This is a genomic window from Streptococcus sp. 20925_1_22, assembly GCF_041431685.1.
In the GTDB taxonomy this organism is placed as follows: Bacteria; Bacillota; Bacilli; order Lactobacillales; family Streptococcaceae; genus Streptococcus.
The window spans coordinates 57,672-173,014 of sequence record NZ_JAPVYE010000003.1 but is presented as its reverse complement, the minus strand read 5'-3'; the positions used below and the strand labels follow the sequence as shown (position 1 = coordinate 173,014).

Genomic DNA, 115,343 nt, shown 5'->3' with positions numbered 1-115,343 from the left:
CCAGAGGATAGACTATAGAATTGAACGTATTCGACATTATGCAAAATATCAATTATTTAATAAGAGACATATTTTAACGATTTGTTTTCATTCAGTAGATCCTGCAGTTTTGAAGAAAAGTAGGCTCACTTCTAGAAAGAGCAGAAGGTATAAGTTTGGTATACCTGAACCGTTAGAAATTACTCTTATGTTACTGAAAAAAGAGAAGCCAAAACATATTTATGAAACGATGATGGATTACCATAATCAATGGCGAGCAAGTCAGAAGGATAATTAAGGTGAAGATATAGTCCGAACAGTTTCATATACTGTTAATCTAAAACCTTTAGAGATGGAATGGAGGCATCTATGAAACTAAGATTGGAAAATACCGACTCAAAGAAAACACATGAACTGGGAAATTTAATCAGATCCTACAATCAATCTAAGAGGGAGCCCTCCAAAAGCGAACCTCTTAACATCTATGTAGAAGATGAACAAGGAAATCTGCTAGCCGGTATGTCGGCCGAAACTTTTGGGAATTGGCTGGAGATTGAGTATTTGTATGTGAGCGAGGATTTGCGAGGGCAAGGCATAGGTTCAAAAATACTGTGCAAGGCTGAACAGGAAGCTAGAGAAAGGAAATGCAAATATTCATTTGTAGACACGTATCAGTTTCAAGCCCCAGATTTTTATAAAAAGCACGGCTATACAGAAGTGTTCGCGTTGAAAGACTATCCGTATACTGGTGAAAGATATTATTATACAAAAGAGTTGTGAGTTAGGATGAGTAAATATAGAAAAGATTATTGGTGAAAAATAGTGCAAGAAAGAATAATAAAAAGAAGTTCGAAAAAAATACTTTTTTGGGCAATTCTTAATAGTTTATTTTCTATTTGTTTGTCTTATTTTTTTGTCTGTTTTATCGTTTTGGAAAATCGACTGACATATTTTTATTCTTACATTTTATTAGTATTACTTTTGATTTTATATCTAATTTTGTTCGCTTCTTGGTGTCTTCTTTTTGCTGACAAAGAGTTCATTAGACTAACGGTGAACGGTTTCTATTATAAGCCTTCTCTAGTGGCAGATAGAGAATTTTTTTCATGGAAAGATGTGTCAGAGATGAATTTTCGTATAATACGAAACAGGTTTACAACTTCTTACAGAATTGAAATAAATTTTAATGACGTCGAGGGACTTTGTAAAACTTCAACTATTGTACGTAAAAATAAGAAGCGCGTCTTTAAAAATCAAGTTGATTTAATTATCCCGTTGATTTCTCTTGAAGAAACGTTTCTGGAACGTATATATGATTCAATGAAGTATTATGAAAGAGAGTGGAGGATAGAATCTAACCATAAGCCATTGGTTAAGAAAAAGAAATTACTAGTACAAGAAAGTAAAGGATAAAAGTGGCTAAGAGAAGTAGCAAAGTTAGATTTTTGTTGATTTTCATTTTTCTTTATGCAAACCTTTTCCTTACTGAAAAAATCTGATATAATGATGATAAATAAAACACAGAGGAGAACATCATGTCGAAAAAAATAATCGGAATTGACCTTGGTGGAACATCTATTAAGTTTGCTATTTTGACTTCAGAGGGCGAAATTCAGGAAAAATGGTCCATTAAAACCAATATTTTGGACGAAGGGAGCCACATCGTAGATGATATGATTGAGTCAATCCTGCATCGTTTGGACTTACTTCAGCTTTCAGCAGAGGATTTTATCGGGATTGGTATGGGCTCGCCAGGAGTAGTTGACCGTGAGAAAGGGACTGTGATCGGTGCTTACAATCTCAATTGGAAGACGCTGCAGCCGGTCAAGGATAAGATTGAAAAAGCGACAGGGATTCCTTTCTATATTGACAACGACGCTAACGTTGCCGCTTTGGGTGAACGCTGGATGGGAGCTGGAGAAAACCAGCCTGATGTAGTCTTTATGACACTGGGTACAGGTGTTGGCGGAGGAATTGTTGCTGAAGGCAAGCTCTTGCACGGACTTGCTGGAGCAGCAGGAGAGTTGGGTCACATCACTGTTGACTTTGATCAGCCGATTCAATGTACCTGTGGCAAGAAGGGCTGCTTGGAGACGGTTGCATCTGCGACTGGTATTGTCAATCTGACTCGTCGCTATGCTGATGAGTATGCTGGTGATGCCGAGTTGAAAAAGCTGATTGACAATGGTGAAGATGTTAATGCAAAGATTGTCTTTGACTTAGCGAAAGAAGGCGATGAGCTAGCTTTGATTGTCTATCGCAATTTCGCTCGCTACCTAGGAATTGCCTGTGCCAATATCGGCTCTATCCTAAATCCATCTACAATTGTTATCGGTGGTGGTGTGTCGGCTGCGGGTGAATTCTTACTTGATGGCGTGCGCAAGGTTTATGAAGAGAATAGCTTCCCGCAGGTTCGTACTTCAACCAAGTTGGCCTTGGCTACTCTTGGAAATGATGCCGGTGTTATCGGGGCAGCTTCATTGGTTTTACAATAATTCAACAAGTATGCTTCATTTGTTCTCCTGCAGAAAGGTCTGTAGGAGAATTTTTATGGAAAATTTGCTATACTAGAAAAAGCTCACTGAACGAAGGAGAAATCATGACGCTAGCAGATACGATTTTCAAAGAGAATATTAAAAAAATTATGAAGCAGGGTGTTTTTTCTGAAAATGCTCGTCCACGATACAAGGATGGAAATGTGGCTAATTCCAAATATATAACTGGTTCTTTTGCGGAATATGATTTGAGCAAGGGCGAGTTCCCAATCACGACCCTGCGCCCTATTGCCATCAAGTCTGCCATTAAGGAAGTCCTTTGGATCTATCAAGACCAGTCTAATAGCTTGGAACTGCTCAACGACAAGTATAATGTTCACTACTGGAATGATTGGGAAGTTGGCGATACGGGAACTATCGGGCAGCGCTACGGAGCTGTTGTCAAGAAGCACAATATTATCAATAAAATTCTCCAACAGTTGGAAGCCAATCCTTGGAATCGTCGTAATATCATCTCTCTCTGGGATTATGAAGCTTTTGAAGAAACAGATGGCTTGCTTCCATGCGCTTTTCAAACCATGTTTGACGTTCGGCGTGTAGATGGAGACATTTATCTGGATGCGACTCTGACTCAGCGCTCAAATGATATGTTAGTTGCTCACCACATCAATGCTATGCAGTATGTGGCTCTGCAGATGATGATTGCCAAGCATTTCGGCTGGAAGGTCGGCAAGTTCTTTTACTTTATCAATAACTTGCACATCTATGACAATCAGTTCGAGCAGGCGGAGGAGCTATTGTGTCGAGAACCGAGCGACTGCCAACCTCGACTCCTTTTAAATGTGCCGGATGGGACCAATTTCTTCGATATCAAAGCAGAAGATTTTGAGTTATTAGACTATAATCCAGTTAAACCTCAGCTGAAGTTTGATTTGGCTATTTAACAGTTTTGATAAGTGTGTGCGAAAACTGCCAACCTCTGCAAAAGTTCTGCTTGAATCATACTTTAAACATGCCTTTTTACAGCAAATTTGATAGAATAGAGTTACTAATACAAAGGATAAAAGGATGACAAAGAAGATTATTGCCATTTGGGCTCAGACAGAGGATGGTCTGATTGGAAAAGACAAGGTCATGCCCTGGCATCTCCCGGCAGAATTGCAGCATTTTAAAGCCACAACCACTGGACATGCTATTTTGATGGGCCGGGTGACCTTTGATGGTCTGCAGCGTCGCGTTTTGCCAAATCGAATCAGCCTGATTTTGAGCAAGGACAAGAACTATCAAGTTGACAATGAGAATGTCTTGCTGTTCAGCAAGGTCGAAGATGTCTTGGATTGGTACCATAAGCAAGATAGAAACTTGTATATTATTGGCGGAGCGCAGATTATCAGGGCTTTTGAACCGTATTTGGAAGAATTGATTCAGACTGAGATTGCTGCTAAGTTGGAAGGAGATACCTATTTCCCTGATACATTTGACTGGGCTCCTTATCAGGAAGTTAGCAGTGAATTTCATGCCAAAGATGAAAAGAATCCTTATGATTTCACTATAAAAAGATACCAAAGGAAGGACTCGTAAGAATGGAACGTAGTATTTTTGGTTTTTTTACGGCCTTTTTATGTGTCATTTGTCTTATTTGTGCCGTTCAAACCTTTCGGAAAAAGCGGTTTGGACTGGCAGCTTTATTTTTGCTGAATGCTTTTACAAATCTTGTAAATTCCATTCATGCTTTTTATATGACACTTTTTTAACATGTACGAAAGAAAATAAATAGATTTAGAATTTTAGAATTGGAGTAAACAATGCCTACAAGTCGTAATGATGATATGATGGTTTTTTGTTCTTTCTGTGGGAAGAACCAAGATGAGGTTCAGAAGATTATCGCTGGTAACAACGCCTTTATCTGTAATGAATGTGTGGAACTGGCGCAGGAAATCATCCGTGAAGAGCTAGCTGAGGAAGTGCTAGCAGATCTGTCTGAGGTACCAAAACCTCAGGAGCTGCTGAATATCTTGAACCACTATGTTATTGGGCAAGACCGAGCTAAGCGTGCCTTAGCAGTAGCGGTCTATAATCACTACAAGCGTATTAACTACCACGACAGCCGAGAAGAAGAAGATGTGGAACTTCAAAAGTCAAATATTTTGATGATTGGCCCGACTGGGTCAGGTAAGACCTTCCTGGCGCAGACTCTGGCTCGCAGTCTCAATGTGCCTTTTGCCATTGCGGACGCAACTGCTCTGACTGAAGCTGGTTATGTCGGTGAAGATGTGGAAAATATCCTCCTCAAACTTTTGCAGGCGGCTGACTTTAATATTGAGCGTGCAGAACGCGGCATTATCTATGTCGATGAGATTGACAAGATTGCCAAGAAAGGTGAGAACGTCTCAATTACTCGTGATGTTTCAGGCGAAGGAGTTCAGCAAGCTCTTCTGAAGATTATCGAAGGAACAGTAGCTAGTGTGCCGCCGCAAGGTGGACGCAAGCATCCGCAGCAGGAAATGATTCAGGTTGATACCAAGAATATTCTCTTCATTGTTGGCGGTGCTTTTGACGGTATTGAAGAAATCGTAAAACAGCGCCTGGGTGAGAAAATCATTGGTTTCGGTCAGAATAACCGGGCGATTGACGAAGATGGGTCCTATATGCAGGAAATTATCTCAGAAGACGTTCAAAAATTTGGAATTATTCCTGAGTTGATTGGCCGTTTACCTGTCTTTGCTGCGCTTGAGCAGCTGACGGTTGATGATTTGGTTCGGATTTTGAAAGAGCCTAGAAACGCCCTTATTAAGCAGTATCAGGCACTCTTGTCCTATGATGATGTGAAGCTTGAATTTGACGAAGATGCTCTGCAGGAGATTGCTAATAAAGCGATTGAACGTAAAACTGGTGCGCGCGGTCTTCGCTCTATCATTGAAGAAACTATGATGGATGTCATGTTTGAAGTTCCGAGTCAGGAAAATGTCAAACTTGTCCGCATTACCAAAGAAGCAGTAGATGGAACAGATAAGCCTATTCTAGAAACTGCTTAACGAGGTGCTTATGGAAATCAATACACACAATGCTGAGATTTTGCTGAGTGCAGCTAATAAATCGCACTACCCTCAAGATGATATTCCAGAGATTGCCTTAGCTGGCCGATCAAACGTCGGAAAGTCCAGCTTCATCAATACACTTCTCAATCGTAAAAATTTAGCGAGAACTTCAGGAAAACCTGGAAAAACGCAGCTGCTAAACTTTTTCAACATTGATGACAAGCTGCGTTTTGTTGATGTGCCAGGTTATGGCTATGCACGTGTTTCCAAAAAAGAGCGTGAAAAATGGGGCCGGATGATTGAGGAGTATCTGACCAGTCGTGAAAATCTCAGAGCAGTTGTCAGCCTTGTCGATCTTCGGCACGATCCTAGTGCAGATGATGTACAGATGTATGAATTTCTGAAATATTATGACATTCCGGTTGTCCTAGTAGCGACCAAAGCTGATAAAATCCCTCGCGGAAAATGGAATAAGCACGAGTCAGCTATCAAGAAAAAGCTGGACTTTGACAAAAATGATGATTTCATTCTTTTTTCCTCAGTCACCAAGGATGGCTTAGATGCTGCTTGGGACGCGATTTTGTCAAAAATTTAACAATACGAATTAAATCCAACTCATTTTCGAGTTGGATTTTTTGAAATAAAACGAAAAATGTCATATACTTGTAAATTATCAATAGTGTTTTTTTAATCTTTAGTATGTTACAATGGTATCATTAACATCTTATTCAGGAGAAGTGCTGTGAAAAAGAGAATTTCAAAAAAAGGTAAGAGAATCCTTTCAGCTTTATTCATCATGACAACAACGATTGCTGTTGGTTTCGTCTTGGCCAAGCATATTAATCCTGCTAGTGCCAATAATAGCGACCAGCAGCCTATGAATCAAACAGACTACTTCATCTCACAAATCGGTGAGCCAGCGCGTCAGTTGGGACAGGACAACGATCTTTATGCTTCTGTTATGATTGCTCAGGCTATTTTGGAAAGTGGATCAGGACAGTCTGGTCTGTCAGGTGAACCTCATTATAATCTTTTTGGTATCAAAGGTAACTATGATGGTCAGTCTGCTAATATGGAGACTTGGGAAGATGATGGAGCGGGAAATGCTTACACCATTAACGACAGTTTCCGTTCATATCCTAGCTATGTAGAGTCTCTGCAAGACTATGTTGCAGTGCTCAAGCAAGGCCATTTTGCAGGTGCATGGAAGAGCAATGCGCCAACCTATCAGGATGCAACAGCTGCCCTGACTGGTGTCTATGCGACAGATACCAGCTATAATGCTAAATTGAATTATATTATTGAAAAATACGATTTGACTCGCTTTGATTCACCACTCTATGAGTCTGGTGCTGGCTATATCGTTTACAATCCTTATCGTCAGCAATATACTACTCAGGATATCTTGGACGTCGATACTGCCTGGGCGAATAGATCTTAATGTAGAAAACAAAAAGAGGGAGACCTCTTTTTGTGTTTAATCGTAGATTTTAGGAGAATTTCATGGGAAAATTTAAAGATTTGCTTGATGAGCAAGAAATTATTATTTTAGATGGAGCTTTAGGTACAGAGTTGGAAAGCCTGGGTTATGATGTATCTGGTAAGCTTTGGTCAGCTCAATACCTATTAGACCAGCCTCAGATTATTCAAAATGTGCATGAAAGCTATGTGAGAGCTGGCAGTGATATCATCACTACGTCCAGTTATCAGGCCAGTATTCCAGCATTTATAGAGGCAGGACTAACTCCTGAAAAGGGTTATGATCTTTTAAAAGAGACAGTCTTCTTAGCAAGGAAGGCAATCGAAAATATCTGGAAGGGATTATCTCCAGAGGAGCAGAAACAGAGACCTTATCCTCTGGTTGCAGGCTCGGTAGGGCCTTATGCTGCTTATTTAGCTGATGGTTCCGAGTATACGGGAGACTACCAGCTGAGTGAGGAAGAATTTCGAGATTTTCACCGTCCGCGTATCCAAGCTTTACTAGAAGCAGGCTGTGATTTATTGGCTATTGAAACCATTCCAAATGGAGCAGAAGCGGCAGCAATCCTCCGACTTTTAGCTGAGGAATTTCCACAGACTGAGGCTTATTTGTCCTTTGTAGCCCAGTCGGAGAATGCCATATCAGATGGCACCAAGATTGAGGAATTAGGAAACTTGGCTCAAGAAAGCCCACAAGTCCTGGCAGTTGGTTTTAACTGTACAGCTCCACATTTAATTGCTCCATTATTAGATGGGCTTGGACAAGTGTGCAACAAACCTTTTCTGACCTATCCAAACTCTGGCGAAACTTATAATGGCTTGACCAAGACTTGGCATGATGATCCAGAGCAGGAGCGGAGCTTGCTGGAAAATAGTAAACTTTGGCAAAATCAAGGTGTACGGCTTTTTGGTGGTTGCTGCCGAACGCGGCCAGAAGATATTGCTCAGTTAGCAAAAGGATTTAAGGGTTGAAAATAGATTTTCAATCCTTTTTTAGAAAATTTAAAAAGGTTCTCGAAAACGCTATCAAAAGAAAGAGCTTTGTGATATACTATACATAGTTTAAATTAATAGGAGAATTTTTTATGCCTGAATCGACATTTATCCCTAAAATTGAAGCAGCTTGCCGAAAGAAAGAAGCTTTGTTTGATACAAGCAAGGCTAAGTATGCCGTTCATTCCATCTTTGCTGGAGCTTTCCTAACCTTTAGTACTGGGGCTGGAGCTATTGCGGCAGATTTGACAAATAAGATTGTTCCAGGAACTGGGCGTTTTCTCTTTCCTTTCATCTTTGCTTGGGGATTGGCTTACATTGTCTTTCTAAATGCAGAGTTAGTGACTTCCAACATGATGTTTCTGACTGCTGGTACCTTTTTGAAGAAGATTGACTGGAAAAAAGCCTTGATGATTTTGCTTTATTGTACCTTTTTCAATCTGATTGGCGCTTTGATTGCTGGCTGGCTCTTTGCTAACTCGGCTGCTTATGCGGGACTTAGCAAAGATAGTTTCATTTCAGGTGTTGTGCAGATGAAGCTTGCTCGCTCTAATGAGCTGATTCTGCTCGAGGGAGTCTTGGCCAATATCTTTGTTAATATTGCTATTCTTTCCTTCGTTTTGGTCAAGGATAGTACAGCTAAGCTCTTCTTAGTTATATCAGCCATTTATATGTTTGTATTCCTGACAAACGAACACTTGGCAGCCAACTTTGCTTCCTTCGCTATCGTGAAATTCAGCTCAGCAGCAGCGGAAGTGCAAAATTTTGGTATTGGAAATATCCTACGCCACTGGGGCGTAACCTTTATCGGTAACCTCATCGGTGGTGGCCTACTCATAGGTTTGCCATACGCTTGGTTTAATAAGAACGAAAAAGATTACGTGGATTAAAATGCAGCCTTTAGGGCTGTATTTTTTTGAGAAAATATTTGAATTTTTACACTTCTGAGGTCTAATTCAAACCAAGCTATCTATATCTTTCAGTTCTCTAATACTATCTTTGACTAACTTTCTAGTCTCTTTTTTAATGTTCATTGGCTATCAATCTCTAATATCTAAGCAAAACAGTTGACAGATATATCGATATTTGTTAAATTAATTTGGTATATTATGTCATCAAAAGGAGATGTTATGAATAAGATCACTATTCAGTCACCAGATGGAAGTAAAGTTAAAACCTTGTCACCATCATACTCTATTACAACTTTACTATTTAGTTTTTTTGTACCACTTTTTCGAAAAGACTGGAAATACTTTGGTATCATTTTAGGTTCTTTCTGCGCTTTGCTTGTTATTGCTGTGCTTTTCATTCCAGAAGATTTGTTAAAGCCAACTGGAACAGCCTTTAATTTCTTTTGGACTTTTTTCTATAATCGTTTTTGGATAAAAGATCGTATTTTCAATGACGGATGGCTACCTGCCGATGAAGAAAGCAGAAATCTACTTAAAAAGACTTTTCCTAATATGCCATAAAACTACTGGAATAAATTTTTTCTATGATAAACAAAGTTACATACACAAGAGGGGGAATGCGATATAAAAGGAGATAAAGAATTGAGTTTAGGAGGAACTGTGGGAAGTGGGAAAAAGATTTGAGTTTTCGCCGCTTAGAGCTAGAATTTTGATGATGATTGGTCCAGTAATAAGTGCTATCTTCTTTGGTTTATATTCGTGTAGTTTTATTTATTATACATTAAAAGAAGGATTATCATTTTGGCTAGATATGATTCGTGATAATTTTATGTTTATTCTTTTCTTTATTTGGATCCATATGAGTTTAGTCGAGTCTATCTATAGAATGATAAAAAATAATCTTCTGTTAAACAGCAATATTCAGGAATTGAGAGATTGTTATCCTGAGCTTGAGGAGGACTGGCAAAATCTTAATGATGCGGACTACCTTGACGAAGGTTTGCAAGTTTTGGTTTATGGCGATCATCTCATTTGTTACAGGACATTTGATATTGCCTACCTACCAGAATGTTCTAAGATAGGTGCATTTATGAAGGCGTCTGTTTTTCGTCTTTCCCGTTTTCGTGAGGTAAGACGAGTTCATTTTTCTGCATGGTACCTTGATGGCAGTGAATCTGAACTCCGGACAGATGAGTTGCGAAAGTTTATTGGAATGAATCAGAATGCTCATAAAGACGCCTTATTTGATTATTTAAGAGAGAACTTTGATTATATTGAACTCGAAACTTTCGACTAAGGGAAAGAAGTAGATATTAGTCAAGTAAGAAATTTGCGAGATAGAAATATTAAATTCAAAAAGATTGCTTAAAAGACTTGCAATCTTTTTTTTCTTTTGCTATAATTATCAATGGTTTGAAAAAACTGCCTAAGACAGTAGGGGAGCTCGACTCATAAAGATCCTACCGAGGACAAAACGTATCATGTAAAAAGAAGCGTATTGTACTTTCGTGTCTAGGTTTGGGCGCGTTTTTCTTTTGGAAAATTCCCCAAGCAAAATAATTACGGAGGTGAAACACTAAATGAGTGAAGCTATTATTGCTAAAAAAGCGGAACTGGTTGACGCGGTTGCTGAGAAAATGAAAGCTGCTGCATCTATCGTCGTTGTTGACGCTCGTGGTTTGACTGTTGAGCAAGATACCGTTCTTCGTCGTGAGCTTCGTGGAAGCGAAGTTGAGTACAAAGTTATCAAAAACTCAATCTTGCGTCGTGCAGCTGAAAAAGCTGGACTTGAAGACCTGGCATCTGTTTTTGTTGGACCATCTGCAGTAGCATTTTCTAACGAAGATGTTGTTGCTCCAGCGAAAATCTTGAACGATTTTGCTAAGAACGCTGATGCACTTGAAATCAAAGGTGGTGCAATTGAAGGCGCTGTCGCATCAAAAGAAGAGATTCTTGCACTTGCAACTCTTCCAAACCGCGAAGGACTTCTTTCTATGCTCCTTTCTGTACTTCAAGCGCCAGTTCGCAACGTTGCACTTGCTGTCAAAGCAGTTGCAGAAAACAAAGAAGACGCAGCTTAATCTTAAGCTACGCAGCGTAGCCTAGCTACGAAAAAAATATTATAAATTTAAAAATTATTTGGAGGAAATAACAATGGCATTGAACATTGAAAACATTATTGCTGAAATTAAAGAAGCTTCAATCCTTGAATTGAACGACCTTGTAAAAGCTATCGAAGAAGAATTTGGTGTAACTGCAGCTGCTCCTGTAGCTGTAGCTGCTGCTGGTGCTGGTGAAGCTGCCGCTGCTAAAGATTCATTTGACGTTGAATTGACTGCAGCTGGTGACAAGAAAGTAGGCGTTATCAAAGTTGTACGCGAAATCACTGGTCTTGGCCTTAAAGAAGCTAAAGAACTCGTTGATGGTGCACCAAACGTTATCAAAGAAGGTGTTGCTGCAGCTGAAGCTGAAGAACTTAAAGCTAAATTGGAAGAAGCTGGAGCTTCAGTTACTCTTAAATAATAGAGTTTCCAATCATAGAAATCAACCAAGTCGAAAGACTTGGTTTTTTGTATCCCAAAATCATTTTTATGTTAAAACGCTAACAAAAAATAGGATTGTATGATATAATTTAGACAGATTATTGCGATTTAGGAGATATTATGAATAAAATAAAAGTTATATGAGATTGTAGATTAGCAGATTTTTGTTAGGGGGATTCAGATGAATGAATGCAACGGCTTACTGTTGCCCATTCTCTGGTTAAAGGATTTGTTATTCTTTTTAGAATGATTTGAAAGGGATTTTATGAAAAAGTTTTTTGGGGAGAAGCAAACTCGGTTTGCTTTTAGGAAATTAGCTGTCGGCCTTGTTTCGGCTGCTATTTCTAGTTTGTTTTTTGTTTCTATCGTTGGGGTTGACTCTGTTCAAGCGCAAGAAAAGTTGAATGTACACTATAAATACGTGACAGATACTGAAATAACTCCGCAAGAAAAGGAGTTGATTGTAAGTGGATTTCCTAAAATGTCAGAAGGCAACGAGGAGACTTACTATCTTGTCTACAGGTTAAACTCAAATACTGGAGCAAAAACCTTACCGAATACAGGCGATAATAACAATTCCAATACTATGATGGCAGCTGGTCTGTTAACGACGATAGGATTGGTTGTTTTTGTTGTGTCAAAAAGAAAGGTTAAAAGCAAGTTCCTATTGACTGTGTTGGTGGGTGCTGGTGTCGGAGGAGGTTTGATACTATCCGTTGATGCGCTGGAAAATGGGATCTTGCTACAGTATAATGCCGAATATCAAGTGTCGGCTGGGGAAAGTCTGCCGTCACCAGGTGAGATCTCGGGCTATACCTATGTTGGATACATAAAAGATGAATCGATTAAAAAATTATTAGGTAATAAGATTCTTGATAATCAGCAGAATGCTAATCTAGATAAAGAAACTTTAAACCAAAATAAGAAGCTAGATTATTCTGTTTCTTTTGATAAGAATGGATTAAGCAATCAAACTCTTGGCGTCAATACAATTGAGCCTCAAGATGAAGTCTTGTCTGGCCGAGTAGTTAAGTCAGAATTATTATACAAAGAAGAGACCGTTGAAACTGAGATATCCTTTGGAGAACAAATACAAGAGAATCCTGATTTAGCTGAAGGTACTGTAAGAGTAAAACAAGAAGGCAAATCAGGCCGTAAAATCGAAGTCGTTCGAATTTTTACTGTAGATAATGCGGAAGTTTCTAGAGAGGTTCTTTCGACTAAAATAGAGGAAGCGACTCCTAGAATAGTAGAAAAAGGGACTAAAAAGATTGAAGCGCCAAGTGAAAAACCAGTGGGTACTAACTTGGTCACTCCCGAGCAAGTTACACCATTACCGGAATACACAGGAACTCAATCCGGTGCGGTGGTCGCTCCCGAGCAAGTCGCTCCCTTACCAGAGTACACAGGAGTTCAAGCAGGTTCAGTAGTGTCACCTGAACAAGTGACTCCCTTACCAGAGTATACGGGAACTCAAGCAGGTGCTATCGTTGAGCCTGAACAAGTTTCTTCCTTGCCAGAATATACAGAAACCCAATCCGGTGCGGTAGTCGAACCTGCGCAAGTGACTCCATTGCCGGAGTATACAGAAGTTCAATCAGGAGCAATCGTTGAACCTGAACAAGTGTCTTCATTACCAGAATACACAGGACCTCAAGCTGGAGCCATAGTTGAGCCTGAACAGGTAGAGCCTCCGCAAGAGTATACTGGAAACATCGAATCAGCAGCGCCAGAAGCGGAAAATCCTGCTGAAAAAGCTGAGGAGCCTAAGGAGCAGAAGCAAGAACCAGAAAAGAATATTGAGCTAAGAAATGTATCTGATGTAGAGCTGTATAGTCTAACTGATGGAAAATACAAGCAGCACGTTTCTCTGGATACAGTTCCAAGCAATCAAGAGAATTATTTCGTGAAAGTGAAATCATCTAAATTTAAAGATGTTTTCTTGCCGATTTCTTCAATAGTCGATAGCACAAAAGATGGTCAGCCAGTTTATAAAATTACAGCAAGTGCTGAAAAATTAAAACAGGACATTGACAATAAATACGAGGACAACTATACTTTTTACCTTGCCAAAAAGGCAGAGAAAGAAGTTACAAACTTTACGTCCTTTAGTAACCTAGTTCAAGCTATAAATAATAATCTTGGCGGAACTTATTATTTAGGTGCTAGTCTGAATGCTAATGAGGTCGAACTAGAAAATGGCGCTAGCAGTTATATAAATGGTAGATTTACTGGTAAGCTGTTTGGCAGTAAAGACGGAAAAAATTATGCTATTTACAATTTGAAGAAGCCTTTATTTGACACTTTGAGCGCTGCTACTGTAGAAAATCTGTCTCTTAAAGATGTAAATATCTCAGGGAAAACGGATATTGGAGCCCTTGCAAATGAAGCCAATAATGCAACAAGGATTAACAATGTCCATGTAGACGGTGTTCTGGCTGGTGAACGAGGTATTGGTGGCTTAGTGTGGAAGGCTGATAATTCTAAGATTGCGAACAGCAGTTTCAAGGGAAGAATTGTCAACTCCTATGAAACGAGGTCACCGTACAATATCGGAGGATTAGTTGGTCAACTGACTGGCATCAATGCAGTAGTTGATAAGTCAAAAGCTACAATTACCATCTCGTCAAATGCGGATAGCACAAACCAAACTGTCGGCGGCCTTGCAGGTCTTGTCGAGAAAGATGCGCTTATCAGCAATAGTTACGCTGAGGGCAATATTAACAATGTCAAACGCTTTGGTAGCGTTGCTGGTATAGCTGGCTACTTGTGGGATAGAGACTCTAACGAAGAGAGACATGCTGGAAGATTGCATAATGTTCTTAGTGATGTCAATGTTATGAATGGGAATGCGATTAGTGGTTATCACTATCGAGGAATGCGAATAACTGACTCATATAGCAACAAGGAGAACAGAGTCTACAAAGTGACTCTTGAAAAGGATGAGGTTGTCACCAAGGAATCGCTCGAAGAGAGAGGAACATTGATTGATGCTGCTCAAATCCCAAGTAAGAAATCTGAAATCAACTCTCTTGCTGTACCGAAAGTCGAAAGCTTACTGACTAGCAGAAATATAGAAAGTGATTTTTCTAAGATAGAAGACTATCAAGCTAGTCGAGTTTTAGCGTATAAGAATATCGAAAAATTACTGCCGTTTTATAATAAGGCAACCATTGTCAAATACGGTAATCTGGTAAAAGAAGATAGCGCCTTGTATGAAAAAGAAGTCCTATCTGCAGTCATGATGAAGGATAATGAAGTGATTACAGATATCGCTTTGCATAAAGAGGCAGCTAATAAGCTCTTGCTGCACTATAAGGATCATTCATCTGAAAAGCTAGATCTCACCTACCAATCTGACTTTAGTAAGTTAGCAGAATACCGCGTGGGCGATACAGGGCTCATCTATACGCCAAATCAATTCTTGCATAGTCATAGTTCGATCATCAATGAAGTTTTGCCTGATTTGAGAGCAGTCGATTATCAGTCAGATGCTATCAGAAACACCCTAGGTATTTCTTCAGGAGTTTCATTAACGGAATTATACTTAGAAGAGCAGTTTGCCAAAACGAAGGAAAATCTAGCAAACACATTGGAAAAACTGTTGTCTGCTGATGCAGTCATTGCCAGTGAAAATCAAACGATTAATGGTTATGTCGTTGATAAAATCAAACGCAACAAGGAAGCCTTGCTTCTAGGTTTGACCTATTTAGAGCGCTGGTACAACTTTAACTATGGTGACGTGAATATCAAAGACTTAGTCATGTACCACATGGATTTCTTTGGTAAGGGCAACGTATCACCACTAGACACGATCATTGAATTAGGTAAATCTGGCTTTAACAATCTTCTGGCCAAGAACAACGTAGATGCTTATAGCATCAGCCTAGCAAATAATAATGCAACAAAAGATTTGTTCAGCACGCTTGCCAATTACCGAGAGGTATTTTTACCAAACAAAACAAATAATCAATGGTTTAAAGAGCAAACCAAGGCTTATATCGTTGAAGAAAAATCAGCTATTGATGAGGTGAGGGTCAAACAAGAGCAGGCTGGCAGTAAGTATTCTATCGGGGTCTATGATCGAATTACCAGCGACACTTGGAAATACCGAAATATGGTCCTGCCATTGCTTACAATGCCTGAAAGAACGGTATTTGTCATATCAACTATATCCAGTCTTGGCTTTGGCGCCTATGATAGATATAGAAATAATGAGCACAGAGCAGGGGCAGAACTTAATAAGTTTGTTGAGGATAATGCTCAGGAAACTGCAAAACGTCAACGCGACCATTATGATTATTGGTATAGAATATTAGACGAGCAGGGCCGTGAAAAGCTCTATCGAAATATCTTGGTCTATGATGCCTATAAGTTTGGAGATGATACCACTGTCGACAAGGCTACAGTGGAGGCACAATTTGATAGTTCTAATCCAGCTATGAAGTATTTCTTTGGACCGGTTGGAAACAAGGTTGTACACAATAAGCATGGTGCCTATGCTACTGGTGATAGTGTTTACTACATGGGCTATCGGATGCTGGACAAGGACGGAGCCATTACCTATACCCATGAAATGACGCATGATTCTGATAATGAAATCTATTTAGGCGGATATGGAAGAAGAAGTGGACTTGGTCCAGAATTCTTCGCTAAGGGCTTGTTGCAAGCACCGGACCATCCAGATGATGCGACAATCACGGTCAACTCAATTCTCAAATATGACAAGAATGATGTGACTGAAAAATCTCGTTTGCAAGTCCTTGAACCAACTAAACGTTTCCAAAATGCGGATGATTTGCAAAACTATGTTCATAACATGTTTGATGTCATTTATATGTTGGAATACCTAGAAGGAATGTCAATCGTGAACCGTCTGTCCGATGTGCAGAAAGTGAACGCTCTGAGAAAGATTGAGAATAAATATGTACGAGATGCTGATGGAAATGATGTTTACGCAACGAATGTGATAAAAAATATTACAATGGCGGATGCGCAAAAATTAAATTCATTCGACAGTCTCATTGAAAATGATATTCTTTCAGCGCGTGAGTACAAAAATGGTGACGTTGAAAGAAATGGCTACCATACGATTAAACTCTTCTCTCCGATTTATTCGGCATTAAGCAGCGAAAAAGGAACGCCTGGAGATCTTATAGGACGGCGTATGGCTTATGAACTTCTGGCAGCCAAGGGCTTCAAAGATGGTATGGTCCCTTATATCTCTAATCAGTATGAAGATGATGCCAAGCAAAATGGAAAAACAATCAGTATCTACGGTAAGACCAGAGGTCTGGTAACAGATGACTTGGTTTTACGCAAGGTCTTCAACGGTCAGTTTAATAATTGGACTGAGTTTAAGAAGGCTATGTATGAAGAACGTAAAAACAAGTTCGACAGCCTGAACAAGGTCACATTTGATGATACAAGACAACCGTGGACAAGTTATGCTACTAAGACTATTAGTACCGTGGGAGAGTTGCAGGCATTAATGGATGAAGCAGTGCTCAAAGATGCAAATGATAATTGGTATTCTTGGAGTGGCTATAAACCAGAATATAACAGTGCTGTCCACAAGCTTAAAAAAGCAGTCTTCAAAGCTTACCTCGATCAAACCAATGATTTCAGAACATCAATCTTTGAAAATCAGAAGTGATGGATTTGAGCCGGTCAACCAGTCTGTAAAATGGCAAGTCTGACAAGTTGATGCTGGGTAAGTGCTTGAATTACTCTTAGATTCAGACCTTCTTGCAGATAAGAAATGACGAACCTAGTGAAAACTAGGTTTGTTTTTCTATATAAGTCAAGCAATTAAAACTGTAGCTGGTCTGCTTTCAGGAAGTTTGCTTCTGACAGTCATTTATGAGGCTGATGATAAGCAGAAAAAAGTCTAAAATGACCTTTACCCTCCTTCATATTTTTGTTATAATATTCATATTAAGGCGTGCATTTGCGCGCTCTTTTCTGTGTTTTAAAGGCACTGAGTGCTTTAGAGTGAGTTATTTTTGAATAGATGGTGAAGGAGGAGTTATGTTATACATTTGGTCTTATTTGAAGAGATATCCTAAGTGACTGGTCTTGGACTTTGTTGCGGCAATCTTTTTTGTGATTGTCAATCTAGGGTTGCCAACGGTGCTGGCTCGGATGATTGATGAGGGAATCAATCCTAAGCAGACAGATCGGCTCTTTTTCTGGGCTTGGGTCATGTTTGGCGTTATTATCTTAGGAGTGCTGGGGCGAATCGTTCTGGCTTATGCGGCTGGGAAGCTAACGACGACCATGGTGCAGGACATGCGCAATGATCTCTATGCCAAGCTGCAAGAGTATTCTCATCATGAATATGAGCAGATTGGAGTGTCTTCTTTGGTCACTCGCTTGACTTCAGATGCTTTTGTTCTCATGCAGTTTGCAGAGCAAACCCTGAAAATGGGTGTTATTACTCCCATGATGATGCTGTCCAGTATTCTCATGATTTTTCTGACCAGTCCGTCTCTGGCATGGATTGTAGCTGTTTCAGTGCCTTTCTTGGCAGTCGTGGTCATCTATGTAGCGGTTAAAACCAAGCCCCTGTCTGAAAAGCAGCAGAAGACCCTTGATAAGATTAATCAGTATGTGAGGGAAAATCTGACCGGTCTGCGTGTTATACGAGCTTTTGCAAGAGAGGAATTTCAAGAGAAGCGTTTTGCTGATGAAAATGAGGTCTATGCGCAAAACTCCAATAAGCTCTTTAAGCTGACTGGTCTGACAGAGCCACTCTTTGTACAGATTATTATTGCGATGATTGTGGCCATTGTCTGGTTTGCCCTCGATCCTTTGCGGGATGGAAGTCTTGAAATCGGAAATCTTGTTGCCTTTATCGAATACAGCTTTCACGCCCTGCTGTCCTTCCTCTTCTTGGCCAATCTCTTTACTATGTATCCTCGGACGGCGGTATCGAGCCAGCGGCTCAAGGAAGTCATTGACATGCCCATTTCCATCAATCCTAATGAAGATGGTGTAACCGAGACAGATACACAGGGGTATCTGGAGTTCGACAATGTAACCTTCGCTTATCCAGGTGAGACGGAGAGTCCTGTGCTGCATAATATTTCCTTCAAGGCTAAGCCGGGTGAGACTATTGCCTTTATCGGTTCAACTGGTTCTGGTAAGTCTACGCTGGTACAGCTGATTCCGCGCTTTTACGATGTAACACTAGGTAAGATTTTAGTGGATGGTGTGGACGTCCGTGAGTACAATCTGAAAGCTTTGCGTCAGAAGATTGGCTTTATACCGCAAAAAGCTCTGCTATTTACCGGAACCATCGCGGAGAACCTACGCTACGGAAAGAAAGAAGCCAGCCAAGAAGAGCTGAGTCAGGCAGCTGAGGTTTCTCAAGCCAAGGACTTTATCGAGAGCCGGGAAGAGCGTTTTGAGACTCATCTGGCTGAGGGAGGTAGCAATCTATCCGGTGGACAGAAGCAGCGGCTCTCTATCGCCCGCGCGGTGGTCAAAAAGCCGGAAATTTATATCTTCGACGACTCTTTTTCTGCCCTGGATTATAAGACGGATGCGGTGCTGCGTCGTCGTCTCAAGGAAGTGACAGGTCAAGCAACGGTGCTGATTGTGGCCCAACGGGTGGGAACTATCATGGATGCTGACCAGATTATCGTCTTGGATCAGGGCGAAATCGTCGGACGCGGGAAGCATGAAGAGCTGATGGAAACTAATGATATCTATCGTGAAATTGCGGATTCGCAGCTGAAGAATCAAGCTTTGACAGAGGAATAGAAAGGAGACTGACATGAAAAACACATCAAGTTTCGCTCGTCTGTGGAGCTACCTAAAAGTTTATAAATTTGCAGTTGCCTTTGCGATTTTCCTCAAAATTCTCAGTGTCGTTATGAGTGTCGTCGAGCCCTTTGTATTAGGTTTAGCCATTACAGAATTGACAAATAATCTGCTGGATATGGCTAAAGGTGTAGCTGGCGCCCAGATTAATGTGTCCTATGTCGGCTGGGTCATGATTTTGTATTTTGTACGGGCGATTATTTATGAAATCGGTTCTTACTATTCTAATTACTTTATGACCAATGCAGTGCAGGCTACCATTCGTGACTTGCGCAATGAACTTAGCCATAAGATTAATCGTATCCCCGTTTCTTACTTTGATAAGCATCAGTTTGGTGATTTGCTGGGGCGTTTTACCAGCGATGTCGAAGCTGTTTCAAACGCCTTGCAGCAGTCCTTTCTGCAGGTTATCAATGCAGTCTTTACTCTGATCTTGGTTATCGTCATGGTATTGGTGCTCAATCTGCAGTTGGGTATCATTGTGGTAGTTTCGATTCCGATTACCTACCTTAGTGCCCGCTTTATCGTGAAGAAATCCCAGCCTTACTTTAAACAGCAGGCAGATGTACTGGGGGCTATGAATGGCTTTGTTCAGGAAAATTTGACAGGTTTTAATATTTTGAAGCTCTATGTCAGAGAAGAAAGTTCGCAGGAGGATTTTCGACAAATTACGCAAAAACTGCAGAAAGTAGGTTTTAAAGCTAGCTTTATCTCTGGTTTAATGATGCCTGTTTTGAATGTTATTTCAGATCTGACATACCTCTTGCTGGCTCTGCTGGGCGGCCTTCAGGTTATCGCTGGGCGCCTAACAGTCGGAAATATGCAGGCTTTTGTTCAATATGTCTGGCAGATTAACCAGCCCATTCAAAACCTGACTCAGCTGGCTGGTCAGCTGCAGAGTGCCAAGTCTTCTTTAGACCGGATTTTCCAAGTGCTGGACGAAGCGGACGAAGTCAATGATAGGACAGAAAAGCTGGATCAAGATCTGACAGGTCAGGTTAGCTTCAAGGATGTAGACTTCCAGTATGTGGCAGATAAGCCGCTCATTCGGAATTTCAATCTGGAAGTCAAACCTGGAGAAATGGTGGCTATTGTTGGTCCGACTGGTGCTGGTAAGACCACGCTGATTAATTTGCTCATGCGTTTCTACGATGTGTCTAAAGGAGCGATTACAGTTGATGGACACGATATTCGCCATTTATCCCGCCAGGACTATCGCAAACAGTTTGGTATGGTGCTGCAGGATGCTTGGCTTTATGAGGGGACTATCAAGGAAAATCTTCGTTTTGGCAATCTGCAAGCCACTGATGAAGAAATTGTAGAAGCGGCCAAGGCAGCTAATGTGGACCATTTTATCCGGACCTTGCCAGGCGGCTACAACATGGAAATGAACCAAGAATCAAGCAATATCTCGCTTGGTCAGAAGCAGTTGCTTACGATTGCGAGGGCTCTTTTGGCTAATCCTAAGATTTTGATTTTGGATGAAGCGACCTCGTCTGTCGATACACGGCTGGAGCTCTTGATTCAGAAAGCTATGAAGACTCTCATGCAGGGGCGGACCAGTTTTGTCATTGCCCACCGACTGTCGACCATTCAAGAAGCAGATAAGATTTTGGTGCTCAAGGATGGTCAGATTATCGAGCAAGGTAATCATGAGAGCCTCTTGGCTGATAAAGGATTTTATTATGACCTTTATCAGAGTCAATTTTCTAAAAAAGCGGAAGAAGTTTAAAAGGTTTGCTAAATTATTTGATAACTGCTAGAATATAAGCAAAGTGAGGTAGCAATGTCTTTAACGAGTCAAATTATTACAGCAGAATTTCCCGATTTGGATAAGGTTGAGGCTTTAAACCGCGAGGCTTTTCCTATAGAGGAAAGGGTACCTATCAGCGAATTTCTCCGTTATACAAACGATAAGCGGTCTCATTTCTTTGCCTTCTATAATGAGGAAGAATTTGTTGGTTTTGCTTTTGCAGTTTATAACGAAAAAATGTTCTATGTCAGCTTTTTTGCGATTATGCCGCACCTCCGCAGCCATGGCTATGGGGGAGAAATTATTCATAAACTGACAGAGTTTTATCAAAAAACCATGGTTCTAGAGGTAGAACGTGTCGATGAAGAATGTGACAATCTAGAGCAACGTCAAGCACGTATGGACTTCTATAAGCGTAACGGCTTTCGAACAACCAATGCCTTTCTGGAATATGAAGGGTTAAGCTTTGAAATCTTGTATTTGGGACATCATTTTGATGAGGAGGCTTATCGAGATATTTTCCATATGCTGCAAGAGAAGAACTTTTTTGAATTCGAAATTAAGTACCGAAGATTTAGCGATGTATAAAGAGTGCTAAATGATTTATAGCCATTTTTAAAAGGTTGAGACTTCCTATCTCAACCTTTTTACTATGAAAAATCTCTTTTATTTTGTTTTGGATCAGGAAGGACAATATTGTATTTTTCTCGCATTCAGCAATAGTTGAGTATATCTGTTTAAAGAAAGTAAACCATCAAAAAAGATAGAGATAGGTTGGTGAAACATACGATTTAAAACAAACTTTTTTATATCGCTTTAAAATAAGCCTTAAATCTGTGGATAAGTCAGGAATTTGCTAAAAATCTCCAAAAATATTTCGATTTATTTCGTTTTTTTAAACCAACTTACCGTGAAAAGTTAAAAGCCTTGCGGAGCGGGCTATTTCCGTATATAATGATAAAGCATGAAAAAATTTAAAGGAGTTTCCCGTGATTAAAAAAGGTGCCTTGACAGGCTTGCTCTTATTTGGAATATTTTTCGGTGCTGGGAATTTGATTTTCCCGCCTTCGCTTGGAACATTATCTGGCCAGCATTTTTGGCCAGCTATTGCAGGATTTGTCCTATCTGGGGTTGGGCTTGCTGTGCTGACTTTGATTATCGGAACTCTCAATCCTAAGGGCTATATCCACGAGATTTCTCAGAAGATTGCGCCTTGGTTCGCTATTGTCTATCTCGTAGCCTTGTATCTGTCAATCGGACCCTTTTTTGCTATCCCACGGACTGCGACGGTGGCCTATGAAGTTGGTATCTCTCCTATGCTGTCTAAAAATATGACAGGTATCGGATTGATTGTTTTCACGACACTTTACTTTGCGGCTGCTTATCTGATTTCTTTGAATCCATCTAAGATTTTGGATCGGATTGGACGTATTCTAACGCCTGTCTTTGCATTTTTGATTATTATCTTAGTTATTCTAGGAGCTTTGAAATACGGAACAACGACACATCAGCAGGCTTCGCAAGCTTATTCTGCGTCAGCTTTTGGGCAAGGGTTCTTGGAAGGTTATAATACTTTGGATGCCTTGGCTTCCGTGGCCTTCAGTGTAATCGCAGTAACAACTCTTAACCAGCTAGGTTTCAAGAATAAAAAGGAATATGTTTCAACTATCTGGGTTGTTGGTTTGATGGTAGCGTTTGGCTTTAGCGCCATGTATATCGGTTTGGCGTTTCTGGGCAATCATTTCCCAGTTCCAGCTGAGATTATTGCCAAAGGCAATCCAGGTGTTTATGTCCTATCGCAGGCGACACAGGCTATCTTTGGGCCTACAGCACAGATTTTCCTTGCAGCTATGGTTACTGTGACTTGCTTTACGACAACAGCAGGACTTATTGTATCGACTGGGGAATTCTTCCATAAAACTTTCCCTAAGGTATCTTATAAAGTTTACGCAACTGTCTTTACTTTGATTGGATTTGCGATTGCCAATCTTGGCCTCAATGCCATTATCCAATATTCAGTTCCGGTACTGCAAATTCTCTATCCAATTACCATTGTTATCGTACTGATTGTCATTGTCAATAAATTCTTGCCACTATCCAAAATAGGTATGCAATTGACGGTAGCAGCAGTGACTCTGATTTCCTTTGCGGGTATTCTTGGGCAGCAGTTCCATATCACTAGGATAAGTGATATTGTAAATGCCCTTCCATTTGCTCAGGCTTCTTTACCTTGGTTGGTGCCGGCTTTAGTTGGAATCCTACTTTCTCTCTTTTTGCCTAACAAGCAGAAGAGTGAGCGTTTTGAGATGGAGAGCTAATAGATAACATCCGCCACAATGTGGTGGATGTTTTGCCAAATCCAGAAATCTCAGGCAATATAACACCAAATTCAAGTTTTTTCAAATCTTTCTCCCTATTTTTAGGGGGATTTTTATTTTATACTAGAGTCAGAAATTGATAGAGAGGTTTTTGAAATGGCAACAAGTTTTTTGTTCTTTATTTCTGTTTTTCTGGCGGGAATTCTATCTTTTTTCTCGCCCTGTATTTTACCGCTTATGCCAGTCTATGTGGGGATTCTGCTGGATTCTGATCAGCCGAAAACGGTTCGGTTTATGGGAAGAGGCATTTCCTGGTATGGTCTAGCTAAGACGCTCTGCTTTATCGCTGGCTTATCAACTGTATTCTTGGTTTTAGGCTACGGAGCTGGCGCTCTAGGTCTAGTCCTCTATGCCCCTTGGTTTCGCTATGTTCTGGGAGGGATTGTTATTCTACTGGGAATCCACCAGATGGGGATCATCAATATCCAGCAGCTGCAAAAGCAAAAGAGCATCCAACTTAAAAAGAATAGTAAAAGAAGTGATTTTCTTAACGCTTTTCTCTTGGGTATTACCTTTAGCTTTGGTTGGACGCCCTGTGTGGGACCTGTTCTGAGTTCTGTTTTAGCAATTGCAGCTTCAGGAGGCAACGGCGCTCTTCAGGGAGGCTTGCTTATGTTGGTTTATACACTTGGATTAGCCCTTCCTTTTCTAGCCATGGCTTTGGCTTCTGGCTGGGTATTACAGCGCTTTGCGAAACTCAAACCTTATATGGGAACGTTTAAGAAAATCGGCGGTGCACTCATTATTCTCATGGGAATTTTGCTCATGCTTGGAAATCTAAACGTTTTAGCATCATTATTTGGATAAATATTATATAATTAAAGGAGAAACATCATGAAAAAAATCGCTACACTTACAATCGCTGCACTTAGTGTCTTTGTCCTAGCTGCCTGCTCTAATCAAAAATCAGATTCTGATATGAAGAAGATGGATGACAGTAGCATGATGAAGAAGGATGATATGAAAAAAGACGACATGAAGAAAGAGGATATGAAAGACTCTAACATGTCTGATGATAAAATGAAAAAGGATGATATGAAGGACTCTTCTATGATGTCCGACAGCAAGTCTGACATGAAAGATGATATGAAATCAAGTGATTCAAGCATGAAGGATGACATGAAAGATTCATCCGAAATGTCATCTGACAAATAAGAATTCCACCATAGGAAAGAAAGTCGTCAGTTTTGTCGGCTTTCTCCTTATTTTGAAAGGAAAGAAAACGATGAAGAAGATATCGATATTGACTGTCAGTCTGCTTTGTGTCGGCTTTTTGGGAGCCTGTTCAAATCAGAAGATGAACTCGGAAGTTTCTAAAAGTGATAAAAGTAATATGGAAACAAAAGCTGATTCTGAGCAATCTACCAAGATGGCCAAGGACTTTAGTCTGCAAGGAGTAGACGGCAAGACCTACAAGTTGTCTGATTTCAAGGGCAAGAAAGTATATCTTAAGTTTTGGGCTTCTTGGTGCTCTATCTGTCTATCTACTCTTGGTGATACTAATGATTTGGCTAAGGAGCAGTCAGGAAAAGATTATGTTGTTCTATCGGTGGTGTCTCCGACTTTTAATGGAGAAAAGTCTGCTGATGATTTCAAGGAATGGTACAAATCTTTGGATTATAAAGACTTCCCAGTTCTCATGGACACCAAGGGTGAATTGCTGAAAGAATACGGTATTCGCTCTTATCCATCTGCTCTATTCGTAGGAAGCGACGGTTCTCTTGCCAAGACACATATTGGCTACATGAGCAAGGAAGATATTGAGAAAACATTGAAAGAAATCAAGTAGAAAGGAGCAATGAACATGGAAGGCAAATGGAAAATTCTTCTGGTTATGCTTGGTTTGCTTGTCTGCTTTGGACTGGTCTATGTGATTGCGGGGAATGGTAAGCAATCATCTCCTGAACAGATCAAGAAAGCCTCTATGAGCAAGACAGAAGCAGTAGCCAAACAGAAGCAAGAAGATGTCAAGGAAGAGGATAAGCGGGAAATTTATCTGGCTGGCGGCTGTTTTTGGGGAGTAGAAGAGTACTTTTCTCGTGTGCCAGGTGTAATTGATGCAGTATCAGGCTATGCAAATGGTAAGGGAGACACGACCAAGTATGAATTGGTCTCTCAAACTGGTCACGCTGAGACTGTTCACATTACTTACAACGCCAAGAAAATTTCGCTAAAAGAAATTCTGCTTCACTATTTCCGCATTATTGATCCAACTTCTAAAAACAAGCAGGGAAATGATCAGGGTACCCAGTATCGGACAGGTGTCTACTATACGGATGAAGCTGATCTTGATACTATTAACCAGGTCTTTGATGAGGTTGCTAAGAAATATGATAAACCTTTAGCTGTTGAAAAAGAAGCTCTGAAAAACTTTATCAAAGCAGAGGATTATCATCAGGATTACCTGAAGAAGAATCCTAATGGATATTGCCATATCGACGTCAATCAAGCTGCTTACCCAGTTATCGAAGCTAGTCGCTATCCTAAACCTAGCGATGAAGAGATTAAGTCCAAGCTCTCGCCAGAAGAATATGCTGTCACACAAAAGAATGACACAGAGCGAGCTTTTTCTAATCGCTATTGGGATAAGTTCGATGCTGGTATCTACGTTGATGTGGTGACGGGAGAGCCTCTCTTTTCATCAAAGGATAAGTTTGACTCTGGCTGCGGTTGGCCAAGTTTCACCCGTCCTATCAGTCCAGATGTAACGACTTACAAAGAAGACAAGAGTTTCAACATGACACGGACGGAAGTTCGCAGTCGGGTTGGAAATTCCCATCTGGGCCATGTTTTCACAGACGGACCTAAGGACAAGGGCGGCTTGCGCTATTGCATCAATAGTCTGTCCATTAAGTTCATTCCAAAAGCTGAGATGGAGGAGAAAGGCTACGGTTATCTTTTGGATTATGTTTAAGAGCATTTTGATTGAAAATTTGCTATAATAAATCCAGTATAAATAAGGAGTTGAATCTTGTGTATTCAATTATGATTGTAGAGGATGAGTATCTGGTAAGACAGGGAATTGCGTCCTTGGTAGACTATGAACAGTTTGGTATGCAAGTTATTGCCCAGGCTGAAAATGGAAGAGAAGCTTGGCAGAAATTTCAGGAAAATCCTGCTGACATCCTGCTAACCGATATCAATATGCCACAGATGAACGGCCTCGAACTGGCCAAGCTAGTCAGAGATCAGGTTCCTACTTGCCATATCGTTTTTCTGACGGGCTATGATGATTTTGACTATGCTCGGACGGCTATTAAGCTAGGTGCAGATGACTATCTGCTAAAGCCTTTTTCCAAGGATGATGTTGAGGAAATGTTGGCCAAGGTGCAGACCAAGCTTGATAAAGAACGTAAAAAAGCCCAGATTCAAAACTTGGTCGATCAGGGGCAGCACTCTGAGTTGGAAGAGGCTATTCACGCGCGTCTAGCTGATTCAGAGTTAAGTCTGAAAAGTTTAGCTTTCCAATTGGGTTTTAGTCCGTCCTATCTTAGCGTTCTTATCAAAAAAGAACTAGGCTTGCCCTTTCAAGATTATCTGATTCAAGAGCGGATGAAAAAAGCAAAACTCTTACTCCTGACTACAGATTTGAAGATTTATGAAATAGCAGAGCAGGTAGGTTTTGAAGATATGAACTATTTTTCTCAGCGCTTCAAGCAGGTGGTCGGGCTGACACCTCGGCAGTTTAAAAAAGGAGAGGAGAAATGAAACGATATCCGCTTCTTATCCAGTTGATTGTCTATATTTTTCTGCTGGTTCTTTTACTCTTGGGGGTTGTTGGGAGTCTTTACTATCAAACTAGCTCGGGGACTATTCGACAGCTGACAGAGCGGACGACGCGTAATAGCATGGAGCAAAGTGGGCAGTTCATTGCTTCCTATTTGCAGAAATTAAAGCAAACCACCTCTACACTAAGCAAGGAAGAAACGATTCGTAAATTTGCTCAGAATCAAGAAAGCAGCGAAACGGCAGTTCAGTCTTTGATGAAAACCATCATTGAGACAGATCCGGATTTGGTGTCGGCAGTATTGGTTACCAAGGACGGGCGCGTGGTCTCGACAGATTCTCAAATCAGTATGCAGACTTCCTCTGATATGATGAATGAAAAATGGTATCAGGAAGCTGTCCATACCAGAGCCATGCCTATCTTGACCCCTGCTCGCAAAGAGTCTCTGTCATCTGAGAAGGAGAAGTGGGTTGTTTCTGTCACTCAGGAAGTGGTGGATGAAGCAGGGCAGAATCTCGGTGTTTTGCGTCTGGATATTGGCTATAAGAGTCTCAAAGCCTATCTGGATCGGCTTCAGCTAGGGAAGAAAGGCTTTAGTTTTATTGTCAATAGCCAGCATGAATTTGTCTATCATCCTAAGAAAAGTGTTTACTCCTCCAGTCAAGAAATGAAAGCTATGCAGCCCTATATCTCGGTCAAGGATGGTTACGCAGACCAGAAAGAGGCTTTTGTCTATCAGATTGATATCGCAGACAGCGACTGGACTTTAATTGGCGTTGCCTCTTTAGAGCAATTGCAGATGCTTCAGTCACAGATGCTTTATTCATTTGTGGGAATGGGCGTTTTAGCACTCCTGCTGTGCTTGACTGGTATTTGGTTTGTCCTGCGTTTGTGGATTAAGCCTCTTCAGAATCTGCAGGCTGTCATTCTGAAGATTGGGGCAGGTGACTCAAATCTGCGTGCAGAAGCTAAGGGTTCTCCAGAGTTGGTTGACTTGGCTCAGCAGTTCAATAAAATGCTGGATCAAATCGAACAGCTAATGGAAGCTGTTAAGACTGAAGAACAAAATGTCCGCCGCTATGAGCTCCGAGCTCTCTCAGCTCAAATCAACCCCCATTTCCTTTATAATACCTTGGATACGATTGTCTGGATGGCTGAGTTTAATGACAGCAAACGTGTTGTTGAGGTAACAAAATCACTCGCTCAATATTTCCGCTTGGCGCTCAATCAAGGACATGAACAGATTGCTCTTAAAGATGAGATTGATCACGTTCGTCAGTATCTCTTTATCCAGAAGCAGCGCTATGGCGATAAGCTCCAATATGAGATTGAAGAGGGTGAATCTATAGCTGATTATAAACTGCCCAAGCTGGTACTTCAGCCTTTGGTTGAAAATGCCATCTACCATGGTATCAAGGAAATTGACCGACAAGGCATGATTCGGGTGACGTCAGCAGCAGAAGAGGGGCAGCTGATACTGTCTATCTATGATAACGGCCGTGGTTTTGAACTCCGCGACTCTACGGACATGACTCTCCCTCGCTTAGGCGGGGTTGGTCTGAAAAATGTCGATCAACGCTTAAGATTGCAGTTCGGAGACGACTACCATATGGAAATCGATTCTGAACCAGATAAATTCACCAAGATTAGTCTTTATTTACCGCTAGTTACAGATGATTAGGTCTATTAAGTTTTAAAATATTCAAGCCGGTAGGATTTTCTCCGGCTTTTTACTGTTTGAAAAAATGCACTATTATTGCTGTTCATCAAGCGAAATTATCTCTTTTACTAGTCTCATGAGTTTGCAAGAAAATTACCGTAGCGGATTTGTGAAAAATCTATAAGATTCATTTATAATGATAAATGAATGAATATTCTAGGTAAGGAGTTAGAGGAGAGTAAATGGAGTCACCTTTATTTTTTGTTTCAGTTTTTTTAGCGGGTATTTTGTCCTTCTTTTCCCCTTGTATTTTTCCTTTATTGCCGGTTTATATTGGCATTTTATTGGATGACAAGGAGGTCAAGACCCTGAAAGTATTCGGCCGAGAGCTTGCTTGGCAGGGAATGGTTAGAACACTCTTTTTCATTGCGGGTATCTCAACAGTCTTCTTTTTGCTTGGCTTTGGAGCCGGATTTTTAGGAACTATTATTTACAGTTCGACCTTTCGTTATGTGATGGGCGGACTCATCATTCTGTTAGGTTTGCACCAGATGGAGCTTATTAATATTCGCCAGTTACAGATTCAAAAGAGCTTGACTTTCAAAAAGAACGGTCAGAAACATCATTTTTGGTCTGCTTTCTTACTAGGGATTACCTTTAGCTTTGGTTGGACTCCTTGCATTGGACCAATCCTCAGCTCAGTTTTAGCCTTAGCAGCTTCGGGTGGGAATGGTGCACTCCAGGGAGCAATTTTGACCTTGATTTACACCTTAGGAATGGCCCTGCCTTTCTTAATCTTAGCTTTGGCATCTAGCTTTGTTATGCAGTATTTCAATAAAATCAAGCCTTATATGGGCCTGATGAAGAAAATCGGCGGAGCCCTGATTATTCTCATGGGAATTCTGCTGATGCTAGGACAGCTCAACACCCTGTCGGGACTTTTTGGATAAAAGGAGAAAGAAATATGAAAAAAATCGTTACATTATTAGCAACTGTGTCAGCTGTGGCCTTTTTGGCAGCCTGCTCGGAACAGGAAGAGAAGCCTATGACTATGCCCACAACCAGCAGTTCATCTAGTGAGGCTGCTCAGACAAGTACAGTCACCCAAGCAGCTGTCGGTCAAGAGGCTCCCGACTTTACTTTGCAGTCTATGGATGGAAAAACTGTCAAACTTTCTGACTATAAAGGCAAGAAGGTTTATCTAAAATTCTGGGCTTCTTGGTGTGGACCTTGTAAGAAAAGTATGCCAGAATTGGTCGAGTTAGCTGGTAAAACGGACCGTGATTTCGAAATCTTGACAGTTGTAGCACCAGGTCTTCAAGGAGAGAAATCTGCCGAGGAATTCCCAAAATGGTTTCAAGAACAAGGTTATAAAGATGTACCAGTTCTATTTGACACTTCAGGAAAAATTTTCCAAGCCTATCAGATTCGTAGCATCCCAACTGAAATCCTCATTGACAGTCAAGGGAAAATCGGGAAAATCCAGTTTGGCGCTATCAGCAATACTGATGCAGAGGCAGCTTTTAAGGAAATGAAATAAAGCAAAAAAGAATGGACTTATCATCCATTCTTTTTTAGTTTGTAAGGTAATTAAGCGCTAGCACCTGATGTCGCATCGGCTCCTCCGTCTCCATGACCTCCATCGCCTCCAGCATCAGAAGCACCAGAAGTAGCGTCTGCGTCTCCATGACCTCCGGCAGGAGCAAATGGTCCGCTGCCTCCAACCAAACGTTGACCAGTTTCTTTTAAGTACCAGTCGAGCCATGGTTGGAAATTAAAGACGATTTCATTGATACCTGCGTATGATCCGTCAGGATAGTACATAGCTTGGTAGTTGTGGGTATTGATAACGCCTGCAGGTGAACCTGGGACGATTGTACGTACGTATTCTTGATTTCCGTTGCGAAGTGTTCCAATAACCCACTCTACATTCTTCATCCGAGCTGGTGGAAGAGAACCATGAACAGTTGACATGCGGCTACCTGATTGAGGTGGCACACGTTTAGCAAACATGGTGTCTGGATCTTGGTGGGCGTTATTGTAGTAGAGGAATTGATTGTTATCGTCAGCGTATGTCAATTCAAATGGCATAGCTTTCAAGAACATATCAATTTGATTAACGGTCAAGATACCATGGTCGAGTTTGACATAAGTATCACCAGAAACAGCGCCAGTGATTGCTGCGACTTTTTCCACCCATTCTGGATCATCTGGATCAACTTCTGTAATTGTCGTAGCGATTGGTTTTCCGCAGTCTAAGTCTTCAGGTTCAATTGGTTTTGGTTTTTTCAATTTTGAAACCACCTCTACATATTTGATAAAGTTATCTAAGCATGTTTCAAGGAAATTCACAGTTCCTTCGTTGGTGATATTGCCATCATTGTCAAAAGCTTCCTTGGCTTTGCCCAGCAAGAATTCGTTGCCTGGAAGAGTGTAAGCATTGACACCAGGGGCGTCTAGGATTTTACGCAGGTGAACTTGAGCACGAGAAGTTCCTTGGTCGTAGTAAGAAGCACCGACAATCATGACAGGCTTGTTTTCGAAAGGATGAACCTCGTAAGAGAGCCATTCTAAGACACTCTTCAAAGGAGCGCTGATAGTATGATTGTGCTCAGGAGTTGCGATGATGACACCGTCTGCACGTGTGATTTTGTTATACAAATACCGCAATTGGAAGCTTTCATCCCATTTTTCATCTTGGTTAAACATTGGGACTTCATCGATTTCTAAGACTTCCAATTCAAATTTAATTTTGAACTGACGGCGGATGAATTCCAATAATTTTCGGTTATATGATTGTTCGTAGTTTGATCCTACAATTCCAACAAATTTCATTCTTTCGGTCTCCTATCTTACAATTTTTCCCAGTTAAATTCTTCAGCATCTTTGCGAAGTAATTCTTGTGCGTTGCGCAATTTTTCAGTGATTTTGACAAAGATACGGAAGTCATCAAAGATGGCATCCAATTTTTTGACAACGTCAAGATCTACCAAGTCTCCGCTTTGGTCAAAGGCTTGAAGAGAATGCGAAAGCAAGAACTCATCTGGAAGGACAGTTGCCTTGATTTCTGGAGCGTTCAAAATTTGACGGAGCTGCAACTGGGCACGAGAGGAGCCAAGTGTACCATAAGAAGCACCAGTGATCATGACTGGCTTGTTCAGCAATGGATAGATTCCGTAAGAAAGCCAAGCTAGGGCGTTCATCAGCACAGCTGGGATAGAATGATCATACTCAGGTGTACCAATAAGTACGCCATCCGCTGCATCGATTTTTTCGGCAATTTCTGATACCAATTCAGGCACGTTTCTGTCAGCAGGTTTATTAAACATTGGGATATCTTTAATCTCGACCAGCTCGATTTCAGCCTTATCAGCAAAGTGCTTAGACATATATTGAAGAAGTTGCCGGTTTGTAGAACGGTTAGAATTTGTTCCAACAATTGCAATAAGTTTTAACATAGAATTTCCTTTCTGAAATTAAGATACAGTGCCCTCATGTGTACATTTATTTTTCTTCAGGCAAGTAAAACCTAGAAGAAAGAGAGGGTGTTTTTTTAATGAGCATGTTTATAAAAGATAGGGTAATAGAGGTGCCGCTTGGTGTGGCAGCAAAGTTATCACTTTTGAGAATTAAGAAGCAGGAATTATCTGCTCTAAAAGGCCTGAGCTACAGAAGAGCTGACTATCCTGGGTGATAATCAATGCTTCAATCTCTGGTTGCTGTTCAATCTGAGACAGAATTGATGTCGGACTTTCACCAAATAGGCGAGTCGTCCAGATTTCACCATTCACCGACTTGTCTGAAACAATGGTCAGACTAGCCAAATGATTCTCAATAGGATAGCCAGTTTTGCGATCTAGAATGTGATGGTAGTTCCGGCCTTCAACTGTAAGGGTTCGCTCGTAGATTCCTGATGTGACCACTGACTGATTGGTGACAGCTAAGATAGCTGAATGCTTGCCGCGAGGCTGCTTGGGATTTTGGATGCCAATTCGCCAGGCGCGCTGGCTGACTGCATTTTTCCCAATCGTCAGAACATTGCCACCGAGATTGATAAGAGCAGAAGTTACTCCCTGACTAAGCAAATAGTCCTTAATCTTATCAGCGATATAGCCTTTAGCCAAGGCGCCTAAATCCAGCTTCATGCCTTTCTTAGTCAAAAAGACACTACAATCTTCTGGATTCAACTCAAGCAAGTTTGGGTCGGTTAAGCCCAGAGCTTGCTGAATCTCCTCCGTACTTGGGAGACGGGCGTCTGAAAATCCTATACGCCAGGTCTGGACTAGAGGGCCGATCGTGATATTTAAGTGGCTGCCTTCTGCTAAGCTGTGATATTTTCCCAGCTCAATCAGCTCAAAAAGCTCTGGATGAACTGATACGCTTTCAATTCCTGCTAGATGGTTGATAGTCATAAGTTCAGAGTCTTCATCATTGGCACTGAAGCGATTTTTATAGACATGAAGCAGTTGAACCGCCTCATCTAAGAGTATTTCCGCTCGCTCATGACAGAGAGAGATACAAATCGTACTCCCCATCAAATGGAGTGAGCGAGAAGCAAAGTCCACATTATCACAACCTTTCTAAAATTAACCTCTCTAGCCTTATTATATCAAAAAGATACCGGTTTCACAATCTTAAAATTGTTATATTTTCAGAAAATTAACTTTCGCACAAAGCTGTATTTTCGAAGCGATGAGACAGCGGTGGTACAGCTTTTTAGGTAGCCTAAGAATTTTTGAAAATTTCGAGCAAATTTCTTGTAAACGCTCACAGGAGATGATATACTTGTCTAGTAAATTATAAATTAAGGTAGGACTATTCTTATGAGTAAAATCGTTGTAGTTGGTGCAAACCACGCAGGTACAGCGTGTATTAATACAATGTTGGATAATTATGGTGCAGAAAATGAAGTAGTTATTTTTGACCAAAACTCAAACATTTCATTCTTGGCGTGCGGAATGGCCCTTTGGATTGGACAGCAAATCAGCAAGCCAGATGGACTTTTTTATGCAGACAAAGAAACTTTTGAAGCAAAAGGCGCAAAAGTTTATATGAATTCACCAGTTGAGTCAATTGATTATGATGCGAAAAAAGTTACAGCTATTGTTGATGGCAAAGAGCATGTAGAGTCTTATGACAAATTGATTTTAGCTACAGGTTCTCAGCCAATTCTGCCTCCGATTAAAGGTGCTGAGCTGGATCCTAACAGCCGCGAATTTAAGTCAACCTTAGAAAATCTGCAGTTCGTAAAATTGTATCAAAATGCTGCAGATGTTATTGAAAAATTGCAAGACAAGAGCAAACATATCGAACGTGTGGCAGTAGTAGGTGCTGGTTATATTGGGGTTGAGTTGGCAGAAGCCTTCAAACGTCTTGGTAAAGAAGTGATTCTGATTGATGTTGTGGATACTTGCTTGGCAGGTTACTATGACCACGACTTGTCTGATATGATGCGTCAAAACCTTGAAGACAATGGTGTTCAATTAGCCTTCGGTCAAACTGTTCAGGCTATTGAGGGTGAAAGCAAAGTAGAACGCATTGTAACAGATAAGGCTAGCTATGATGTAGATATGGTTGTCTTGGCAGTTGGCTTCCGTCCAAACACTGGTCTTGGTGCTGGCAAGCTGGAAACATTCCGCAATGGTGCTTTCTTGGTAGATAAGAAGCAAGAAACTAGCATCAAAGATGTTTATGCAATCGGTGACTGTGCAACTGTTTACGATAACTCTATCAACGATACAAACTACATCGCCTTGGCTTCTAACGCCCTGCGCTCTGGTATCGTAGCAGCTCATAATGCTTGCGGTCATGAATTGGAGTCTAACGGTGTTCAAGGTTCTAACGGTATCGAAATCTTTGGTTTGAAGATGGTTTCAACTGGTCTGACAGAAGAAAAAGCTAAACGCTTTGGTTACAGCCCAGCAGTAGTTGAGTTTAAAGATACTCAAAAACCAACCTTCCTTGAAAAGGTTGAGCATCATGATGTTACAATTAAGATTGTCTATGATAAGGATACACGTGTAGTTCTTGGAGCTCAGATGGTTTCTAGAGAAGATATGTCTATGGGTATTCACATGTTCTCATTGGCCATTCAGGAAAAGGTTACAATTGATAGATTGGCCTTGCTGGATCTTTTCTTCTTGCCACACTTCAACAAACCGTACAACTACATTACTCAAGCAGCTTTGAAAGCAAAATAAGAAAATGAGTCTGGAATAAATTTCCAGACTTTTTTGTAGAGGCTGTAAAAAGAAAAGTAAAAGAAGAAATTTATATTTCATCTGTTTATCAGGCCTGCTTTGTGCTAGAATAGTGGTAAAGTAACTTTTTAGAGGAGATTGGGAATGGCAAAAGAGTCTATCTCGCAAGAGGACGATATCAAGAGAGAATTTAATTTCACAACTCATTCGATTATTTCCCAGGTTTTGCGAGGTGTCTTAGTTGGGATTTTTGCTGGACTGGTAGTCGGGATTTTCCGCTTTCTGATTGAAAAAATCTTTCATTTAGTGCAGGATGTCTACCATAGGAGTCAGCAGTCTTTGCTTTGGTTACTGGCCTTGGTGTTCTTTTATGCTTTCATCGTCTTTCTCAACGCTCGCTGGGTAAAGTCGGAGAAAAACATTAAGGGGTCAGGGATTCCGCAGGTTGAAGCAGAGCTGAAAGGCCTGATGTCACTTTCTTGGTGGAGTGTTCTCTGGAAGAAGTTTGTATTGGGGATTTTAGCCATTTCTAGCGGTCTGATGTTGGGTCGAGAAGGACCAAGTATTCAGCTAGGCGCTATGAGCGGCAAAGGCGTCTCTAAATTTCTGAATTTGAGTGCTGCTGAGGAGAGAGCGCTCATTGCTAGCGGTGCAGCAGCAGGCTTAGCAGCAGCTTTTAATGCACCAATCGCAGGTCTGCTATTCGTAGTAGAAGAAGTTTACCGTCATTTTTCACGCTTTTTCTGGGTTTCTACGCTGGCGGCCAGTCTAGTTGCTAACTTTGTCTCGCTCTCCATGTTTGGCTTAACACCAGTGCTGGACATGCCGGATAATATCCCGGTTATGAGACTGGAGCAGTATTGGATTTACTTGGTTATGGGCTTGCTGCTTGGCTTGTCAGGCTATATTTATGAGAAAGTTATTTTGAATATTCAGCTGCTTTATCAGTTTTTTGGTCGGTTGTTTAGGATTTCAGAAGCCTACTATCCTATTCTGGCCTTTGTCTTGATTCTTCCGATTGGTTATTTCTTGCCTCACTTGCTGGGCGGGGGCAATCAGTTGATTTTATCTTTGACTGCTGGTCATTATACTGTGGGAACCTTGCTCTTGTTTTTTGCTCTGCGTTTTGTCTGGAGCATGATGAGTTATGGCAGTGGATTGCCAGGTGGTATTTTCCTGCCTATTCTAGCTCTGGGTTCACTGCTGGGGGGAGCAATGGGGGCGGTCTGTCTGCAGCTAGATTTGATTTCTCAGGAGCAATTTCCAATTTTCATTATCCTAGGTATGAGTGGTTATTTTGGCGCCATTTCCAAGGCTCCTCTGACAGCCATGATTCTGGTCACAGAGATGGTCGGTGACATCCGTAATCTCATGCCGTTGGGACTGGTCACTCTGACTGCTTACATTATCATGGATTTGCTAAAAGGAGCGCCCGTCTATGAAGCAATGCTGGAAAAAATGTTGCCAGACAGTATCGAGGACCAGGGAGATACGACTTTAATTGAAATCCCTGTTTCTGAAAAGATTGCTGGTCGGCAGGTACATGAGCTAAACTTGCCTGATGGGGTCTTGATTACCATGAATGTCCACAAGGGGAAAACTCAAACGGTCAATGGCAGCACGCGCCTCTATTTGGGGGATACGATTTACTTGGTGCTGAAAAAGACGGAGATTGGGAAAGTCAAAGAAGAGCTGCTTTAGCTGTCTAAATAAATAGTTTTTGATTAAATTGTCAGACAATTTCTTGAAATATGAGAAAAAAACTGGTATAATTTACAGGAAATAATCTCATATCAGAGAGAAAACAAAGGAGTCACCATGAAAAAAATTGGCATTGTCCTATTTTCAACGGCAATTTTACTGACTGGCTGTGCAGCCAACAATTCTTCAAATAAGACTGACTCAAGCAGTCAAGCATCTAGCAGTCAAACGGCTGTCAATCAGAAAGAATTGGACAAGGCGACAGCAGATTACAAATCTTTTGTCCAAGGACAAATCGATCAGCTCCTGACAGATACGGAGAAGTTTCGTGATACTCTTAAAGAAGGCAAGCTTGATGAGGCTAAAAAGCAATATCCGCTTATCCGGATGGCCTACGAACGTTCGGAGCCAATTGCTGAGAGCTTTGGTGAATCAGACGTTAAAATTGACTTCCGCCTGGTTGACTATGTGGACGAAAACAAGACTGAAGAAGGCTGGTCTGGTTTCCACCGCATTGAAAAAATCATGTGGGAGGAAAATACGACCAAGGGAACTGAAAGCTATGCTGATCAGCTGGTCAACGATATCAAGGAGCTAAAAGCTAAAATCGCAACAGTTGAAGTGACTCCGGATATGATGTTGACGGGTGCTGTTGACTTGCTCAATGAAGTAGCGACCAGCAAGATTACAGGCGAGGAAGAAGTGTTCTCCCATACAGATCTCTATGATTTTCGGGCCAATATTGAAGGGGCAGAAAAGATTTTCGAGCTCTTCAAGCCATTGATTCAGGACAAGGACGAGAAACTTGTCAAGACCTTGGAACTTGAGTTTAAAAACGTCAACGGTCTTTTAGACAAGCACATGACCGACTCGGAAAACTACAAGCTCTATACAGAATTGACAAAAGAAGACACCAAGGAGCTGGCAGAAGCAGTTACCAAACTGGGTGAGCCTCTTTCACAAATGGGAGTCATTCTAGACGGGAAGTAATCATATGACAAACGACGAAAAATGGTTTAATAAAAAGATGGATCGTCGTGAATTTCTTAAAAAAGCAGGGATTGGAGGCGCTGGTCTTGCACTGGGTGTCTCTGGTGCATCTGCTTTTTTCGCTAATCAGGCGAAGGAAGATAAGAAATTCGCTGACGGTGAGGAAGAAATCAGCTTCTATGGGGAGCATCAGGCGGGTATCACAACTCCGATGCAGAAGAATATCTACTTCGTTGTGTTGGATTTGCATACGACAGATCGGGAGACCATTATCCAGCTCTTCAAGGACTGGACAGCCTACAGTGAAAAGCTGGTAGATGGAGAATTGGTTAAAAAAGATAATTCAAATGCCCTTTTGCCGCCAACAGACACTGGAGAAACTGTCGGTCTCAACCCTTACCGACTGACCTTGACCTTTGGTGTCTCAGCCTCTTTTCTGAAAAAAATGGGCTTATCAGACAAACGACCTAAGGCTTTTCGGGATTTGCCGCCTTTTCCAAAGGAGCAGCTCAAAGAAAAATATACTGGTGGCGATATTGTCATCCAAGCCTGTGCAGATGATGAGCAGGTGGCCTTTCATGCGGTCCGCAATCTGGTCCGCAAGGGCAGAAATGCCATCACTATGAAGTGGAGTCAGTCAGGCTTTGCAGCTATCGGAGACCGGATGTCAACGCCTCGTAATCTCTTTGGATTTAAGGACGGCACAGCCAATGTGACCAAGGAAAAAGATTTTGACAAGGTCATTTGGTGCGACAGCAAGGACTGGATGCAGGGCGGCTCTTACATGGCTGTCCGCCGGATTCAGATGTTCCTTGAGACCTGGGACCGGACCAATCTACAGGAGCAGGAAAATACTTTCGGTCGCTATAAGGAAAGCGGAGCACCTTTTGGCAAAAAAGACGAGTTTGACGAGGTTGACTTAGACTTGCTGCCAGAGGATTCACATGTCCGTCTAGCCAAGGAGGTTGATAAACCTATATATCGCCGGTCTTATTCTTACTCGGATGGGATTGACGAAACCACTGGTCAGTTCGATACAGGCCTGCTCTTTCTTTCCTTCCAGAAGGATCCAGACAGCTTTGTCAAAGTTCTGACTAATCTAGGCGCTCAAGATAAGATGAATGAATACGTCACACATATCGGCAGTGGTTTGTTTGCTTGCTTTGGCGGAGTGAAAAAAGGAGAATACCTTGGTCAAAAATTATTTGAATAAAAGCCTGGTGATTTTGGGGCTTTTGCTTGTCTTTTTAGCTAAGCCAGTTTTAGCGGACGAGAGCTACAGCAGTTTATTCGTCAAAATCACTGATGCTAGCACTGCGGTCAAGCAGAAGGACCAGGAAAAAGCCAAGCAGTTAGTCAGAGAAATCAAGACTGACTTTGAAAAGGTTGCTAATCATGACTCAGCAGCGGGACAAGAGGTTAGCAAGGCACTAGACTTATCGGGTCAGGTGACGGAAGAGAAGCTGACACAGATCTCTTCTGCCCTCTTAAAGTTTGAAAAAGAGCAGAATCCAGTCGACTTAGAGGCCGAGAAAAAGAAGCTGCTCAGTAAGCTAGAGCCAAAATTTGAAAATCTACAAAAGGCTATTAGTGCTAAGGATTTAGAAGCAACGAGAGAAGCTTACAAGAAGATGAATAGCACCTGGACTACCAATGAAAGCGTGGTGCGAGACAACAGCACAGCTCATTATGGCAAGGTAGAAACAGCTAATTCATTCCTGCGCAGCGCCATTGAGACGGAGCCTACTGACTTTGACATGATTCAGACTTCTTTTGATGATTTGAAAACCGCCATTGATAATTTTGTCAAAGGTGAGAAAGTCCAAGAAGCTGCTGGCAATCTGACGCTGAAAGATGGAATTAAGCTCCTAGAGGAAGCCTTGAGTCTCTTCCAAAACGGAGATCATAAAAAGGGTGCTGCCAAGATGAAAGAGTTCATCACTATTTGGCCAACGATAGAAGGAGATGTCAGCGTCAATAATCCTTCGCTTTATACCAAGGTTGAGAGTCAGACACCAGTAATTATGGTCAAGGGAAGCGAAAAGAAGTATCAAAAGCAGCTAGAATCCTTGATTAGTGAGCTGTCACAGATTGACACGACAGCTTCCTACCATTTCTTTGATGCTATGCTGATTTTGCTGCGTGAGGGTGTAGAAGCGCTCTTGATTGTCATGGCTTTGATAACGACTCTGAAAGCCTCCAAGATGAAAAAAGGACTCAAATGGGTTTATGCAGGAGCAGCGAGTGGAGTTCTAGTCAGTGCTGTGATTGCAGCCTTGCTGCAGTTTCTTTTTCCGGCAGTTGCTTCTGGATCCAATCGTGAGATTATCGAAGGTGCAGTGGGTATTTTCGCTGTCGCCATGATGATATTGGTTGGTATCTGGCTGCATAGCAAGGCATCTATTGAGAAATGGAATGACTTTATGGAAAACCAAATGAAGGCTGTAACAGCCACAGGCAGTTTTCTTTCCATGTTTGCTCTTAGCTTTCTGGCAGTTTTCCGTGAAGGGGCTGAGACCATCCTCTTTTATGCAGGAATTCTGCCGCGCATCACTATGACTGATTTCCTTTTGGGAATCGGCTTGGCTCTTCTGGTCTTGGTCTTGCTGGCCTTTATCATGAGCAAGGCGTCTGGTCTTCTCAAACCACACAGCATTTTCTTCTGGCTGACTTGGCTAATCTATGCTCTGGCCTTTAAAATGCTGGGCGTCAGCATCCATGCCCTTCAGCTGACCAATATCCTACCCACTCACTTAATCAATGGTTTTGTGACAGTAGACTGGATGGGGATTTATCCAAGCATAGAAGTGGTAGTTAGTCAGGCGCTCTTTATCCTGCTGGTGGTCTATGTTAGCTTTAAAAATCTGAAAAGCGAGCAGCAGCATGGATAAAAAAGAACAGACTATTATTGAGCATTTGACAGAGTTCAGACGGCGTTTTCTAGCGGTACTGGCTTGCTTCTTCGTGGTTTTTCTGCTTAGCTTGCTCTTTTCAGCCGATATTTACCGATGGCTGACCAGTAATTTTGAGCAGAAACTGCTGGTGCTGGGTCCGGATGATATCCTTTGGATTTATATCAGTCTGGCTAGTCTGGTCGCTTTTTCCCTAACCTTGCCATTTCTTGTTTATCAGGTCTGGGAATTTGTCCGACCAGCTTTGCGAGCCAATGAAGCACGTGCTGTTTTCGCCTATATCCCGGCTACCTTTATCTGTTTTGTTCTGGGGCTGGCTTTCGGCTTTTACTTTGTGACTCCAGCTATTTTGCAGGTTTTGCTGTCGCTGGGTGAGGACCTCTTTGAGACTCGGCTGACAGCGCAGAATTATCTAAGTTTCGTCTTTCATACCACTATTCCGATTGCTTGCCTTTTTGAGCTGCCAGTTCTTGTGTCCTTTCTGACTTCTATTGGTTTGCTCAATCCGAAATTTTTGGTAAAATATAGACGATACGCTTACTTCATTTTGCTGGTTTTAGCTGTTGTCCTGACACCGGCTGACTTTATCAGTGACTTGTCTATGACAGTGCCTTTGATTTTGCTCTATGAAGTTAGCATCTTGCTCAGTCGCATCATTTATCAAAGAAAATCAACAAGGAGAAATTAATGGGACTTTTAAAAGACATCGGAGTACCTGGAGTAATCATTATTGTTCTGGGAGCCCTGCTCATTTTCGGACCAAAACGCCTGCCCGAACTGGGGCAATCTATCGGTAAAATGTTTTCAGAATTCAAAAAAGCAGTCAATCATGCTGGAGAAGAAGACAAGACCGAGAATAAAAATGAAAAAGAGTAAAGAAAAAGCACGGATAGCCGTGTTTTTCTGCTAGATTCAGGATGGTTTTTGAAAAGGAGGATAAATGAAAACATTAGAAGAACGGATTTTCAGAGATGGACAGGTGTTAGGTGAAAATATCCTTAAAGTTGACTCTTTTCTGACTCATCAGGTTGATTTTTCTCTGATGAAAGAGATTGGCCAGGTCTTTGCGGAAGCGGTAAAGGACGCAGGAATTACCAAGGTAGTGACCATTGAAGCTTCTGGTATTGCTCCGGCTGTCTACGTAGCAGAGGCTCTGGGGCTACCAATGATATTCGCCAAGAAAGCCAAAAACATCACCATGACAGAGGGGATTTTGACAGCTGAAGTATACTCTTTCACCAAGCAAGTGACTTCGACCGTTTCGATTGCTGGCAAATTTCTCACCTCTGACGATAAGGTGCTGATTATTGACGATTTTTTAGCTAACGGTCAGGCAGCCAAGGGCTTGATTACCATTATTGAGCAAGCAGGAGCGCAAGTTGAAGCGCTTGGCATTGTCATTGAAAAATCCTTTCAGGATGGCCGTCAACTTTTGGAAGCTGCTGGTTATCGTGTCCTTTCTTTGGCTCGCATTGCTGGATTTGAGAAGGGGCAGGTTGTCTTTACTGAGGCAGATATATGATTTCCTTTTCCTTTTGACTATCTGTCTGGCTTATAGTATAGTAAAGATAGTTGATATTTTAAAAATCTAAGCTCATTGATTTTACTTGGGTAGAAAAAGTTTTTGAGGGATTTCTATGCACCAAACTCATAATTTACAGCAGCGGATGCGGCTCTTTATTTCTATTTTTTTGCCGATTTTGATCTACCAACTGGCCAATTTTTCAGCTTCATTTGTTGATACGACCATGACTGGTCAGTATGACACCTTGCATCTGGCTGGTGTTTCTATGGCAACTAGTCTTTGGATTCCATTTTTCGACCTGTTGATAGGGATTGTTTCGGCCTTGGTACCCATAATTGGGCATCATTTAGGACAGGGGAAAAAAGAAAAGATTGCTTCTGATTTTTATCAGTTTATTTATCTTTCTTTGGGGTTATCGCTAATTTTATTTGCCTTGGTATTTGTGGGCGCTCCTCTGGTTTTGGCCCACCTTGGCTTAGAGCCTCTGTTAGAAGAAGTGGCTAAGAACTATCTTCGGTATCTGGCGCTCGGCATTATTCCTCTTTTGCTCTTTAGCACCATTCGTTCTCTCTTTGATGCTCTAGGCTTGACCAAGCTTTCCATGTATCTCATGCTCTTACTCTTGCCCTTGAATGGCACTTTTAATTATGCCCTAATCTACGGAGCATTTGGTTTTCCAGAAATGGGCGGAGCTGGAGCTGGACTTGGGACTTCTTTGGCTTATTGGTTTTTGCTCCTCATATCCTTGTTAGTAGCAGTCAAACATCCCAAAATCCGAGCCTATGAGCTATGGAAGATTCGACTGCTAGATAAAAAGGGCTTAATCGAGGGCATTCGACTTGGACTGCCTATCGGCGGAACGTTTTTTGCAGAAGTCGTGATTTTCTCTGTTGTTGGCCTGGTCATGGCTAAGTTTTCGTCACTAATCATTGCTAGCCATCAGGCGGCCATGAATTTTTCAAACTTAATGTATGCCTTTCCTATGAGTATTTCAACCTCAATGTCCATCATTGTTTCTTATGAAACTGGAGCTAATCGTCCTGACGATGTTAGGAAATTCTGTAAACTTGGGCGGCTGACGGCTTTGGGAATTGCTGGATTTACCTTTCTCTTTCTCTATATCTTACGCGACAGAGTGGCTGCACTCTATGGTTCGGATACCGAGTTTATCCGTATGACGTCCGTTTTTCTGACCTACAGCCTCTTTTTCCAGTTAGCAGATACTTTTGCGGCTCCTTTGCAGGGCATTCTTCGGGGCTACAAGGATACTCAGGTGCCATTTTACTTAGGTTTGATTGCTTATTGGGGTGTTTCGCTGCCTCTGGGACTCTTCTTAGATCATTTTACTAGCTTGGGCCCTTACGGATATTGGATTGGACTTATCGCTAGTTTGGTGACAAGTGGCATTCTCTTTCAGTGGCGGCTTAATCGTTTGGCTAAAAATATTACAAATTAAAGAGTGTTGGTTTGTCCCTTTAGGATAAGTCAGTGCTCTTTTTTTCACAATCTTTTGTTAAAATTAGATTAAAACATGAAAAACGCTTACATTTTTTCTAGTATATTGATTGTGAAAATGATATAATAAACATAAGATTATCAAGTTAAGTTTTTGTTAAAATAGGTTAATTTTTAAAATATTGTTTGCAGTTGACTTTGGTTTTCAGTAGAAAAGCGAGGAAACTATATGACCGAACACTATACCAATCTTTTGCAAGAAGTACTAAATGCTGCAAAGGAATTAGCTATTCAAAAACACAATTATCAAGTGGACATTCCGCATATCTGGACTATTTTGACCCAGCCCCAGGCTTTTGCCTTGGAATTCTATACCGGTTTGGACCTTGATATTAATGAATTTATCAGCGTCATCAATCAGGAACTAGCCAAGATTCCTGTGTTTTCATATACGGATACGAACCACTATGGACGTCAGTATAGTCAACGTCTCAAGAATCTTTTGGATGATGCAGAGGCTGAGAGGACGGAACTGAGAGACGAGGTAGTAACAGTAGAACATCTGATTCTCAGTCTATTTCACCAGCAGAGAAATCCGATAACTGTCTTTTTGAAGAAGGCAGGAATTGATAAGGAGCTAGTTGCGAAAAAGTTGAATAAGGTTCGTCAAGGCAAACGAGCTGTCTCTTCCAGTCAGGAGAGTCGCTATCAAGCCCTGAGCAAATATGCAACTAACTTTAATCAGTGGTTGGCAGACCAGACCGGTAGGAGGGTGATAGGCTGCAAAGAGGAAATCAATGATATTATCCGTGTCCTTTCCAGAAAAGACAAGAGCAATGCCATCCTCATAGGCTTTCCAGGTGTTGGGAAATCTAAAGTAATGGAGGGGTTTGTTGGCAGACTGATTGCTGATGATGTTCCGGAACATTTACTGGGCAAGGAAGTTTTTAAGTTAAATCTAGGCGGACTGATTGCCGGAACTAAATACAGAGGAGAGTTTGAAGAGCGCTTCAAGGCTGTTTTGGATGAGGTGCTGGCTGCTAAGGGGAAGATTATTCTTTATATTGAGGATATCCACCAAATCGTGACAGCAGGTCGGACAGAGGGTTCTCTTGATGCAGGCAATCTTTTAAAGCCGCTCTTGGCTCAGGGACAGATTAATATCATCGGAACCACAACTTTTGCTGCCTATCGAGAGAGCTTCGAGCTAGATCAAGCTTTGGAGGGGCGCTTCCAGCGCATTCGCATTGAGGAGCCTGATCAAGATAAGGCATTGACAATTCTGCAAGGACTGCGAGAGAATTATCAGGACTTTCACGGAGTTTCCCTGACGGACGAAGCCTTGCAGGCAGCGATTAGTCTTTCAATTCGTTATCTGTCAGATCGTTATTTACCTGATAAGGCACTGGACTTGATTGATGAGGCTTGTGCTGTCAAGAAAATCCAGCTAGCTCAAGCGGAAACAGAACGACCAGACGTCAGTCGGGAAGATATAGCTAGTATTGTAGAACGTATAACGGGAATCAAAGTGCAGGGAATCATGGACAATGAGCGCAAACACCTGCTAAATCTAGACAAGCTCCTGCGCCAGAGAATTGTAGGACAAGACCAGGCTGTTCAAAAGGTTTCGGAGGCGATTTTGCGCTCGAGAGCAGGAATTCAAAATCCAAAGCGTCCTATTGGTTCATTCCTCTTTTTAGGGCCTACTGGAGTCGGGAAGACTGCTCTGGCAAAAGCCCTTGCTGAGCGGCTGTTTGGCAATGAGTTGGAAATGGTCCGACTGGATATGTCTGAATACATGGAAAAACATGCCGTGGCTCGTTTAGTTGGTCCGCCACCAGGCTACGTAGGATTTGAAGAGGGAGGACAGCTGACAGAAGCTGTTCGTAGGAGGCTTTATTCGATTGTCTTGCTGGATGAGATTGAGAAAGCCCATCCGGACGTATTCAACACCCTGCTGCAAGTCTTGGACGAAGGACGCTTGACAGACTCAAAAGGCCGTACTATTGACTTTAAAAATACTATTTTGATTATGACAAGCAATATTGGCTCCCAGCAGATTTTGGAAAGTCTCAAAAGTGAACAGGGACTGACTGCTGAAACGCAGGAAGAAGTTCTGTACTTGCTGCAACATAGCTTTAGACCAGAGTTTTTAAATCGGATTGACGAGACGGTTATTTTCAACCCTCTAAGGGCAGAAGATATGATCAATATCGTAAAAATTATGGTCCAGCAACTTCAGGAAAGGTTGAAACATCAGAAGATTCAGCTTCATCTGAGCGAAGAAGTTTACGCTTTTTTAGCCCAGAATGGCTACCAGCCGGAGTTTGGTGCTCGTCCTATTCAAAGAAGCATTATGCGCTATCTAGAGACGCCTTTGGCTCGTTATTTGGTTGAAAATAAGGAAACAACTGAACTGACAGTTCAAGTCAGTTTGAAGGATAGGCAACTGGAGTTTAATTATTTGGTATAAGCTTCTTCTAAAAAGTAAGCGCTTACCATTTGTAAGCGAAGAAAAATACAGAAAGGGGGTTCGTAGTTTCTGAGCAGACTCTATCCTGAGATTTTCAAATGAGTCTTAGGTATATGAATAAATAATGAGATACTTTTTGTATCTATAGCCAACAGCAATCATTTTGATTGTTGGAGCACTCTTTGAATTGTATGAAAGGAGTCCTGTTTTGTCTGTTTATGATGTTTTGATTATCGGTGCTGGACCGGGCGGTTATGTGGCTGCTGAAGAAGCAGCTCGTTTGGGTAAGAAGGTGGCCGTGGTAGAAAAGAAGTCTATCGGCGGAACCTGCCTGAATGTGGGATGTATACCGTCTAAGGCTTATCTCCAGCACGGTCATTGGTTGCTGACAATGGAGGAGGCTAGGCGTTATGGCATTGAGAGCAAGCTTGAAAGGATTGATTTTGAGAAATTGGTAGACCGAAAGAATCAGGTTGTTGCCAGTTTGCAATCTGGAATTCATGCTAGCTTTAAGTCTTTAGGTATTGAATATATCCAAGGGCAGGCCAAGTTTGTCAAAGACCGAACTTTCTCCGTCAATGGTAAAGAAATTAGTGGCAAAGATGTGATTTTGGCTACTGGCAGTTATCCTTTTGTGCCTCCTATCAAGGGATTGGAACAGGTTGACTATCTAACGACGGATACGTTTTTTGACTTGAGGGAGCTTCCTGAGAAGTTGGTCATTATCGGAGGTGGCGTTATCGCAATTGAGCTAGCTTTTGCTATGGCTCCTCTGGGTGTTGCTGTCACTGTTATTGAGGTTGCGCCGGAAATCCTTTTGACTGAAGAAGCAGAAGCGCGACATGTGATTCAAAAGAAATTAAAGAAAATGGGGGTGATGATTTATCAGGGAGCGCAGATAAAGGAAGTAACTTCTAATTCTGTCTTACTTGAGAACGAGCAGGTTGCTTTCGACCATCTTTTGGTCGCTACTGGCCGCAAACCAAATCTAGAGCTAGCAAAGGATATGGGATTAGCCTTGACAGATCGGAATTTTGTCAAGGTAGATCAATACTACGAAACATCCAAAGAGCATGTTTATGCTATCGGTGATCTCTTGGAATCTTATATGCTGGCTCACGTAGCTAGTGCAGAAGGAATAAAGGCTGTAAGAGCTATCTGCCGGAGAGCTGAAGAAGCAGTTGATCCGCTGGGTGTTCCCCGTTCACTCTACACCAATCCTGAAGTAGCTTCTTTTGGTCTCAGCAAGGAAGAGGCTGAGAAGGCGGGCTATGATGTTCTGGTCGAGCAGCTGCCTTTCTCTTATAATGGGCGGGCTATCGCTATAGGTGAGACGGAGGGCTATGTCAAGCTAATCTCAGAAAAGCAATACCATCTTCTACTAGGTGCTGTCATCGTCGGTCCGAACGGTACAGATCTTCTGCAGAATTTGATTTTGCTGAGGCAGGCTGAAGCAACGCTGGATCAAGTTCTTGAAACAGTTTTTGCTCATCCGACTACATCAGAACTAATACAAGAAGTCGCAAAAAGACTCGTTCAGGACGATTAATGAGGAGGTAAAAATATGTCAAATTATAAAGATTTACCACAACGATTGACCAAAACAAGAAACCAAAGTGCTGTATCAGAGCTAGTCGATTTAAAAGTCCATGATGCTACCGAAGTTGAGGTGGAGCAGATTTCCAAAGAAAAAGCTAAGACCATGTATAAAACCATGTGGGATATCCGAAATTTTGAGGAAAATACACGGCGTTTCTTTGCTGCAGGACAGATTCCTGGCTTTGTTCACCTTTATGCTGGAGAGGAAGCGATCGCTACGGGTGTCTGTGCCAATCTGACAGACCAGGACTATATTACCAGTACTCACCGAGGACACGGTCACTGTGTTGCTAAGGGCGGTGATTTAAAGGGAATGATGGCAGAAATTTTTGGCAAGGAGACTGGACTTGGAAAAGGAAAAGGCGGATCTATGCACATCGCCGATTTGGATAAGGGGATTCTCGGTGCCAATGGTATGGTTGGTGGAGGCTTTGGTCTAGCAACTGGTGCTGCTATGCGTAACAAGTACTTGAAAACAGACAGTGTAGCTGTCTGCTTCTTCGGTGATGGTGCAGCCAATGAAGGAAATTTCCACGAATGTCTCAACATGGCAGCAATTTGGAAACTGCCGGTTATCTTTGTCAATGAAAACAACTTCTTTGCAGAATCAACTCCGCAATGGTATTCTTCAGCGTCTGGCACCATTGCTGAGAGAGCGGCTGCTTATAATATGCCCGGCGTTCGGGTTAATGGTAAGGATTTATTCGCTGTCTACCAAGTAGCCAAGGAAGCTGTAGAGCGGGCTCGTAGAGGTGAAGGGCCTACCTTAATTGAAGCTGTAACATATCGCGATCATGGTCACTTTGAAGGGGATGAGCAGAAGTATAAGGCTTTGGAAGGTGAAGAAAAAGACTGGGCTGATGTGGATGCTCTGGACGTCTTCCGTGACTACGCTATCGAGCATGGCCTCTTGACTGAAGAGGAACTTGATGCCATATTAGAGGAGTCTCGAAAGGATGTGGAAGAAGCTATCAAATTTGCTCAAGACAGTCCGATTCCTCGTTCCGAGTCTCTGCTGGAAGATGTATTTGCTGATTGATAGAAGGAGGTTGATCAAATGGCTAGACAACTGTTATTTATGAAAGCAATCAATGAAGCGCTGGATCAGGCAATGGCAAAAGATGATACCGTAATCCTTCTGGGAGAAGATATTGCCGGCGGTGTAACAATCAAGCACTTGGAAGAAGAAAACGAAGATGCTTGGGGCGGTGTAATGGGTGTAACCAAGGGACTCATGCCAAAATACGGCCGAGAGCGGGTGATTGATACTCCGATTTCAGAGCACGGATACGTGTCAGCATCTGTTGGAATGGCTCTAACTGGCTTGCGGCCAGTACCGGAGCTGATGTTCAATGACTTTATCGGTTTCTGCTTTGACGCCATTCTGGGGCAAGGCTCAAAAATGCGCTATATGTTTGGCGGTAAGGCCAAGGTTCCGATGACAATGCGGACCATGCATGGGGCAGGAGCTTCGGCAGCAGCTCAGCACTCGGGTTCATATTACGGTCTCTTCGGATCCATTCCTGGTATCAAGGTAGTCGTTCCGGCAACACCTTACGATGCCAAGGGCTTACTGCTGGCTTCCATTGAAGACGACAATATCGTGATTTATTCAGAAGATAAGACTCTCTATGGTATCAAGGGAGAGGTACCAGAAGAATATTATACAGTTCCAATTGGGAAGGCTGCTGTCCGCCGTGAAGGAACAGACCTCACTATCGTTACTATCGGTAAGATGCTTTATGTAGCTTATGAAGTAGCGGATCGCTTGGAAAAAGATGGTATTTCGGTTGAAGTCATTGACTTGAGAACGGTAGCTCCTTGGGATGAGGAGACTGTCTTTGAATCAGTCAAGAAAACTGGACGGCTGATTATCGTTGATGAATCAAACCCTCACAATAACACAGCGACGGATATCGCAGCAGCAGTGACAGACAAATGCTTTGACTATCTGGACGGTCCAGTGAAATGCGTCTGCGCGCCAAATGTGCCGGTACCATTTGCGGTGAATCTGGAACAGCTCTATATCCCTAATGCTGATAAGGTTCTGACTGTTGCTGCAGAATTGATTGACGATCTGAAGAGATAGAAGGGAGGCAAGTATGGCTACAGAAATTGTAATGCCTAAGCTAGGCTTAACAATGACCGAAGGTCTGATAAATAACTGGCTGGTCAAGGAAGGCGACACCGTAGCTGCTGGTCAGCCTGTCTTGGAAATCAGTTCTGAAAAATTGACCAGCGATGTAGAGGCGCCAAGCGCAGGAGTGATTTTAAAAATTATCAGTCAGGCGGGCGATACTGTCCCGTGCAAGAAAGTAATTGCATGGATTGGTGAAGCAGGAGAATCTATTCCAGGTATGGAGACGGAAGAAGTCTCTGCGAATAAATCAGAAAGTGATAAGGGAGCAGTTGATTCAGAGCCAGAGCTAGCTGAAAAAACTGTGGCAGCAAGTTCCAACACTGTTGGAAAAAGTGAACAGGGACGTATTTTTATCACTCCGCTGGCCCGAAAGATTGCTAAGGAAAAAGGATATGATATTTCCTTGATTTCAGGAACGGGAGGCAATGGCCGTATTACCAGACGAGATGTGGAAAATTATAAACCAGAGACGCTTCCAAACCAAACACCTGAAAGTAGCTCAGCAGTCCTTCAGCATGCTGGTCAAGTTGACTATGGTGCAGGATTGACAGGTATGCGCAAGACTATTGCAGAGCGGATGATGAATAGTCTCCAGACATCTGCTCAGGTGACCTTGCATCGTAAGGTGGATATCAGTCGGCTGATAGCCTTTAGGCAGGATATGAAGGATAAGGTCACTTCACCACTAGAAAATGGCGAAATCAGCATCACAACCCTGCTTACAAAGGCTGTTGCCAAGGCGTTGAAAGATCACCCTCAGCTCAATGCTTGGTATTTCAATGGTCAGTATCAGGAAGTAGAAGATATTCATATCGGTATTGCGACGGCGCTGAGTGATGGTCTGGTGGTGCCGGTTATCCGACACGTGGATAAGCTAACGCTGGCTGACTTGGGCTTAGCTATCAAAACAGAGGCCACCCAAGCTCGTAAAGGCACTTTAGATCCAGCTCTTTACTCAGGTTCAACCTTCAGTATTACCAATCTCGGGGCAGCAGGGGTTGAATATTTCACTCCTATCCTAAATACTCCAGAAGTGGCGATTTTAGGAGTTGGTGCCCTGCAAACGGCGCTGGCTCTTGACAGCCAAGGACAGGTCTATGAGCAGAAATTCCTGCCGCTCAGCCTGACTTTTGACCATCAAGTCGTAGATGGTCAGCCTGCAGCGGAGTTTCTAGCAAGTTTAGCGGACAAGTTGGAGTCTCCTTACGACTTGGTTTTCTGATAAAAGAATGAATAAAGAATTTCATTCCTGAATGATAAAGAAAAAGGCCAGCTGTTTATATCACTCATTAACAGTTGGCTTTTATGTATTCTATCATTCTCTTGCTTCAATTTATAATGTTTAGATAAGGAAATGACAGGATGATAGGGAGTAAGTTCTAAGGCTCTAAGTAGGTGAATCAAGCTGCAGTATAAGATAAATTGAATGACGATAATGGGAGAAAAATATCAGTGAGGTAGAATATGAAGGTTGCCAAAACACTAGTCTTAGAATATCTAGAGCAAGAATTTCTAAAGAATAATAAGCAAGGTCTTGAAACAAAAGTGATTGCAGCTGCTTTAGGAATGCAACGCTCAAATGTGAGCACTATTTTGAATCAATTGGTAAAAGAAGGGATACTCGTTAAAGGAAATACACGGCCAGTTCAATACCAATTAAAAGAGGTATTTGTAGAAAATCCTTTGGATTTTCCAAGCATTATAGGTGAAAATGGCAGTTTGCGAACAGCCATCCAGTTAGCACAGGCAGCTATTTTATACCCAAATTATGCCCTTCCTGTACTCGTTTTATCCGAGATTGGTGCTGGTAGAACTCACTTCGTTAATAAAATGATGGAGTTTGCCATTCAAAATCAAGCGATTAGTAAACCTCAGTTGTTTGAAAAAATTAACTGCTTAGACTATATTGATGTTCTGGATGATTTGCTGAAGTTGTTATTTGGCTCAGATGCGACGAAGTCTGTATTTGAGAAAGTGGCAGAAGGAATTTTATTTATAGATAACATACAAGTTCTATCTTCGGCGGATCAAAATAGATTGATTTCCTGGCTGAATCACAGAGAAGGAGAACAAAAGAGACGTCAGAAGAAAGGTTTGGTAATTATCGGAAGTAGCGCTAAGCTATCTGAACATTTATCCAATAAACTTCCTGTTGTAATCCAGCTGCCTTCTTATCCGAATCGACCGATTAGTGAAAAGATAGAGTTACTGAATTACTTTTTAGCTATTGAATCAAAGAATTCTGCGCATGATATTCAAGTACCGCGTGATGTCATTCATTCCTTCATCCTATCAGCGAATATTAGCAATATAAAAGAATTAGAATATGCAGTTCGAACTGCTTGTGCCAATGCTTTTGTAAGAAGTCTGAGGTCGGAGCTAAAAGATTTAACACTTAGTAATGACGATTTGCCCATTCCTTATCAAGGAATTCGGCATTTAGGTAGTCATAATGTAGTTAAAATCGATGAATTGATTGGCAAACGTAAGGTGCTGATTTATGATAAGGAGTTGGGATTGCTGGATTTTCCAGAGCAAGAGTCGGATGATTTATATAACAAAATTAAATCAGAATATTCTCAGTTATCAGAAAGAGGCATTGAGCAGGATGATGTTTTTGAGGCAGTGAGAAACTATATTCAAAGCTATATTGAATACAAACCTTTTGTTAAGAAAGAAGATGGGTTGGAAAATCTTAATCAGCTTGAGACGATTGTTTCTGCTGAAGTAATCCAGTTGGTACAAGCCTTTGTTCTATCTGTTCAAAAAGAACTCAATATAGAGCTTAATTCGACGGCATATTACGGCATCAGCCTTCATGTCAATGCGATGCTTAAGCAGAAAGGGTCGTTAAATCGGCAGTTGGATAATGATGCTATTGTGAAAGTGATTCGGGATTATCCAATAGAGTATGCACAATGTTCTAAATTTGCTAGGCAACTAGAAACAAGATTTCAACTAGCTGTTCCGATAGATGAAATCGTCATCCTAACCATGTTTATTATTGAATCCGAAAAGAAACAAGATAGTCTACGACCTATCTTGCTCTACGTTCTGCATGGTAAAGGGGTTGCCAAGTCCTTGGCTGAGTCAACCAAGATGCTGACTAAAAATAGCCAAGTGTATGGCTTTGATATTCTATTAGAAGAGTCTCTAGAGGAAAGCTATCGTAAATTAAAAGAGCAAATTGAGGAGCTAGACCAAGGTTTAGGGGTCATTGTCCTCTATGATATGGGATCGATTAAGGAAATGCTGGATAAAATTCGAGAAGAAACTCTGATTAAAATCAGAGAATTTGAAATTCCCATTACTATGATTGGCATGGGGATTGCACGGCGCTGTTTGATAGAAAATGATATTGACAGTGTCTTTCACGCTTTTCATATGGAAATGAATCAGCTTTATAAAAATCGGGACCAAGAAAAAATCATCATCACTCTCTGTTATACCAGCGAAGGCGGTTCTCTTCAGCTCAAGCACTATCTTGATCAGTATTCAAAGCTGGGTTACCGTGTCATTGCTTTGTCAGTTGCTAATAAGGAGATGTTGATTGAGGAAGTGATGGCCTTAAGAAAGACCTATCAAATTCATGCTTTTGTTGGAACTTTCGACCCTCAAATTATGGGTATCCCTTTCATTTCCATTAAAGATGTTTTTGAGCAGCCCAAGGAGCACTTAGATAAATTATTGATGTTTGTACCGACCTCTGTCAATAGCTACGATTATGAGAAAGTTTACCAATTTTTAGAAGATCAATTTGTCTATACTTCCTTAGCTAAGATTAAAAAGATTCTTCCTGCTATTTTAGATGAATTTGATTTTTATTATCAGCTGACAGAGGAGCAAACAATAGGTTTGTTTGTTCATATTGCGTGTCTAGTGGAGCGGACCCTTTCAGGAGAATGCTTGAAGAAGAGTAGTAAAGAAATTGCTGGTGTTATCGAAAAATTCCCTGATGATTATAAGCACGTTAGGAAAATCATCCGAACGGTGGAGCGAAGCTTTAAGATTATTGTAGATGACGCAGAGGTCAGTGTTTTAATTCAGATGCTGCGCAAATTATAAAATTGTAAGTTGGAGTCGCAAACCAATAAAAAAGCACCTAACTCTCATTACCTTTTTAGTCGGGATTTACATTTCCGATTTCTGTGGTAATGTTGTGATTTAGATGCTTTTTTACATGTGCTCTTGCACAAGATTATGCAGCCATTTCCCTGAGAAGACACGAGGGATGCCCCAGATTGGCTTGAGAATGTCTTCGCCATTTATCACAAGAAAGATTAGCCAAATGGGAGCCTGCAGGCTAACTAGGACATAGCCAAGTGGAATGCTGAAGAGCCAAACAGGTAAAATATCTAGCAGGCAGGCATAGTTGGTATCGCCTCCGCTACGTAAAATCCCAACGATTAAAACAACACTAAAAGCTTTTGGGATAAACAACAGGGCATTTAACTGAATCATCAAGATGGTTAGCTGCTCTGTCTGATTGCTTAAGTTGTAGAGTTTCAGCGCTAAAGGCATGGCCCAGATGAGTAGGACGCTGACGATGAGTCCGATGAGAGGTAATAAAAGTAAGAAGCGCTTGGCATCCTGTAAGGCTTTTTCTGCTTGATTCTCTCCGATGGCATTGCCTAGCATAACAGCTACGGCATTTCCTGCACCACGTACAAAGACAAATCCAATTTGGGCAATGGCGCTAGCAATCTGGGTGGAGGCCACCACTTCAGTACCTAATAATCCGATAATAGCCAAGCCAATTGATGTTCCAAGAGACCAGGCTCCTTCATTGAAGACGACTGGCAAGGTTTTTTTCAAAAATTGATAAACGAAGTCTTTGTGGAAAGCAAAGAGTTCAGTTATGCTAGCTGCTCCAGCCATCCTTGTTCGATAGACACCAAATACTAACAAGCAAAGCTCCAGCAATCGAGCTATAAAGGTAGCAATAGCAGCACCAACCAGTCCAAGTTTAGGAAACCCAATCAGCCCAAAAATAAGGACGGCATTGCCAATGATATTGGTCGCCATGGATAGGAGACTAGCAAGAGTTGGTAAGAAAACTTCATTACTGCACCGACACATAGTAGCCAGAGAAGTTGTAATAGCTGTCATCAGGTAGGTCCAGGAGACGATAGATAGGTACTGGGCACCCAACTGAATAGCTTCGGTATCATGGATATAAAAGCCAATCAGTTGCTTGGGAAAGAGTAAAGCGACTAAGGTAAAGGAAACGGAGATGATTCCACTCAGCATATAGATTAATCCCAAGGTTTTTCTCATATCAGCAATTCGCTGGGCTCCCCAGTATTGGGCCATGAAGACAGAAGCTCCGCTACCGATACCAAACTGTACAATAGTCAAGAGGAAGAAAATCTGGTTGGCAGCGCCAGCAGCTGCGATTTGTTTTTCCCCTAGCTGTCCAATCATGACAACATCAGCTAGATTGACAGCGCTGGCTAGTAGAAATTGAAGAGAAAACGGTAGACTGAGACGTAAGAATTGTTTCAGAAATGTTTTCTTTTCACTCACTCTCCCACCTCCTTTCGTTTCAAATAGGATAAGCAATCAGTATGTCTAGTAACCTGATATCTAGAAAGTTTCTGCTTTTTTTGAATTGGATGATTCTGATTCCTCATAAATTTCGCTATTTCTATCTGATAGCTTGAAATAAGCCTCAAGTTTAGTGATAATAGGCAATTTGATCAACAAAAATTTGACAATCTTTGTCAGCTTCTGTTTGAACCTCTACATTCTTCAATTCCTTTTCAGGATAAGGGTTTTGAATAGGAAATGCGAAGAAAGTTTGTTGCTCTTTTTGATAAGGTTTGGTGCTAAGCGAGACTTCAAATAATTGCTCATCTACCTTATAGATGGGTTCGCCAGGTAGAGGGTTGGTATTGGTAGTCCGATCCCATTCAACACTTGTTTTGCCAATGTTTTCTCCAAAGATAATGGGAAGAGTAAACTCGGTTTGATCAGTATAGGTTAGTAGGATATTTCCGATTTGATAGGTTTCCATTTCGGGGAAGACACCGTCCACAAACCATTGGTATTCCACAAAATAGTCAGTAGCATAGCCAATTTCAATCCAGCTAGGATGCGCCAGTGCTTCAAGACTGCGCGAGTGGTTTTGCAGGTCAGGATAGTGGTAATGGAAGAGATATGATAAGGTTTTATCACGGATTGTCGCATAGTCTTCATCACGATAGTCATGATTCCAAAACATCTCGTATGCATAGGCCAAGCCGAAGAAAATGACATTTCTCTGCAGGATTACCTCATTTAAAGTGCTCCAGTTGGAGATGATAGCTCCCTTGCTCCCCTTCTTCAAATGCTCAGCCCAATGCGGAAAGAGGTAGCCTTCAAAATTACCATAACGGATGCTAAAGCCTTCTTCTAAAACTTCATCTTCCAGTTTTTCATCCAAACTCCAGAGCCAATGGAGAATTTCGACATCTTTGGGAATCTGGTGAATGGCCTGCCAGGTTGCCGGCATAATGCCAACTTTTGTGCCTGTATCTTTTTTGAACTGGGGAGTGTACATGATGATTTCTGCTCCACCAAAAGGCCCTGCATCAGGAACGATAGCGTTTTTCAGTAACTTGTCTCCCCAAATCATGGTTCGGACATTTTTCTGCTTGAGGTGGTCATAAATCTTGATAATGTCCTCTGCAAAGATATCAGCTCCAGCCTTCCCTTTGCAGCGCTCACACATGGCAATTGAATAGTATTCATCATGCCCGATATTGATGACTTCAGGTTCAAAGACCTCAATGATTTCATCCAGAACATCAAAGAGGAGTTCATAAGAGGCAGGATTTGATGGGCAATAAGTGTCCGGATAAGGATCCTCAGGGATTTCTGCGATTTCAGGGTGGCCAAGCATCAGGTAGTCACAGTGGCCAAGAGAGGGAACCTCAGGAATCACCTCAAAAAATCGTTCCTTGCAGTAGAGGACCAGATCTTTCACATCATTTTGACTTAGAAACTCCCCGTCACCATTCTCCATGTGAATGGCATTCTTGTACCAAGGGAAGGTATAGTCTTGGATTTCTTTGGTCTTGCCAGAGTATTCAGCCATATCAGCACAATATTTAATCCACTCTTGATTAATTTCAGGGTGTTTTTTATATTCCATAGCACCGCCGATTTCAATCATGAGGGTATTGTACTTGAAGAAAGCAAGCATATCTACAAATTGCTTGAAGAAATCCATATTCTTACGAGACGGTAAAAATACCTTGAGGCCACGCTCGGAACAGACGGGTTCATCGTAGGCTAAGCCATAAGGCAAGTAGCCATCCTGCAACATTTGGATAATTGAAATAGCCCCATAAAATAAGCCACGCTGGGATAAGGCATAAACGAAAATACCGTTTTGAGCAACCTTTACGATGTGCGCTTCAGGGTTGGATGGATAGGGAAGTGAAAAGGACTGCATAACCTCTTGTCCGACTTCTCGGGAAACCCCTTCTATGAAATGAATGGCAGGGAAAGCCAGCTGGCCATCATTTCTTGCTATTGGATGAGCCAGTAAGGTGTCGGTCAAAATAGGCAGAGGGCTGAATATTTGAGTTTCTTTAGTGAAATAGCGACCGTTGTTTTCTTGTTTCCAATATTGAGGTGTGATGCCTTGTTTCATAATCTACTCCTTGAACTATCTGAATATCTGCGAGTCATAAAAAATCTGGGCGCAGAAAAGAAGGTATGGATCGGATTTGTTTTTTACTGAGTTTTCACTTTTCTAGCCTTCTCAATTTCCCCTTGAATCTTATAAAGATTTTCCGAAAGGCGACCAAAGTAGAGGAGCTCTCCCATCCACTTGATGAGCTTGTTTTTTGAATTTTTTGTCAATTTATTTTGTTCTTGTTCTAGCGTAACCTCAAGCCCTTTTGAGCAAGGCTTGGTATTGTAGGAAGTAATCGTTTTTTCACTGTGGGACGAGATTTGAATGACGTAGGTTTCATGGCGACGATAGTCCAGAATCTCATAATCAGTCTTGGTATAGACATTGTCTGACAATTTTGAGTAACGAAGTCCTTTCTTTAACCTATCTATCTTTTTTGTTTGATTGTCAGTTTGATTGATTTGATTCAGAAACTCGCTTTCCAAGAAGTCATAAAATTCATCTGAAGTGACTTGGAGTTCTCTAATAATCTTCATAAATTAAGTATATAATAAGCCCTTGTGGAAAGTAACCCCCTAAGGAAAAAGAGACGGATTTTAATGAATTTTTATACTCTTTAGCTTTGTGTTATACATTATCATAAAAAACGATTAATTTTTATACACTAATTTTACGATAGGTTCTAAAATATATTAAAGGAACTACTTGAAAATAGCAAAGTACCAGAGGTAAAGCACGTAAGAAACTATTGCTTTAAATTTTTTATAATAAATTGAGTATGAATGGCATTTGAAAATGGATACACTAAGCTAGAAAACTGTATATTAAGAAAATATAAACGCTTTTGACAGTAGAATAGAGCTATAGTAAACTTTGGGTAAGAAGTCAAATTGAAAGGAGGAGTTTGTATGGAAGAATGGAATAGTTCAGCGGAGATTATTGCCATGTCCTTAATAGCCAACTCGGGTTCAGCCCGATCCTTAGCTTTTGAAGCACTAAAAAAAGCAAAACTAGCAGAATTTGATGCAGCTAAGGAATTAATGGATGAGGCAAATAGTGTAATTTTAAAGGCCCATCATTCCCAAACAGATTTATTGCAGGAAGAAGCACAAGGAAACGGTCATCAGTTGAGTATACTGCTTGTTCATGCACAAGATCATTTTATGACGAGTCTCTTGGCCATTGACCTTATCACTGAGATGATTGAGCTGTATTCCAATCGAGAAGGAGAAAGACAATGAAAATCTTATTAATATGTGCAGCTGGTATGTCCACGAGCATCCTGATGAAAAAAATGGAGCAATATGCAAATGACCAAGGTATTGACCTCGATATCAAAGCGGTCGGATTGATGGACTATCAAGATTATGCTCAGGACTATGACGTAATTTTATTAGGTCCTCAGGTTTCTTATAAACTTGATTCTGTCAAAGAGACAGTTTCAAAACCTGTTGCCACCATTCCAGCTATGGATTATGCAATGGGAGATTGTAAGAATATCTTTCAATTAATTAAAGCAATATCTTAAGGAGGTTTTTCTGATGGAAAAATTCTTTAACAGTAAATTCATGACCAAACTTCAGGAAATTGGTTATAAACTGGCCAACAATGTGTTTATACAGTCTTTACAAGCTGGATTGGGCTCTCTCTTGGGATTGATTACCGTAGGTTCCTTATTTCAAGTCTTAGCTGCAATTGGAAATGAAACTGCTCTAGGTTGGTTCAAAACAGGGGATGCAGTGTATAATACATTGACCTTGCCTTTCCGTTATTCAATGGATTTTATTTCTATCTGGGTTGCTATCTTCTTTGCTTATCATTATGCTAAGAATTTGAAATTAAAATCCCCTATTATGGCAGCTGTTGATACAGCAGTTACTTTCATGCTTGTGGCAGGAGCTTTTGTTGATACTGAAGAATTCTCCGGTCTGCAATTAGACTATCTCGGCTCACAAGGTATGTTTATCAGCTTCTTTATTGTCTTTGTCGTCGTACAGATTGAAAAATTCTGTTATGAAAAAGATATTAAAATAAAGATGCCCGATGTTGTGCCGCAGTTCCTGCAAGATAGTTTCGGCTCTATTCTGCCGGTATTCTTCTCCATCACTCTCTTCCTCTTGCTGAATGTTGGAATTGGAGCATTGACAGCAGGAGCTTATAATGTTCCGTCTGGTTTTATGGCTCTCTTGCGTGCACCGCTTGGCGCTGTATCATCTGTTCCAGGTATTGTGATGCTTTGTATGTTAGCGCTGATTCTTTGGTGCTTCGGTATTCATGGTACCCTCATCATTATTCCAATCATTTCTCCGCTTGGGATTCAAGCGGCAACAACTAATGCTGCTCTTCATGCGAACGGTCAGCCAATGCAATTCTTCCCAGTCTTACTCTACACTTCCATGGCTTTAGTTGGTGGTACAGGGAATACCTGGGCCCTGGTCTTGATGGGCTTACGATCAAAATCTAAACAAATCAGTGCCGTATCAAAGATTTCACTCATTCCTGGGTGGTTTGGTATCAACGAGCCAGTAACATTTGGTATGCCAATTATGTTCAACCCAATTCTTTGTATCCCTTATGTACTCAATGTGCCTATTATGATGATTTTGACTTATTTTGCTTACAAAACAGGCTTTATCATTCCAGCTTGGATTGTTGTCAGCGCTCAGTTGCCAATGGGCTTTAGTAACTATCTAACCACCCTTCGTTGGCAAAACTTTGTTTGGGACTATATCTTGATTTTACCAGCTATGTTAATCTACTATCCATTCTTCAAGAAATACGAAGAGCAATTGGTTAAGCAAGAAGCTGAAGCGGAAGCAATAGAAGCCAAAGGAGGTGCAGCAGCTTGATTGATGTAACAAAATTTTCCAGAGACTTTCTCTGGGGATCGGCTTCAGCTGCCTATCAAGTTGAAGGAGCTTGGGATGAAGATGGTAAGAGTCTATCTATCTGGGACGTCTTTGTTCGCCAGCCTAATAGGACCTTTAAAAACACTACAGGTGATGTGGCTGTGGACCATTATCATCACTATAAAGAAGATGTTAAACTGATGGCCGAAATGGGCCTAAAAGCTTATCGATTTTCTATTGCATGGACCCGTATTTTGCCTGAGGGACGAGGAGAGGTCAATCAGAAAGGGATTGAATTTTATTCAAATTTGATTGATGAGCTTCTCAAATATAATATTGAACCCATTATCACGATCTATCACTGGGATCTGCCTCAGACGCTCCAAGATGAGTATGGAGGCTGGGAATCCAGAAAGATAATCGACGATTTCCTGTATTATGCAGAGATTCTCTTCAAAAACTTTGGAGATCGAGTGAAATATTGGATTGGACTCAATGAGCAAAATGTTTTTGTTGGACTCGGCTACAGAGATGGCTATTTCCCACCAGGGATTAAAGACATCAAGCGAATGCATCAAGTCAATCACATTGTCAACTTAGCTAATGCGACGATTATCAAACGATTCCATGATTTAAAAATAAAAGGTCAAATCGGTCCAAGCTTTGCCTTTCCTGTTCTCTATGCTCTGGATAATCGACCAGAAAATGTTCTAGCAATGGAGAAATCCTTGGATATTAATGTTTGGTACTGGATGGATGCTTATCTATTGGGACGTTATCCAAAGACAGCCTTAGCTTATCTGAAAAATCAATTCGGTATAGAATTAGATATCCGAGAAGGGGATTTAGAGATTTTAAAAGCTGGTCGTCCAGATTTCGTTGGTGTCAACTATTACCAATCTCATACTTTTGCTGCTAATGTTCCGAATGCTGAAGCTGGTGAGCCGGACCAGTTTAAGCATGTGCCAAATGAACACTTAGAGCGTACTAGCTGGGAGTGGGAAATAGATCCAATTGGTTTGCGAATTGCTTTACGGCGGATTACCAGTAGATATGACATCCCGATTATGATAACTGAAAATGGGCTAGGAGAGTATGATACCTTAACGGAAGATAGAAAGATACATGACCCATATCGGATTGAATATCTTGATAAGCATATTACAGCTGTACAAAACGCCATAGAAGATGGTTGCCAAGTCATCGGCTATTGTACGTGGTCTTTCACAGATTTACTTTCATGGCTCAACGGCTATGGCAAGCGTTATGGATTTGTTTATGTAGACCGTGATGAGGAAGAAGGTGGTAGTCTAGAGCGGATTCGAAAAGATAGTTTTTACTGGTATCAAAAATTAATTAAAGAATTTGAGAGCAAAAGAGAAAACAGTAGAACCTATTCATAGAAAAAAGTCAGCAGTTTATAGGGATATAAACTGCTGACTTTTCTTTTTTATTTTTCTCGCATTTGACCTTGTGGGAAGTAGGTTCCTTCTGGCATGTCGTTAATGATGACATGGACAGCAGACTGAGGTGCGCCTGTATTTCTGATAACAGCTTCAGTTACTTCCTTGGCGAGAGCTTTTTTCTGCTCCAGAGTACGACCTTCAAATAAATCAATTCTAACAAATGGCATATTTTCTGCCTCCTTTATTTCTTTATCATTATTTTATCATAAATGAGGTTTTAAAGAGTAGTGAATTATGGTAAAATAATGTGAAGTAAAAATGGAGATAGTGAATTAGCAAAGATTTAAATTATGGCTCAGTTATACTACAAATATGGCACGATGAATTCGGGCAAGACCATTGAAATTTTGAAAGTGGCCCACAATTATGAAGAACAAGGCAAGAGCGTCGTCATCATGACCTCGGCTATCGATACAAGAGACGGCTTTGGGGTTGTTTCCAGTCGCATCGGCATGAAACGAAATGCCATAGCTATTGAGGATGAGACAGATATTTTTGGCTATATCCAGCAGCTGCCTGAAAAACCTTATTGTGTTTTGATTGATGAGGCTCAGTTTTTGAAACGCCATCATGTCTATGATTTGGCTAGAGTGGTGGATGAGCTGGATGTTCCGGTTATGGCTTTTGGTCTGAAAAATGATTTTCGCAATGAACTCTTTGAAGGCTCCAAACATCTCTTACTCTTGGCTGATAAGATTGAGGAGATTAAAACCATTTGCCAATATTGCTCTCGTAAGGCCACTATGGTTTTACGGACTGATAACGGAAAGCCAGTTTATGATGGTGAGCAGATAAAAATTGGCGGCCACGAGACCTATATCTCAGTCTGCCGCAGGCACTATTTTAACCCCGATATTAAGTAATTCGATGATAGAAATAAAGGAGATGATGAAAAATCTATGAACATCTATGAACAGTTACAAGCAGTTGAAGATCGCTACGAAGAACTTGGTGAACTCCTAAGCGACCCTGATGTAGTCAGCGATACCAAGCGTTTTATGGAGCTTTCTAAGGAAGAAGCCAGCACCCGCGATACAGTGACGGCATACCGCGAGTATAAAAAAGTCCTGCAAAACATCACAGACGCTGAAGAAATGATAAAAGACGCCTCTGGTGATGCGGACTTGGAGGAAATGGCCAAGCAAGAACTAAAAGATGCCAAGGCTGAAAAAGAGGAATACGAAGAAAAGCTAAAAATTCTTCTTTTGCCCAAAGATCCAAATGACGATAAGAATATTATCCTTGAAATTCGCGGTGCTGCAGGAGGAGATGAGGCTCAGTTGTTCGCCGGCGACCTCTTGCAGATGTATCAAAAATATGCTGAAAGCCAAGGCTGGCGCTTCGAAGTTATGGAAGCTTCTTACAATGGTGTAGGTGGAATCAAGGAAGTGGTTGCTATGGTCTCTGGTCAGTCCGTCTATTCAAAACTTAAGTATGAATCTGGCGCTCATCGCGTACAGCGGGTTCCTGTAACTGAAAGCCAAGGCCGCGTTCACACCTCGACGGCGACAGTTCTAGTCATGCCAGAAATCGAAGAAGTAGAATACGACATTGATCCTAAAGACCTGCGGGTAGACATCTACCACGCCTCAGGTGCTGGTGGACAGAACGTCAATAAGGTTGCGACAGCAGTTCGTATCGTCCATCTGCCAACCAATATCAAGGTCGAAATGCAGGAAGAGCGGACCCAGCAGAAGAACCGGGATAAGGCTATGAAAATCATCCGAGCTCGTGTAGCAGACCACTTTGCTCAAATCGCTCAAGATGAGCAGGATGCAGAGCGCAAGTCCACAATTGGTACAGGTGATCGCTCAGAGCGGATTCGCACCTATAATTTCCCGCAAAATCGAGTGACAGATCACCGTATCGGCTTGACCTTGCAAAAGCTGGACACGATTTTAGCTGGCAAACTGGATGAAGTCGTTGACGCTCTGGTTCTCTATGACCAAACGCAAAAACTAGAAGAGCTGAATAAATAATGACATTGGCTCAATATTTGGCGGAGTTAGAGCAAGAGCTGCTAGCAGCGGGAGAAGAAGCAGAAAACCTATCTTTCGTTTATAGGGCTCTCAATGAGCTCTCCTTTACCGACTTTGTTCTCAAACTTCGGACAGAAGTCAGCCAGGAAGACCATAAACAGCTAAAAGCAATTCAAGAGCAGCTGCTTGCTCACAAGCCAGCTCAGTATATCATTGGCAGCAGTGACTTTCACGGCCTGACTCTCAAGGTGGACGAGCGAGTTCTGATTCCGAGGCCTGAGACGGAGGAGCTGGTGGAGCTGATTTTGTCAGAAAATCCCGAAAGTTCTCTGTCTGTCTTGGATATTGGAACGGGTAGCGGAGCCATTGCTCTGACACTGGTAAACAGCCGTCCAGACTGGCAGATTACTGCTTCTGATTTGTCAAATGATGCTCTTGCCTTGGCAGCAGAAAACGCTCAGTTCTGCAGACTTAACCTTGCTTTTGTCCAATCCGATTGCTTGGATGCAATTCAAGGAAAATTTGATATCATTGTCTCCAACCCGCCCTATATTTCAGAAGCGGATAAGGACGAAGTCGGACTTAACGTTCTGACCTCAGAGCCACACATGGCCCTCTTTGCTGAGGAAGATGGCTATGCCGTCTATCGGAAAATAGCCGAGCAGGCAGGAGACTATCTGACAAAAAAAGGAAAAATCTATCTGGAAATTGGTTACAAGCAAGGAGACGGTGTTGCTGATTTGCTAAAAAAATCTTTTCCCAAAAAACGAATCCGAGTCCTGAAAGATCAATTTGGCAAAGATAGAATGGTGGCGGTTGACAATGGATAAGATAGAAAAGAATCTGGCAGCGGGCGGAGCAGTTGTTCTGCCGACAGAAACAGTGTATGGTCTCTTTGCCCAGGCTTTGAATGAAGAGGCGGTTGAGCGAGTCTACGAATTAAAACGAAGACCTCGTGACAAGGCTCTTAATCTCAATGTTGCTAGCTTGGAAGAAATTTACAACTTTTCCAAGAACCAGCCCTGCTATCTGGATCAACTCTACCAAGCTTTTCTGCCTGGACCGCTGACTATTATTCTCCAAGCCAATGACCGAGTGCCAGCTTGGATAAACTCAGGTATGGAAACTGTGGGCTTTAGAATTCCTAATCATCCAGTTACCCTAGATTTGATTCGAAAGTACGGGCCCTTGATTGGTCCATCCGCCAATCTTTCTGGAAAAGCTAGTGGAACTTCTTTCCAGCAGATTATGATGGATTTTCAAGAGGAGGTCTCGGGAGTAGAAGATGATGACTTTTTGACAGGTCAGGATTCAACTATTCTGGACTTGTCTGGAGAAAAGGCTCTTATTTTACGCCAAGGGGCAATCACTCGCGAGGATATTCTCGCCCAAGTAAATGATATAAAATTTTAACTTTTAGGACCTAAGGTCCTATTTTCGCAAAAGAAGGGAGACACCTTATGATTTTTGACCAAGAAGACTACAAAGCATTTGACCCAGAGATTTGGGAAGCAGTTGCTAAAGAAGAAGAACGTCAGCAGCATAATATTGAGCTGATCGCTTCAGAAAATGTCGTTTCTAAAGCTGTCATGGCTGCTCAAGGTTCTATTTTGACCAATAAATATGCTGAGGGCTACCCAGGTCGCCGTTACTATGGTGGGACAGATGTAGTGGATGTGATTGAAAGTCTAGCCATTGAGCGTGCCAAGGAAATCTTTGGTGCCAAGTTTGCCAATGTGCAACCTCACTCAGGTAGCCAGGCTAATTGTGCAGCTTATATGGCTTTGATTGAGCCAGGTGATACAGTTATGGGCATGGATCTGTCTGCTGGCGGTCACTTGACTCATGGTGCATCAGTCAGCTTCTCTGGTCAAACCTATAATTTTGTATCCTATAGTGTTGATCCAGAAACAGAATTGTTGAACTTTGATGCTATCCTCCAGCAAGCCAAAGAAGTTCAGCCTAAGCTGATTGTGGCAGGGGCTTCAGCCTATTCTCACATCATCGACTTTTCAAAATTCCGTGAAATCGCTGATGCAGTGGGTGCCAAGCTTATGGTAGATATGGCTCACATCGCTGGTTTGGTTGCTGCTGGCCTCCATCCTAGCCCTGTGCCTTATGCGGATATCACAACCACGACGACCCACAAGACATTGCGTGGCCCTCGCGGCGGCTTGATCTTGACAAATGATGAAGACCTAGCTAAGAAAATTAACTCAGCTATCTTCCCAGGCATTCAAGGCGGACCACTGGAGCATGTCATTGCAGCCAAAGCTGTGGCTTTTAAAGAAGTGCTGGATCCAGCTTTCAAGGTTTATGCTCAGCAGATTTTGGATAATGCCCAAGCCATGGCCCAAGTCTTCCGTCAGCATGACAAGTTCCGTGTGATTTCTGACGGTACTGAAAATCACCTTTTCTTAGTTGATGTTACTAAGGTTGTAGAAAATGGGAAAGTAGCGCAAAATCTCTTGGATGAGGTTAATATCACGCTTAATAAAAACTCCATCCCTTACGAAACTTTGTCACCATTTAAGACTAGCGGAATTCGTATCGGTACAGCAGCTATTGCAGCTCGAGGCTTTGGTGTAACAGAAAGTATCAAGGTAGCAAAGCTTATTATCAAGGCTCTGGAAAACGCTGAAAACGAAGCGGTGCTAAATCAGGTCCGGGCAGAAGTTCGCGAATTAACGGACGCTTTTCCACTCTATGAGGTCTTGAACTAAGATGGATATTTACGTAAAAAAAGCGATTATTCATCAATTCAGCCCAGCTGATACCGAACTGTTGCTGGCGGATAAGTTTCTCAACATTACTCCCAAGATTGAAGAATACCTGCGCAAAAAAATCGAGCGGGTCTATTCTGACGATGCTAAGACAGGTGTTTTCGATCCTGAAAACGTCTTTTTAGCCAATCTTTCAGACGACTTACTGGAAACATCAGTGACAGTGGCTAAGCTCTGGCAGGAGGAGTTTTCTGTCAGTGAAAACCAGAAAACCAACGATCTGATTTTTGTCCAGTTTGACAAAGAAGGTGTGGAGCACTTCGCTTTTCTGCGGATTGCTCTGCGGGAAACCCTGACCCACTTGGGTGGTGAGGTGGACAACCCTATCAAACTGACGCAGAACAATCTGCCTGGCTTTGGTACAGGTGCGGACGAGGCTTTGGTCATCAATCTCAAATCTCGCAAGTACCATCTGATTGAAAAGCGCATCAAGTATAACGGTGCCTTTCTCAATTATATGTCAGATAATCTCTTGCAGGTCAATCCGACAATCTCAGCTAAGAAATCAATCAAAGCACTTGAGAAGACTGCTCAAAAGGTTGCCGAAAGCTTTAACAAAGACGATTTTCAGTTCCAGTCCAAGGTCAAATCCAGTATTTTCAAAAATCTGGAAGAAAATGACGAACTGTCGCCTGAGAAGTTGGCCGATGATCTTTTTGACAGTAATCTGACTGCCCGACTTACTTTTATCGACCAAGTCAAGGAAGCTATTCCTGAGCCAGTCAAGTTTGACGAGATTGACAGCAGCCGCCAGAAGAAAAAGTTCGAAAATCAGAAACTCTCCCTTTCAAATGGAATTGAGCTCATCGTTCCCAATAATATCTATCAGGATGCAGAGTCGGTAGAATTTATCCAGAACGATAACGGGACCTATTCTATTTTGATTAAGAACATCGAGGATATCCAAAATAAATAATGTTTAAATTTCTAAGAAGACTGATTCTAGTCCTTTTCGTGCTCTTTGCCGGCTACAAGATTTATCAGGTTCATCATGATGTCAAGCAGGTCATGAAGTACCAGACTTTGGTCAGAGAAGTGCTGGACGAGCAGGACACAGCGGCCAATGAAGAATTGGTACTGGCCATGATTTATACAGAAACCAAGGGGAAAGATACTGATGTCATGCAGTCCAGTGAAAGCGCAACTGGTCAGACCAATGCCATCACGGACAACAAAGAAAGTATTCGCCAGGGAGTTCAGACCTTATCTGATAACCTAGAGTTAGCCAGCGAGAAAAAGGTGGATGTTTGGACAGCAGTACAAGCCTATAATTTCGGTCAGGCCTATATCGACTACGTCGCTAAAAACGGTGGTGAAAATACGCTAGAGCTGGCCAAGAAATATTCCAAAGATGTAGTAGCGCCAAGCTTAGGCAATGTAACTGGCAAGACCTACGGCTACTATAACCTGATTTCAATTTTTCACGGGCCAGAACTCTATATCAACGGCGGTAATTATTATTATTCCCGTCAGGTCAAGATGAACATGCATATCATGCGCCTCTTAAAATGGTTTTAGAAAGAAGTAGTTTAGCTTCTTTCTTTTTTGATGGTGAAGTAATAATCCAGATATTTGTAACCATGATAGATACATGATATAATTTTGTACATCTATCATAAAAAGGAATGAAAAATGAACAAGAAACTTGCTTTTAAGCTCCTCATTCTGGTTTTGGTGACAATTGCCGGTCTAACAGCTTTTTACAACCATAAAGAAGCCACTAGCCTCAATACAAAACAATTTGTGCAGTCAACAACGCCGACCTTGTTTTTCCACGGTTTTGGATCCAGCTCTAATGCTGAAAATCATATGACAGAGGCAGCCAAAAAAGCTGGAGTCACTCAGACAATTATCACAGCAAATGTCAGTAAAAACGGTCAAGTAAGCTTATTAGGCGAGATACCGAAAGGTGCTATCAATCCCATTATTAAGGTAAACTACGAAGATAACCGCAATGCCGACTATGCTCAAGATGGTAAGTATGCAGCTGCTGTGATTCGTAAGCTACAAGAGACTTATGGCTTTAATAAGATGAATCTGGTAGGCCATTCGATGGGGAATATGTCCATCCTCTTTTATATGCTAGAGAACGGTCAGGATGAAAATCTTCCTCAGTTGCAAAAGCAGGTCAATATTGCCAACCATGTTAATGGTCTGGAAGGAAGGGACTTGCCTGAAGATTTGACAATTCTAGACGACCAAACTGGCCAGCCTAGTGCTATGAGCCAGACTTATCAAAAACTACTGGGATTACGAGAAGTTTACCCGCAAGAACAAGTAGATGTTCTGAACATTTACGGTGATTTTAAAAACGAATCCGACGGTTCTGTCCTCAATATTTCTTCTCGCAGCCTCAAATATCTCATGGTTGAAAATGCCAAATCTTACCAGGAAAAGAAAATCACAGGTCAGTTGGCTCAGCACAGCCAATTGCATGAGAATCCAGAAGTAGACGAATTACTGATTGACTTCCTTTGGAAAAAGTAGGAAAGAGCAGTTACTGGCAAGCAAATCCAGTGACTGTTTTTTCTTTGAACTTCTTTGAGAAATGTTGTAAAATGTATCTATTATCTCAAGCCCTCAATGGATGAGATAATAATAACTCCATCATTGCAGCAACTTACCTGAAGCGCTCTGAACATCAAAAGGAGCAGAAATCACCAGCTCAAGGAACAGAAATTCGAGGCACTCAGAAAGAAGTTTGCTCTATAAAAAAGCTATAGAATTTGGGAAACTATAGCGGGAGGAAAAGAGGAAAAAATATGAAATTCAAAAAAACTTTAATGACAGCAGGAGCCTTGCTGGCTACTCTGTTTACTGTATCAACCGCAGCTGCCGATTCAAATGTTCAGAAAGTCATTGATGAGACTTACGTGCAGCCTGAGTATGTCCTGGGTTACTCCTTAGATGAGAGCCAAAAACAGCAGACCTTGCAGATGTTGGGCTACAATTCATCCAGCGACAGCAAGCCACTTAAGACCATGACACCGGAAGTCTACTCTAAAATCATGGATGTTGCCAACGACCCTAGCCTGCAGCTTTATTCTTCTGTGAAAATCCAGAAGTTAGGCGGCAATAAGCCATTAGAGGTCAAAATTGTCACTCCGCAAAACATCACCAAGGTTACTGAAGATATGTATCGCAATGCGGCTGTTACTCTAGGTGTTCAGCATGCGCAGATTACCGTTGCAGCACCGATTCCGGTAACAGGTGAGAGCGCCTTGGCAGGGATTTACTACTCTCTAGAGGATAACGGTGCGACCATTCCTCAGGAAAATAAAAACTTAGCGCAGGAAGAACTGGCTGCCCTTTCTGGTATCAATGCTGAAAATACAGGTAAGGAAGGCTATGACGCAGACAAGCTCAACGTGGCTCTGGCTGATATCAAAGCTGCTATCGCCAATGCTAAGAAGCACAACAGCAATCTGACAGCAGATGATGTCCGTAAGATTGTTGAAGAAACCTTGAAAAACTATGGTCTTACTCAGTCAGTGACCAGTGACCAAATCAACCTCATCGTGAATTTTGCTGTCAATCTTTCAAACAGTGGAGTCATTACAGATTCTGACTTTACAAAGACACTTAGTGACTTGAAAGACAGCATTGTTTCGAAGGCAGGGGATACCTTTAATAATATTAACCTCAACTTTGATGCAAACGGACTCCTTCAAGAAGGTGGTAATTTCTTTTCTAATATCTGGAATGCCATTGTCAACTTCTTTAAAGGATTGTTTGGCGGTTAATTCCAAGACTATGTAAAACAAGGCTAGGACTAAAATGTCCTAGCCTTGTTTGTTTTTCTTAATATATCAAATCCTCCATCAGAAGGTTTTCGATGGAGGATTTTTACTTTTAATATTTCAAGATTTATTTCTTACTCCCACTCAACAGTTGCAGGTGGTTTGCTGGTGATATCGTAGACGATGCGATTGACATGGTCTACTTCATTAACGATACGAACAGAAATCTTTTGCAGAATATCCCAAGGAATCTTGGCAAAGTCAGCTGTCATACCATCGATAGAAGTGATAGCGCGAATCGCAATTGTGTAGTCGTAAGTTCGGCCGTCGCCCATGACTCCAACAGATCGGACGCCAGTATTAACAGTAAAGTATTGCCAGATGTCGCGGTCAAGACCAGCTTTGGAGATTTCTTCGCGGAGAATAGCATCAGATTCGCGGACAGTTTCCAATTTTTCCTCAGTGATTTCTCCCATAACGCGAATAGCAAGACCTGGGCCTGGGAACGGTTGGCGCCAGACAATTTCATCAGGCATACCAAGCTCGGTACCCAAAGCACGCACTTCGTCCTTGTAGAGCGTGTTCAGTGGCTCAATCAGCTCAAACCGCATGTCTTCTGGCAGACCACCAACGTTATGGTGAGATTTAATAGTCTGAGCAGTGTCGGTACCGGATTCGATGACATCGGTATAAAGTGTGCCCTGAGCTAAGAATTTTACATCTTTTAGTTTGCTGGCTTCGTCGTCAAAGACATAGACAAACTCGTTTCCGATGATTTTACGTTTTTGCTCTGGATCTGAGACACCAGCTAGTTTGTCAAGGAAACGTTTAGCTGCGTCAGCCTTAATGATATTTAAACCAAATTTGCCGCCCAGCATATCCATGACCTGATCAGCTTCGCCTTTACGCAAAAGACCATGATCCACAAAGATACAGATTAGTTGATCACCGATTGCTTTCTGCAAGAGAACACCGACGACAGAAGAGTCTACACCACCAGAAAGCCCCAACAACACCTTCTTGTCACCAACGGTTTGGCGGATTTTTTGAATTTCCATGTCAATGAAGTTATCCATAGACCAGTCGCCTTTGGCTCCACAAATATTCAGAGCAAAGTTGCGCAGGATATCATAGCCAAACTCTGAATGACGAACCTCAGGGTGGAACTGAATGCCATAGATTTTCTTAGCTGGATTTTCAATGGCTGCAAAAGGACAGTCAGCAGAAGTACCAGTACGAACAAAGTCAGCAGGAATTTCTGTTACTGCATCTCCGTGGCTCATAAGAACTAACTGGCTTTCAGGTGTTCCGTTGAAAAGGCTGGAATTAGCAGTATGTGACAGATTTGACTGACCATATTCACGATTTCCAGCATGACCAGCAGGGACAACCTTGCCCCCCAGCTTGTGAGTCAAAAGCTGCATACCATAGCAGATTCCCAAAATCGGGATTCCCAACTCGAAAATTTCCGGATCAATATCAAAAGAGCCGTCTTCATATACAGAATTCGGACCGCCGGAAAGGATAATACCGACAGGTTGGATAGCACGGACTTCGTCAGCAGTAATCTTGTGGCTCTTGAGCTCAGAAAAAACACCGATTTCACGAATGCGGCGTGAAATCAGCTGGTTGTACTGGCTTCCGTAATCAAGCACGATGATCTTTTCGACATCTTGTAATTCAGTTCTAGTTGTCATCTGTTCCCTTTCTTAAAAGAAGTAATCTTTTCCCCTCATTTTATCACAAAAAAGGAATTTTTCCAAGGTAATAAGGAGCAAGAGTGATGAAAAAACGAATATGAGTCTTTATTTGGCTAAACAGCTAGAATCATGAGAAAAGCAAGCATTTGAGTGCTAATACTTATCATTTAGTTTGACATTTGAAGTATTTGGTACTAAAATAAAGGAAGGTACCAAATAAGAAAGAAGAGTCAACATGTTGCCCGCATATATCAAAATTCATGATCAGATTAAGAAAGATATTGACGATGCAGTTTGGGAGATTGGGGAGCGCCTGCCCAGCGAGCGAGATCTAGCCGAAACTTTTAAGGTCAGTCGTATGACGCTGCGTCAAGCCATCACACTCTTGGTTGAGGAGGGGGTGCTTGAGCGTCGGGTCGGTAGTGGAACCTTCGTAGCCAGCACACGTGTTCAGGAAAAAATGCGCGGCACCACCAGCTTCACGGAAATCATGAAGGCGCAAGGCAAAACGCCATCCAGTCAGCTCATTTCTTATCGGCGTACCCTGCCGAGCGAGCAGGAAGTGGAGAAGCTAGGCATCCATAAGACGGAAAATGTCATTCGGATGGAGCGGGTTCGCTACGCTGACGATTTGCCGGTGGTTTACGAGGTGGCTTCAATTCCAGAGAAGTTCATTAAGAATTTCAAAAAAGAAGAGGTGACTAGTCATTTCTTCCAGACCTTACAGGAACATGGCTATAAAATTGGCAAGTCCCAGCAGACTATTTATGCTCGATTGGCTAAGGAAAAAATCGCCAATTACCTTGATATTCCCCGAGGTCATGCCATCTTAGGACTGACTCAGATTTCTTACTTTGATGACGGCACAGCTTTTGAATACGTAAAAAGTCAGTATGTCGGCGATCGTTTTGAATTTTATTTGGAAAACAATTAATTATTGCAAAACTCTTGGTTATGACTAAGAGTTTTTAACTTGTCTTTTACTCGGCAGAAAAAGCTGATTGACCTTTTGCAATCTCATATTTCGAGTGTTTATTTCCCTTATCAGACTAGAGTTTATCATGCTTTTCTGGTATAATGTTTCTTATGGAAATTGAAAAAACAAACCGAATGAATGCTCTCTTTGAGTTTTATGCGGCGCTTTTGACTGACAAGCAGATGAACTATATCGAGCTCTATTATGCGGATGACTACAGCCTGGCTGAGATAGCTGAGGAGTTTGGTGTCAGCCGTCAGGCCGTTTATGATAATATTAAGCGGACGGAGAAGATTCTGGAAGATTATGAGAAAAAGCTGCACATGTACTCGGACTACATTGTTAGAAGCCAGATATTTGACCAGATTACAGAGAAATACCCTGGCGACAGCTATCTGCAGGAGCAGATCGGGATTCTGTCTGGTATTGACAATAGGGAGTGACTATGGCTAAACAAGTTATCTACAAGGGAATGTCATGCTGGTTGTTGGAGTCGGAAGAACCTTTTCCTGCTAGGATACAAATCATCTCCCCTGACGATCTTTCTAAGGCAATGCAAGAAGGCTTCAGCTGCTGGGGCTACCCAAATGAGATTATGAAAGAAGTCTCTTCCGAGGAATTTGCTTGTTTAACGCGTTTTGGAAAATTTCCACTGAATTGATTGAAATAGAAACTAGGAGAAATCAAAAATGGCATTTGAAAGTTTAACGGAACGTTTGCAGAACGTCTTTAAAAATCTGCGCAGAAAAGGAAAAATCTCAGAGAGCGATGTTCAGGAAGCAACCAAAGAGATTCGTCTGGCCCTTTTAGAAGCCGACGTTGCCCTGCCAGTCGTCAAAGACTTTATCAAGAAAGTCCGTGAGCGCGCTGTCGGTCATGAAGTTATCGACACCCTCAATCCAGCGCAACAGATTATCAAGATTGTTGACGAAGAACTGACAACTATCCTAGGCTCTGATACTGCTGAGATTATCAAGTCACCAAAGATTCCGACTATTATTATGATGGTTGGTCTGCAAGGGGCTGGTAAGACTACCTTTGCTGGTAAGCTTGCTAATAAGCTCAAGAAAGAAGAAAATGCTCGTCCGCTCATGATTGCGGCGGATATTTACCGTCCGGCGGCTATTGATCAGCTGAAAACACTTGGACAGCAAATTGATGTACCAGTTTTTGCTTTGGGTACGGAAGTTCCAGCTGTTGAGATTGTCCGTCAAGGTTTGGAGCAGGCAAAAGCCAACCACAATGACTATGTCCTGATTGATACGGCTGGGCGCCTTCAGATTGACGAAAAGCTCATGCAGGAGCTGTCAGATGTCAAAGCGCTGGCTAACCCGAATGAAATCCTCTTGGTTGTCGATGCCATGATTGGTCAGGAAGCGGCTAATGTCGCTCGCGAATTTAACAGCCAACTGGAAGTGACCGGGGTTATCCTGACTAAGATTGATGGCGATACCCGTGGTGGTGCAGCCTTATCTGTCCGTCAGATTACTGGTAAGCCCATTAAATTTACCGGTACCGGTGAAAAGATTACTGATATCGAAACCTTCCACCCAGATCGCATGTCCAGCCGGATTTTGGGCATGGGAGACATGCTGACTCTGATTGAAAAAGCCTCTCAAGAATACGATGAGAAAAAATCGCTTGAAATGGCTGAAAAGATGCGGGAAAACACCTTTGATTTCAATGACTTCATTGATCAGCTGGATCAGGTACAAGGCATGGGACCTATGGAAGACTTGCTCAAGCTGATTCCAGGTATGGCCAATAATCCTGCTCTCAAGAATATCAAAGTGGATGAGAAAGAAATTGCTCGCAAGCGCGCCATCGTATCCTCTATGACACTAGCTGAGCGGGAAAATCCTGACTTGCTGAGTCCTAGCCGCCGCCGTCGGATTGCTAATGGTTCGGGTAACAGTTTCGTCGATGTTAATAAATTTATCAAAGACTTCAATCAAGCTAAGCAGATGATGCAGGGCGTTCTGTCAGGCGATATGAGCAAGATGATGAAGCAAATGGGGCTCAATCCAAACAATATGCCTAAGAACATGCCTGGTGGCGGAGGTATGCCCGATATGTCAGGCTTAGGAGGAGCCGGCATGCCGGATATGAGCCAAATGTTTGGCGGCGGCCTCAAAGGTAAGGCTGGAGAGTTTCTGATGCGACGCAGCATGAACAAAATGGCCAAGCAAATGAAGAAAAACAAGAAGAAGCGGAAGTAATAAGGGAGAAATTCATCAAACAACTTGCTTATAAATATATATTTAGGAAAAGTTTAAAGGGAAAATTATGGAAAGAAAAAATAGGAGTCAAACAAAGTCAAAAAACCTTATCTCAAGGTTTATATCTCAATTTGCTGAATTAGGAATAAATCAAATAAAAACTGCAATTACAAATTTTATTTCTCTATTTATATTTGTTATTGTTTTAGTTTTTGCTGTTATTTACATAGGAATTCCATCTTTAGGAAGTTTATTTAATTCATTATCTCCTTGGAATCAACAAAAGCAAGAAATAAGTGCAAAAAATAATGTAAGAGATGCCTATTCTTCAATTATAGGGAGTAACGTAGGTGTTATCTCTCAAAATGGTTTTATTAGTTGGTTTAGTAGCAAAGAAGCGAAAGAAATTGATATTTCGATACCAAAGCTAATTAATTATTCTCCTCTGTTTGATGATGATTCAAATAGAAGTCAGTTAAAAACGGCTTTTGAATCATCGTTTAACAAAGATACAAGTTTTCAATCTGCTGGCACTTATAAAATATTCTATGACGGAGAATTAGTTGTTGGCTGGAAAGATGGGGAAAAGATTAGCAGTTTCAAAGATTTATCCAAGGTTCAAAAGAAAGAGATACTAGCCGATTTACAAAAGAAAATTTGGAATAAATCAAATGTAAAATTTAATGAATGGGAAAAAATTGGGGATCAAGATAATGTTGATTTTGATTTCAAACCTTCTTCCAACCGTGTTAAGATTATAGGAAAATTTCTGGATGAAGGCAGTTGGTTCTTTGGCGTTAGAAAGAAAAAATATAAATTGTATGTTGAGTATGATTTGAAGGACGATGATACGCCTGTTTTAGTAGATAAAAGTTTGAAAGTGGAGGAAGTAAAATGATATTAATTAAGAAATATTGCTTTCCTCTAATTGTTACTGCTTTATTTATTTCAATTTTTCTGGGTTATAATAAATATTCAGAAAGACAATTGTTAAAGCAAGACTTAAATCTAGATGGTATTTTTATTAATGTAAAAGGTGTGGAAATATCTACTGAAGAAACAAATTATTTCGAAAGTAAGCCTTATAAAAAAATTAAAATAGAAATTCCCTCACTATCTTCTCAACTTGATGATCAAACATCTTCTAGCAATTCTAATAATAAAGGAACACCAAATCAAATTATTAATAGAGAAAAATTTGATAAAAATTTTGTAGATTGGTTGAAATCAATTTACGATGAAAAAATTGCAAAAAAATATACTAAAAGAATTGAAATTTGGTATAGAGATATCAAGGTTGTAGATAAAGAATATAAATAATAATCAACAAGCTACATAAATCCGTTATGTGGCTTGTTTTTGAAAACATCGGATTCAGATATGGAGACTAATATGAAGCCTTTTTTGACTCAATTGATTCATCGACTTGCTAAAACTTTTCAAGAATTATTGAATAAGCTGCCTTCCCACCCTATTTCTCATCTTCCTGCCAGCAAGGTCGAAATACGTCCTATTATCATGATTCCAGGTAGTTCGGCGACTGAGAATCGTTTTAATCGAATGGTTAAAAAACTTAACCGGAATCAGCATCCACGTCATAGTCTGGTCCGTATTAAAGTCTGGAATGACAGACACATGACTTATCGGGGGCATTTGAAGCGCAAGGATAGAAATCCCATTTTTGTGGTCGGCTTTCAAAATAATCGCGATGGTTATGAAAATATCAAGCAGCAGGCAGCCATGTTTGACGCTGCCTTGACCGTCTTGCGAGAGAAGTATTCTTTTAACAAGTTTAAGGCGCTTGGGCATTCTAACGGAGGTCTAGTTTATACAGCATTTCTGCAGCAATACCTTGCAAACCACTCTGAGCTAGAGATGGAAAAGCTCCTGACTATTGGCAGTCCTTATAATCTGAACAAGAAAAATCTTAATCATCGAGTCCCAATGCTAGATGACTTTGTAGCCAATCAGGAAAAACTGCCTAAGAAGCTGCAGCATTTATCAATTTTGGGAATCTTTTTCCGAGATGGAGACGGAATTGTCCATAAAAGCAGTGTAGAGGCTGGGAGTTTAATTTATAAAGAAAAGGTTGCTTCACACAGAGAAATCGTCATCGTAGGCAAGGATGCTCACCATTCTTCCTTGCCGCAAAATGAACAAGTAGTTGATTTGATTAGGGAGTTCTTATTCTAGTGAATATTTTACATAATTTAATTTTAGTAAAAATTAGAAAGGTAATAAAACAATGAAAATGACAGACATTCTTTATAGGTATTATGGTGACTTTGATCTGGTAAATGAAAAATGGAACGAAGACTATGAAAGCATTTTAATTAAGCCAAAGGATAATCAAGAATATAAAAGATGCCGTTTGGCAAAGAAAACACCCAAAAAAGAAGGATACTTTACAGTCTTTTGGAAAAAAGACCAAGACAACAAGAATATTCCTTATACTGATAGAGACTTGGGTGATGAACTGGTTATTGTCGTTATCGACGACTGTCATTGCGGTTTATTTATAATTCCCAAAGAGGTGGCTATTAGTAAAAAAATTCTTTCTACAAAGGATTGTAAAGGAAAGATGGCTATGCGGTTTTATCCGTCCTGGTGCACAAATTTAAATAAAACAGCTCAGGCAACACAAAAATGGCAACTGGATTATTTTCAAAAAATCGAATTAGAAGAATAAGTTTTAGGTAAAACAAGATAGGGTTGAGAAACTAACTCTGTCTTGTTTTTATTATCTGTTTTGTAGTAAAGTTAAATTACTCACCTCCCTACATCATCTTTCCGAAAAACTATAATTTTCTTGAAAAATATATCTAGATATGCTATACTACTGTTGTTACAGAAAAAACGGAGAAATATGATGAGACGTGAACTGTTATTAGAAAGAATTGATAAACTCAAAGCCACTATGCCCTGGTACATTTTGGAATATTACCAGTCTAAGCTGGCAGTACCTTATAGTTTTACAACCTTATACGAATATCTCAAAGAATATGATCGCTTTTTTAACTGGGTGCTAGAATCTGGTATCACAGATGCTTCTCAAATTGCTGAGATTCCTCTCTCGGTCTTGGAAAACATGAGCAAGAAAGACATGGAGGCCTTTATTCTTTATCTGCGAGAGCGGCCGCTTCTCAATGCTAACACAACCCAAAACGGTGTTTCCCAGACAACCATCAACCGGACTCTGTCGGCTTTGTCCAGCCTCTACAAATATTTGACTGAGGAAGTTGAAAACGAGCAGGGTGAGCCCTACTTCTATCGAAATGTGATGAAAAAGATTTCTACTAAGAAGAAAAAGGAAACCTTGGCTGCTCGTGCAGAGAATATTAAGCAGAAGCTCTTTTTAGAGGATGAGACGGAAGAATTTCTCCAGTATATTGATACGGAGTACCCTAAGAAGCTCTCTAATCGCGCTCTATCTTCTTTTAACAAGAACAAGGAACGAGATTTAGCCATCATTGCCTTGCTGCTAGCCTCTGGTGTTCGTCTGTCTGAAGCTGTTAATCTAGACCTAAAAGACATCAATCTCAAAATGATGGTCATTGAAGTGACGAGAAAAGGCGGAAAAAGGGACTCTGTCAATGTTGCTGCTTTTGCTAAGCCCTATTTAGAAGAGTATCTGAGTATTCGAAGCAAACGATACAAGGCCGAAAAGACGGATACAGCTTTCTTTTTGACTGAATACCGCGGCACTCCTAATCGAATCGATGCTTCCAGTGTTGAAAAAATGGTGGCCAAGTATTCTGAGGACTTCAAGGTGCGAGTGACGCCTCACAAACTCCGCCACACGCTTGCTACACGCTTATACGATGCAACCAAATCTCAAGTTCTCGTCAGTCATCAGCTAGGGCATGCTAGCACTCAGGTAACAGACCTCTACACCCACATTGTCAATGATGAGCAAAAGAACGCTTTGGATAAATTATAATATTACATAATTTAAACTATGTAATTAAAAATGACAATAAAAACTAAAGAGCGAAAATCTAGTTTAGATGCTTCGCTCTTTTTCTTATAAAAACTCAATCCAATAATTACGATGGGGTTCGACAATCAGCGGTTTGCCCCAGAAGCGCTTGAGATGCTCCAGATTTGCTGCTGTGACAGGTCGATTTTTGGCGTTGTACTTTTCAGCGCTTTCTCTAGTTAGGAAGCATTTGACCGCTTCGTAGGAGCCTTCTGCCGTCTCTCTATTCAATCCTTCGAAGCTAATTTCATCGCCAGGCTGAGGATTGTCCGTGAAGAGTTTTCCGATAAAATAGACCGTCTTACTCTTCATCAGATCGTAAGCCTTGATATTTCCTATCCGGTTATTAGCTGCTGCAAACATGATGCAAAAGCTGTCGAAAAGGTCCTTCAAGGGCATCAGATCTTCCTTGGGAACGAAGACATCTACCATGTAGAGCCCGCCCATGACTAGGTTTTGGAAAGAAGGTTGCTGAATCACATTATCTAACGCCATGCCAAGCGGTAATTTCACGGCTTGATAACCTGATTTTTCAAATTCTTCTTTCTTTTTCTCATAATCTTCTTCAGATATGCTAACATAAAAATTGTCTGGATTAGGAGATGGTTTTTTCTTCAGAAAAGCTACAACTGTGCGGTCCAACTGCTCAAACAGACCAAGGCTTTCTACTGGGACTTTCTGCATCAAGACACCTCTTTCTCTGATTTCCTATCATTTTATCATATCTGACAGATAAAGCCTAGAGAAAACTAGATAGTTAAGGAAACGTAAGAATGTTGTTGATTTGAAATATACTGTTTACATGAAAAACCAAACTCCGAAGAGTTTGGTTTCATTTATATCATCATTTAACCGACGATAGCTTCGGCAATCTCTTCTCTGCTGATTCCAGCAAAGTAGCGGCTGATATCAATCGTTTCAAGAGCTTTAAAGACATCTTCGCGTTCGTATTTAACGCCGCGCAGCACATCTTCTACTGCTGCTACGTCCTCAATACCAAAGAAGTCTCCATAGATCTTAATATCCTGAATCGTGGATTCAACAACATTGGCAAAGATTTCTACCTTACCGCTGGTAAACTTGGTGCCACGGCGCACGTTGTATTCAGGCGATTTACCGTAGTTCCAGTCCCAAGTTCCAAACTTGCTATCTCTGATTTGCTTGATTTCTTCTAGTTCTTTCTCAGAGAAGACATATTCTGTCATTTCTGGATATTCTTTCTTCATATAGTCCAGAAGCAGGTCACGGAATTCTTCGACAGTAATCTTTTCTGGCAATTCATTGACGATATTTGTCACGCGTGCACGGACAGATTTAACCCCTTTTGATTCGAACTTGTCTTTAGAAACCTTAAGCGCATTGGCCAAGACAGACAAATCAACATCAAAGAGCAGGCAACCATGGTGCATGATACGGCCGTTGATATAGGCCTGCGCATTGCCACAGAACTTCTTACCATCAATCTCTAGGTCATTGCGGCCAGTGAATTCAGCCTTTACCCCAAGTTCTGCCAAGGTGTTGATAACCGGCGTAGAAAAACTCTTGAAGTCAAAGGCACGCTCTTCGCTTTCCTTGGAGATAATGGTGTAGTTGAGGTTGTTTAGATCATGATAAACAGCTCCACCGCCGCTAATACGACGTACGACCTCAATGCCATGCTCACGAACATAATCACGGTTGATTTCTTCGATGGTGTTTTGGTGGCGCCCCACAATGATAGAAGGTTTGTTAATCCAGAGCAGGAAAATTTCATCCTCATCCAAGAGGTGTTTGAAAGCATATTCTTCCAGAGCAATATTAAAAGCTGTATCATTTGAGTAGTTAACAATGTATTTCATAAGCTACCTCTTTATCTTTATACGATAGAGACTGGAACAATGTTTTATGCCCAGTCTAATCTATCTTTTAAATTATTTTTTCTTAGGTGAGTGAACTGCCAATCCCAGTACGTCCGCAAATGCTTCGTACATAACTTCTGAGAAGGTTGGATGACCGTGAATAGTCTTAAGCATTTCTTCTACAGTGATTTCCATTTCGATGATGGTTGATGCTTCATTGATTAATTCTGCAGCTGCAGGACCGATGATATGAACACCGAGCACTTCACCATACTTCTTGTCAGCAATGACTTTCACAAAGCCTTGAGCTGCATCGGAAGCGATAGCACGGCCGTTAGCAGCGAAGTTGAACTTACCAATTGCTACATCGTATTTCTCACGAGCTTGCTCTTCTGTCAAACCAACTGCTGCTACTTCAGGAAGAGTGTAGATAGCAGCAGGCGTCAGATTGAGTTTGGCAACGTGGTGGTTTCCTTTCAGAGCATTTTCAGCAGCAACTTCACCCATACGGAAAGCTGCATGAGCCAGCATCTTAGTACCGTTGATATCACCTGGTGCGTAAATACCTGGAACAGAAGTTTCCATGTACTCATTGACCTTGATACGGCCGCGATCCAGTTCGAACTCAACCTCACCAATGCCTTCTAGGTCTGGCACGCGTCCGATAGACAGCAGAGCCTTATCTGCGAGGATATCTTCCTTTCCTTCAACTTTGATACGAAGTTTGCCGTTTTCTTCGATGATTTCTTCCAACTTAGTTTCAGTTAGAATTGTCATGCCCTTACGCTCCAAGATGAGGCGAAGGTTTTTAGAAACTTCCGCATCCATAGCTGGTACAATGCGGTCCATCATTTCGATAACGGTAACTTTTGAGCCAAATGTCATGAAGGCTTGTCCAAGCTCAATACCGACAACACCACCGCCGATAATTACAAGATTTTCAGGCACTTCGTTCATTTCCAGAATATCATCACTAGTCATAACAAGAGATGATTCCATACCTGGGACATTGATCTTGCTGACTTTTGAACCACCAGCCAAGATAATCTTCTTCGTCTCTAGCAGATTGCTGCCGTTTACAAGAACATTCTTGTCTTTAGTAATGGTACCAATTCCCTTATGAACATCTACGCCATAGCTGCGAAGAAGGCCAGCAACACCGCCAACAAGCGTATTAACAACCTTGTTTTTAGTTTCAAGGACCTTGTCCATATCAACTGTAAAGTTTGGATTTTCAATGATGATACCGCGGTTAGCAGCGTGACCAAGGTTTTCAATGATTTCAGCATTGTGCAAGTATGTCTTAGTAGGGATACAGCCACGGTTCAAGCAGGTTCCGCCTAGCTCAGACTTCTCAACTAAGGCAATCTTACCACCCAGCTGGGCTGCTTTGATAGCCGCTACATAACCAGCAGGTCCGCCACCGATAACTACGATATCGTAAGCATCATCACTCTTATCATCATCTGTATTTGCCGCTGCAGCAGGAGCTGGAGTTTCCGCAGGTGCAGTTCCACCAGCAGTTGGAATGTTTTCTCCTTCTTCTCCCAAGTAACCGATGACTTCCGTAACTGGAACAGTTTCACCGTCACCTTTGAGAATGGCAATCAGGTAGCCATCTTCTTCAGCTTCCAATTCCATGCTGACCTTGTCAGTCATGATTTCCAGAAGGATTTCCCCTTCTTTGACAAATTCGCCGACTTTCTTATTCCATTGGACAATTTGCCCTTCGGTCATATCCACGCCGGCTTTTGGCATAATTACTTCTAAAGCCATTTTTCTTTCCTTTTCTAATTTAATTTTTCACTTGCTGAGTGTTTCGTTTCTTTACTTTTTAAACTAGCAAAGAAAATCTTATACCAACATTGAAATTGGGTCTTCAATCAAAGCCTTCAAGTCCTTCATAAACTTAGCTCCAGCCATTCCGTCAACTACACGGTGGTCAATGGTCAAGCCAAGACTCATAATTGGACGGATAACAATTTCGCCATTAACAACGACAGGTTTTTCCACTGTTGAGCTCACACCTAAGATAGCAGAGTTAGGCTGGTTGATGATGGGCCCAAAGGACTGAACGCCAAACATACCCAAGTTACTGATTGTGAAAGTTGAGTTTTGCAGCTCGCTTGGAGCTAACTTGCCTTCCAAAGTACGTACGATAACATCTTTAAAGGCTACCACAAGCTCTGATAAAGTCATTTTCTCTGCATTGTAGACAACTGGTGTCATCAGGCCATTATCCATACCGACTGCCATTGAAAGGTTGACATAGTTGTGAGTGATAATGGTCTTGCCATCCTCTGTCAAGGTCGAATTGAGATAAGGATGTTTCATCAAAGTCTTCACAACAGCCAGCGAAAGCAGGTCTGTGACAGTTACTTTCTTGCCAGTGGCTTCCATGATTGGATCCAGCACTTTTTTACGCAAGGCCAGCATTTCTGTCATATCAACATCATAGTTGAGGGTGAAAGTTGGCGCAGTTAGGTAAGATTCTACCATCCGCTGAGCAATGACCTTCCGCATTGGTGTCATTGGAATACGCTCAATTTCACCGTAAGGAGTGACATTATCAGGCACTTCTTCTACTTTTTCAATTTGAGCAGGAGATTTGATTGTATCGCTCTCAACATTCTCAGGCAAGAAAGCAAGAACATCTTTCTTCATAATCTTGCCACGATGGCCAGTTCCTTGAATCTCTTGCCAAGCAATATTGTGTTCTTGGGCAATTCGTTTTGCCAGTGGTGAAATACGCACCACGTTTGTATCTTTATAAGTTTCCACGTCTTCTTTGTGGACACGACCGTTTGCGCCTGAGCCAGAAACATCATAGAGGTTGATTCCCAAATCATCCGCTAACTTTCTAGCTGCAGGAGTCGCTCTTAGCTTATCATCAGCCATGACCTCTCCAATTCTAATTATGATACTAAGGGCGTAAAAAGCGACTGAAAAATAGGAAATCGACGCAGGCTTCGATGAAGCCAAGGAGATTTATCTTTTTTTCGAGCTTTTAGCCCATGTTAAACTCTACAAGTAACTTGGATACAAACCTATCTCAAGTTGCTAGGGTTGCCGCTATCGGCGATCAACCTTGTAGACTTATTAAGTCGCTATAACGATTGTCTGCAATTAGTAAAATTTTAGCTACTTTGACCCTCTACACAAGATTAGATTACATAAAATAATTTATGTAATCTAATTCATGAGAAAGCCTTTTCTTTATTATACCTTATTCTTTGTGATATGTCTTCCGAATAGCGTCTTTGATGCTTTCAACGGTCGGAATCATCGCATTTTCCAAGTTTTGTGCATAAGGCATTGGCACATCTTCACCTGCACAACGGCGGATTGGCGCATCTAGATAGTCAAATGCTTCAGACTCAGAAATAATCGCCGAAATTTCACCAATGAAACCGCTAGTTTTGTGAGCATCATTAACCAAAACGACCTTTCCAGTCTTCTTAACAGAATTGATGATAATATCCTTATCAAGTGGCACCAATGTACGTGGGTCAACCACTTCTACAGAGATACCCTCTTCTGCTAATTCTTCAGCCGCCTGCATGACACGGCGAAGCATTTTTCCGTAGGTAACAACTGTTACATCGGTACCTTCTTTTTTGATTTCGCCAACACCGAGTGGGATCACATACTCAGGATCTAGTGGCACTTCGCCTTTTTGGTTAAATTCAGACTTATATTCCAGGATAATGACTGGGTTGTTGTCTCGGATAGAAGCCTTAAGGAGCCCCTTCATATCAGCAGGAGTTCCTGGAGCGACTACCTTAAGTCCTGGAATGTGGGTAAACCAAGATTCCAAAGACTGCGAGTGCTGAGCGGCAGAACCAACTCCATTGCCTGCTGCACAGCGGACAGTCATTGGGACTTGTCCTTTTCCACCAAACATATAGCGCGTTTTAGCGGCTTGGTTAACAATAGCATCCATGGCGATTACAGAGAAGTCCATAAAGGTCATGTCTACGATTGGACGCAGCCCTGTCATAGCTGCTCCAGCTGCTGCACCAGAAATAGCTGCTTCAGAAATCGGACAGTCACGTACACGCTCTGGCCCGAACTCTTCCAGCATACCAACAGATGTTCCGAAATCTCCACCAAAGACTCCGACATCTTCTCCCATCAAGAGTACATTTTCATCACGACGCATTTCCTCAGACATAGCGAGGATAATGGTGTCACGGAAAGACATAGTTTTAGTTTCCATTTTCTTTTTCTCCTCTCTTTAGTCTGCGTAAATATCTTCAAAGGCAGATTCAAGCGGCGGAAATGGGCTCTCTTCTGCGAACTTCACAGATGCTTCTACTGTTTCTTTGACTCCAGCTTGGATAACTTCCAGCTCTTCCTCGCTTGCAATCTTGTTTTCCAGCAAGTACTTACGAAGATTTTCAATTGGATCTTTTTTCTTCCATTCTTCCACTTCTTCACGAGTACGGTATTTACCTGGGTCAGAAGATGAATGTCCCAACCAACGATAGGTCACGCTCTCAATTAAGACAGGTCCTTTACCACTGCGAACATGCTCCACAGCCTTTTGGAAACCTTCATAGACATCCAGAACATTATTGCCATCTTCGATGAACATACCTGGAATACCATAAGCTGCACTGCGCTCGTGGATGTGCTCTACATTGGTCATTTTCTTGATGTCGGCAGAAATACCATAGCCATTATTGATACAATAGAAAATAACGGGCAGATTCCAGATAGAAGCCATGTTGACTGCTTCGTGGAAGACACCTTCGTTGGTAGCACCGTCACCAAAGAAGCAGACAACAATCTTGCCTGTCTTCTGCATTTGCTGGGTCAGAGCTGCTCCGACAGCAATTCCCATGCCACCGCCTACGATACCATTAGCACCAAGGTTGCCGGCATCTAGGTCAGCAATGTGCATAGAGCCGCCTTTTCCTTTACAGGTTCCGGTGTATTTCCCTAGGATTTCCGCCATCATTTCGTTGAGGTTGATTCCTTTGGCGATAGCTTGACCGTGTCCCCGGTGATTAGAAGTCAACAAATCATCCTCGTTCAAAGCCAGCATAGCACCGACATTGGCTGCTTCCTCACCTACTGAGAAGTGAGTCATTCCAGGAACCTTTCCTTTTTTTACAAGTTGAGCAATTTTTAAGTCCATGCGACGGATTTCTTCCATCTTACGGAACATCTCTAACAAAAGATTTTTATCTAAAGTTGCCATTTTTTTGCCTTTCTAAGCATAATTCTTCTATTTAATTCTATCTAAAGCGGTAAGCACTGTCAAAACTTTTGCTCAATTACATTTCACAAAGAAAAACCAGTCAATCCATTGGATAAACTGGTTTCCGACACCAAAATAGAAATTTCACAAACTTTTTGTGCTAGAGTAGTTTTTACTATTTTGAAACTGTTATACGAAAATAATAGCAGAGCATGCTTCTGATTAATCTGCCTGTTTAGCAAAATCTGCAATCATCTGCTCCATCTGCTCGCGGCTTGGTGTTGTCAGCATATAAAGGTAGTCACCTTGCAGCTCCGCAAAAGCAGCTGGCATGTCTTTCTTAACCTTGAAGTTATCTCGGTATTTCTCCAGCAAGTCAGCTTCAGGGTAAGCATAGTTCGTTGATGCACGGCGCGAGGTTGCAAGACAATACAACGGCTCCATGTGGGCATCTGGGAAAAGCTCTCCTGCTACAATCGCTGCATAGCCTCTGTAAAGATCGATTGAGTGAGCGAAATTATAGACATCAATGGTAAAGCCGCCTGCTGGACGGTTATTGTACTCAATGGCTACATAATCATCCCCCTCACGGAAGAACTCAATATGGAAAAAGCGTTCTTTCATGCCGAAGATTTTGACAATCGCTTCTCCATAAGCACGCAGCTTTGGATCCATATCCTTGAGAACGTAGTAGGAATTGTCCATCTTATACATCATCAAATCCAGCGGTGTATGAGCATAATCAAAGGTGGTTGCAAAGACGATCTGACCGTCCTTATCTACTAAACCATCAAAAGTACAGATTTCGCCAGACTGGACAAACTTTTCAAAGAAATAAGCTGTCTGATGATCCCATTCTTGCTTGAATCGTTCGACATCTTCTGCTGTTTCCAATTTAAAGGTCGCAGCTGCTCCCACTCCATTATCAGGCTTGGCAATCAAAGGCAGACCAAGTTTCTTGACAGCCAAATCAGCCCCAGCTTCCGTGTTGACAATCTGACCAGGTACGACTGGAACGCCTGCTTTTTTAAAGAGTTTCTTCATCTCTGATTTGAACTTGGTCTTTTTCAAGTCTTTCGGCTTTGCTCCAAAAACATTGAATTGCTCGCGCAACTCAGCGTCCAGTTCCAGCCAGTATTCATTATGAGACTCAATCCGATCTATAGGCCCATGCTTGTAGAAGAGAAAGGCCACCGCTCTTTTTACTTCGTCAAGGTTTTCAAGATTCTCTACTCTGAAATATTCGGTCAATGAATCCTTCAAAGGCTGGTCTAGCTGGTCATAAGGCTCCTGACCGATTCCCAGAACAGTGATTCCTTTGTTAGCCAGTTCAACCGTAAACTGCTGAAAATTTTGTGGATAGTAGGGAGAAATAACAATATAATTCATAGGAAACCTCCTTTAAAAATTGAGTTCATTGAGGAAATAAGGCATTTGCTTACGCCACCAAATCCAGTCATGGGAAACATCATGGCCCCATTCAGCAAACCAAGCTGGAATATTCTTATGATCAAAAGCTTCTTTCAGCGTGTAGAAGGAAGGCAGGCCATCCTGCTCCCAGTCTCCCAAGCCAGTACAAACGATAATATCCGCCTGTCGATAGCGGTCAATAAACCAGCCATCATTTTGATTCCAGATATAGTCAGCTGGCGAGTTTTGATAAATGACTTCGTCGTTCAAATTGTCACCGACAAAGAAACGTGCATCATAGACACCACTAAGGGCAATCACTTTATTGAAAACATCTGGATGCTGCAGGAAGAAATTAACAGCATGATAAGCGCCCATAGAGCAGCCTGTCGTCATCATAGGGTCAAACCAGCCTGTCTTATGCTTGACAAATGGAATCGCTTCTTCAATGACATAACGTTCATAGGTACGATGCATTTCAGCTCGGTCGTGAGGATGCTTCCAGTCCGCCAGCCAGCTCTCACTATCAACGCTGCTGAGAGTGAAAAACTGAACCTTACCGGCCTCAATAAAGCCAGCGCAGGCTTCAATCATGCCAAAGTCAGCATACTCATTGTGGCTGCCGCCTGATGATGCAAAGACTATAATCGGGAGCCCAGCGTGGCCATAGCGATTGACATACATTTCACGGCCTAGATTACCGCTCCAATGGCTTAAAAATTCTACATGCATAGTTTCTACCTCTTTCTCACTGTTTGACTAGCTTACCATTTTTCGCTGATAAAACGGAAACAGTCCGGCAAGTGCTCCGCCCAAGCGATTTCATTGTGAATAGCTCCAGACTGGATTTTAATCTGGATATTGGACAAATCTACCCCAGACACGAGCAACTGTCGGAAATAGCTAAGCGATGAATCAATATAGGCCTGCTTGATGTTGCCAGCCATCAATGTCTTGTCTGTATCATCAGCCTCTTCCGTCCCAACATAAATGAAAACTCGCTGGTCTGGCTGAAGTTTCTTTCTCTCAATATAACGGTCAAAGGCTTCCTGATGCAGCCAATTAGCTGATGAAAAGATGCCCAGACAGCCAATCTGATCTTGGTATTCAACACCGATAAACTGGCTGATATTTCCCCCAAGAGAAGAGCCAATCATAGCCGTATGCAGTCGATCCGACTTGGTCCGATAATGCTGATCAATAAAAGGCTTGACAACTTCCATGACAAACTCCGCATACTCCGTTCCCTTGCCGCCAAACTGAATGCCGGGAATATTGGACTCTTGGAACTTCCAAGCTGAATACTCATTCATCCGCCCTTGACCATCGTTATCAATAGCCACGACAATCATTTTTTCAATATCTGGATTACGCTTGATTGTCGGAATAACCTTCCACGAATGGCCGCTGAAAGACTCCTTGCTATAGAGAACGTTTTGGCCGTCGTGAAAATAAACGACTGGATAGGTCTTATTTGTGTCCTGGCTATAGTTTTTTGGAAGTAAGACGCGGACACGGCGTTTTTGCTTGGTATAAGGAACGACTAACTCATGTGTTTTCATTTCAAGATAAAAATAGGATTTATTCATTTTCAGAAAACTTTCTATTTTCAAAATTTTTATTTATTATATCACAAATTAAGCAAAAAAGTTAGGAAATTCCTAACTTTTTAATGATTTTTATTAGATAATGATAGAAAATAGATTATTTATCCAAATAAGGCTGTAAATCCTGCAAGGCGCGCTCAGCAATTTTCTCATAACGTTCTTTCTTGTCACGAATCCGAGGGCCGTCCAGTTCTTTGATAATGCCAAAATTGACATTCATGGGTTGGAAATGCTTGCTGTCAGCATGAGTAACATAATGAGGCAGACTTCCAATAGCTGTTGTTTCTGGAAAGACAAGTGCTTCTTCTCCCTTGAAGAGTCGAGCAGCGTTAATACCAGCAACTAGACCTGAAGCTGCTGACTCTACGTACCCTTCAACTCCAGTCATTTGACCTGCAAAGAAAAGATTTGGCTGTTTCTTAGAGCGGAAAGTCTGTTCCAGCAGATTTGGAGAGTCCATATAGGAGTTTCGATGCATGACACCATAGCGAACAAATTCTGCATTCTCAAGGCCAGGAATCATCTGAAAGACCCGCTTTTGTTCGCCCCATTTGAGATGGGTTTGGAAGCCAACGATGTTGTAAAGACTGCCTGCTGCATTATCCTGACGAAGCTGAACCACAGCGTATGGCGTCTTATATTCACCATCTCGAGGACCTTGATAGTCATCTGGATATTCCAAACCAACTGGCTTCATCGGTCCATAAAGCATAGTTTTAATCCCTCGCTTAGCCATGACTTCAATTGGCATACAGCCTTCAAAGTATTTTTCCTTCTCAAAGGAATTGAGCGGTGCTTCCTCAGCATTGACCAAAGCATCATGGAAATCCATGAATTCTTGCTTAGTCATAGGTGCATTGAGATAGGCAGCTTCGCCCTTATCATAGCGGGATTTGAGATAGGCCTTGGTCATATCAATGGTATTAACATCAATAATTGGCGCTGCTGCGTCGTAGAAATAAAAACCGTCGCCTCCATTGAGCGAGTGAATTTTTTCCGCCAAAGCATCGCTGGTCAAGGGCCCTGTCGCAATAACTGTGATGGCATCCTCCGGAATTTCGGTGATTTCTTCACGAATGACCTCAATCAATGGATGATTGGTCACTAGCTCCGTTACCATCTGAGAAAAACCTTCTCTATCAACCGCTAGAGCACCACCTGCTGGCACCCGAGTCGCTTCTGCAGATTTTAAAATAACCGAGTCCAACCGCCGCATTTCTTCCTTAAGCAGGCCAACTGCATTGGTCAAGGCATCTCCTCGCAGAGAGTTAGAGCAGACCAGTTCTGCAAAGTCTGCAGTTTTGTGCTGAGGTGTTGACTTGACACCACGCATTTCATAAAGTTTAACTGGAATACCACGTTCTGCGATTTGGTAGGCTGCTTCACTGCCAGCCAGACCAGCACCGATAACATTGATATAGGATGATGACATGATACTCTCCCTTGGATTTTTCTAGATTTTCACTCTGACCATTATAACAAAAAGATAGTAAAAAAGACAGACAGGAGAATTCCTGAATGTCTATCATTTTGTCATTTTTTCCAAATAAGCAATCTTAGCAAAATCCTTATGATTGTTATTTTCATTTCGGTAAGAATCTTGGGAAGAAGCACGGTAGATAGCTAAAAATTGATCTGCAGTCGGCAGCAGAAATTCAACTCCTTCAACTTCTTTTCGAGTCAGCTTCTCTAACGGCACACCAGCGAATGCCTCCAAGGTTTCCATGGCTCCAAACTCAATAGAAAAATCTTCTTTTTGAAATTCATGCTCGTGCAGATCGACTAAGCGATAACCCAAGCGCTCCATCATAGGCTCAATCTTGTCCATATCATAAATACGTTCTTCATCTGGTGCTTCCCAGCCACGCTCATCACCGTGAACATGAATATCAATATCCCGAGCCTGCCAGTCTTGTCCAGTAACTTGCTCCAGACCTAGAGACCCCATCAGAAGTGGAACAATTCCCATCTTATTCAGTTGGGACGCGATTTTTAGAAATTCTCCAAATTTATCTGTCATAAAACTGCACCTCTTCTTCAGAAAATATTTTACGTAATATAAATTATGTAAAATTGCTATTTCACTTTTTCTTCTTCGTAATCGCCATTGCTGCAGACCACTTGCTTGCCGCCACCACGAACTTTCTTTTCAATCAGATAATGGTCACATTTTGGACAGTTCCGGCCAACCGGCTTGTCCCAAGATGTGAAATCACAGTCAGGATAACGATCACAGCCGTAGAAAATGCGATTTCGTTTAGTCTTACGCTCAATAACTTGACCTTTCTGACACTGCGGGCAGGTCACACCGATTTCTTTGACGATAGCCTGAGTGTGACGACAGTCTGGGAAATTGCTGCAGGCATAGAACTTGCCAAATCGACCTAACTTAATGACCATCGGACTGCCACAGACCTCACAGTCAAAACCAGCTGGTTCATCCTTGATTTGGATTTTCTCCATTTCAGTCTCGGCTTTAGACACCTCCTTTTCAAAAGGCTTGTAAAACTCGTCAATAACTTTCTGCCACTGCTCTTTGCCAACTTCTACATCATCCAGTTTTGCTTCCATTTCGGCTGTAAATTTCACATTTACGATGCCTGGGAAGAATTCTACAATCAATGAATTGACAATTTCACCTAGTTCCGTCGGCTCAAAGCGCTTGGAAACCAGCTTAACGTAATATCGTTTCTGAATAGTTTCAATGGTTGGTGCATAGGTAGACGGACGACCAACACCATTTTCTTCCAAAGTCTTAATAAGAGTCGCTTCAGAATAACGAGCAGGTGGCTGGGTAAAGTGCTGTTCTGGATTGGTATTGACACGTTTGACGGTATCGCCCTTTTCCATGTCTGGCAGCATTTTATTTTTGTCAGAGTCGTTATAAATAGCCAGATAGCCATCAAACTTGACCTGACTGCCGTTGGCAGCAAATTGGACACCATTTTGCCCCAGCTTGACATTCATAGTATCAAAGACTGCTGCAGTCATTTGGCTGGCAACAAAGCGGTTCCAAATCAGCGTATAGAGCTTAAGTTGATCCTTATCCAGATACTTTGCGATACTTTCCGGTGTATTGAAAACGCTGGAAGGACGAATGGCCTCGTGGGCATCTTGAGCGCCAGAAGCGTTCTTGGCCTTGCTGCCATGTTTGGAATATTTGTCGCCAAATTTATCTGTGATAAAGCTCGCTGCTTCATTTTGCGCTACTGGGCTGATACGAGTCGAGTCGGTACGCATATACGTAATCAGACCTTGTACGCCAGAACCGATATTAATCCCCTCATAGAGCTGCTGAGCCACCATCATGGTCTTACGAGTCCGGAAATTAATCTTATTAGCAGCATCCTGCTGCATAGAGGAAGTCGTGTAGGGCAGCGGAGCATTGCGTTTACGCTCTTTCTTTTCGACACTGTCGACTGTAAAGTCATCACCCTTGAGGTGAGACAGAACTTCTTTGACCTCATCGTTGTTGGTCAGCTTCATCTTTTTACCATTCATACCATAGAAGCTGGCCTGAAACTGACGAGTTCCCTTCTTGAAGGTTCCGTCAATTGTCCAGTATTCTTCTGGTTTGAAGGCATTGATTTCATTTTCCCGATCGATAATCAGCTTGAGCGCGACAGACTGCACCCGACCAGCTGACAGGCCCTTTTTGACTTTCTTCCAAAGAATAGGAGAAATAGAATAACCAACCAAGCGGTCCAAAACTCGACGAGCCTGCTGGGCATCGACCAGATCCATATCAATCTGGCGCGGCTCTTTAAAAGCGTTCTTGACTGCATCTTTGGTGATTTCATTAAAGACAACACGGTTTTTCTCTTTCTCATCCAGATTAAGAATGTGAGCCAGATGCCAAGAAATAGCTTCTCCTTCGCGGTCCGGGTCACTTGCCAGAAAAACTTGCTTAGCTTTCTTCGCTTCTTTTTTCAAGTCATTAATCAATGGACCTTTACCACGAATATTGATGTATTGCGGCTCATAGTTGTTCTCAAAATCAATGGACATAGTAGACTTTTTCAGGTCACGAATATGCCCGACACTGGCCAGAACCTTGTAGTTTCGTCCCAGATATTTTTCTATTGTCTTTGCCTTAGCAGGCGACTCTACGATGACAAGATTTTTCTTGGTCGTAGACTTTTTCTTTGTTTTTGTTACCAATTTAGACACCTTCTATAAGAAATAAATCTCATAGAGTTTAAACTATTTTTTGATAGATGTCAACTGCTAACTTTTCTTATAGGAAAACTTGTTTTAAAAGTCAAACTCAGAAAGGACGTCAGAGCCTGATGTGATGCACTTTGCGCCCTCTTGAATCAAATGATGGCAACCGTCAGATTTTCCATCTAAAATTGACCCCGGAATAGCAAAGACATCACGCCCTTCTTCCATGGCTCGCTCACAGGTAATCAGACTGCCGGATCGCATCTTGGCTTCTACCACGATGACGCCTCGACAGAGACCGGAGATGATACGATTTCGCTCTGGAAAATGAAATTTCAAGGGCTGTTCACCTGGACCATACTCTGTCAGTAATAAATGATTTTTGCCAATGTAAGTTTGTAATTTTTTATTTGCCTTGGGATAAAAGACATCTAATCCCGTCCCAATGACAGCAATCGTCTGACCTCCGTTTTGCAGGGCAGCCATATGGGCTGCCGTATCTATTCCACGAGCCAGCCCGCTGACGATAACCAATTCATTGTTTAGCTCTTTGACAATCTTTTGTACAGAGGCATTTCCTTGCTTACTGCTGTCGCGACTGCCAACCACCGCAGCCTTGGGCAATTCTAGTAGATTTAGATTTCCCTGATAAAATAACAAAGTCGGGGCATCGTAAATTTCGCATAAATCCCAAGGGTAAATATCATCCAAGATAGAAAAGGACTGGAAAAGTTCAAATTCTTCCTTCAAAGCTGGTAAATCAAGCCGTTTATACTTCTCTATAAAGAGAGCGGGATTGCGGCACTCAGATACGACAGCCTTGTCTCGCAGAGAAAGCTTGCCATCTCTACTCTCAGCATATCTTAAAACATTTAAAACCTGATGATTGGTCAAGCCAGCTTTTTTCATTTTATAAATCTCAAAATTATTCATTTTTTCACCTCACTTTCTTATTCGTAAAAAAGTTTAAAAAAAGGACTGCAATACAGTTCCTTCTTTACGATTTTATTGAATTTGATGTTGTCAATAGCTAGTCTCCTTGCCTATTGCCTTTAACACATTTTTTTATTCTTTATGAACAGGGATTTCCTTAATAATTCGTGCTGGATTACCAGCCAAGACTACATTGTCACCAAAAGACTTGGTCACAACCGCTCCGGCACCAACCACGACATTATCCCCTAGTGTCACGCCTGGCAGAATCGTCACACCTCCGCCAGCCCAGAAATTATCACCAATAGTGATTGGTGCTCCGTACTCAATACCGGAATTTCTTTCCACTGGATCAAGCGGATGAAGAGGTGTCAGAAACTGGCAATTTGGACCGAGCATAGCATTGTCTCCGATGCGAATTTGGCAAACGTCCAGCATAGTCAGATTCCAGTTAGAACAAAAATTTTCTCCTAAATGAATGTTAATTCCGTAGTCGCAAACCAAATCTGGCTTCATAGCAAGATTCTCCCCTGTGCTGCCAAACCATTCTTTGATAATAGCACTTCTCTTGTCGCTGTCTTGCTCTTGGTTAAAACGATATTGAAATTCTTTGGATCGGGCTCTAATTTTTCTTAAATCTTCGTCTTGTGGTCGGTAAATCTCTCCAGCAATCATTTTTTCGTATTCGCTTTGCATGTCATCCTCCTTTTCATGCGTGACAAATGGATAGTCAGGTACAGTTGTTCATCCTCTGATGTTTGGTAATTTCTGGTTTGCTTTAAAAATTCAGCAATCTTCCTAGTTGTCTCATAAGCCAAGGGATACTTACATTTAAGTAAGTCAAACATCTCATTATCCTCCAAGTCACGGTGACCGCTATTAGTCAGAACTCGCTCACAGAAAAATTTTAGATGGGTCATGAAGCGTTCAAGGTAGATGTCTTCCTCGTCTAAAGAAATTTCCAAACTGTACTTGACAATGGTCATGATTTCCTCCATCATCATAGTCAAATCATGTGCAGCTCCGTCACCATTTTCCAGCTCTGCATTGACCAAGGTCAGCGCCATAAATGCTGCTTCATCATCTGGAAGCTCCTTGCTGACATAAGTACTCAAAAGCTGTTTTGCATACTGACCAACTTCAAACTCGATAGGAAAAAAGCGTTTAATATCCCACATGAGGAAATTCTTGAGGTAAATATCATCTTCCAAGCGCAGCAAGACTCCGTGGATATGATCTGCCATCGCCAGAAAAGCAGTGTCTTTGAGCTTCTTCTGCAGTTTCTCTCTTGCGAAAGAAATAATCTTATCCGACATTTCCATGACCTCTGCTGGCAACTCCATCAGAAGCTGGCGTCTATTTTCTGACAAGACATACTTTTTCTCAATCAGCTCATCTGGAATCTCCTGGCCAACTTTTCGACCAAAGGCCAGTCCTCGTCCCATTAGAATAACTTCTTCTTGGTCTTCTTCAGAAATCACCACATTATTGTTTAAGATTTTACTGATTAGCATGTCTCACCTCTTCGTGCCTATTCACACATGGATTTTACAGGTTCAAATGTCTTGCGATGAATAGGAGTTACGCCGTTTCTTTCCAATCCTTGCAAATGATTTTTGGTTCCATAACCAGCATTTTTCGCAAAATCATAGCCAGGAAATTCCTTGTCATAGTCTGCCATCAGCTTATCCCGAGTGACCTTAGCAACAATACTGGCTGCCGCGATAGACAGAGAGTTGGCATCGCCCTTGATGATGGACTCTTGCGGAATATCAACATCCAGTTTCATGGCATCAATCAGCAGATAATCTGGCTTGAGACTCAATTTAGACAAAGCTTTTTTCATAGCAAGTTTAGTCGCTTCGTAGATATTGACTTGATCAATAATCTCGCTGTCCATCAGGCCAATACCGACTGCCAAGGCTTTATCCATGACTGCTTGATAGATATCTTGGTGCTTTTTCTTATGAATCTTCTTACTGTCGTTGAGCCCCTTAATTTTACATCCTGGAGGTAAGATAACAGCTGCAGCGACAACTGGTCCAGCTAGAGGACCACGGCCGACTTCATCAATTCCAGCAATCGCCTGATAGCCGGCTTTATAAAGTTCTTTTTCATACCGTAACATCTGCTCCAGACGCAAATCCTCATCTAACTCCGCCTGAATAGCTCTTTTACGCTTTTCAATCGCCTTTTGAACTCCACTACGCTGATCCTTCGCCACCTCTTCTAAAAAAGAATCGGACAACTCAGTCACCAACTCCAAGCGCTGCTGAATTTCCTTAATCGTTGCCATCTAATTCTCCTACTGTATCCAAGCAGTAACGGCCCAGCTTACCATCACGAACATCTTTGACAAATAAGCTATAAAAACGATCGTAGTCATCACGGAAACCAAGTTTTTGGGTCATATCCATAATCATATCTGGCGCTTCCTGACTTAGATCCAGCTGCTTGAAACGTGCTGTCAGCTCCTCAGGATAATGCTCCTTGAAATAATTAAGGCCAAAAATCGTCACCTCATCCATAGGTAGCAGATTATCCTTAATAGCTCCAGTCAGGGCAAGCTTGAGAGCAACCGTCTCATCTTCAAACTTAGGCCACAGAATCCCTGGTGTATCCAAAATTTCCAGGTCTTTATTTGACTTGAGCCATTGCTGACCCTTGGTCACACCTGGCTTATTCCCTACAACAGCGATTTTCTTACCAGCTAAGCGATTCATGAGGGTTGATTTTCCGGCATTGGGAATACCGATTATCATGGTACGTAGGGTTTCGATGCGAATCCCTCTCTCTTTCTGACGAGCTAATTTATCAGCCATAAGTTTCTTAGCCGCATCTGTTACTTTTTTAACAGCAGATTGCTCTTTGGAATTAATAGATAAAGTCGGAATCCCTTGACTTTCAAAATAGCTCTGCCATTCCTTAATACGAACAGGGTCTGCCAAATCAGCTTTGTTTAAAATCAAAAGCTTGGGTTTATAACCCACAATCTTAGTCAGCATGGGATTCTGACTGGATAAAGGAAGTCGCGCATCAACCAGTATCGTCACAAAATCAACAAACTTAATATTTTCCTGTACCTGTCTCCGTGCCTTGGACATATGCCCCGGAAACCATTGAATCGTTGCCATAATTTATCCTTTCAACGAATATCATTGATAAAATTTTATATCTTTACCTATTTTAACATATTTCTAGGATTTAAGCGGATGAATGCTAAAGCGACACTCTCTACCTCAAGAGTAAAAAAAGCCCTATTGGGCCTTTTTAACTTTATCTCACTTGCTCAAAATGCAGATGTACAGCGATATGATCTCTATAGCCGTTGCGCTCTAAATCGCGTTGAAGGCGATAGGAAATATAATGCTCTGCGATGGTAATATAACCTGCACCCAAGAGGCGGCTTTCAACCATGGATTGGATCATGCTAATCGTCGCACGTTCAACCTTAGCTTCTTCCAAATCTAGAACGACTTTCTTTGTAACCTGCGCTAAATTCTGACGCAAATCATCTGTCAACACATAGACAGTCTGCGCCGCCTTTAAAACCGCTTGATAGATTTTATCTGGATCAAATTCTACAACCTCACCGCTCCGTTTAATAACTTGCATAAAAAAACTCCTTTTATAATATATATTTCTAATCTGATGTATATCTCTAACATGACTGCTGCCAATCTAGTTATCTATAGTCTGCTCAAAAAGAAATTCCAAAGCTAGACCATACTTTTACATTATATAATTTTTTCCAATATTTTTCAAAGGATGCTTCCATTTTTTTATCCTTAAAAGACCATATAAAAAAGGACCGCTCTGGGCAATCCTTTCTAGAAATATTTTTTTCAATCTTATCAATCAATAATCCGGTCTCAGGACACCTTTAACCGTCTCTTTGGTTGCTTGGTAGTCGCCATCAACCACGACCTTGATAATACGTTTGGCATCTTCTTCAGGCGCAGGCACAAGCGGTAAGCGGGTTGGACCAGCTGCAAATCCTAAGTAATTAAGGACTGCCTTGACAGGGGCAGGGCTTGGGTAAGAGAAAAGAGCATTGACTTTAGGGATGAATTTCCGTTGGATAGCTGCTGCTTTTTTGATGTCATTGTGCTCAATAGCATCCAGCATTTCAAACATTTCATCACCATTTGTGTGAGAAGCAACTGAAATAACTCCATCAGCTCCCAGATTCATAGCATGAAAGGCATCGCCATCCTCACCAGTGTAAATCAGAAACTCCTCTGGACGATGCTCAATCAGATAGGCCATATTCGCCAGACTGGTACATTCTTTAACGCCGATAATGTTTGGATGTTCTGCCAACCTCAGCATAGTCTCAGGTGTCATCTCAACTACTACCCGTCCAGGTATATTGTAGATAATGATAGGCAGGTTTGAAGCATCTGCAATGGCTTTAAAGTGCTGATACATCCCTTCCTGAGAAGGTTTGTTGTAATAGGGTACGATGGCCAAACCAGCTGCAAAACCACCAAATGCATCTACTTCTTTGACGAATTCGATAGAGTCGCGCGTTTCATTGGTACCGACACCGGCTATCAAAGGAACACGCCCCTTGACAACCTTTTGAACAGCCGCAAATAATTCCAACTCTTCATCGTGAGTCAGGGTTGGACTTTCAGCAGTTGTTCCAGCTAGCAAAATCCCATCCGTATGATGCGCCAAAAGGTGCTCAATCAAGTCTGGAATAGCTTCAAAATTGATAGAACCATCATCATGAAAAGGAGTAATAAAAGCTGTGATGATTTTACAGTTTTTCAGATCCGCATACGCCATAAACTTACCTCTCTTTATACGAAAAGAGGGTTGAAAGAACGACTATTCAACCCTGTGCTGTCAAGTTTCCTTGGTCACTTTATTTTAATTCAAAAACAACTTCTGCTGTCGGACGAACTAAACCACGCTCATGCAGTGTCTCTGCGATTTGAACAGAATTCCAAGCCGCTCCTTTAAGAAGATTGTCTGAAACGACCCACATGTGGATTCCTTTTTCCGCATCAAGATCCTTGCGAATCCGACCAACAAAGGTTTCTTTCTTACCAACTGCATTGATTGCTTGCGGATAAACCTGATGAGCTACATCATCCTCCAGAACAGCACCAGGAAAGGCTGAAATTGCTGCTTTTACCTGATCAATAGGTGCAACTTCCTTAGTCTCGATGTAGACAGACTCTGAGTGAGCAGATAAAATCGGAAGGCGAACACATGTCGCAGAAACAGCAATAGAATCATCTTCCATGATTTTCTTGGTTTCCTTGGTCATCTTCATCTCTTCATAAGTGTAGTCGTTATCTGTAAAGACATCAATCTGAGGTAAGGCATTAAAAGCAATAGGATAATGTTTTTTATCACCGCCACATGGGAGGATATTGGCTTCCGTGTCCTTAGGATTCACACCATCATTGAGAACAGAGCGCAATTGAGCTTGGGTTTCAAGAATAGCTCCCATACCTGCACCAGAAACAGCTTGATAGGTAGACACAATGATGCGCTCCAGCCCCCATTGCTGACGAACAGGCTCTAAAGCCACCATCATCTGAATTGTCGAGCAGTTAGGGCAAGCGATAATTCCCTTGTGCTGATCTAAGGCATGGGCGTTGACTTCTGGAACAACCAAAGGAACATCAGGATTTTGACGGAAATAAGAGGTGTTATCGACCACTACTGCTCCAGCTTTGACTGCGTAAGGAGCGAATTTTGCTGAGGTAGAACCACCAGCTGAAAAGAGAGCAATATCTACACCTTCAAAAGCCGTCTCAGTCGTCTCTTCAATAGTAATGTCTTGTCCCTTGAACTGGAGAACTTTACCAGCTGAACGAGCAGACGCCAGATAGCGTATTTTATCAATTGGAAGGCTAGACTCTTCCAGCATTTTAATCATTTGAGATCCAACGGCACCAGTGGCACCTACTACAGCAACTGTATATCCCATGCGATAACCTCTCTGAATTTTCAAAAAATTTTGTATTGTTAGTATTATACTATTTTTAGGGAAAAATGCAAATATTTCTGAAGAATATAAGTTCGATATTTTAGATAAACTACACATCATTGCCCTACGACTCAACCTCTTCCTGCAGATTCGTTTCGTTAAGAGCAATAGCACTCACAACGTCGACCGTCTCAGTATCAATGTCTCTAAGCTCGGCTGCGACTAACCGTCTTGCCTATCTAAGAAAGCTTTCAAGGTTTACAGATTTTGTTCTCACGAACAAAACTGCATCCGTTATTCTACGACTCAACTGCCTTCTGCGAAGTTGTTTCATCAAGAGCAATAGCACTCACGACGCCAACCGTATCAGTATCTATGTCTCTAAGCTCGGCTGCGACTAACGGTCATGCATCTCTAAGAGACATAGAAAAATCCCCAATCCGTAGACTGGGGATAAGGGCACTTTCGTGTGATCAGCAGGTTCACACAACTGATCAAAGTCCGCTCCTGCGTTATGACCTCCCATGCTTCAATTTGCAGAAAATCTGCATATCGACTCATCGCACTTATCTATCATAAGCTATCACTTAGAAAATGTCAAGACAGACAGATTATTAGAATGTTTATAAATACTTACTTCCCTCTCGGATACTGAGCGCAGACATTTCTTCTCGATGTTGTTCAATAAAATCCCTAACCCAGTCTGGATTGGTTTTGGAATAATCTCTCAGCGCCCAGCCGATGGCCTTGTTAATAAAGAATTCTGTTCGGCCTAGATTATTTACTAAAATTTTCTCCAAGAGCTCTGTGTCTGTTTCCTCTTTTCGCAATAGCTGATGATCAATGACTAAGCGCCGCAGCCAGATATCCTCATCACGACTCCAAGCTAAAATAATCTCTTTGGTTTCTGGAAATCGGGCAATGATGGATCCAACCAAGCGGTCCAAAAAGTCTATGGTATCCCACCAAGATTTTGTTTGGGCTAGCTTTTTCAAACGTGGTAAGTCAGATGGTGTCAATAGTTTCTTGCGAATCTCCAGATAATCTAGCACAGTGTACTGAAGTTCTCGATAGGGATTATTCCAAGCTTCATTTATAAAATTCCAGTCAATGATGGAGTCAGTCTGCTGTTTGAAAAAAGCCTTTGTGAGCTTCCGTCTGGCCGGAGTCTTGACTCCTAGAAACTCAAATTTATTTTTCATATAGGCTTTCATAGCTCCCGCATCGTCAGGGTTAGCTACTGCTTTCAGATTTTCAAGTAATTCTTCTACATCCATAACTTACTCCAGCAATTCACGGTCATAAATAGTGTAGTCGCAGCGGTAAATCACGAGGCGCTTGCCGTCAATCAGCAATTCAGAAGTTTTAGGAGCATCGGATTTATCTAGAGAGACCCGGTCGCCAGCATATGCTGCCAGAGGAGTCCCGTTTTGAGATCGAATCAGAATAACCTTTTTCTTTCCGGTAAAGTCGTTTTTAAAAGCTGAAATCATGCGATTCAAAACGGGAACTGAATGGCTACTCTCCTCAACATCTGCAGTCTTTTGATATTGAGCAAACACATCTTTCAAGCCTTTTTCTTCTGCAATTAAGGAAGAGCCCACATGGTCAATCTCATACTTACCCAAGGTGATTTTGAGCACAGATGAGTCTTCCTTGGACTTTCCTTCCTCATCAACTGAGTCAAACTCCTCGTTACGCGAGATGGATAGAGACTTGCCCGACATTTGGTCAATGAGCTGAGAATTTTCATCATAGGTGCGAACCGTCATCTCTAAGCCAATCCATTCCTCCTTGGCATTTTTAAACCAATTTTCAACGGACTGACAACCGGTCAAGGTCAAAAGGGTAATGCTTAGAAGAGTTATTAATAAATGTTTCTTTTTCATCATTTCCACTCCATTTCTTTTAAAAGTTTGATGGATCCAACATGCTTTTCTAAGGATTTTTGTAGCCAAACAATGTCATGCCAACGGTTAAATTTATAGCCAATTTTAGGGAAATGTGCTACTTGCTGATAACCTCGCTTAGTATGAAAAGCAATGCTATCTTCGTTAGGCAGAGAAATACAGGCTAGAAAATGCATATATCCCATCTGATCTAACAGGTCTTCAAGTTCATCATAAAGCTTACTGCCGACTCCTTTTCCTCTAGCATCTTGACTGACATAGACAGATAATTCCACCGCCCAATCATAGGCTGCACGCGCATAATAAGTCGAAGCATAGGCATAGCCTAAAATTAAACCGTCTTCTTCCGCTACGAGATAAGGATATTTTTCCAATGTTTTCTCAATCCTATTTGCAAAATCCTCAATAGTCGGTACTTCATATTCAAAAGTGATGGCTGTATTCTCTACATAAGGCGCATAAATAGCAAGCAAGGTCGCAGCGTCTGATGGTGTTGCTAATCTAATGTTCATGTTAACTCCGTAGTCTATTCTCAGTATTTCCACTATTATACCAAAAAAGGCTCGTAAAGAGCCTTTTAAACCAAGATCAAAATAGACCAATCGCTGTGCCGTCTGCTGCCACATCCATATTGAGTGCAGCTGGGCGTTTTGGCAAACCTGGCATGGTCATGACATCTCCTGTCAGAGCCACGATAAAGCCTGCCCCAAGTTTTGGTACCAATTCACGAATGGTAATTTCAAAGTTTTCTGGCGCGCCCAAAGCAGCAGGATTGTCTGAGAAGCTATACTGTGTTTTAGCCATGCAGATTGGCAGCTTGTCCCAGCCGTTTTTGACAATTTCTCGAATTTGAGTCTGCGCTTTTTTCTCAAAGTTTACCTTTGAACCACGATAGATTTCTCTGACAATCTTCTCGATTTTTTCTTCAATAGAGAGGTCGTTGTCATAGAGACGAGTGTAATGAGCAGGTTCTTCATCAATGGTTTTGACTACAGTATCAGCCAAAGCAACACCACCTTCAGCGCCATCAGCCCATACACTGGCTAGCTCAACTGGCACATTGATTTCTGCACAAAGTTCCTTAAGCGCAGTAATTTCAGCCTCCGTATCTGAAACAAATTCATTGATGGCTACTACCGCTGGAATACCGAACTTGCGGATATTTTCAACGTGACGTTTGAGATTAGCAAATCCAGCTCTGACCGCCTCGACATTTTCTTCTGTAAGTTCATCCTTAGCAACACCGCCATTCATCTTGAGGGCTCGCAAGGTTGCGACAATTACGACTGCATCTGGAGAAGTTGGTAAGTTTGGAGTTTTAATATCTAAGAATTTTTCAGCTCCAAGGTCCGCACCAAACCCTGCTTCAGTCACCGTATAATCAGCCAAGCGCAGCGCTGTGCTAGTCGCTAAGACAGAATTACATCCGTGGGCGATATTGGCAAAAGGCCCGCCATGAACAAAGGCTGGTGTCCCGTAAATAGTCTGAACTAGATTCGGCTTAATCGCATCTTTCAAGACTAATGCCAAGGCTCCTTCTACCTCAAGGTCACGAACATAGACAGGCGTGCGGTCATAGCGATAACCGATGACAATGTTAGCCAAGCGCTTTTTCAAATCTTCAATATCAGTGGCTAGGCAAAGAATCGCCATAATTTCAGAAGCAACCGTAATATCAAAACCATCTTCGCGTGGAATACCGTTAACTGGACTTCCTAAGCCAACAGTCACATGGCGCAGAGCTCGGTCATTCAGGTCAACAACCCGCTTCCAGATAATGCGGCGCTGATCGATTCCCAGGGCATTTCCTTGATGTAAATGATTATCAATAAGAGCTGACAGGGCGTTGTTAGCTGTCGTAATTGCGTGCATGTCTCCAGTAAAATGCAAGTTGATATCTTCCATGGGTAGGACCTGCGCGTGACCGCCGCCAGCTGCTCCTCCTTTAATCCCCATCACAGGACCCAGAGATGGTTCGCGAATGGCAATCATAGTTTTCTTGCCAATTTTATTGAGCGCATCAGCTAGTCCAATGGTAATGGTAGACTTACCTTCCCCAGCAGGAGTTGGATTAATCGCTGTTACCAAAATCAGTTTGCCAACAGGATTTTTTTCAACCTCACGAATCTTATCAAAGCTGAGCTTGGCCTTATATTTACCATATAGTTCCAAGTCATCATAGTCGATGCCGACTTTTTTCACCACATCAACAATAGGCTGCAATTCAACACTTTGAGCAATTTCAATATCTGTTTTCATCAAGAACTCCTCTATCAATTAATATAAAGATTATAACAAAAAAGAGCAAAATCTACATGATTAAGCTCTAAATAGATTTTAATGTTCGGGAAAAAGGAAAGTTGGAAAATTCCTGTCCTCTGAAATATAAGATTTTAGAGAATTATTTTCCGCTGTGACACTCTGCAATTAGAATTATTTTACTAAATTTCTTTTTTCTTGTAAAATAGTGCTATGAACATATTGATTACTTCTGGCGGGACCAGCGAGAAAATCGACCGTGTCCGCTCTATTACCAATCATTCGACGGGCCGGCTAGGGAAAATTATAGCTGAAACTTCCCTAGACAAGGGCGATCAGGTGACTCTGGTGACGACTCCCAAGGCTGTCCGCCCGGCAGCTCATCCCAATCTTACCATTGTACAGATTGAAAATGTTGCAGAACTGCTTGAAAGCTTGGAGCCGCTCATTCACACACATGATGTATTGATTCATGCAATGGCTGTTTCTGACTATACTCCCGTCTACATGACTGGTTTGGAAGCTGTAGCGGCTAGCCCTGACATGACTGAATTTTTGAATAAGACTAACTCAGAAAGCAAAATTTCTTCTCAGGATGATGTTCAAGTCCTTTTTCTCAAAAAGACTCCAAAAATCATCAGCTTGGTAAAAAAATGGAATCCAAACATTCGTTTGATTGGCTTCAAACTTCTAGTTGACGTTTCTAAGGAAGAGTTGCTTGAAACAGCAAGGACCAGCCTCATAAAAAATCAGGCAGAAATCATTGTCGCCAATGATTTGACAGATATTTCTAACCATGTGCACAAAGCCTATCTTGTCGGAAATGATACTGTAACCCGAGCTCAATCCAAAGAAGAAATTGCTCAGCTCCTCTACCTGCATATCCATAGTCCATAAGGAGGTAAATGATGACACAGATTACCTTAGCGGTCAGTGGCAGCATATCAGCTTACAAGGCTGCTGACATCACTAGCCGTCTAAAGAAAGAGAACTTTGAAGTTGCTGTCCTCATGACAGAGGCAGCGACAGAATTTATCACACCGCTGACCCTGCAAGTCTTGTCGCAAAGGCCGGTTGCAATTGATATTATGCAAGAACCTGACCCTAGCAAGGTCAATCACATTGACATCGCTAAAGAGTCTGACCTCTTTTTGCTAGCGCCAGCAACAGCCAATACCATCGCTAAACTAGCCAACGGTTTAGCTGATAATATGGTTACAGCTACTGCTCTGGCTCTGCCGCCTCATACGAAGAGAGTTTTGGCTCCAGCTATGAACACTAAGATGTTTGAAAATCCACTAACTCAGCACAATTTGGAGCGTCTACAGCGTTTTGGATGGATGATTATCCAACCGCGCGAAGCTGTTCTAGCCTGTGGCGATCAGGGGACAGGTGCTCTAGCTGAAATTGATACAATTATTGATACAGTAAAGGAACTTATTTATGAAAAAACAATCTAAAATTGCTCAAATTGCTATTTTCTTTGCCATTATGTTGGTACTGCACCTGCTCAGCTCGGTTATTTTCAACTTACTTCCAGTACCGATTAAACCTACGATTATTCACATTCCAGTGATTATCGCCAGTATCCTCTATGGCCCTAAAGTCGGAGCTGTTCTAGGTGGCCTTATGGGATGTATCAGTGTTATCACTAATACCTTAGTTCTATTACCAACTAGCTATCTCTTTAGCCCTTTTGTGCCAAATGGAAGCCTTTCTTCGCTTCTTGTTGCCATGGTGCCTCGCATTCTCATCGGTATCACTCCTTATTTCGTATATAAAGCAATGAAAAATAAAGCCGGCTTGATTGTAGCAGGCTCCGTTGGTTCTGCCACCAATACTATCTTCGTCTTGGGGGGCATCTTCTTTCTCTTTGCAAATGTATACCAAGGAGATATCAAAGCACTTCTGGCTGTGATTTTATCAGCTAATTCCATTGCCGAGTTAATCATTTCTGCGATTTTGACAGCAACTATCATTCCTGCGCTTGAAAAAGCCAAAAAATGATGATGAGTTAGTTTTCTGGACCAAGCCTTGCTTTGGTCTTTTTTATACTGCAATTCTGCTCTAATATTCTGAAATCCTTGAAACGATAGCTTGAAAAGTATTTCATCGTTTTCTAGGTAACCTCTTTCAAAATTAATGAAAATATGCTACAATGAAAGCGATTAAGAAAATTTAAGAGCAGGATTTTTTACTAAAATTTCCATCTCTTCATTTCAAAAATAAAGGAGACTCCACCTATGACTTATCAAGATAACTTCAAAAAATGGCTTGATTATGCTGAACTTCCTGACTATCTTCGTCAAGACTTGAACAGTATGGACGAAAAAACTAAGGAAGATGCCTTTTACACCAATCTTGAGTTTGGTACTGCTGGTATGCGTGGTTTGATAGGCGCTGGTACCAACCGTATTAATATTTATGTTGTCCGTCAGGCAACTGAAGGTTTGGCTCGCTTGATTGAAGAAAAAGGTGATGAGTTCAAAAAACGCGGTGTCGCGATTGCTTACGACTCCCGTCATTTCTCACCAGAATTTGCCTTTGAATCTGCTGCTGTTTTAGCTAAGCACGGCATCAAGTCCTATGTCTTTGAAAGTCTGCGCCCAACTCCAGAACTTTCATTTGCGGTACGTCATTTAGGAACTTTTGCTGGTATCATGATTACAGCCAGCCACAACCCTGCTCCATTTAATGGCTACAAGGTATATGGTGAAGACGGCGGACAAATGCCTCCGCATGATGCGGATGCATTGACTGACTACATCCGTGCTATTGAAAATCCTTTTGCTATTGAGGTCGCTGATGTTGAAGCTGAAAAAGCTTCTGGCTTGATTGAAGTGATTGGCGATGCTATTGATGCTGAATACCTCAAGGAAGTTAAAGATGTCAATATCAACCAAAAACTGATTGATGAATACGGTAAGGACATGAAGATTGTCTACACTCCTCTGCACGGTACTGGTGAAATGTTGGCTCGTCGCGCTTTGGCTCAAGCTGGATTTGATTCTGTAGAAGTTGTTGAAGCTCAAGCTGTAGCTGATCCTGACTTCTCTACTGTTAAGTCTCCAAACCCTGAAAGCCAAGCAGCCTTTTCCTTGGCTGAGGAATTAGGCCGTAAGGTTGGTGCAGATGTCTTGGTTGCAACTGACCCAGATGCTGACCGTGTCGGTGTAGAAGTTCTACAAAAAGACGGTAGCTATCTCAATCTTTCAGGTAACCAAATCGGAGCTATCATGGCTAAATACATCTTGGAAGCTCATAAGAACGCTGGAACTCTGCCAGCTAACGCTGCTCTCTGCAAGTCTATCGTTTCTACTGACTTGGTTACTAAGATTGCTGAAAGCTACGGTGCAACCATGTTCAATGTCTTGACAGGTTTCAAATTTATCGCTGAAAAGATTCAAGAATTCGAAGAAAAGCACAATCACACCTACATGATGGGATTTGAAGAAAGCTTCGGCTATCTGATCAAGCCATTTGTACGTGATAAAGACGCTATCCAAGCTGTTTTGGTTGTTGCTGAACTTGCCGCCTACTACCGTTCTCGCGGCTTAACTCTGGCTGACGGTATCGAAGAAATCTACAAAGAGTACGGATACTATGCTGAAAAGACCATCTCTGTGACTCTTTCAGGTGTAGACGGCGCTGAGCAAATCAAAGCAATCATGGCTAAATTCCGTGATAACGGTCCGAAAGAATTTAACTCAACAACTATCACTGTTACAGAAGACTTCAAAGCGCAAACTTCTACGGCTGCTGATGGTACTGTTACTGCCTTAACTACTCCTCCAAGTGATGTTTTGAAATACACACTTGCGGATGGTTCTTGGATTGCAGTTCGCCCTTCTGGTACTGAACCAAAAATCAAGTTCTACATTGCAGTGGTTGGTGACAGCAACGAAGATTCACAAGCTAAAATTGCCAACATCGAAGCTGAAATCAATGCTTTTGTAAAATAAGAAATTATAAAAGATGAGACGAACCAATCTCATCTTTTTTTCGTATCAAATCTAAGCAATTTTAGAAACTTTATGGCATACTAGTTTTATCAAAAGAAATGAGGATTATTTATGGAACAATTTGCTCAAAATATTAAAGACTTGGAAGTCACAACTGTAGACCGTGCTCGTCAAGCTATTGCTGACAAAGAGACAGCAACTTTCTTCGTTGGTCGCAAAAGTTGCCCCTACTGCCGTAAATTCGCTGCTACTCTCGCTGGCGTGGTCGCTGATACTAAGACGCATATTTTCTTTATCAATAGCGAAGAAGCCAGCGAATTAGAGAAACTGCAAGCCTTCCGCTCTGAATACAGCATTCCGACGGTCCCTGGTTTTGTTCATGTTCAAGACGGCCAAGTATCTGTTCGGTGTGATTCTTCTATGACTGCTGATGAGATTAAAGCTTTTGCAAACTTATAAAATTGATTCAATTCAAAAATCTGAGACTCTTTTTGCCTCAGATTTTTTTACTTATTTCTAGCTTCCTGAAAAGCCTCCCACATCTTCTGCTGGGGTTTGGCAAAGGGGTAATTGCCAAAGTCTTCCGGATCAAGCCACAAGACCTCTCCCTCAGCTGCGTGCTGACTATCTTTAACTCGTCCGTAAGCCAGCTGGATATGCCACTTGCGATGACTGAAAACATGCTGTACATTTGAGAAGGACTGCTGCTGCCAATCAACAATCAAATCATAATCCTGCTCAAAGCTTTCTTGAGGAGACAAGTCCAGACTGGGCTGATTTTCAGCCACTTCAAAGAGAAACATCTGATTTTCAGTTTGAAACTCCTCAATTTCAATCAAGGGAAAATGCCAAAAACCTGATAACAAGCCAGCAGCCTCATTCTTTTCAAGCAAGAATTCTCCCTGTTCATTTTCAATAATCAAGCCCTGCAAATAGACCGGAACTGGCTTCTTTTTAGGGGCTTTGATTGGATATTTATCCATAGTTCCGTTCAAATAGGCTGCGCTGAACTCCTTTACAGGACTGTCTTCTGGATGAGGATTAACAGGAGCTTCGATATCTGACCCCAGATCCATCAGTGCTTGATTGAAATCTCCGGGTCTGTCTGGATCAATCAGAATCTCCATCGTAGCCTGAAAGACCTTCCGATTGCTAGGTTGGCCAATATCTAAATCAACTTCAAACAAGCGACTCAGGACCCGCATGACATTGCCATCCACCGCAGGTTCAGCTAGGCCAAAGGCAATACTAGCAATGGCACCAGCCGTATAAGGCCCAATCCCTTTAAGGCTAGCAATTTCTTCATAGCTATCAGGAAATTTTCCAGCGAAATCCGTCATTATCTGCTGGGCTGCTTTTTGCATATTTCGCACCCGCGAATAATAGCCCAACCCTTGCCAAGCCTTGAGCAATCTATCCTCTGGCGCCTGAGCTAAATCAGCTACAGTCGGGAACCAGTCAAGAAAACGTTCATAGTAAGGAATCACCGTATCCACCCGAGTCTGCTGCAGCATAATCTCAGAAACCCAGATATGATAAGGATTATTTGTTCTGCGCCAAGGCAGGTCACGTTTGTTTTCATCATACCAAGTTAATAATTTCTCGCGAAAAGAGGCAATTTTATCTGCCTCCCACATTTCAATTCCGTATTCTTTCAAATCTAACATAAATCTAGTATAGCATAAGAAAAGAAAAATAGGAGAGCTTACGCCCTCCAAACATTTCCTATCGTTTAATAATGGCCGACAGCCTGACTGGCTGTAATCAAAGTCAGCTTATAAACATCATCCGCATTACATCCTCGGGAAAGGTCATTAACTGGATGGTTAAGCCCCTGCAGGATAGGTCCTACCGCTGAAAAGCCACCCAAACGCTCTGCCATCTTGTAGCTGATATTACCAGCCTCGATACTTGGGAAGACAAAGACAGTCGCTTGACCAGCCACAGGGCTGCCAGGTGCTTTCAACTCTGCAGTTGCAGGAACGAAAGCTGCATCAAACTGCAATTCACCATCGATAGCCAAGTCTGGACGCATTTCCTGAGCCAGCTTAGTCGCTTCCACTACCTTATCAACCTTTTCACCGAATCCAGATCCTTTGGTCGAATAACTGAGCATAGCAACTTTAGGATCGATACCGAAAATCTGCGCTGTTAGGGCTGAGTTAACAGCAATCTCTGCCAAGATATTGGCATCTGGATCGATATTGATGGCACAGTCACTGAAAATGTAGCGTTCGTCATCACGCACCATAAGGAAGGCTCCGGAAGTGCGAGAAACCCAAGGCAGAGTCTTGATAATTTGTAGAGCCGGCCGAACAGTCGCTGCAGTGGAGTGAATCGCGCCAGATACCATTCCTTGGACTTTACCAAGATAAACCAACATGACACCAAAGTAGTTGACGTCTTCTTTGAGCAACTGGCGTGCTTCGTCTGCTGTGATTTTCCCTTTACGACGCTCAACAAAAGCTTCTACCATTTCCTCAAAGCAAGAACAGTTTGAAGGATCAATAACCTGATACCCTTCTTTTATTCCTTCAATTTCTAGATAAATACGGATTTTATCAGGATTACCCAAAAGAACTGGTGTAATACTGGTTTCTTTTACCAAGCGTTTAGTTGCTTGCAAAATCCGTGGCTCCTCACCCTCTGGCAAGACAATCTTTACTTCCTTATCCTTCAAGGCTTCACGAATTGAGTCAAAAATTTTCATGTTTCTTAAAACTCCTTTATCTCTTAATCTTTTAATTTCTCAATAACTTGTTTAAAATCTTCTGGCAAAGGACTGGCACGCTCAACTTCTTGACCACTAAAAGGATTATAAAATTTCAAAGAATGACAGTGTAAAGCCTGGCGCTCTATTCCGTGTTCCAAACTCCCTCCATAAAGGTCGTCACCCAAAAGTGGAAAACTGATGTGTGAAAAGTGAACACGGATTTGATGAGTCCTCCCAGTATGTAGATGAATATCCACCAAATAGACATCTCCAAATCGCTCTATGACCTTGTAGCTGGTATGGGCGTACTTGCCATCCTTTGTCACGAGCCTCGTAATGATACTCTCAGGGTTGCGCCCAATCGGAGCAATAATCTCACCTTGCTCTTCTAAGTCACCAGTCCCCCGAACTAGAGCGTAATAGCGCTTTTCTATCAGCTTCTTCTGCAGCTGCTTGTCCAATCTGGCATGAGCATAGCCATGCTTGGCAAAGAGCATGAGCCCACTTGTATCCTTATCCAGGCGAGTCACGATATGCACCTGCTGGTTTTCATATCCCTGACGAATATAGTAAGCCTTGACGAAATTAGCCATAGTGTTGGAATGGTTAACACTGGGAATACTAGCCACCCCTGCCAGCTTATCCAAAACCAAAAAATGTTCATCTTCGTAAATGACAGACAAGTCCTTATCAACAGCCTTCAGACTCTCAAATCCCTTTTCAGACGGGATGTCAATCGCCACCCTATCGCCAATATCCAAGAGATAAATAGCGTTCTGAGGCTGATGGTTGACAAGAATGTTCCCTCCGGAAAATTTTATCTTAGCCAAGAGGCTTTTGGAAACTTCGTGCCGCTTCAAAAAGGTCTTTACCTTAACATGTTCATCAGCAATAAACTCAAACCTCATTCCTGGCACTCTCCAATAAAGGAGTCTCTGACACGATTCCAAAAGCTGGTATGGCTTGGCGAAGCCACAAAATGTATCTTATGATTGTCAATCTGATACTCAATACGGACAATATTTTTGAAAGAGAAAGTCTGATTATCAACCGCGATAGTGTGATAGTCACTGCGGGTCGGCACTAACTCAATCTTATCCTTTTTGGGAACAATGACCGACGAGCCCAACGTCCGATAAACCCGATTGTTGAGACTGGCAATTTCTGTTACTTGCAAGGCTTCAATGGTCGGATGCAATACCGCTCCACCCAGAGATTTATTATAGGCTGTACTTCCCGTCGGAGTAGAAACGGAAATCCCATCTCCTCGGAAACGCTCGAAATGAACCCGATTGATAATGACATCGGCTACCATAGTCCGATCCGAGCGCTTGATTGTTGCTTCGTTCAAAGCACGAATGATGCGTGTATCACCATTTTCAAAAGTAATTTTGACATTTAAAATTGGATAAGAAACCTGAGCACCCGTATCCAATTTAAGGTTTTCGACAAGCTTATCCAATTCAAAATCACGGTAGTCTGTATAAAAGCCGAGATGCCCTGTATGCACACCGACAAAGCGGACCCGATCCAGCTGTTCTTCATACATATGAAAAGCTGATAGCAGCATGCCGTCACCACCCACCGAAATCACGATGTCGGGATTCTTAGGAGTTAAAATAAAGCCATTCTGTTTAAGCTTCTGCTTCAAATCCTGATAGACTTGTTCACTCTGTCTTTTCCGATTGCGGATAATCGCTATTTTTTTATCTGTATTCTTCATCTGTATCATCACTATTTCCCACACCGTCATTTAACTTGCGGTGAAGAGGATCAAAGAGAGCCTGCGCCTCCTGGATAGCGTCACGGATTTCTCCCATCTCCTCATCCAGCTGATAAGCAAGATTAGCTGTCGTTTCCAAGCGACACTTGATCTCCTCGGGAAATTCTCCTTTATACTTGTAATTTAAAGAATGCTCAATCGTAGCCCAAAAATTCATCGAAAGGGTGCGAATCTGAATCTCAGCCAGAATAAGCCTATGACCATTAATCGTATCAACTGGATACTCTATAATCACATGGTAGCTCCGATAGCCACTGGCTTTTTTGTTTTTAATATAATCCCGCTCCTGCACAATGCGCATATCAGTCCGGTTTCGCAGGACTTCTAAAACTTCATCCACATCATCAACAAACTGTACCATGACCCGTAAGCCAGCGATATCCTGCATCTCCTGCTCGATATTTTCCTCTCGAATGCCTCGCAGAACCATCTTTTCTTTAATGCTCTCAATCGGCTTGACGCGTCCGGTCACAAACTCAATCGGAGAATGGCGTTGCTGCTTGCGGTATTGCTTTCGCACCCCACGTAACTTAATTTTCAGCTCTCCAACAGCTTGAATATAGGGGTCTAAAAACTCTTCCCATTCTATTGTCATACACTTACCTTGTCATATCATTATTTTTTGTATAAAATAAACACAACTGTTATTATAACATAAATCGCTTTCAAAAAAAAGAAAAGGATATGAAAATGAATCACTTAGAAATTGAATTCAAAACCATGCTGACAAAAGAAGAGCACGACCGTCTGCTCCAGTTTTTTGCTGATATTTCGCCTATTAGCCAAACCAACCACTACATCGATTCAGATCAGCAAAGTATCCGACACGCCCATATGGCTTTTCGAGTACGAACTTTTAACCATAGCGAAGCTGAGCTGACGCTCAAGATTCCTCAAGAAGTCGGAGCCTTGGAACTTAATCAGAACCTGACACCAGAAGAAACTGAAAATATTTTGCAGAACAATGAATTTCCTACGGGAGAGATTTTAGAAACACTGCTTCAAAAAGAAATTCCTATCCAAGACTTGAAGATTCTTGGCTCTCTAGAGACTATCCGCTATGAAAAGGAAGACGAAATTGGCCTCCTTGCTCTGGACGAGAGTCACTACTTGGGCAAAACAGACTTCGAACTCGAAGTCGAAGTTGAAGATTTCGAAAAAGGAAAAGAAAATTTCCTCAACTTCCTAAAACTACATAACATCGACTACAAACCTGGTAAGAGCAAGATAGCAAGATTTTCTGAAAACTTGTAAATCAACGACCACAAAATAGCTGAAATAATCTAATTTTTTTGGTAAAATAAAAGGTAGCAATCTAAAGCCTATTGAAATATAAATTTCATGGAGCATTAGATATAGAAATGAGACAAAAAGAGGACGGTCCAACTCATGTCAGATAAAAAAAATATGAAGCTTTTTTCCCTCAATTCCAATCATTCCATAGCTGAAAAAATCGCTGAGGCTGCTGGGGTTCCTTTGGGAAAACTTTCCTCCCGCCAATTCTCGGACGGCGAGATTCAGATTAACATTGAAGAAAGCGTTCGTGGCTATGATATTTACATCATTCAGTCTACTAGCTTCCCTGTCAATAATCACTTGATGGAGCTCTTGATTATGGTGGATGCCTGCAAGCGTGCCAGTGCCAATACGATTAATGTTGTGATGCCTTATTTTGGATATGCCCGTCAGGATCGGACTGCTGCTCCTCGCGAGCCAATCACAGCTAAACTGGTTGCCAACATGCTTGTTGGAGCTGGAGTAGATCGTGTGATTTCTCTGGATCTTCATGCCGTGCAGGTTCAAGGATTCTTTGATATCCCAGTTGATAACCTCTTCACTATCCCACTCTTTGCCAAACACTACTGCAACATGGGGCTTACTGGCGATGATGTCGTTGTCGTCAGCCCTAAAAACTCTGGTGTAAAACGCGCCCGCAATCTGGCTGAATATCTGGATGCTCCTATCGCTATCATTGACTATGGCGAAGATGAGGCGGGTCGCTCTGAGGGATATATCATTGGAGATGTCGAGGGCAAGAAAGCTATTCTTATTGACGACATTTTAAATACCGGTCGGACTTTCTCTGAAGCAGCTAAAATTGTCTGTCGCGAAGGCGCAGTCGAAATCTATGCTGTATCCAGTCATGGTCTCTTTGCGGATAAAGCTGCGGAATTGCTAGATAATTCTCCTATCAGGGAAATTCTTGTAACTGACTCTGTTGATACCAAAGAAAAAACACCTAAGAATCTCCACTACATTACAGCAAGTGAACTGATTGGTGATGCCATTGTCCGCATCCAAGAAAGAAAACCAGTCAGCCCACTCTTTGCCTATCAAAAGAAATAAGGTAATCGGAGTGATTTATTTAGATAATGCCGCTACAACTGCTTTGTCGCCCGCTGCAATTCAAGTAATGACCAAAACTATGACTGTCTTCGGAAATCCTTCCAGTACGCATAGCCATGGTCGAGAAGCTAGTAAACTCCTTAGACAGGCGCGTGAAGATATTGCTCAA

110 protein-coding genes and 1 other annotated feature (2 of these 111 cut by a window edge) are annotated in these 115,343 nt (G+C 41.8%); of the genes, 73 read left to right on the top strand and 37 right to left on the bottom strand.

What is annotated here, in order from left to right; translation table 11 throughout:
* From O3621_RS05270 to sdbB, 28 genes are all read left to right on the top strand, one after another.
* Positions 1-277, top strand: the final stretch of a protein-coding gene (locus O3621_RS05270; protein ID WP_371513844.1) for a hypothetical protein. Its footprint begins 311 nt before the window's first position; the window shows 277 of its 588 coding nt (coding positions 312-588); its start codon lies beyond the left edge, outside the window; the stop codon is at positions 275-277.
* 71 nt (positions 278-348) lie between these two features.
* A complete protein-coding gene (locus O3621_RS05265; RefSeq protein WP_371513842.1) occupies positions 349-759 on the top strand; it encodes a GNAT family N-acetyltransferase in 411 nt (136 codons plus the stop codon).
* 755 nt (positions 760-1,514) lie between these two features.
* Positions 1,515-2,474 carry an ROK family glucokinase gene (locus O3621_RS05260; protein WP_125435221.1) on the top strand — a complete coding sequence of 320 codons (960 nt, stop codon included), beginning with the start codon at positions 1,515-1,517 and terminating at the stop codon, positions 2,472-2,474.
* 104 nt (positions 2,475-2,578) lie between these two features.
* The gene (locus O3621_RS05255) at positions 2,579-3,418 is read left to right on the top strand and encodes a thymidylate synthase (RefSeq protein WP_314449963.1); all 840 of its coding nucleotides are present in this window, start codon (positions 2,579-2,581) and stop codon (positions 3,416-3,418) included.
* Between the two features lie 124 nt (positions 3,419-3,542).
* On the top strand, positions 3,543-4,055 hold the full coding sequence (locus tag O3621_RS05250) for a dihydrofolate reductase (protein WP_314449961.1): 513 nt from the start codon (positions 3,543-3,545) through the stop codon (positions 4,053-4,055).
* Positions 4,056-4,057: 2 nt separating this feature from the next.
* Positions 4,058-4,228, top strand: coding sequence for a hypothetical protein (locus O3621_RS05245; RefSeq protein WP_002895584.1), 171 nt, complete (start codon positions 4,058-4,060; stop codon positions 4,226-4,228).
* Between the two features lie 51 nt (positions 4,229-4,279).
* On the top strand, positions 4,280-5,509 hold the full coding sequence (clpX, locus tag O3621_RS05240; RefSeq protein WP_002917310.1) for an ATP-dependent Clp protease ATP-binding subunit ClpX: 1,230 nt from the start codon (positions 4,280-4,282) through the stop codon (positions 5,507-5,509).
* A 10-nt stretch (positions 5,510-5,519) separates the two neighbouring features.
* Entirely contained in the window at positions 5,520-6,107 is a 588-nt protein-coding gene (yihA, locus tag O3621_RS05235; protein WP_002904438.1) for a ribosome biogenesis GTP-binding protein YihA/YsxC, read from the top strand.
* Between the two features lie 147 nt (positions 6,108-6,254).
* Positions 6,255-6,953: a glucosaminidase domain-containing protein gene (locus O3621_RS05230; RefSeq protein WP_168956332.1), complete on the top strand. Its 699-nt coding sequence runs from the start codon at positions 6,255-6,257 to the stop codon at positions 6,951-6,953.
* Positions 6,954-7,015: 62 nt separating this feature from the next.
* Complete coding sequence (mmuM, locus tag O3621_RS05225) at positions 7,016-7,963, top strand: homocysteine S-methyltransferase (RefSeq protein ID WP_371513840.1); 948 nt, start codon at positions 7,016-7,018, stop codon at positions 7,961-7,963.
* A 113-nt stretch (positions 7,964-8,076) separates the two neighbouring features.
* Positions 8,077-8,874 (top strand): formate/nitrite transporter family protein, encoded by a 798-nt coding sequence (locus O3621_RS05220; RefSeq protein WP_371513839.1) that lies wholly within the window; start codon positions 8,077-8,079, stop codon positions 8,872-8,874.
* A 240-nt stretch (positions 8,875-9,114) separates the two neighbouring features.
* On the top strand, positions 9,115-9,456 hold the full coding sequence (locus O3621_RS05215) for a hypothetical protein (protein ID WP_314449950.1): 342 nt from the start codon (positions 9,115-9,117) through the stop codon (positions 9,454-9,456).
* Between the two features lie 106 nt (positions 9,457-9,562).
* Positions 9,563-10,192, top strand: a complete 630-nt coding sequence (locus O3621_RS05210) for a hypothetical protein (protein ID WP_314449948.1) — start codon at positions 9,563-9,565, stop codon at positions 10,190-10,192.
* Between the two features lie 110 nt (positions 10,193-10,302).
* Positions 10,303-10,438, top strand: a sequence feature (ribosomal protein L10 leader region).
* A gap of 37 nt (positions 10,439-10,475) precedes the next feature.
* Positions 10,476-10,976, top strand: a complete 501-nt coding sequence (gene rplJ / locus O3621_RS05205) for a 50S ribosomal protein L10 (protein WP_002895572.1) — start codon at positions 10,476-10,478, stop codon at positions 10,974-10,976.
* Between the two features lie 73 nt (positions 10,977-11,049).
* Entirely contained in the window at positions 11,050-11,418 is a 369-nt protein-coding gene (gene rplL, locus O3621_RS05200) for a 50S ribosomal protein L7/L12 (RefSeq protein WP_002895571.1), read from the top strand.
* 285 nt (positions 11,419-11,703) lie between these two features.
* Positions 11,704-17,094: a ZmpA/ZmpB/ZmpC family metallo-endopeptidase gene (locus O3621_RS05195; protein ID WP_371513835.1), complete on the top strand. Its 5,391-nt coding sequence runs from the start codon at positions 11,704-11,706 to the stop codon at positions 17,092-17,094.
* Positions 17,095-17,510: 416 nt separating this feature from the next.
* Positions 17,511-19,205 (top strand): ABC transporter ATP-binding protein, encoded by a 1,695-nt coding sequence (locus O3621_RS05190; RefSeq protein WP_371513944.1) that lies wholly within the window; start codon positions 17,511-17,513, stop codon positions 19,203-19,205.
* A gap of 13 nt (positions 19,206-19,218) precedes the next feature.
* A complete protein-coding gene (locus O3621_RS05185) occupies positions 19,219-20,997 on the top strand; it encodes an ABC transporter ATP-binding protein (RefSeq protein ID WP_002924812.1) in 1,779 nt (592 codons plus the stop codon).
* A gap of 54 nt (positions 20,998-21,051) precedes the next feature.
* Positions 21,052-21,606 (top strand): GNAT family N-acetyltransferase, encoded by a 555-nt coding sequence (locus O3621_RS05180; RefSeq protein WP_002921262.1) that lies wholly within the window; start codon positions 21,052-21,054, stop codon positions 21,604-21,606.
* A 401-nt stretch (positions 21,607-22,007) separates the two neighbouring features.
* Positions 22,008-23,336, top strand: coding sequence for a branched-chain amino acid transport system II carrier protein (gene brnQ / locus O3621_RS05175; RefSeq protein ID WP_314449708.1), 1,329 nt, complete (start codon positions 22,008-22,010; stop codon positions 23,334-23,336).
* 156 nt (positions 23,337-23,492) lie between these two features.
* Complete coding sequence (gene ccdA2 / locus O3621_RS05170) at positions 23,493-24,203, top strand: thiol-disulfide oxidoreductase-associated membrane protein CcdA2 (protein ID WP_371513832.1); 711 nt, start codon at positions 23,493-23,495, stop codon at positions 24,201-24,203.
* A gap of 27 nt (positions 24,204-24,230) precedes the next feature.
* Positions 24,231-24,551 (top strand): hypothetical protein, encoded by a 321-nt coding sequence (locus tag O3621_RS05165; RefSeq protein ID WP_125434625.1) that lies wholly within the window; start codon positions 24,231-24,233, stop codon positions 24,549-24,551.
* Between the two features lie 70 nt (positions 24,552-24,621).
* The gene (locus O3621_RS05160; RefSeq protein WP_125434623.1) at positions 24,622-25,185 is read left to right on the top strand and encodes a redoxin family protein; all 564 of its coding nucleotides are present in this window, start codon (positions 24,622-24,624) and stop codon (positions 25,183-25,185) included.
* 15 nt (positions 25,186-25,200) lie between these two features.
* Positions 25,201-26,310: a peptide-methionine (R)-S-oxide reductase MsrB gene (gene msrB, locus O3621_RS05155; RefSeq protein ID WP_032915468.1), complete on the top strand. Its 1,110-nt coding sequence runs from the start codon at positions 25,201-25,203 to the stop codon at positions 26,308-26,310.
* Between the two features lie 59 nt (positions 26,311-26,369).
* Entirely contained in the window at positions 26,370-27,104 is a 735-nt protein-coding gene (locus O3621_RS05150; RefSeq protein ID WP_032911153.1) for a response regulator, read from the top strand.
* Entirely contained in the window at positions 27,101-28,804 is a 1,704-nt protein-coding gene (locus O3621_RS05145) for a sensor histidine kinase (RefSeq protein WP_314449705.1), read from the top strand. The genes O3621_RS05150 and O3621_RS05145 overlap by 4 nt, the downstream gene beginning before the upstream one ends.
* A 221-nt stretch (positions 28,805-29,025) precedes the next feature.
* Positions 29,026-29,733: a thiol-disulfide oxidoreductase-associated membrane protein CcdA2 gene (gene ccdA2, locus O3621_RS05140; protein WP_002909784.1), complete on the top strand. Its 708-nt coding sequence runs from the start codon at positions 29,026-29,028 to the stop codon at positions 29,731-29,733.
* 14 nt (positions 29,734-29,747) lie between these two features.
* Positions 29,748-30,323, top strand: a complete 576-nt coding sequence (sdbB, locus tag O3621_RS05135) for a thiol-disulfide oxidoreductase-associated lipoprotein SdbB (RefSeq protein WP_002909783.1) — start codon at positions 29,748-29,750, stop codon at positions 30,321-30,323.
* A gap of 50 nt (positions 30,324-30,373) precedes the next feature.
* On the opposite strand, the gene O3621_RS05130 is transcribed toward sdbB, so the two are convergent.
* The 3 genes from O3621_RS05130 to O3621_RS05120 form a co-directional block, all read right to left on the bottom strand.
* Positions 30,374-31,618: an NAD(P)H-dependent oxidoreductase gene (locus O3621_RS05130; protein WP_002904464.1), complete on the bottom strand. Its 1,245-nt coding sequence runs from the start codon at positions 31,616-31,618 to the stop codon at positions 30,374-30,376.
* A 17-nt stretch (positions 31,619-31,635) separates the two neighbouring features.
* Positions 31,636-32,241 (bottom strand): NADPH-dependent FMN reductase, encoded by a 606-nt coding sequence (locus O3621_RS05125; RefSeq protein WP_002906610.1) that lies wholly within the window; start codon positions 32,239-32,241, stop codon positions 31,636-31,638.
* A 171-nt stretch (positions 32,242-32,412) separates the two neighbouring features.
* A complete protein-coding gene (locus tag O3621_RS05120; RefSeq protein WP_314449704.1) occupies positions 32,413-33,348 on the bottom strand; it encodes an FAD:protein FMN transferase in 936 nt (311 codons plus the stop codon).
* A gap of 258 nt (positions 33,349-33,606) precedes the next feature.
* Here O3621_RS05120 and nox point away from each other — a divergent pair, with 258 nt between their 5' ends.
* From nox to O3621_RS05045, 15 genes are all read left to right on the top strand, one after another.
* Complete coding sequence (gene nox, locus O3621_RS05115) at positions 33,607-34,983, top strand: H2O-forming NADH oxidase (RefSeq protein ID WP_371513827.1); 1,377 nt, start codon at positions 33,607-33,609, stop codon at positions 34,981-34,983.
* A gap of 144 nt (positions 34,984-35,127) precedes the next feature.
* Positions 35,128-36,684, top strand: coding sequence for a ClC family H(+)/Cl(-) exchange transporter (locus O3621_RS05110; RefSeq protein ID WP_002904469.1), 1,557 nt, complete (start codon positions 35,128-35,130; stop codon positions 36,682-36,684).
* Between the two features lie 117 nt (positions 36,685-36,801).
* Entirely contained in the window at positions 36,802-37,674 is an 873-nt protein-coding gene (gene efeO, locus O3621_RS05105; protein ID WP_002904471.1) for an iron uptake system protein EfeO, read from the top strand.
* 4 nt (positions 37,675-37,678) lie between these two features.
* Positions 37,679-38,887: an iron uptake transporter deferrochelatase/peroxidase subunit gene (efeB, locus tag O3621_RS05100; RefSeq protein ID WP_314449702.1), complete on the top strand. Its 1,209-nt coding sequence runs from the start codon at positions 37,679-37,681 to the stop codon at positions 38,885-38,887.
* Positions 38,865-40,565 carry an FTR1 family protein gene (locus O3621_RS05095; protein WP_314449701.1) on the top strand — a complete coding sequence of 567 codons (1,701 nt, stop codon included), beginning with the start codon at positions 38,865-38,867 and terminating at the stop codon, positions 40,563-40,565. Before efeB ends, O3621_RS05095 begins: the two co-directional genes overlap by 23 nt.
* A complete protein-coding gene (gene tatC, locus O3621_RS05090) occupies positions 40,558-41,274 on the top strand; it encodes a twin-arginine translocase subunit TatC (RefSeq protein ID WP_314449700.1) in 717 nt (238 codons plus the stop codon). Before O3621_RS05095 ends, tatC begins: the two co-directional genes overlap by 8 nt.
* Positions 41,274-41,462 (top strand): twin-arginine translocase TatA/TatE family subunit, encoded by a 189-nt coding sequence (locus tag O3621_RS05085; RefSeq protein WP_002897604.1) that lies wholly within the window; start codon positions 41,274-41,276, stop codon positions 41,460-41,462. Before tatC ends, O3621_RS05085 begins: the two co-directional genes overlap by 1 nt.
* Before the next feature lie 64 nt (positions 41,463-41,526).
* Positions 41,527-42,108 (top strand): xanthine phosphoribosyltransferase, encoded by a 582-nt coding sequence (locus O3621_RS05080; protein ID WP_314449699.1) that lies wholly within the window; start codon positions 41,527-41,529, stop codon positions 42,106-42,108.
* Positions 42,109-42,223: 115 nt separating this feature from the next.
* Positions 42,224-43,567: an MATE family efflux transporter gene (locus tag O3621_RS05075; RefSeq protein WP_314449698.1), complete on the top strand. Its 1,344-nt coding sequence runs from the start codon at positions 42,224-42,226 to the stop codon at positions 43,565-43,567.
* Positions 43,568-43,795: 228 nt separating this feature from the next.
* Positions 43,796-46,039 carry an ATP-dependent Clp protease ATP-binding subunit gene (locus O3621_RS05070; protein ID WP_314449697.1) on the top strand — a complete coding sequence of 748 codons (2,244 nt, stop codon included), beginning with the start codon at positions 43,796-43,798 and terminating at the stop codon, positions 46,037-46,039.
* A 208-nt stretch (positions 46,040-46,247) separates the two neighbouring features.
* Positions 46,248-47,588, top strand: coding sequence for a dihydrolipoyl dehydrogenase (lpdA, locus tag O3621_RS05065; RefSeq protein ID WP_371513821.1), 1,341 nt, complete (start codon positions 46,248-46,250; stop codon positions 47,586-47,588).
* 15 nt (positions 47,589-47,603) lie between these two features.
* Entirely contained in the window at positions 47,604-48,677 is a 1,074-nt protein-coding gene (locus tag O3621_RS05060) for a thiamine pyrophosphate-dependent dehydrogenase E1 component subunit alpha (protein ID WP_371513819.1), read from the top strand.
* An 18-nt stretch (positions 48,678-48,695) separates the two neighbouring features.
* Positions 48,696-49,727: an alpha-ketoacid dehydrogenase subunit beta gene (locus O3621_RS05055; protein WP_111675830.1), complete on the top strand. Its 1,032-nt coding sequence runs from the start codon at positions 48,696-48,698 to the stop codon at positions 49,725-49,727.
* 13 nt (positions 49,728-49,740) lie between these two features.
* Positions 49,741-51,000, top strand: a complete 1,260-nt coding sequence (locus O3621_RS05050; RefSeq protein ID WP_314450005.1) for a dihydrolipoamide acetyltransferase family protein — start codon at positions 49,741-49,743, stop codon at positions 50,998-51,000.
* Between the two features lie 242 nt (positions 51,001-51,242).
* On the top strand, positions 51,243-53,843 hold the full coding sequence (locus O3621_RS05045) for a PRD domain-containing protein (protein WP_314450004.1): 2,601 nt from the start codon (positions 51,243-51,245) through the stop codon (positions 53,841-53,843).
* Positions 53,844-53,954: 111 nt separating this feature from the next.
* On the opposite strand, the gene O3621_RS05040 is transcribed toward O3621_RS05045, so the two are convergent.
* The 3 genes from O3621_RS05040 to O3621_RS05030 form a co-directional block, all read right to left on the bottom strand.
* A complete protein-coding gene (locus tag O3621_RS05040; protein WP_314450003.1) occupies positions 53,955-55,340 on the bottom strand; it encodes an MATE family efflux transporter in 1,386 nt (461 codons plus the stop codon).
* A 115-nt stretch (positions 55,341-55,455) separates the two neighbouring features.
* Positions 55,456-57,417, bottom strand: coding sequence for a family 20 glycosylhydrolase (locus tag O3621_RS05035; protein ID WP_314450002.1), 1,962 nt, complete (start codon positions 57,415-57,417; stop codon positions 55,456-55,458).
* 83 nt (positions 57,418-57,500) lie between these two features.
* Complete coding sequence (locus O3621_RS05030) at positions 57,501-57,938, bottom strand: DUF3284 domain-containing protein (protein WP_314450000.1); 438 nt, start codon at positions 57,936-57,938, stop codon at positions 57,501-57,503.
* A gap of 372 nt (positions 57,939-58,310) precedes the next feature.
* Between O3621_RS05030 and O3621_RS05025 the strand changes: the two genes are divergently transcribed.
* From O3621_RS05025 to O3621_RS05010, 4 genes are read left to right on the top strand one after another with little or no spacing between them, the layout of a single operon-like run.
* Positions 58,311-58,643, top strand: a complete 333-nt coding sequence (locus O3621_RS05025; RefSeq protein ID WP_314449998.1) for a PTS lactose/cellobiose transporter subunit IIA — start codon at positions 58,311-58,313, stop codon at positions 58,641-58,643.
* Positions 58,640-58,930 carry a PTS sugar transporter subunit IIB gene (locus O3621_RS05020; protein WP_002909758.1) on the top strand — a complete coding sequence of 97 codons (291 nt, stop codon included), beginning with the start codon at positions 58,640-58,642 and terminating at the stop codon, positions 58,928-58,930. Before O3621_RS05025 ends, O3621_RS05020 begins: the two co-directional genes overlap by 4 nt.
* Before the next feature lie 13 nt (positions 58,931-58,943).
* Positions 58,944-60,251: a PTS sugar transporter subunit IIC gene (locus O3621_RS05015; protein ID WP_002915238.1), complete on the top strand. Its 1,308-nt coding sequence runs from the start codon at positions 58,944-58,946 to the stop codon at positions 60,249-60,251.
* Positions 60,248-61,654, top strand: coding sequence for a glycoside hydrolase family 1 protein (locus tag O3621_RS05010; protein WP_314449995.1), 1,407 nt, complete (start codon positions 60,248-60,250; stop codon positions 61,652-61,654). Before O3621_RS05015 ends, O3621_RS05010 begins: the two co-directional genes overlap by 4 nt.
* Positions 61,655-61,701: 47 nt before the next feature.
* On the opposite strand, the gene O3621_RS05005 is transcribed toward O3621_RS05010, so the two are convergent.
* The gene (locus O3621_RS05005; protein ID WP_260468138.1) at positions 61,702-61,902 is read right to left on the bottom strand and encodes a 4-oxalocrotonate tautomerase; all 201 of its coding nucleotides are present in this window, start codon (positions 61,900-61,902) and stop codon (positions 61,702-61,704) included.
* Positions 61,903-62,007: 105 nt separating this feature from the next.
* Here O3621_RS05005 and O3621_RS05000 point away from each other — a divergent pair, with 105 nt between their 5' ends.
* From O3621_RS05000 to O3621_RS04960, 9 genes are all read left to right on the top strand, one after another.
* Positions 62,008-62,580 carry a thymidine kinase gene (locus O3621_RS05000; protein WP_314449993.1) on the top strand — a complete coding sequence of 191 codons (573 nt, stop codon included), beginning with the start codon at positions 62,008-62,010 and terminating at the stop codon, positions 62,578-62,580.
* Between the two features lie 36 nt (positions 62,581-62,616).
* Positions 62,617-63,696 carry a peptide chain release factor 1 gene (prfA, locus tag O3621_RS04995; RefSeq protein WP_002895522.1) on the top strand — a complete coding sequence of 360 codons (1,080 nt, stop codon included), beginning with the start codon at positions 62,617-62,619 and terminating at the stop codon, positions 63,694-63,696.
* Complete coding sequence (prmC, locus tag O3621_RS04990) at positions 63,696-64,526, top strand: peptide chain release factor N(5)-glutamine methyltransferase (RefSeq protein WP_314449991.1); 831 nt, start codon at positions 63,696-63,698, stop codon at positions 64,524-64,526. Before prfA ends, prmC begins: the two co-directional genes overlap by 1 nt.
* Complete coding sequence (locus O3621_RS04985) at positions 64,519-65,109, top strand: L-threonylcarbamoyladenylate synthase (RefSeq protein ID WP_223311421.1); 591 nt, start codon at positions 64,519-64,521, stop codon at positions 65,107-65,109. Before prmC ends, O3621_RS04985 begins: the two co-directional genes overlap by 8 nt.
* 47 nt (positions 65,110-65,156) lie before the next feature.
* Positions 65,157-66,419 carry a serine hydroxymethyltransferase gene (gene glyA / locus O3621_RS04980; protein ID WP_314449988.1) on the top strand — a complete coding sequence of 421 codons (1,263 nt, stop codon included), beginning with the start codon at positions 65,157-65,159 and terminating at the stop codon, positions 66,417-66,419.
* 1 nt (position 66,420) lies between these two features.
* A complete protein-coding gene (locus tag O3621_RS04975; RefSeq protein WP_295505035.1) occupies positions 66,421-67,395 on the top strand; it encodes a nucleoid-associated protein in 975 nt (324 codons plus the stop codon).
* The gene (locus O3621_RS04970) at positions 67,395-67,997 is read left to right on the top strand and encodes a lysozyme family protein (protein ID WP_002915229.1); all 603 of its coding nucleotides are present in this window, start codon (positions 67,395-67,397) and stop codon (positions 67,995-67,997) included. The genes O3621_RS04975 and O3621_RS04970 overlap by 1 nt, the downstream gene beginning before the upstream one ends.
* Positions 67,998-68,111: 114 nt before the next feature.
* On the top strand, positions 68,112-68,966 hold the full coding sequence (locus O3621_RS04965; RefSeq protein ID WP_048773440.1) for an alpha/beta hydrolase: 855 nt from the start codon (positions 68,112-68,114) through the stop codon (positions 68,964-68,966).
* A gap of 275 nt (positions 68,967-69,241) precedes the next feature.
* Entirely contained in the window at positions 69,242-70,222 is a 981-nt protein-coding gene (locus tag O3621_RS04960; protein ID WP_314449983.1) for a DUF1002 domain-containing protein, read from the top strand.
* 131 nt (positions 70,223-70,353) lie between these two features.
* Here O3621_RS04960 and guaA read toward each other — a convergent pair whose 3' ends face one another.
* On the bottom strand, positions 70,354-71,916 hold the full coding sequence (gene guaA, locus O3621_RS04955; protein WP_125341683.1) for a glutamine-hydrolyzing GMP synthase: 1,563 nt from the start codon (positions 71,914-71,916) through the stop codon (positions 70,354-70,356).
* Positions 71,917-72,154: 238 nt separating this feature from the next.
* On the opposite strand from guaA, the gene O3621_RS04950 reads away from it, so the two are divergent.
* The 9 genes from O3621_RS04950 (at position 72,155) to xerS (ending at position 79,054) form a co-directional block, all read left to right on the top strand.
* Positions 72,155-72,853: a GntR family transcriptional regulator gene (locus O3621_RS04950; protein WP_002909746.1), complete on the top strand. Its 699-nt coding sequence runs from the start codon at positions 72,155-72,157 to the stop codon at positions 72,851-72,853.
* Between the two features lie 152 nt (positions 72,854-73,005).
* On the top strand, positions 73,006-73,338 hold the full coding sequence (locus tag O3621_RS04945; protein ID WP_032906723.1) for a putative DNA-binding protein: 333 nt from the start codon (positions 73,006-73,008) through the stop codon (positions 73,336-73,338).
* Between the two features lie 2 nt (positions 73,339-73,340).
* Complete coding sequence (locus O3621_RS04940) at positions 73,341-73,556, top strand: 2-oxoglutarate:acceptor oxidoreductase (protein ID WP_125341681.1); 216 nt, start codon at positions 73,341-73,343, stop codon at positions 73,554-73,556.
* Between the two features lie 28 nt (positions 73,557-73,584).
* Complete coding sequence (gene ffh / locus O3621_RS04935) at positions 73,585-75,114, top strand: signal recognition particle protein (protein ID WP_314450188.1); 1,530 nt, start codon at positions 73,585-73,587, stop codon at positions 75,112-75,114.
* 67 nt (positions 75,115-75,181) lie between these two features.
* On the top strand, positions 75,182-76,012 hold the full coding sequence (locus O3621_RS04930) for a hypothetical protein (protein WP_314450186.1): 831 nt from the start codon (positions 75,182-75,184) through the stop codon (positions 76,010-76,012).
* Positions 76,009-76,434 (top strand): hypothetical protein, encoded by a 426-nt coding sequence (locus tag O3621_RS04925; RefSeq protein WP_314450184.1) that lies wholly within the window; start codon positions 76,009-76,011, stop codon positions 76,432-76,434. Before O3621_RS04930 ends, O3621_RS04925 begins: the two co-directional genes overlap by 4 nt.
* A gap of 72 nt (positions 76,435-76,506) precedes the next feature.
* The gene (locus tag O3621_RS04920; RefSeq protein WP_314450182.1) at positions 76,507-77,307 is read left to right on the top strand and encodes an alpha/beta hydrolase; all 801 of its coding nucleotides are present in this window, start codon (positions 76,507-76,509) and stop codon (positions 77,305-77,307) included.
* A 52-nt stretch (positions 77,308-77,359) separates the two neighbouring features.
* A complete protein-coding gene (locus O3621_RS04915) occupies positions 77,360-77,803 on the top strand; it encodes a MepB family protein (RefSeq protein WP_002930444.1) in 444 nt (147 codons plus the stop codon).
* A gap of 180 nt (positions 77,804-77,983) precedes the next feature.
* Positions 77,984-79,054 (top strand): tyrosine recombinase XerS, encoded by a 1,071-nt coding sequence (gene xerS / locus O3621_RS04910; RefSeq protein WP_314450195.1) that lies wholly within the window; start codon positions 77,984-77,986, stop codon positions 79,052-79,054.
* 84 nt (positions 79,055-79,138) lie between these two features.
* On the opposite strand, the gene O3621_RS04905 is transcribed toward xerS, so the two are convergent.
* The 24 genes from O3621_RS04905 to O3621_RS04790 all read right to left on the bottom strand — a co-directional run bounded on the left by O3621_RS04905 (position 79,139) and on the right by O3621_RS04790 (position 104,370).
* Complete coding sequence (locus O3621_RS04905) at positions 79,139-79,777, bottom strand: hypothetical protein (protein WP_314450178.1); 639 nt, start codon at positions 79,775-79,777, stop codon at positions 79,139-79,141.
* Positions 79,778-79,941: 164 nt separating this feature from the next.
* Positions 79,942-80,931, bottom strand: a complete 990-nt coding sequence (locus O3621_RS04900; RefSeq protein WP_314450176.1) for a lipoate--protein ligase — start codon at positions 80,929-80,931, stop codon at positions 79,942-79,944.
* A gap of 72 nt (positions 80,932-81,003) precedes the next feature.
* Entirely contained in the window at positions 81,004-82,707 is a 1,704-nt protein-coding gene (lpdA, locus tag O3621_RS04895; protein WP_314450175.1) for a dihydrolipoyl dehydrogenase, read from the bottom strand.
* A gap of 78 nt (positions 82,708-82,785) precedes the next feature.
* Positions 82,786-83,829, bottom strand: a complete 1,044-nt coding sequence (locus O3621_RS04890) for a dihydrolipoamide acetyltransferase (RefSeq protein WP_125434214.1) — start codon at positions 83,827-83,829, stop codon at positions 82,786-82,788.
* Positions 83,830-84,157: 328 nt separating this feature from the next.
* A complete protein-coding gene (locus tag O3621_RS04885; RefSeq protein ID WP_002900354.1) occupies positions 84,158-85,150 on the bottom strand; it encodes an alpha-ketoacid dehydrogenase subunit beta in 993 nt (330 codons plus the stop codon).
* A gap of 18 nt (positions 85,151-85,168) precedes the next feature.
* On the bottom strand, positions 85,169-86,137 hold the full coding sequence (locus O3621_RS04880) for a thiamine pyrophosphate-dependent dehydrogenase E1 component subunit alpha (protein WP_311154056.1): 969 nt from the start codon (positions 86,135-86,137) through the stop codon (positions 85,169-85,171).
* Between the two features lie 222 nt (positions 86,138-86,359).
* Positions 86,360-87,526, bottom strand: a complete 1,167-nt coding sequence (locus O3621_RS04875; protein ID WP_314450171.1) for an ATP-grasp domain-containing protein — start codon at positions 87,524-87,526, stop codon at positions 86,360-86,362.
* Positions 87,527-87,538: 12 nt separating this feature from the next.
* Positions 87,539-88,279, bottom strand: a complete 741-nt coding sequence (locus tag O3621_RS04870; protein WP_314450169.1) for an alpha/beta hydrolase-fold protein — start codon at positions 88,277-88,279, stop codon at positions 87,539-87,541.
* Positions 88,280-88,311: 32 nt separating this feature from the next.
* The gene (locus tag O3621_RS04865; RefSeq protein ID WP_314450168.1) at positions 88,312-89,136 is read right to left on the bottom strand and encodes an alpha/beta hydrolase; all 825 of its coding nucleotides are present in this window, start codon (positions 89,134-89,136) and stop codon (positions 88,312-88,314) included.
* 115 nt (positions 89,137-89,251) lie between these two features.
* Positions 89,252-90,586, bottom strand: a complete 1,335-nt coding sequence (trmFO, locus tag O3621_RS04860) for a methylenetetrahydrofolate--tRNA-(uracil(54)-C(5))-methyltransferase (FADH(2)-oxidizing) TrmFO (RefSeq protein WP_371513804.1) — start codon at positions 90,584-90,586, stop codon at positions 89,252-89,254.
* A gap of 93 nt (positions 90,587-90,679) precedes the next feature.
* Positions 90,680-91,174, bottom strand: coding sequence for a phosphoribosylanthranilate isomerase (locus O3621_RS04855; RefSeq protein ID WP_314449650.1), 495 nt, complete (start codon positions 91,172-91,174; stop codon positions 90,680-90,682).
* 56 nt (positions 91,175-91,230) lie between these two features.
* Positions 91,231-93,324, bottom strand: coding sequence for a type I DNA topoisomerase (gene topA / locus O3621_RS04850; RefSeq protein ID WP_314449651.1), 2,094 nt, complete (start codon positions 93,322-93,324; stop codon positions 91,231-91,233).
* A gap of 84 nt (positions 93,325-93,408) precedes the next feature.
* A complete protein-coding gene (gene dprA / locus O3621_RS04845; RefSeq protein ID WP_314449652.1) occupies positions 93,409-94,251 on the bottom strand; it encodes a DNA-processing protein DprA in 843 nt (280 codons plus the stop codon).
* Positions 94,252-94,383: 132 nt separating this feature from the next.
* Positions 94,384-94,947 carry a sugar O-acetyltransferase gene (locus O3621_RS04840; protein WP_314449653.1) on the bottom strand — a complete coding sequence of 188 codons (564 nt, stop codon included), beginning with the start codon at positions 94,945-94,947 and terminating at the stop codon, positions 94,384-94,386.
* On the bottom strand, positions 94,923-95,765 hold the full coding sequence (locus tag O3621_RS04835; RefSeq protein WP_314449654.1) for a PRD domain-containing protein: 843 nt from the start codon (positions 95,763-95,765) through the stop codon (positions 94,923-94,925). The genes O3621_RS04840 and O3621_RS04835 overlap by 25 nt, the downstream gene beginning before the upstream one ends.
* A 17-nt stretch (positions 95,766-95,782) precedes the next feature.
* The gene (locus tag O3621_RS04830; protein ID WP_314449655.1) at positions 95,783-96,547 is read right to left on the bottom strand and encodes a ribonuclease HII; all 765 of its coding nucleotides are present in this window, start codon (positions 96,545-96,547) and stop codon (positions 95,783-95,785) included.
* Positions 96,534-97,385: a ribosome biogenesis GTPase YlqF gene (ylqF, locus tag O3621_RS04825; RefSeq protein ID WP_314449656.1), complete on the bottom strand. Its 852-nt coding sequence runs from the start codon at positions 97,383-97,385 to the stop codon at positions 96,534-96,536. The genes O3621_RS04830 and ylqF overlap by 14 nt, the downstream gene beginning before the upstream one ends.
* 142 nt (positions 97,386-97,527) lie before the next feature.
* Entirely contained in the window at positions 97,528-97,866 is a 339-nt protein-coding gene (locus tag O3621_RS04820) for an ATP cone domain-containing protein (RefSeq protein ID WP_314449657.1), read from the bottom strand.
* Positions 97,867-98,109: 243 nt separating this feature from the next.
* The gene (gene dapA, locus O3621_RS04815; protein WP_125378451.1) at positions 98,110-99,045 is read right to left on the bottom strand and encodes a 4-hydroxy-tetrahydrodipicolinate synthase; all 936 of its coding nucleotides are present in this window, start codon (positions 99,043-99,045) and stop codon (positions 98,110-98,112) included.
* A 79-nt stretch (positions 99,046-99,124) separates the two neighbouring features.
* Positions 99,125-100,201, bottom strand: a complete 1,077-nt coding sequence (locus tag O3621_RS04810; RefSeq protein WP_032910421.1) for an aspartate-semialdehyde dehydrogenase — start codon at positions 100,199-100,201, stop codon at positions 99,125-99,127.
* Positions 100,202-100,824: 623 nt separating this feature from the next.
* On the bottom strand, positions 100,825-101,478 hold the full coding sequence (locus O3621_RS04805; protein WP_314449658.1) for a DNA alkylation repair protein: 654 nt from the start codon (positions 101,476-101,478) through the stop codon (positions 100,825-100,827).
* A 3-nt stretch (positions 101,479-101,481) separates the two neighbouring features.
* Complete coding sequence (locus O3621_RS04800) at positions 101,482-102,093, bottom strand: DUF5052 family protein (protein WP_314449659.1); 612 nt, start codon at positions 102,091-102,093, stop codon at positions 101,482-101,484.
* Positions 102,090-102,623 carry a GNAT family N-acetyltransferase gene (locus tag O3621_RS04795; protein WP_314449660.1) on the bottom strand — a complete coding sequence of 178 codons (534 nt, stop codon included), beginning with the start codon at positions 102,621-102,623 and terminating at the stop codon, positions 102,090-102,092. Before O3621_RS04795 ends, O3621_RS04800 begins: the two co-directional genes overlap by 4 nt.
* A 76-nt stretch (positions 102,624-102,699) precedes the next feature.
* Complete coding sequence (locus O3621_RS04790; RefSeq protein WP_314449661.1) at positions 102,700-104,370, bottom strand: formate--tetrahydrofolate ligase; 1,671 nt, start codon at positions 104,368-104,370, stop codon at positions 102,700-102,702.
* A gap of 213 nt (positions 104,371-104,583) precedes the next feature.
* Between O3621_RS04790 and O3621_RS04785 the strand changes: the two genes are divergently transcribed.
* From O3621_RS04785 to O3621_RS04765, 5 genes are all read left to right on the top strand, one after another.
* Complete coding sequence (locus O3621_RS04785) at positions 104,584-105,267, top strand: phosphopantothenate--cysteine ligase (RefSeq protein WP_314449662.1); 684 nt, start codon at positions 104,584-104,586, stop codon at positions 105,265-105,267.
* An 11-nt stretch (positions 105,268-105,278) separates the two neighbouring features.
* A complete protein-coding gene (gene coaC / locus O3621_RS04780; protein WP_314449663.1) occupies positions 105,279-105,830 on the top strand; it encodes a phosphopantothenoylcysteine decarboxylase in 552 nt (183 codons plus the stop codon).
* Positions 105,814-106,377, top strand: coding sequence for an ECF transporter S component (locus tag O3621_RS04775; protein WP_002900319.1), 564 nt, complete (start codon positions 105,814-105,816; stop codon positions 106,375-106,377). The genes coaC and O3621_RS04775 overlap by 17 nt, the downstream gene beginning before the upstream one ends.
* A 236-nt stretch (positions 106,378-106,613) precedes the next feature.
* Positions 106,614-108,332, top strand: coding sequence for a phospho-sugar mutase (locus tag O3621_RS04770; protein WP_314449664.1), 1,719 nt, complete (start codon positions 106,614-106,616; stop codon positions 108,330-108,332).
* Positions 108,333-108,443: 111 nt separating this feature from the next.
* Entirely contained in the window at positions 108,444-108,791 is a 348-nt protein-coding gene (locus O3621_RS04765) for a thioredoxin (protein ID WP_314449665.1), read from the top strand.
* Between the two features lie 47 nt (positions 108,792-108,838).
* Here O3621_RS04765 and mutY read toward each other — a convergent pair whose 3' ends face one another.
* From mutY to O3621_RS04740, 5 genes are all read right to left on the bottom strand, one after another.
* Positions 108,839-109,999, bottom strand: coding sequence for an A/G-specific adenine glycosylase (mutY, locus tag O3621_RS04760; protein WP_314449666.1), 1,161 nt, complete (start codon positions 109,997-109,999; stop codon positions 108,839-108,841).
* A gap of 65 nt (positions 110,000-110,064) precedes the next feature.
* A complete protein-coding gene (pta, locus tag O3621_RS04755) occupies positions 110,065-111,042 on the bottom strand; it encodes a phosphate acetyltransferase (RefSeq protein ID WP_314449667.1) in 978 nt (325 codons plus the stop codon).
* Positions 111,043-111,065: 23 nt separating this feature from the next.
* On the bottom strand, positions 111,066-111,953 hold the full coding sequence (locus O3621_RS04750; RefSeq protein ID WP_314449668.1) for an RluA family pseudouridine synthase: 888 nt from the start codon (positions 111,951-111,953) through the stop codon (positions 111,066-111,068).
* Positions 111,950-112,777: an NAD kinase gene (locus O3621_RS04745; protein WP_004191240.1), complete on the bottom strand. Its 828-nt coding sequence runs from the start codon at positions 112,775-112,777 to the stop codon at positions 111,950-111,952. Before O3621_RS04745 ends, O3621_RS04750 begins: the two co-directional genes overlap by 4 nt.
* Positions 112,752-113,423, bottom strand: coding sequence for a GTP pyrophosphokinase family protein (locus O3621_RS04740; protein WP_125407102.1), 672 nt, complete (start codon positions 113,421-113,423; stop codon positions 112,752-112,754). Before O3621_RS04740 ends, O3621_RS04745 begins: the two co-directional genes overlap by 26 nt.
* Before the next feature lie 95 nt (positions 113,424-113,518).
* Here O3621_RS04740 and O3621_RS04735 point away from each other — a divergent pair, with 95 nt between their 5' ends.
* From O3621_RS04735 to O3621_RS04725, 3 genes are all read left to right on the top strand, one after another.
* Entirely contained in the window at positions 113,519-114,082 is a 564-nt protein-coding gene (locus O3621_RS04735; protein ID WP_314449669.1) for a CYTH domain-containing protein, read from the top strand.
* A gap of 135 nt (positions 114,083-114,217) precedes the next feature.
* Positions 114,218-115,174, top strand: a complete 957-nt coding sequence (locus O3621_RS04730) for a ribose-phosphate diphosphokinase (RefSeq protein WP_002897526.1) — start codon at positions 114,218-114,220, stop codon at positions 115,172-115,174.
* 10 nt (positions 115,175-115,184) lie between these two features.
* Positions 115,185-115,343, top strand: partial view of a cysteine desulfurase family protein gene (locus O3621_RS04725; RefSeq protein WP_314449670.1) — the beginning only. 954 nt of this gene lie beyond the right edge of the window; only the first 159 of its 1,113 coding nucleotides appear in the window; the start codon lies at positions 115,185-115,187; its stop codon lies beyond the right edge, outside the window.

Coding starts and splice junctions, on each gene's coding strand:
- O3621_RS05215 (WP_314449950.1), top strand. CDS start 9,115: ATGAATAAGATCACTATTCAGTCACCAGATGGAAGTAAAGTTAAAACC.
- dapA (WP_125378451.1), bottom strand. CDS start 99,045: ATGGCGTATGCGGATCTGAAAAACTGTAAAATCATCACAGCTTTTATT.
- prmC (WP_314449991.1), top strand. CDS start 63,696: ATGACATTGGCTCAATATTTGGCGGAGTTAGAGCAAGAGCTGCTAGCA.
- guaA (WP_125341683.1), bottom strand. CDS start 71,916: ATGACAACTAGAACTGAATTACAAGATGTCGAAAAGATCATCGTGCTT.
- O3621_RS04975 (WP_295505035.1), top strand. CDS start 66,421: ATGGATATTTACGTAAAAAAAGCGATTATTCATCAATTCAGCCCAGCT.
- msrB (WP_032915468.1), top strand. CDS start 25,201: ATGGAAGGCAAATGGAAAATTCTTCTGGTTATGCTTGGTTTGCTTGTC.
- O3621_RS04730 (WP_002897526.1), top strand. CDS start 114,218: ATGTCAGATAAAAAAAATATGAAGCTTTTTTCCCTCAATTCCAATCAT.
- rplJ (WP_002895572.1), top strand. CDS start 10,476: ATGAGTGAAGCTATTATTGCTAAAAAAGCGGAACTGGTTGACGCGGTT.
- nox (WP_371513827.1), top strand. CDS start 33,607: ATGAGTAAAATCGTTGTAGTTGGTGCAAACCACGCAGGTACAGCGTGT.
- O3621_RS05260 (WP_125435221.1), top strand. CDS start 1,515: ATGTCGAAAAAAATAATCGGAATTGACCTTGGTGGAACATCTATTAAG.
- O3621_RS04915 (WP_002930444.1), top strand. CDS start 77,360: ATGAAAATGACAGACATTCTTTATAGGTATTATGGTGACTTTGATCTG.
- O3621_RS04920 (WP_314450182.1), top strand. CDS start 76,507: ATGAAGCCTTTTTTGACTCAATTGATTCATCGACTTGCTAAAACTTTT.
- O3621_RS04750 (WP_314449668.1), bottom strand. CDS start 111,953: ATGAGGTTTGAGTTTATTGCTGATGAACATGTTAAGGTAAAGACCTTT.
- O3621_RS04790 (WP_314449661.1), bottom strand. CDS start 104,370: ATGAAAACAGATATTGAAATTGCTCAAAGTGTTGAATTGCAGCCTATT.
- O3621_RS04870 (WP_314450169.1), bottom strand. CDS start 88,279: ATGCATGTAGAATTTTTAAGCCATTGGAGCGGTAATCTAGGCCGTGAA.
- coaC (WP_314449663.1), top strand. CDS start 105,279: ATGACACAGATTACCTTAGCGGTCAGTGGCAGCATATCAGCTTACAAG.
- O3621_RS05160 (WP_125434623.1), top strand. CDS start 24,622: ATGAAGAAGATATCGATATTGACTGTCAGTCTGCTTTGTGTCGGCTTT.
- O3621_RS05050 (WP_314450005.1), top strand. CDS start 49,741: ATGGCTACAGAAATTGTAATGCCTAAGCTAGGCTTAACAATGACCGAA.
- O3621_RS05000 (WP_314449993.1), top strand. CDS start 62,008: ATGGCTCAGTTATACTACAAATATGGCACGATGAATTCGGGCAAGACC.
- efeB (WP_314449702.1), top strand. CDS start 37,679: ATGACAAACGACGAAAAATGGTTTAATAAAAAGATGGATCGTCGTGAA.
- O3621_RS04940 (WP_125341681.1), top strand. CDS start 73,341: ATGGCTAAACAAGTTATCTACAAGGGAATGTCATGCTGGTTGTTGGAG.
- O3621_RS04820 (WP_314449657.1), bottom strand. CDS start 97,866: ATGCAAGTTATTAAACGGAGCGGTGAGGTTGTAGAATTTGATCCAGAT.
- O3621_RS05085 (WP_002897604.1), top strand. CDS start 41,274: ATGGGACTTTTAAAAGACATCGGAGTACCTGGAGTAATCATTATTGTT.
- O3621_RS04785 (WP_314449662.1), top strand. CDS start 104,584: ATGAACATATTGATTACTTCTGGCGGGACCAGCGAGAAAATCGACCGT.
- sdbB (WP_002909783.1), top strand. CDS start 29,748: ATGAAAAAAATCGTTACATTATTAGCAACTGTGTCAGCTGTGGCCTTT.
- ccdA2 (WP_002909784.1), top strand. CDS start 29,026: ATGGAGTCACCTTTATTTTTTGTTTCAGTTTTTTTAGCGGGTATTTTG.
- O3621_RS05035 (WP_314450002.1), bottom strand. CDS start 57,417: ATGAAACAAGGCATCACACCTCAATATTGGAAACAAGAAAACAACGGT.
- tatC (WP_314449700.1), top strand. CDS start 40,558: ATGGATAAAAAAGAACAGACTATTATTGAGCATTTGACAGAGTTCAGA.
- yihA (WP_002904438.1), top strand. CDS start 5,520: ATGGAAATCAATACACACAATGCTGAGATTTTGCTGAGTGCAGCTAAT.
- O3621_RS05250 (WP_314449961.1), top strand. CDS start 3,543: ATGACAAAGAAGATTATTGCCATTTGGGCTCAGACAGAGGATGGTCTG.
- O3621_RS04880 (WP_311154056.1), bottom strand. CDS start 86,137: ATGGCAACTTTAGATAAAAATCTTTTGTTAGAGATGTTCCGTAAGATG.
- O3621_RS05255 (WP_314449963.1), top strand. CDS start 2,579: ATGACGCTAGCAGATACGATTTTCAAAGAGAATATTAAAAAAATTATG.
- O3621_RS04810 (WP_032910421.1), bottom strand. CDS start 100,201: ATGGGATATACAGTTGCTGTAGTAGGTGCCACTGGTGCCGTTGGATCT.
- O3621_RS04745 (WP_004191240.1), bottom strand. CDS start 112,777: ATGATACAGATGAAGAATACAGATAAAAAAATAGCGATTATCCGCAAT.
- glyA (WP_314449988.1), top strand. CDS start 65,157: ATGATTTTTGACCAAGAAGACTACAAAGCATTTGACCCAGAGATTTGG.
- O3621_RS04945 (WP_032906723.1), top strand. CDS start 73,006: ATGGAAATTGAAAAAACAAACCGAATGAATGCTCTCTTTGAGTTTTAT.
- rplL (WP_002895571.1), top strand. CDS start 11,050: ATGGCATTGAACATTGAAAACATTATTGCTGAAATTAAAGAAGCTTCA.
- pta (WP_314449667.1), bottom strand. CDS start 111,042: ATGAAAATTTTTGACTCAATTCGTGAAGCCTTGAAGGATAAGGAAGTA.
- mutY (WP_314449666.1), bottom strand. CDS start 109,999: ATGTTAGATTTGAAAGAATACGGAATTGAAATGTGGGAGGCAGATAAA.
- O3621_RS05025 (WP_314449998.1), top strand. CDS start 58,311: ATGGAAGAATGGAATAGTTCAGCGGAGATTATTGCCATGTCCTTAATA.
- O3621_RS05060 (WP_371513819.1), top strand. CDS start 47,604: ATGTCAAATTATAAAGATTTACCACAACGATTGACCAAAACAAGAAAC.
- ccdA2 (WP_371513832.1), top strand. CDS start 23,493: ATGGCAACAAGTTTTTTGTTCTTTATTTCTGTTTTTCTGGCGGGAATT.
- O3621_RS04885 (WP_002900354.1), bottom strand. CDS start 85,150: ATGGAAACTAAAACTATGTCTTTCCGTGACACCATTATCCTCGCTATG.
- O3621_RS05030 (WP_314450000.1), bottom strand. CDS start 57,938: ATGAAGATTATTAGAGAACTCCAAGTCACTTCAGATGAATTTTATGAC.
- trmFO (WP_371513804.1), bottom strand. CDS start 90,586: ATGTCATCATCCTATATCAATGTTATCGGTGCTGGTCTGGCTGGCAGT.
- O3621_RS04735 (WP_314449669.1), top strand. CDS start 113,519: ATGAATCACTTAGAAATTGAATTCAAAACCATGCTGACAAAAGAAGAG.
- O3621_RS04875 (WP_314450171.1), bottom strand. CDS start 87,526: ATGAATTATATTGTTATTTCTCCCTACTATCCACAAAATTTTCAGCAG.
- dprA (WP_314449652.1), bottom strand. CDS start 94,251: ATGAATAATTTTGAGATTTATAAAATGAAAAAAGCTGGCTTGACCAAT.
- O3621_RS05130 (WP_002904464.1), bottom strand. CDS start 31,618: ATGAAATTTGTTGGAATTGTAGGATCAAACTACGAACAATCATATAAC.
- lpdA (WP_314450175.1), bottom strand. CDS start 82,707: ATGGCTTTAGAAGTAATTATGCCAAAAGCCGGCGTGGATATGACCGAA.
- O3621_RS04890 (WP_125434214.1), bottom strand. CDS start 83,829: ATGGCTGATGATAAGCTAAGAGCGACTCCTGCAGCTAGAAAGTTAGCG.
- O3621_RS05195 (WP_371513835.1), top strand. CDS start 11,704: ATGAAAAAGTTTTTTGGGGAGAAGCAAACTCGGTTTGCTTTTAGGAAA.
- O3621_RS04965 (WP_048773440.1), top strand. CDS start 68,112: ATGAACAAGAAACTTGCTTTTAAGCTCCTCATTCTGGTTTTGGTGACA.
- O3621_RS04830 (WP_314449655.1), bottom strand. CDS start 96,547: ATGGCAACGATTAAGGAAATTCAGCAGCGCTTGGAGTTGGTGACTGAG.
- O3621_RS04950 (WP_002909746.1), top strand. CDS start 72,155: ATGTTGCCCGCATATATCAAAATTCATGATCAGATTAAGAAAGATATT.
- xerS (WP_314450195.1), top strand. CDS start 77,984: ATGAGACGTGAACTGTTATTAGAAAGAATTGATAAACTCAAAGCCACT.
- O3621_RS05015 (WP_002915238.1), top strand. CDS start 58,944: ATGGAAAAATTCTTTAACAGTAAATTCATGACCAAACTTCAGGAAATT.
- ffh (WP_314450188.1), top strand. CDS start 73,585: ATGGCATTTGAAAGTTTAACGGAACGTTTGCAGAACGTCTTTAAAAAT.
- O3621_RS05070 (WP_314449697.1), top strand. CDS start 43,796: ATGACCGAACACTATACCAATCTTTTGCAAGAAGTACTAAATGCTGCA.
- O3621_RS04795 (WP_314449660.1), bottom strand. CDS start 102,623: ATGAACATTAGATTAGCAACACCATCAGACGCTGCGACCTTGCTTGCT.
- O3621_RS04740 (WP_125407102.1), bottom strand. CDS start 113,423: ATGACAATAGAATGGGAAGAGTTTTTAGACCCCTATATTCAAGCTGTT.
- O3621_RS04835 (WP_314449654.1), bottom strand. CDS start 95,765: ATGCTAATCAGTAAAATCTTAAACAATAATGTGGTGATTTCTGAAGAA.
- O3621_RS04930 (WP_314450186.1), top strand. CDS start 75,182: ATGGAAAGAAAAAATAGGAGTCAAACAAAGTCAAAAAACCTTATCTCA.
- prfA (WP_002895522.1), top strand. CDS start 62,617: ATGAACATCTATGAACAGTTACAAGCAGTTGAAGATCGCTACGAAGAA.
- O3621_RS05185 (WP_002924812.1), top strand. CDS start 19,219: ATGAAAAACACATCAAGTTTCGCTCGTCTGTGGAGCTACCTAAAAGTT.
- mmuM (WP_371513840.1), top strand. CDS start 7,016: ATGGGAAAATTTAAAGATTTGCTTGATGAGCAAGAAATTATTATTTTA.
- O3621_RS04900 (WP_314450176.1), bottom strand. CDS start 80,931: ATGAAATACATTGTTAACTACTCAAATGATACAGCTTTTAATATTGCT.
- O3621_RS04985 (WP_223311421.1), top strand. CDS start 64,519: ATGGATAAGATAGAAAAGAATCTGGCAGCGGGCGGAGCAGTTGTTCTG.
- O3621_RS04970 (WP_002915229.1), top strand. CDS start 67,395: ATGTTTAAATTTCTAAGAAGACTGATTCTAGTCCTTTTCGTGCTCTTT.
- O3621_RS05080 (WP_314449699.1), top strand. CDS start 41,527: ATGAAAACATTAGAAGAACGGATTTTCAGAGATGGACAGGTGTTAGGT.
- O3621_RS05145 (WP_314449705.1), top strand. CDS start 27,101: ATGAAACGATATCCGCTTCTTATCCAGTTGATTGTCTATATTTTTCTG.
- O3621_RS04865 (WP_314450168.1), bottom strand. CDS start 89,136: ATGAATAAATCCTATTTTTATCTTGAAATGAAAACACATGAGTTAGTC.
- O3621_RS05020 (WP_002909758.1), top strand. CDS start 58,640: ATGAAAATCTTATTAATATGTGCAGCTGGTATGTCCACGAGCATCCTG.
- O3621_RS05055 (WP_111675830.1), top strand. CDS start 48,696: ATGGCTAGACAACTGTTATTTATGAAAGCAATCAATGAAGCGCTGGAT.
- O3621_RS04925 (WP_314450184.1), top strand. CDS start 76,009: ATGATATTAATTAAGAAATATTGCTTTCCTCTAATTGTTACTGCTTTA.
- O3621_RS04905 (WP_314450178.1), bottom strand. CDS start 79,777: ATGCAGAAAGTCCCAGTAGAAAGCCTTGGTCTGTTTGAGCAGTTGGAC.
- O3621_RS04765 (WP_314449665.1), top strand. CDS start 108,444: ATGGAACAATTTGCTCAAAATATTAAAGACTTGGAAGTCACAACTGTA.
- O3621_RS05180 (WP_002921262.1), top strand. CDS start 21,052: ATGTCTTTAACGAGTCAAATTATTACAGCAGAATTTCCCGATTTGGAT.
- O3621_RS04770 (WP_314449664.1), top strand. CDS start 106,614: ATGACTTATCAAGATAACTTCAAAAAATGGCTTGATTATGCTGAACTT.
- O3621_RS05220 (WP_371513839.1), top strand. CDS start 8,077: ATGCCTGAATCGACATTTATCCCTAAAATTGAAGCAGCTTGCCGAAAG.
- O3621_RS04805 (WP_314449658.1), bottom strand. CDS start 101,478: ATGGATGTAGAAGAATTACTTGAAAATCTGAAAGCAGTAGCTAACCCT.
- clpX (WP_002917310.1), top strand. CDS start 4,280: ATGCCTACAAGTCGTAATGATGATATGATGGTTTTTTGTTCTTTCTGT.
- O3621_RS05245 (WP_002895584.1), top strand. CDS start 4,058: ATGGAACGTAGTATTTTTGGTTTTTTTACGGCCTTTTTATGTGTCATT.
- O3621_RS05110 (WP_002904469.1), top strand. CDS start 35,128: ATGGCAAAAGAGTCTATCTCGCAAGAGGACGATATCAAGAGAGAATTT.
- O3621_RS05165 (WP_125434625.1), top strand. CDS start 24,231: ATGAAAAAAATCGCTACACTTACAATCGCTGCACTTAGTGTCTTTGTC.
- ylqF (WP_314449656.1), bottom strand. CDS start 97,385: ATGGCAACGATTCAATGGTTTCCGGGGCATATGTCCAAGGCACGGAGA.
- O3621_RS05125 (WP_002906610.1), bottom strand. CDS start 32,241: ATGTTAAAACTTATTGCAATTGTTGGAACAAATTCTAACCGTTCTACA.
- O3621_RS05045 (WP_314450004.1), top strand. CDS start 51,243: ATGAAGGTTGCCAAAACACTAGTCTTAGAATATCTAGAGCAAGAATTT.
- efeO (WP_002904471.1), top strand. CDS start 36,802: ATGAAAAAAATTGGCATTGTCCTATTTTCAACGGCAATTTTACTGACT.
- O3621_RS04855 (WP_314449650.1), bottom strand. CDS start 91,174: ATGACAGATAAATTTGGAGAATTTCTAAAAATCGCGTCCCAACTGAAT.
- O3621_RS04775 (WP_002900319.1), top strand. CDS start 105,814: ATGAAAAAACAATCTAAAATTGCTCAAATTGCTATTTTCTTTGCCATT.
- O3621_RS05265 (WP_371513842.1), top strand. CDS start 349: ATGAAACTAAGATTGGAAAATACCGACTCAAAGAAAACACATGAACTG.
- O3621_RS05075 (WP_314449698.1), top strand. CDS start 42,224: ATGCACCAAACTCATAATTTACAGCAGCGGATGCGGCTCTTTATTTCT.
- O3621_RS04960 (WP_314449983.1), top strand. CDS start 69,242: ATGAAATTCAAAAAAACTTTAATGACAGCAGGAGCCTTGCTGGCTACT.
- O3621_RS04800 (WP_314449659.1), bottom strand. CDS start 102,093: ATGATGAAAAAGAAACATTTATTAATAACTCTTCTAAGCATTACCCTT.
- O3621_RS04840 (WP_314449653.1), bottom strand. CDS start 94,947: ATGCAAAGCGAATACGAAAAAATGATTGCTGGAGAGATTTACCGACCA.